At 30.4% G+C, this 115,343-nt stretch carries 119 protein-coding genes, 2 riboswitches and 1 other annotated feature (1 of these 122 cut by a window edge); of the genes, 111 read left to right on the forward strand and 8 right to left on the reverse strand.

All coding sequences use genetic code 11. The features are described 5' to 3' along the window. Nucleotides 1-1,939, reverse strand: partial view of an EAL domain-containing protein gene (locus tag JK634_RS13635; protein WP_202768228.1) — the 5' portion only. Its footprint begins 647 nt before the window's first position; 1,939 of the gene's 2,586 nt are visible here — the first part of the coding sequence; the start codon lies at nt 1,937-1,939; its stop codon lies beyond the left edge, outside the window. A 449-nt stretch (nt 1,940-2,388) separates the two neighbouring features. On the opposite strand from JK634_RS13635, the gene JK634_RS13640 reads away from it, so the two are divergent. Further along, complete coding sequence (locus JK634_RS13640; RefSeq protein ID WP_202768229.1) at nt 2,389-2,658, forward strand: hypothetical protein; 270 nt, start codon at nt 2,389-2,391, stop codon at nt 2,656-2,658. A gap of 63 nt (nt 2,659-2,721) precedes the next feature. Beyond that, nucleotides 2,722-3,765 (forward strand): calcium/proton exchanger, encoded by a 1,044-nt coding sequence (gene cax / locus JK634_RS13645; protein ID WP_202768230.1) that lies wholly within the window; start codon nt 2,722-2,724, stop codon nt 3,763-3,765. A gap of 52 nt (nt 3,766-3,817) precedes the next feature. Here cax and JK634_RS13650 read toward each other — a convergent pair whose 3' ends face one another. Then, nucleotides 3,818-4,132 (reverse strand): hypothetical protein, encoded by a 315-nt coding sequence (locus tag JK634_RS13650; RefSeq protein ID WP_202768231.1) that lies wholly within the window; start codon nt 4,130-4,132, stop codon nt 3,818-3,820. Between the two features lie 224 nt (nt 4,133-4,356). Between JK634_RS13650 and JK634_RS13655 the strand changes: the two genes are divergently transcribed. The 7 genes from JK634_RS13655 (at nt 4,357) to JK634_RS13685 (ending at nt 12,919) form a co-directional block, all read left to right on the forward strand. Beyond that, nucleotides 4,357-5,802, forward strand: a complete 1,446-nt coding sequence (locus JK634_RS13655; RefSeq protein WP_202768232.1) for a menaquinone biosynthesis decarboxylase — start codon at nt 4,357-4,359, stop codon at nt 5,800-5,802. Then, entirely contained in the window at nt 5,792-6,661 is an 870-nt protein-coding gene (locus JK634_RS13660) for a UbiA-like polyprenyltransferase (protein WP_202768233.1), read from the forward strand. Before JK634_RS13655 ends, JK634_RS13660 begins: the two co-directional genes overlap by 11 nt. Before the next feature lie 19 nt (nt 6,662-6,680). Beyond that, on the forward strand, nt 6,681-7,256 hold the full coding sequence (locus tag JK634_RS13665; protein WP_202768234.1) for a UbiX family flavin prenyltransferase: 576 nt from the start codon (nt 6,681-6,683) through the stop codon (nt 7,254-7,256). Between the two features lies 1 nt (nt 7,257). Beyond that, nucleotides 7,258-8,205 carry an ABC transporter substrate-binding protein gene (locus JK634_RS13670; RefSeq protein WP_202768235.1) on the forward strand — a complete coding sequence of 316 codons (948 nt, stop codon included), beginning with the start codon at nt 7,258-7,260 and terminating at the stop codon, nt 8,203-8,205. A 42-nt stretch (nt 8,206-8,247) separates the two neighbouring features. Continuing rightward, complete coding sequence (locus JK634_RS13675; protein WP_202768236.1) at nt 8,248-9,018, forward strand: ABC transporter ATP-binding protein; 771 nt, start codon at nt 8,248-8,250, stop codon at nt 9,016-9,018. Next, entirely contained in the window at nt 9,011-9,742 is a 732-nt protein-coding gene (locus JK634_RS13680; protein ID WP_202768237.1) for an ABC transporter permease, read from the forward strand. The genes JK634_RS13675 and JK634_RS13680 overlap by 8 nt, the downstream gene beginning before the upstream one ends. Nucleotides 9,743-9,961: 219 nt before the next feature. Continuing rightward, the gene (locus tag JK634_RS13685) at nt 9,962-12,919 is read left to right on the forward strand and encodes an ABC transporter substrate binding protein (RefSeq protein ID WP_202768238.1); all 2,958 of its coding nucleotides are present in this window, start codon (nt 9,962-9,964) and stop codon (nt 12,917-12,919) included. Between the two features lie 52 nt (nt 12,920-12,971). Here JK634_RS13685 and aspD read toward each other — a convergent pair whose 3' ends face one another. Beyond that, nucleotides 12,972-14,609 carry an aspartate 4-decarboxylase gene (gene aspD, locus JK634_RS13690; RefSeq protein ID WP_202768239.1) on the reverse strand — a complete coding sequence of 546 codons (1,638 nt, stop codon included), beginning with the start codon at nt 14,607-14,609 and terminating at the stop codon, nt 12,972-12,974. A gap of 223 nt (nt 14,610-14,832) precedes the next feature. Between aspD and JK634_RS13695 the strand changes: the two genes are divergently transcribed. The 6 genes from JK634_RS13695 to JK634_RS13720 all read left to right on the forward strand — a co-directional run bounded on the left by JK634_RS13695 (nt 14,833) and on the right by JK634_RS13720 (nt 19,991). Next, nucleotides 14,833-16,086: a metallophosphoesterase family protein gene (locus JK634_RS13695; RefSeq protein WP_202768240.1), complete on the forward strand. Its 1,254-nt coding sequence runs from the start codon at nt 14,833-14,835 to the stop codon at nt 16,084-16,086. 108 nt (nt 16,087-16,194) lie between these two features. Then, entirely contained in the window at nt 16,195-17,055 is an 861-nt protein-coding gene (locus tag JK634_RS13700) for a DUF975 family protein (protein ID WP_202768241.1), read from the forward strand. A 440-nt stretch (nt 17,056-17,495) separates the two neighbouring features. Further along, nucleotides 17,496-18,263, forward strand: coding sequence for a transporter substrate-binding domain-containing protein (locus tag JK634_RS13705; RefSeq protein WP_202768242.1), 768 nt, complete (start codon nt 17,496-17,498; stop codon nt 18,261-18,263). Between the two features lie 18 nt (nt 18,264-18,281). After that, nucleotides 18,282-18,950 carry an amino acid ABC transporter permease gene (locus tag JK634_RS13710; RefSeq protein WP_202768243.1) on the forward strand — a complete coding sequence of 223 codons (669 nt, stop codon included), beginning with the start codon at nt 18,282-18,284 and terminating at the stop codon, nt 18,948-18,950. Continuing rightward, nucleotides 18,928-19,650, forward strand: coding sequence for an amino acid ABC transporter ATP-binding protein (locus tag JK634_RS13715; protein WP_202768244.1), 723 nt, complete (start codon nt 18,928-18,930; stop codon nt 19,648-19,650). Before JK634_RS13710 ends, JK634_RS13715 begins: the two co-directional genes overlap by 23 nt. 137 nt (nt 19,651-19,787) lie before the next feature. After that, complete coding sequence (locus tag JK634_RS13720) at nt 19,788-19,991, forward strand: hypothetical protein (protein WP_202768245.1); 204 nt, start codon at nt 19,788-19,790, stop codon at nt 19,989-19,991. A gap of 43 nt (nt 19,992-20,034) precedes the next feature. On the opposite strand, the gene JK634_RS13725 is transcribed toward JK634_RS13720, so the two are convergent. Continuing rightward, nucleotides 20,035-21,486, reverse strand: coding sequence for a DEAD/DEAH box helicase (locus JK634_RS13725; protein WP_207753647.1), 1,452 nt, complete (start codon nt 21,484-21,486; stop codon nt 20,035-20,037). 166 nt (nt 21,487-21,652) lie between these two features. Here JK634_RS13725 and JK634_RS13730 point away from each other — a divergent pair, with 166 nt between their 5' ends. The 13 genes from JK634_RS13730 (at nt 21,653) to JK634_RS13790 (ending at nt 35,262) form a co-directional block, all read left to right on the forward strand. Then, entirely contained in the window at nt 21,653-22,447 is a 795-nt protein-coding gene (locus JK634_RS13730) for an amino acid ABC transporter substrate-binding protein (protein WP_202768246.1), read from the forward strand. Nucleotides 22,448-22,455: 8 nt separating this feature from the next. Next, nucleotides 22,456-23,130 (forward strand): amino acid ABC transporter permease, encoded by a 675-nt coding sequence (locus tag JK634_RS13735; RefSeq protein WP_202768247.1) that lies wholly within the window; start codon nt 22,456-22,458, stop codon nt 23,128-23,130. A 12-nt stretch (nt 23,131-23,142) separates the two neighbouring features. After that, nucleotides 23,143-23,883 carry an amino acid ABC transporter ATP-binding protein gene (locus JK634_RS13740; protein WP_202768248.1) on the forward strand — a complete coding sequence of 247 codons (741 nt, stop codon included), beginning with the start codon at nt 23,143-23,145 and terminating at the stop codon, nt 23,881-23,883. A gap of 84 nt (nt 23,884-23,967) precedes the next feature. Further along, nucleotides 23,968-24,876: a ribonuclease Z gene (locus JK634_RS13745; protein WP_202768249.1), complete on the forward strand. Its 909-nt coding sequence runs from the start codon at nt 23,968-23,970 to the stop codon at nt 24,874-24,876. 18 nt (nt 24,877-24,894) lie between these two features. Then, the gene (locus JK634_RS13750; RefSeq protein ID WP_243425618.1) at nt 24,895-25,278 is read left to right on the forward strand and encodes a YkvA family protein; all 384 of its coding nucleotides are present in this window, start codon (nt 24,895-24,897) and stop codon (nt 25,276-25,278) included. 62 nt (nt 25,279-25,340) lie between these two features. After that, nucleotides 25,341-25,590 (forward strand) — a binding site (T-box leader). 60 nt (nt 25,591-25,650) lie between these two features. Then, nucleotides 25,651-26,664, forward strand: a complete 1,014-nt coding sequence (gene trpD / locus JK634_RS13755; protein ID WP_202768250.1) for an anthranilate phosphoribosyltransferase — start codon at nt 25,651-25,653, stop codon at nt 26,662-26,664. Beyond that, complete coding sequence (gene trpC / locus JK634_RS13760) at nt 26,657-27,430, forward strand: indole-3-glycerol phosphate synthase TrpC (RefSeq protein WP_202768251.1); 774 nt, start codon at nt 26,657-26,659, stop codon at nt 27,428-27,430. The genes trpD and trpC overlap by 8 nt, the downstream gene beginning before the upstream one ends. Then, the gene (locus tag JK634_RS13765) at nt 27,430-28,050 is read left to right on the forward strand and encodes a phosphoribosylanthranilate isomerase (RefSeq protein WP_202768252.1); all 621 of its coding nucleotides are present in this window, start codon (nt 27,430-27,432) and stop codon (nt 28,048-28,050) included. Before trpC ends, JK634_RS13765 begins: the two co-directional genes overlap by 1 nt. Then, nucleotides 28,040-29,242 carry a tryptophan synthase subunit beta gene (trpB, locus tag JK634_RS13770; RefSeq protein ID WP_202768253.1) on the forward strand — a complete coding sequence of 401 codons (1,203 nt, stop codon included), beginning with the start codon at nt 28,040-28,042 and terminating at the stop codon, nt 29,240-29,242. Before JK634_RS13765 ends, trpB begins: the two co-directional genes overlap by 11 nt. After that, nucleotides 29,235-30,005, forward strand: a complete 771-nt coding sequence (gene trpA, locus JK634_RS13775; RefSeq protein ID WP_202768254.1) for a tryptophan synthase subunit alpha — start codon at nt 29,235-29,237, stop codon at nt 30,003-30,005. Before trpB ends, trpA begins: the two co-directional genes overlap by 8 nt. Beyond that, nucleotides 30,002-32,122 (forward strand): anthranilate synthase component I, encoded by a 2,121-nt coding sequence (locus tag JK634_RS13780; RefSeq protein WP_202768255.1) that lies wholly within the window; start codon nt 30,002-30,004, stop codon nt 32,120-32,122. The genes trpA and JK634_RS13780 overlap by 4 nt, the downstream gene beginning before the upstream one ends. Nucleotides 32,123-32,343: 221 nt before the next feature. Further along, the gene (locus tag JK634_RS13785; RefSeq protein ID WP_202768256.1) at nt 32,344-33,558 is read left to right on the forward strand and encodes an MFS transporter; all 1,215 of its coding nucleotides are present in this window, start codon (nt 32,344-32,346) and stop codon (nt 33,556-33,558) included. Nucleotides 33,559-33,736: 178 nt separating this feature from the next. After that, a riboswitch (purine riboswitch) is annotated at nt 33,737-33,839 on the forward strand. A gap of 25 nt (nt 33,840-33,864) precedes the next feature. After that, on the forward strand, nt 33,865-35,262 hold the full coding sequence (locus tag JK634_RS13790; protein ID WP_202768754.1) for an FAD-dependent protein: 1,398 nt from the start codon (nt 33,865-33,867) through the stop codon (nt 35,260-35,262). A 95-nt stretch (nt 35,263-35,357) separates the two neighbouring features. Here the strand turns inward: JK634_RS13790 and JK634_RS13795 are convergent, their stop codons facing one another. Beyond that, nucleotides 35,358-35,966 (reverse strand): DUF6483 family protein, encoded by a 609-nt coding sequence (locus tag JK634_RS13795; protein ID WP_202768257.1) that lies wholly within the window; start codon nt 35,964-35,966, stop codon nt 35,358-35,360. Nucleotides 35,967-36,087: 121 nt separating this feature from the next. On the opposite strand from JK634_RS13795, the gene JK634_RS13800 reads away from it, so the two are divergent. The 77 genes from JK634_RS13800 to JK634_RS14180 all read left to right on the forward strand — a co-directional run bounded on the left by JK634_RS13800 (nt 36,088) and on the right by JK634_RS14180 (nt 104,389). Further along, complete coding sequence (locus JK634_RS13800) at nt 36,088-36,852, forward strand: exodeoxyribonuclease III (protein ID WP_202768258.1); 765 nt, start codon at nt 36,088-36,090, stop codon at nt 36,850-36,852. Nucleotides 36,853-37,065: 213 nt separating this feature from the next. After that, nucleotides 37,066-37,167, forward strand: a riboswitch (purine riboswitch). Between the two features lie 130 nt (nt 37,168-37,297). Next, the gene (locus JK634_RS13805; RefSeq protein WP_202768259.1) at nt 37,298-38,398 is read left to right on the forward strand and encodes a BMP family ABC transporter substrate-binding protein; all 1,101 of its coding nucleotides are present in this window, start codon (nt 37,298-37,300) and stop codon (nt 38,396-38,398) included. A 70-nt stretch (nt 38,399-38,468) separates the two neighbouring features. Then, the gene (locus JK634_RS13810) at nt 38,469-39,977 is read left to right on the forward strand and encodes an ABC transporter ATP-binding protein (protein WP_202768260.1); all 1,509 of its coding nucleotides are present in this window, start codon (nt 38,469-38,471) and stop codon (nt 39,975-39,977) included. A 13-nt stretch (nt 39,978-39,990) separates the two neighbouring features. Next, nucleotides 39,991-41,046, forward strand: a complete 1,056-nt coding sequence (locus JK634_RS13815; protein ID WP_202768261.1) for an ABC transporter permease — start codon at nt 39,991-39,993, stop codon at nt 41,044-41,046. Beyond that, nucleotides 41,043-41,969 (forward strand): ABC transporter permease, encoded by a 927-nt coding sequence (locus JK634_RS13820; RefSeq protein WP_202768262.1) that lies wholly within the window; start codon nt 41,043-41,045, stop codon nt 41,967-41,969. The genes JK634_RS13815 and JK634_RS13820 overlap by 4 nt, the downstream gene beginning before the upstream one ends. 198 nt (nt 41,970-42,167) lie before the next feature. Continuing rightward, entirely contained in the window at nt 42,168-43,040 is an 873-nt protein-coding gene (locus tag JK634_RS13825) for a DMT family transporter (protein WP_202768263.1), read from the forward strand. Nucleotides 43,041-43,047: 7 nt separating this feature from the next. Continuing rightward, nucleotides 43,048-43,209, forward strand: coding sequence for a hypothetical protein (locus JK634_RS13830; RefSeq protein ID WP_202768264.1), 162 nt, complete (start codon nt 43,048-43,050; stop codon nt 43,207-43,209). 222 nt (nt 43,210-43,431) lie between these two features. Next, nucleotides 43,432-43,650: a hypothetical protein gene (locus JK634_RS13835; protein WP_202768265.1), complete on the forward strand. Its 219-nt coding sequence runs from the start codon at nt 43,432-43,434 to the stop codon at nt 43,648-43,650. Between the two features lie 365 nt (nt 43,651-44,015). Continuing rightward, complete coding sequence (locus JK634_RS13840; protein WP_202768266.1) at nt 44,016-44,513, forward strand: QueT transporter family protein; 498 nt, start codon at nt 44,016-44,018, stop codon at nt 44,511-44,513. A 163-nt stretch (nt 44,514-44,676) separates the two neighbouring features. Continuing rightward, nucleotides 44,677-45,540, forward strand: coding sequence for a tRNA 2-thiocytidine biosynthesis TtcA family protein (locus JK634_RS13845; RefSeq protein WP_202768267.1), 864 nt, complete (start codon nt 44,677-44,679; stop codon nt 45,538-45,540). Between the two features lie 105 nt (nt 45,541-45,645). Further along, the gene (locus JK634_RS13850; RefSeq protein ID WP_202768268.1) at nt 45,646-46,005 is read left to right on the forward strand and encodes a DUF1292 domain-containing protein; all 360 of its coding nucleotides are present in this window, start codon (nt 45,646-45,648) and stop codon (nt 46,003-46,005) included. A gap of 129 nt (nt 46,006-46,134) precedes the next feature. Further along, nucleotides 46,135-46,776, forward strand: coding sequence for an HAD-IB family hydrolase (locus JK634_RS13855; protein WP_202768269.1), 642 nt, complete (start codon nt 46,135-46,137; stop codon nt 46,774-46,776). 12 nt (nt 46,777-46,788) lie between these two features. Further along, nucleotides 46,789-47,595: an aminotransferase class IV gene (locus JK634_RS13860; protein ID WP_202768270.1), complete on the forward strand. Its 807-nt coding sequence runs from the start codon at nt 46,789-46,791 to the stop codon at nt 47,593-47,595. A gap of 57 nt (nt 47,596-47,652) precedes the next feature. Continuing rightward, the gene (locus JK634_RS13865; RefSeq protein ID WP_202768271.1) at nt 47,653-49,608 is read left to right on the forward strand and encodes a DUF342 domain-containing protein; all 1,956 of its coding nucleotides are present in this window, start codon (nt 47,653-47,655) and stop codon (nt 49,606-49,608) included. Nucleotides 49,609-49,619: 11 nt separating this feature from the next. Next, nucleotides 49,620-50,078: a chemotaxis protein CheW gene (locus JK634_RS13870; RefSeq protein WP_202768272.1), complete on the forward strand. Its 459-nt coding sequence runs from the start codon at nt 49,620-49,622 to the stop codon at nt 50,076-50,078. An 11-nt stretch (nt 50,079-50,089) separates the two neighbouring features. Beyond that, entirely contained in the window at nt 50,090-50,578 is a 489-nt protein-coding gene (locus JK634_RS13875) for a chemotaxis protein CheD (RefSeq protein WP_202768273.1), read from the forward strand. Nucleotides 50,579-50,592: 14 nt separating this feature from the next. Then, the gene (locus JK634_RS13880; protein WP_202768274.1) at nt 50,593-51,648 is read left to right on the forward strand and encodes a protein-glutamate methylesterase/protein-glutamine glutaminase; all 1,056 of its coding nucleotides are present in this window, start codon (nt 50,593-50,595) and stop codon (nt 51,646-51,648) included. A 3-nt stretch (nt 51,649-51,651) separates the two neighbouring features. Further along, nucleotides 51,652-52,416: a CheR family methyltransferase gene (locus tag JK634_RS13885; protein ID WP_202768275.1), complete on the forward strand. Its 765-nt coding sequence runs from the start codon at nt 51,652-51,654 to the stop codon at nt 52,414-52,416. A gap of 11 nt (nt 52,417-52,427) precedes the next feature. Beyond that, complete coding sequence (locus tag JK634_RS13890; protein WP_202768276.1) at nt 52,428-54,461, forward strand: chemotaxis protein CheA; 2,034 nt, start codon at nt 52,428-52,430, stop codon at nt 54,459-54,461. A 12-nt stretch (nt 54,462-54,473) separates the two neighbouring features. After that, on the forward strand, nt 54,474-55,079 hold the full coding sequence (locus JK634_RS13895; protein ID WP_202768277.1) for a chemotaxis protein CheC: 606 nt from the start codon (nt 54,474-54,476) through the stop codon (nt 55,077-55,079). A 17-nt stretch (nt 55,080-55,096) separates the two neighbouring features. After that, nucleotides 55,097-55,456: a response regulator gene (locus tag JK634_RS13900; RefSeq protein ID WP_202768278.1), complete on the forward strand. Its 360-nt coding sequence runs from the start codon at nt 55,097-55,099 to the stop codon at nt 55,454-55,456. Between the two features lie 21 nt (nt 55,457-55,477). Continuing rightward, complete coding sequence (locus JK634_RS13905; protein ID WP_202768279.1) at nt 55,478-55,879, forward strand: chemotaxis protein CheW; 402 nt, start codon at nt 55,478-55,480, stop codon at nt 55,877-55,879. Nucleotides 55,880-55,896: 17 nt separating this feature from the next. After that, on the forward strand, nt 55,897-56,895 hold the full coding sequence (gene fliM / locus JK634_RS13910) for a flagellar motor switch protein FliM (RefSeq protein WP_202768280.1): 999 nt from the start codon (nt 55,897-55,899) through the stop codon (nt 56,893-56,895). Continuing rightward, complete coding sequence (gene fliY / locus JK634_RS13915; RefSeq protein ID WP_202768281.1) at nt 56,888-58,045, forward strand: flagellar motor switch phosphatase FliY; 1,158 nt, start codon at nt 56,888-56,890, stop codon at nt 58,043-58,045. The genes fliM and fliY overlap by 8 nt, the downstream gene beginning before the upstream one ends. Nucleotides 58,046-58,315: 270 nt before the next feature. Next, a complete protein-coding gene (locus JK634_RS13920; protein ID WP_202768282.1) occupies nt 58,316-58,591 on the forward strand; it encodes a flagellar biosynthesis anti-sigma factor FlgM in 276 nt (91 codons plus the stop codon). Beyond that, nucleotides 58,591-59,001, forward strand: coding sequence for a flagellar protein FlgN (locus JK634_RS13925; RefSeq protein WP_202768283.1), 411 nt, complete (start codon nt 58,591-58,593; stop codon nt 58,999-59,001). Before JK634_RS13920 ends, JK634_RS13925 begins: the two co-directional genes overlap by 1 nt. Nucleotides 59,002-59,013: 12 nt before the next feature. Then, entirely contained in the window at nt 59,014-60,849 is a 1,836-nt protein-coding gene (gene flgK, locus JK634_RS13930; RefSeq protein WP_202768284.1) for a flagellar hook-associated protein FlgK, read from the forward strand. A 12-nt stretch (nt 60,850-60,861) separates the two neighbouring features. Beyond that, nucleotides 60,862-61,857, forward strand: a complete 996-nt coding sequence (flgL, locus tag JK634_RS13935; protein WP_202768285.1) for a flagellar hook-associated protein FlgL — start codon at nt 60,862-60,864, stop codon at nt 61,855-61,857. Nucleotides 61,858-61,871: 14 nt separating this feature from the next. Then, entirely contained in the window at nt 61,872-62,297 is a 426-nt protein-coding gene (gene fliW, locus JK634_RS13940) for a flagellar assembly protein FliW (RefSeq protein WP_202768286.1), read from the forward strand. 4 nt (nt 62,298-62,301) lie between these two features. Beyond that, nucleotides 62,302-62,517 (forward strand): carbon storage regulator CsrA, encoded by a 216-nt coding sequence (gene csrA, locus JK634_RS13945; RefSeq protein ID WP_202768287.1) that lies wholly within the window; start codon nt 62,302-62,304, stop codon nt 62,515-62,517. A 22-nt stretch (nt 62,518-62,539) separates the two neighbouring features. Beyond that, nucleotides 62,540-62,884, forward strand: coding sequence for a flagellar protein FlaG (locus JK634_RS13950; protein WP_202768288.1), 345 nt, complete (start codon nt 62,540-62,542; stop codon nt 62,882-62,884). 12 nt (nt 62,885-62,896) lie between these two features. Beyond that, the gene (locus JK634_RS13955) at nt 62,897-63,199 is read left to right on the forward strand and encodes a hypothetical protein (RefSeq protein ID WP_202768289.1); all 303 of its coding nucleotides are present in this window, start codon (nt 62,897-62,899) and stop codon (nt 63,197-63,199) included. A 10-nt stretch (nt 63,200-63,209) separates the two neighbouring features. Further along, nucleotides 63,210-63,596, forward strand: a complete 387-nt coding sequence (gene fliS / locus JK634_RS13960; protein ID WP_202768290.1) for a flagellar export chaperone FliS — start codon at nt 63,210-63,212, stop codon at nt 63,594-63,596. Nucleotides 63,597-63,610: 14 nt separating this feature from the next. Then, nucleotides 63,611-65,407: a flagellar filament capping protein FliD gene (fliD, locus tag JK634_RS13965; RefSeq protein WP_202768291.1), complete on the forward strand. Its 1,797-nt coding sequence runs from the start codon at nt 63,611-63,613 to the stop codon at nt 65,405-65,407. After that, complete coding sequence (locus tag JK634_RS13970) at nt 65,407-65,730, forward strand: hypothetical protein (protein ID WP_202768292.1); 324 nt, start codon at nt 65,407-65,409, stop codon at nt 65,728-65,730. Before fliD ends, JK634_RS13970 begins: the two co-directional genes overlap by 1 nt. A gap of 119 nt (nt 65,731-65,849) precedes the next feature. Then, a complete protein-coding gene (locus JK634_RS13975; RefSeq protein ID WP_202768293.1) occupies nt 65,850-66,674 on the forward strand; it encodes a flagellin N-terminal helical domain-containing protein in 825 nt (274 codons plus the stop codon). Between the two features lie 165 nt (nt 66,675-66,839). Continuing rightward, nucleotides 66,840-67,661, forward strand: a complete 822-nt coding sequence (locus tag JK634_RS13980; protein ID WP_202768294.1) for a flagellin N-terminal helical domain-containing protein — start codon at nt 66,840-66,842, stop codon at nt 67,659-67,661. A 167-nt stretch (nt 67,662-67,828) separates the two neighbouring features. After that, nucleotides 67,829-68,650: a flagellin N-terminal helical domain-containing protein gene (locus JK634_RS13985; protein ID WP_202768294.1), complete on the forward strand. Its 822-nt coding sequence runs from the start codon at nt 67,829-67,831 to the stop codon at nt 68,648-68,650. 55 nt (nt 68,651-68,705) lie between these two features. Further along, a complete protein-coding gene (locus JK634_RS13990; protein WP_202768295.1) occupies nt 68,706-70,427 on the forward strand; it encodes a motility associated factor glycosyltransferase family protein in 1,722 nt (573 codons plus the stop codon). Next, the gene (locus JK634_RS13995; RefSeq protein WP_202768296.1) at nt 70,420-70,779 is read left to right on the forward strand and encodes a DUF8042 domain-containing protein; all 360 of its coding nucleotides are present in this window, start codon (nt 70,420-70,422) and stop codon (nt 70,777-70,779) included. The genes JK634_RS13990 and JK634_RS13995 overlap by 8 nt, the downstream gene beginning before the upstream one ends. A 51-nt stretch (nt 70,780-70,830) precedes the next feature. Beyond that, on the forward strand, nt 70,831-71,901 hold the full coding sequence (locus JK634_RS14000) for a nucleotidyltransferase family protein (RefSeq protein ID WP_202768297.1): 1,071 nt from the start codon (nt 70,831-70,833) through the stop codon (nt 71,899-71,901). A gap of 1 nt (nt 71,902) precedes the next feature. Continuing rightward, the gene (locus tag JK634_RS14005) at nt 71,903-72,613 is read left to right on the forward strand and encodes an acylneuraminate cytidylyltransferase family protein (RefSeq protein ID WP_202768298.1); all 711 of its coding nucleotides are present in this window, start codon (nt 71,903-71,905) and stop codon (nt 72,611-72,613) included. Further along, nucleotides 72,603-73,619: an N-acetylneuraminate synthase gene (neuB, locus tag JK634_RS14010; protein WP_202768299.1), complete on the forward strand. Its 1,017-nt coding sequence runs from the start codon at nt 72,603-72,605 to the stop codon at nt 73,617-73,619. Before JK634_RS14005 ends, neuB begins: the two co-directional genes overlap by 11 nt. A gap of 8 nt (nt 73,620-73,627) precedes the next feature. Continuing rightward, entirely contained in the window at nt 73,628-74,779 is a 1,152-nt protein-coding gene (neuC, locus tag JK634_RS14015) for a UDP-N-acetylglucosamine 2-epimerase (protein ID WP_202768300.1), read from the forward strand. 18 nt (nt 74,780-74,797) lie between these two features. After that, on the forward strand, nt 74,798-75,436 hold the full coding sequence (locus JK634_RS14020) for an acetyltransferase (protein ID WP_202768301.1): 639 nt from the start codon (nt 74,798-74,800) through the stop codon (nt 75,434-75,436). Nucleotides 75,437-75,449: 13 nt separating this feature from the next. Then, a complete protein-coding gene (locus JK634_RS14025; protein ID WP_202768302.1) occupies nt 75,450-76,442 on the forward strand; it encodes an NAD-dependent 4,6-dehydratase LegB in 993 nt (330 codons plus the stop codon). Nucleotides 76,443-76,524: 82 nt separating this feature from the next. Beyond that, on the forward strand, nt 76,525-77,622 hold the full coding sequence (locus JK634_RS14030; RefSeq protein ID WP_202768303.1) for a LegC family aminotransferase: 1,098 nt from the start codon (nt 76,525-76,527) through the stop codon (nt 77,620-77,622). A 112-nt stretch (nt 77,623-77,734) separates the two neighbouring features. Continuing rightward, nucleotides 77,735-78,595 carry a flagellin gene (locus JK634_RS14035; RefSeq protein WP_202768304.1) on the forward strand — a complete coding sequence of 287 codons (861 nt, stop codon included), beginning with the start codon at nt 77,735-77,737 and terminating at the stop codon, nt 78,593-78,595. Nucleotides 78,596-79,353: 758 nt separating this feature from the next. After that, nucleotides 79,354-79,773: a flagellar basal body rod protein FlgB gene (flgB, locus tag JK634_RS14040; RefSeq protein ID WP_274601354.1), complete on the forward strand. Its 420-nt coding sequence runs from the start codon at nt 79,354-79,356 to the stop codon at nt 79,771-79,773. Between the two features lie 2 nt (nt 79,774-79,775). Next, nucleotides 79,776-80,180, forward strand: coding sequence for a flagellar basal body rod protein FlgC (flgC, locus tag JK634_RS14045; RefSeq protein WP_202768305.1), 405 nt, complete (start codon nt 79,776-79,778; stop codon nt 80,178-80,180). A gap of 13 nt (nt 80,181-80,193) precedes the next feature. Further along, nucleotides 80,194-80,493: a flagellar hook-basal body complex protein FliE gene (fliE, locus tag JK634_RS14050; RefSeq protein WP_202768306.1), complete on the forward strand. Its 300-nt coding sequence runs from the start codon at nt 80,194-80,196 to the stop codon at nt 80,491-80,493. 18 nt (nt 80,494-80,511) lie between these two features. After that, nucleotides 80,512-82,083 carry a flagellar basal-body MS-ring/collar protein FliF gene (fliF, locus tag JK634_RS14055; protein ID WP_202768307.1) on the forward strand — a complete coding sequence of 524 codons (1,572 nt, stop codon included), beginning with the start codon at nt 80,512-80,514 and terminating at the stop codon, nt 82,081-82,083. A 1-nt stretch (nt 82,084) separates the two neighbouring features. Beyond that, a complete protein-coding gene (gene fliG / locus JK634_RS14060; protein WP_202768308.1) occupies nt 82,085-83,098 on the forward strand; it encodes a flagellar motor switch protein FliG in 1,014 nt (337 codons plus the stop codon). Then, complete coding sequence (locus JK634_RS14065; protein WP_202768309.1) at nt 83,082-83,864, forward strand: FliH/SctL family protein; 783 nt, start codon at nt 83,082-83,084, stop codon at nt 83,862-83,864. The genes fliG and JK634_RS14065 overlap by 17 nt, the downstream gene beginning before the upstream one ends. A gap of 10 nt (nt 83,865-83,874) precedes the next feature. Then, nucleotides 83,875-85,179 (forward strand): flagellar protein export ATPase FliI, encoded by a 1,305-nt coding sequence (gene fliI, locus JK634_RS14070; RefSeq protein WP_202768310.1) that lies wholly within the window; start codon nt 83,875-83,877, stop codon nt 85,177-85,179. A 12-nt stretch (nt 85,180-85,191) separates the two neighbouring features. Further along, nucleotides 85,192-85,632, forward strand: a complete 441-nt coding sequence (gene fliJ / locus JK634_RS14075) for a flagellar export protein FliJ (RefSeq protein ID WP_202768311.1) — start codon at nt 85,192-85,194, stop codon at nt 85,630-85,632. A gap of 6 nt (nt 85,633-85,638) precedes the next feature. Continuing rightward, nucleotides 85,639-87,189, forward strand: coding sequence for a flagellar hook-length control protein FliK (locus JK634_RS20665; RefSeq protein WP_202768312.1), 1,551 nt, complete (start codon nt 85,639-85,641; stop codon nt 87,187-87,189). A 10-nt stretch (nt 87,190-87,199) separates the two neighbouring features. Continuing rightward, nucleotides 87,200-87,904, forward strand: coding sequence for a flagellar hook capping FlgD N-terminal domain-containing protein (locus JK634_RS14085; RefSeq protein WP_202768313.1), 705 nt, complete (start codon nt 87,200-87,202; stop codon nt 87,902-87,904). Between the two features lie 9 nt (nt 87,905-87,913). Next, a complete protein-coding gene (locus JK634_RS14090) occupies nt 87,914-88,315 on the forward strand; it encodes a TIGR02530 family flagellar biosynthesis protein (RefSeq protein WP_202768314.1) in 402 nt (133 codons plus the stop codon). A 74-nt stretch (nt 88,316-88,389) separates the two neighbouring features. Continuing rightward, nucleotides 88,390-91,023 carry a flagellar hook-basal body complex protein gene (locus JK634_RS14095; RefSeq protein ID WP_202768315.1) on the forward strand — a complete coding sequence of 878 codons (2,634 nt, stop codon included), beginning with the start codon at nt 88,390-88,392 and terminating at the stop codon, nt 91,021-91,023. Nucleotides 91,024-91,082: 59 nt separating this feature from the next. Continuing rightward, the gene (locus JK634_RS14100) at nt 91,083-91,274 is read left to right on the forward strand and encodes a flagellar FlbD family protein (protein WP_202768316.1); all 192 of its coding nucleotides are present in this window, start codon (nt 91,083-91,085) and stop codon (nt 91,272-91,274) included. Between the two features lie 13 nt (nt 91,275-91,287). Further along, nucleotides 91,288-92,100, forward strand: coding sequence for a motility protein A (locus JK634_RS14105; protein ID WP_202768317.1), 813 nt, complete (start codon nt 91,288-91,290; stop codon nt 92,098-92,100). After that, a complete protein-coding gene (locus JK634_RS14110) occupies nt 92,093-92,824 on the forward strand; it encodes an OmpA family protein (protein ID WP_202768318.1) in 732 nt (243 codons plus the stop codon). The genes JK634_RS14105 and JK634_RS14110 overlap by 8 nt, the downstream gene beginning before the upstream one ends. A 6-nt stretch (nt 92,825-92,830) precedes the next feature. Beyond that, a complete protein-coding gene (locus tag JK634_RS14115; RefSeq protein ID WP_202768319.1) occupies nt 92,831-93,289 on the forward strand; it encodes a flagellar basal body-associated FliL family protein in 459 nt (152 codons plus the stop codon). A gap of 12 nt (nt 93,290-93,301) precedes the next feature. Then, nucleotides 93,302-93,694 (forward strand): flagellar biosynthetic protein FliO, encoded by a 393-nt coding sequence (locus JK634_RS14120; RefSeq protein WP_202768320.1) that lies wholly within the window; start codon nt 93,302-93,304, stop codon nt 93,692-93,694. Beyond that, the gene (gene fliP, locus JK634_RS14125; RefSeq protein WP_202768321.1) at nt 93,687-94,442 is read left to right on the forward strand and encodes a flagellar type III secretion system pore protein FliP; all 756 of its coding nucleotides are present in this window, start codon (nt 93,687-93,689) and stop codon (nt 94,440-94,442) included. Before JK634_RS14120 ends, fliP begins: the two co-directional genes overlap by 8 nt. Nucleotides 94,443-94,451: 9 nt before the next feature. Then, entirely contained in the window at nt 94,452-94,721 is a 270-nt protein-coding gene (fliQ, locus tag JK634_RS14130) for a flagellar biosynthesis protein FliQ (RefSeq protein ID WP_202768322.1), read from the forward strand. A 10-nt stretch (nt 94,722-94,731) separates the two neighbouring features. Continuing rightward, entirely contained in the window at nt 94,732-96,558 is a 1,827-nt protein-coding gene (locus JK634_RS14135; protein WP_202768323.1) for a fused FliR family export protein/FlhB family type III secretion system protein, read from the forward strand. Between the two features lie 23 nt (nt 96,559-96,581). Then, on the forward strand, nt 96,582-98,645 hold the full coding sequence (gene flhA, locus JK634_RS14140; RefSeq protein WP_202768324.1) for a flagellar biosynthesis protein FlhA: 2,064 nt from the start codon (nt 96,582-96,584) through the stop codon (nt 98,643-98,645). Then, the gene (flhF, locus tag JK634_RS14145; RefSeq protein WP_202768325.1) at nt 98,646-99,809 is read left to right on the forward strand and encodes a flagellar biosynthesis GTPase FlhF; all 1,164 of its coding nucleotides are present in this window, start codon (nt 98,646-98,648) and stop codon (nt 99,807-99,809) included. Next, a complete protein-coding gene (locus tag JK634_RS14150; RefSeq protein ID WP_202768326.1) occupies nt 99,803-100,657 on the forward strand; it encodes a MinD/ParA family protein in 855 nt (284 codons plus the stop codon). Before flhF ends, JK634_RS14150 begins: the two co-directional genes overlap by 7 nt. Nucleotides 100,658-100,666: 9 nt before the next feature. Beyond that, nucleotides 100,667-101,302: a flagellar brake protein gene (locus tag JK634_RS14155; protein ID WP_202768327.1), complete on the forward strand. Its 636-nt coding sequence runs from the start codon at nt 100,667-100,669 to the stop codon at nt 101,300-101,302. A gap of 19 nt (nt 101,303-101,321) precedes the next feature. Next, the gene (locus JK634_RS14160; protein ID WP_202768328.1) at nt 101,322-102,047 is read left to right on the forward strand and encodes a FliA/WhiG family RNA polymerase sigma factor; all 726 of its coding nucleotides are present in this window, start codon (nt 101,322-101,324) and stop codon (nt 102,045-102,047) included. Nucleotides 102,048-102,082: 35 nt separating this feature from the next. After that, nucleotides 102,083-102,634, forward strand: coding sequence for a hypothetical protein (locus JK634_RS14165; protein WP_202768329.1), 552 nt, complete (start codon nt 102,083-102,085; stop codon nt 102,632-102,634). Nucleotides 102,635-102,663: 29 nt separating this feature from the next. Beyond that, entirely contained in the window at nt 102,664-102,828 is a 165-nt protein-coding gene (locus JK634_RS14170; RefSeq protein WP_202768330.1) for a hypothetical protein, read from the forward strand. After that, a complete protein-coding gene (locus JK634_RS14175; RefSeq protein ID WP_202768331.1) occupies nt 102,825-103,604 on the forward strand; it encodes a flagellar hook-basal body complex protein in 780 nt (259 codons plus the stop codon). The genes JK634_RS14170 and JK634_RS14175 overlap by 4 nt, the downstream gene beginning before the upstream one ends. Before the next feature lie 11 nt (nt 103,605-103,615). After that, nucleotides 103,616-104,389, forward strand: coding sequence for a flagellar basal-body rod protein FlgG (locus JK634_RS14180; RefSeq protein WP_202768332.1), 774 nt, complete (start codon nt 103,616-103,618; stop codon nt 104,387-104,389). Nucleotides 104,390-104,505: 116 nt separating this feature from the next. Here the strand turns inward: JK634_RS14180 and JK634_RS14185 are convergent, their stop codons facing one another. Further along, complete coding sequence (locus JK634_RS14185) at nt 104,506-106,149, reverse strand: putative manganese-dependent inorganic diphosphatase (RefSeq protein ID WP_202768333.1); 1,644 nt, start codon at nt 106,147-106,149, stop codon at nt 104,506-104,508. Between the two features lie 210 nt (nt 106,150-106,359). On the opposite strand from JK634_RS14185, the gene JK634_RS14190 reads away from it, so the two are divergent. The 3 genes from JK634_RS14190 (at nt 106,360) to JK634_RS14200 (ending at nt 110,357) form a co-directional block, all read left to right on the forward strand. Then, a complete protein-coding gene (locus JK634_RS14190) occupies nt 106,360-108,903 on the forward strand; it encodes a calcium-translocating P-type ATPase, PMCA-type (protein WP_202768334.1) in 2,544 nt (847 codons plus the stop codon). A 142-nt stretch (nt 108,904-109,045) separates the two neighbouring features. After that, complete coding sequence (locus tag JK634_RS14195) at nt 109,046-109,966, forward strand: transposase (RefSeq protein ID WP_202768335.1); 921 nt, start codon at nt 109,046-109,048, stop codon at nt 109,964-109,966. Nucleotides 109,967-110,144: 178 nt separating this feature from the next. Then, nucleotides 110,145-110,357 (forward strand): aspartate 1-decarboxylase, encoded by a 213-nt coding sequence (locus JK634_RS14200; RefSeq protein ID WP_338031241.1) that lies wholly within the window; start codon nt 110,145-110,147, stop codon nt 110,355-110,357. Nucleotides 110,358-110,429: 72 nt separating this feature from the next. Here the strand turns inward: JK634_RS14200 and JK634_RS14205 are convergent, their stop codons facing one another. Next, nucleotides 110,430-111,773, reverse strand: a complete 1,344-nt coding sequence (locus JK634_RS14205) for an aminotransferase-like domain-containing protein (RefSeq protein ID WP_202768336.1) — start codon at nt 111,771-111,773, stop codon at nt 110,430-110,432. Between the two features lie 128 nt (nt 111,774-111,901). On the opposite strand from JK634_RS14205, the gene JK634_RS14210 reads away from it, so the two are divergent. Then, entirely contained in the window at nt 111,902-113,215 is a 1,314-nt protein-coding gene (locus JK634_RS14210; protein WP_202768337.1) for a 6-phospho-beta-glucosidase, read from the forward strand. Nucleotides 113,216-113,285: 70 nt separating this feature from the next. On the opposite strand, the gene JK634_RS14215 is transcribed toward JK634_RS14210, so the two are convergent. Then, nucleotides 113,286-113,699 (reverse strand): hypothetical protein, encoded by a 414-nt coding sequence (locus tag JK634_RS14215; protein WP_202768338.1) that lies wholly within the window; start codon nt 113,697-113,699, stop codon nt 113,286-113,288. A 260-nt stretch (nt 113,700-113,959) separates the two neighbouring features. On the opposite strand from JK634_RS14215, the gene JK634_RS14220 reads away from it, so the two are divergent. Then, the gene (locus tag JK634_RS14220; protein WP_202768339.1) at nt 113,960-114,175 is read left to right on the forward strand and encodes a HypC/HybG/HupF family hydrogenase formation chaperone; all 216 of its coding nucleotides are present in this window, start codon (nt 113,960-113,962) and stop codon (nt 114,173-114,175) included. 11 nt (nt 114,176-114,186) lie between these two features. Next, on the forward strand, nt 114,187-115,257 hold the full coding sequence (hypD, locus tag JK634_RS14225) for a hydrogenase formation protein HypD (RefSeq protein WP_202768340.1): 1,071 nt from the start codon (nt 114,187-114,189) through the stop codon (nt 115,255-115,257). Nucleotides 115,258-115,343: the final 86 nt, after the last annotated feature.

Raw genomic sequence — 115,343 nt, forward strand, 5'->3', positions numbered from 1 at the left:
TCCATCGAATTAGAGCTTCAAAACTAGATATTTTATTAGTTTTTAAATTAACTTGTGGTTGATAATGCAGATAAAACTCATTTCTATTAATGGCATCTCTTAAATGTCTTTCTATTTTCATTCGTCCGACAACTTCTTTATTCATGCCATCATTGTAAAATGTATAGTTGTTCTTACCTAATTTCTTTGAGTTATACATTGCTATATCTGACTTTGTTAACAATTCATCTAAATCTAAACCATCCTTAGGGAAAAGTGATATACCTAAGCTTGTTGTAATTTGGACTAGATTATTATTTAAATTAAAAGGTTCACTAAAGATATTAAGGATAGATTCGGAGAAATCTTTTACGTGTTCATGACTAGATATATCTCTCATAAATATGATGAATTCATCTCCACCTAGGCGTATTAATGTATCTTCATCACCTAAAGTTCTCATTAATCTGTCACCAATAGCACTGATTAATATATCACCAAAACTATGCCCTAATGTATCATTTATATATTTGAAATTATCTATATCTAAAAATATAAGTGCACTTTCTATTTCAGAATTATTTGAACTTCCTAGCTCTAATGATTCATTTACAACTCGATATAAATACTGTCTATTAGGAAGATCTGTTAAAAAATCATGATAAGCCATATATTCTAGCTTATGTTGGTATTCTTTTAGTTCAGATATATCTTTATGTGATGCCACAACTCTATATGGATCCCCATTTTTATCGTAAATTGTTTTACCAGTAGAAATCATCCAAATGTAAGAGCCAGATTTAGTTTTAATTCTATATTCAATTGTATAGGAGTCAGTTTTTCTATCCCAATGATCTTTAATTATAGTATCTATGCTTGAGGTATCTTCTAGGTGTATTAGGTCTTTAAAGCCAATAGAATTAAATTCATCTCTAGAATATCCTAAAAGCTCGAACCATCTATCAGAAAAGTGCATGGTGTTATCCTTAACTCTCCAGTCAAATAAAGCATCAGATGAAGCTTCAGAAATTAGTTTATAGAGTTTTTCGCTTTCTTTTAAGTTTTCTTCACTAATAGCAAGCTCATCATATTTTTCTCTTAATTCTTCCTCAAGAGCAGTTATTTCTTCATAGGAAGCTTCAAGTTCTTCGTAGTTACTTGTTAAATCTAACTCGTATTCCCTTCTTGCAGCACCAGCTTTGTTTAAAGAGTCAGCTAGTAGTCCAATTTCATCCTTAGTTTTTATATCGATATTATGATCTAAGTTCCCCTCTGTAATTGATTTTGCAAAAGATACTAACTTCTTTAATTGTTCTGAGATAACTGAAGCTATATGAATTCCTAAGATAATAGCAATAATTAAACCTGATATACCAAAAAAAATTGTAGAAATAAGTGTATTCATATATAAACTCTCATTTTCGGCTTGTGATTCTTTTGCTAAATCTAAATTAAATTGTATATAATCATCTGTGTTTTTAATTATATTATTGCTAAATGCATTTAACTTGGAATATGTCTTAGAAGCCTCATCATAATTACCTTCATCCAAATAATTAAATAGATCCTTTCTGTAGTTTCTATAATCTTTTAAGATTAGGGTAAATTCATTAAAAAGTTCTTGATCCTTAACTTCGGAGATGGTTTGAGAATAATCATTTAGAAGGGAATCATCTTGATTTTTTAAATTTTCAATTTCATTTCTTAAGTTAACATATGTACCTTTGTCTTTTTCATTTATGATTTTATATATATCAAAATTTATTTGTATCAAATTTGATTTTATAGCAGAAATATTTTTCATAGCTTGAAAGTTTCTTTTATATAAATCATTAGAATTTTCATTTAATTTACCAATGTTTCTTATTCCTATAAAACCTACGATCCCGCTAAATAGGGCCACAATTATAAATGATAAAGTAAGCTTTTGTTTAATTTTTAAATTATAAAACCAGTTCATTATTTATCTCCTTAATTATATGGTTTTTTTTATGGGAAACTTAATTTATCCTTGTTTGATATCAGGCACGAATAAATTATTAGTTGAACTTAAAAAACTGTAGTTTAAAACTATATTTTAAATTAAATGTGGATTTCAGTAGTTATTAATTTTTAGTAAATAATAGTTACAAATAATAAAATTATATAATATACAGTATTCAATATCAATAAAATTCAATTTATTGGGTACTACTTATTATTATACAATAGTATATACTTTTATAAAATAAATTTATATTGATATATAAGATATTAAGATCATTGATTTATTTGTAAATTTATAATTTTAATATCTTCATAATATAAATAAAAAATGGTATGATATAGAAATGATAGAACGGATATGAAATATTCTTATGTTAGATTGTATATAATAAAAAAGAAATGGCTATTGGAGGTAAACTTAAGATGTTAAAAATATGGGGAAAAGTAATTAAGGAAAATAGGATTATTAAAGATGAGGTAGCTATTTCAGATATAGAGGGAACATATCAAGAGAATTTGAAAGTATGTATAAACGAACTTTGCTATAAGTTCGATATAGCTAAACCTTATTGGCTGCCTAGCAATCTTGATGAGTATAATAAGAGAAGCAAGACAAGTTTTAATGAAGATAATTTTATTGAAGAAATTGATTTTGATAGATTTATGATTGAAGAAATTGATTTTAAGGATTGAGTTACATAGATAATTCGACCCTTTTTAATTTTGAAACATAATTAATTATGTGGAGGTAACTATATGAAATTTATGAAGTTGTTATTAATATTTATACCAATAAGTATAGTTGGGGAGTTTTTACACTTTTCTCCTACAATAATGTTTATTTTGGCGGCGTTAGCTATAGTACCATTAGCAGGGTTAATGGGTGAAGCAACAGAAGAAATATCGTACTACACAGGGCCGAAACTAGGAGGATTTCTAAACGCGACATTTGGAAATGCAACAGAACTCATTATATCATTTTTTGCATTAAAAGAGGGACTATTTGATGTTGTTAAAGCTTCAATTGCTGGGTCCGTTATAGGAAATATACTATTAGTACTTGGAGCAAGTATGCTTGCAGGTGGATTAAAATTTAAAACTCAAACGTTTAATAAAAAAATTGTGGAAGTATCTTCAAGTATGTTGCTATTTGCAGTTATTGGGCTTAGTATTCCTGCAATCTTCACACATACATTAAAATCAGAGTTATTAAATACTCAATATGAAGGATTGAGTGTGGCAGTTGCTGTTATTATGATAATTATTTATCTATTTAGTTTATATTTTAACTTTTTTACACATAAAGATCTTTATGTATTAAATGATGAAGAGCAAAGAGAAGCAAATTGGTCATTAAAGAAATCTATTTTTGTATTAATTGTAGCAACTGTGTTAATAGCTATAGAAAGTGAATTTTTAGTTAGTGCAGTTGAACCTATGACTGAAGCGCTAGGCTTAAGCACATTCTTTGTAGGAATAATATTAATACCTATTATTGGAAATGCAGCAGAGCATAGTACAGCTGTAGTAATGGCTATCAAAAATAAGATGGATGTATCAATAGAGATTGCAATAGGATCTAGTTTGCAGATTATACTATTTGTTGCACCTGTATTAATATTCTTAAGTCTACTATTTACTCCAATGAGTATAATATTTAATGAATTTGAATTGATTTCTCTCGTGGTATCCGTGCTTATAGCGAATAGAGTAGCAAGTGACGGAGAGTCAAACTGGTTAGAAGGAGTTCAGCTTCTAGCTGTTTATTTTATAATAGGAGCGTCATTCTTTATAATTTAAATATAGAACGGTTCGCAACTGATTTTGTTAATCTAGTTGCGAACCGTTTAATTTATCCTAAGAATTCTGGAATTTCCTTATTCTCGGAAGTTAGAGCTTTTTTTACTATTGTAAGATTGATTTTGTTGTCTATTTTACGTAAATCAACAGTATATTTACAATTGCACTTATTACATATTAAATAATCTGTTTCATTTAAGTTTTCTCTATTATCAAATAGAAATGATGATTCCCTAGATTTTATATATGAATTCATTAAATCAGAAGAAGAGGTTATATCATAGGTATATTCATAGGTTGCTCTTCTTTTTAACTTAAATTCTGTTCCATTACATTCTTTGCATACTAAGGTTTCTAATGTATCCATCTTTATCCTCCAATTGATTCAAAATTGCATATTATGGATTATTATGCTTAAAAAGTAGTATTACCTTTTTGAAATTTATAATACCTAAAAGTACATATTATGACAAAGTAGTTTCTAGAATTATACAAAACCAATATAAATAATCGAGTTATGCTATAATTTTAAAAAAAATAGTGTTATAATCTTTTGTAGATTTAAATTTTGACATATGAAGGAGTGGAATTATGGCGTACAAAGATTTACATAATTTTGTGAATCACTTAGAAAATAATAATGAACTAAAAAGAATATCCACAGAAGTAGATTCTTATTTAGAAATAACAGAAATAGCTGATAGGGTATCTAAAGAATATGGACCAGCACTGTTATTTGAGAATGTTAAAAATTCGAAATATCCAGTATTAATTAATGCCATGGGAACTTATGAGAGAATGGCTATGTCACTTGGCGTTGAAAAATTAGATGACATAGGTAATGATATATCTGAATTTATTGATATGACAAATTACTTAGGACTTATGAATAAATTTAAGTCACTACCAAGACTTACAAGATTAGCTACAGTATTTCCTATAAAATTACCTACTAAAGGCGCATGCCAAGAGGTAATAGAAATGGACCCAGATTTGAGCACGTTGCCAATATTACATTGTTGGCCGCAAGATGCAGGAAGATTTGTAACATTGCCCTTAGTTTTTACCAAAGACCCTGAAACTGAAACACAAAATGTAGGAATGTATAGACTTCAAGTTTTTGATAAAAATACTACTGGGATGCATTGGCATTTGCACAAAGACGGAAGAGAAATATATGAAAAATATAAATTAAAAGGTGGCAAGATGCCTGTATCTGTAGCATTGGGATGTGATCCTGCAATAACATACTCAGCAACTGCTCCATTACCAAAGATGATAGATGAAATGATGTTTGCAGGATTTTTAAGAAAGTCTCCAGTAAAACTAGTTAAATCTATTACTAATGATATTTATGTACCAGCTGATGCTGAATTTGTAATAGAAGGATATGTTGATGTAAATGAAGATCTTAGATTAGAAGGTCCATTTGGAGACCATACAGGTTATTATTCTCTAGCAGATTATTATCCAGTTTTTCATGTAACATGCATAACACACAAGAAAAAAGCGATATATCCAGCTACAATTGTTGGAAAGCCTCCTATGGAAGATTGTTATATGGGGAAAGCAACAGAGAGAATATTCTTACCATTATTAAAAATGCAGTATCCTGATATTATTGATATTAATTTTCCACTTGAAGGAGTATTCCATAATTGTGTAATTGTTTCTATAAAGAAAAGATATCCAGGACATGCAAAGAAAATAATGAATTCTTTGTGGGGAATTGGGCAAATGATGTATACAAAAATGATAATTGTTGTGGATGAAAATGTAAGTCCACAAGATATCTCTACTGTAGCATGGAAGGTATTTAATAATATTGATGCAAAAAGAGATGTAGTAATATCAGAAGGTCCACTTGATGCTTTAGATCATGCATCAGATTTGCCACACTATGGATATAGAATGGGTATAGATGCAACTAAAAAGTGGAAAAGTGAGGGTCATGCAAGAGAATGGCCAGATGATATAGAAATGAATGATGAAGTTAAAGAACTTGTATCTAGAAGGTGGAAAGAATATGGTTTTTAATAAAGTAATTAAGAAAGCACATGATTATGGTGTTTTAGTCATGTTTTCACATACGATATTTTCTCTTTCCTTTGCATTGATTTCCATGTTACTTGCTGGGAATGGGATGCCTCCAATTAACAAACTAATATGGATACTTGTTGCATTTTTAGGGGCAAGAACAGGCGCAAATGCAATTAATAGAGTAATCGATGCTGAAATAGATAAAAAGAATCCAAGAACGTCAGTAAGACAAATTCCACAAGGAAAGATGAATAAAAGAGAAGTTATAGTATTTTCGATTGTTTGTTTTTTAGTTATGGTTTTTGCAGCAGCACAGTTAAATTTATTATGTCTAATATTATCTCCAATAGCCTTGTTTTTAATGACAATATATTCCTATACTAAGAGATTTACTTGGATGTGTCATTTGGTATTAGGGGTTACATGTGCAGCAGCTCCAGTTGGAGCATGGATAGCAGTTACAGGAAGTATTTCTTTACTGCCTTTATTTATGGGAGCTGCAAATACTTTATGGGTAGCAGGATTTGACATAATTTATGGAGCCCAAGACTATGAGTTTGATACTAATAATGGAATAAATTCAATACCTGCAAGATTTGGTGTGAAAAATTCTCTTCTAATATCATCATTTTTTCATGTTCTAGCAATGATATTTTTAGTTATTGTCGGGCTATTAAGCTCAAGCTTAGGAATTATTTATTTTATTGGATTAGCTATTATTGGAGTGCTTTTCTTTGTAGAGCATAAGATTATTTCACCAGATAATTTATCTCAAGTTACAATAGCATCTTACGGAATTAATCAAATTGTAAGTATAGTATTATTGATATTTGGCTTAATAGATTTCTTTATTTAAGGAATTTGGAGGAAGATAAATGAAGAAAGTACTTATAGGAATAACTGGTGCTAGTGGAAGCTTATATGCCAAAAGACTGATTGAGGAATTAGTTCAAAAGGATATTTTTGTTTACATAGTTGCATCAGATAATGGGAAAAAAGTAATGGAATATGAAACTTCCATTAATTTAGAAAGTTGGGTATATTCTTTAAAAGAAAAATATAAAAATATACAGTTAGAAGATATAAACAATATGTTTTCGAATGTAGCAAGTGGCTCTTATAAGTTAGATGGAGTTATAATAATACCTTGTTCAATGGGAACATTAGGTGAAATTAGTAATGGAATATCTAAGAATTTAATAGCTAGAGCAGCTGATGTTGCACTAAAAGAAAGAAGAAATTTAATAATTGTACCGAGAGAAACTCCATTTAATACTATCCATCTGGAAAATATGTTAAAGCTTTCGAAAATGGGAGCTACAATACTTCCAGCTATGCCAGGATTTTATCATAAACCTGAAACACTTGAGGATTTAGTGAATTTTGTTATAGGTAAAATATTAGATTATCTTTCAATTGAAAATGATTTATTTAAAAAATGGGGGAATTAAAATGCTAAAATTTAAAAAAATAATAGGAGTTGCACTTGTGACTACATTAATGGGTGCAACATTAATTTCATGTAATAAAAAAGAAAAAGAAGAAGATAAAACTACTTTAACAATTGGAGTAATGAGTTCAATAGATGCGGTACCAATGTTTATTGCAAAGGAAAAAGATTATTATAAAAAAGAAGGAGTAAATGTTGATATTCAAGTGTTTAAGAACTCTAAAGATAGAGATGCAGCGTTACAAGCTGGTACATTAGATGGAGTTATTTGTGATGAAGTTGCAGTTAATCTTTATCAAAATGCAAATTTTGATGTTAAAATAACTGGAGTAACTGATGGTAACTTTGTATTAATTGCTGGCGCAAAATCAAATATTAAATCTTATGGAGATTTAAAAGGTAAAAGCGTCGCAATCTCTGAAAAAACATGTATGGAATATACATTAGACAAGCTTCTTGAGAAAAATTCTATAGATATTAGTACAGTAAATAAAACTGCAGTACCTGCAATACCAACAAGATACGAAATGCTTAAAGAAGGAAAAATTGATGCAGCACTACTTCCTGAACCATTCTCTACATTAGCTTTAAATGATGGTGGAGTAAAACTTGGAAGTGCTATGGATGCCAATATATTCTCGTCAGTTTCAGCATTTACACAAAAAGCTATTGATAGCAAGTCAAAAGAAATTAAAAATTTCTATAAGGCATATAATGATGCTGTTAAGTATATAAATTCAACACCAATTAGTGAATATGAAAAAACAGTTATAGATACTGTTGGATATCCAAAAGAAATGTCAGGAAAAATTGTATTACCAAAGTATAGAGAAAATGTTCTTCCAGATGATAAGGATTTAGAAACAGTAATTAAATGGGTAGAAGATAAAGGATTGAGTAAAAAGAGTCTAAAAGCTAGTGATTTAGTAAGTGATGTTGGAATTAAATAAATATGATATGAAGCTCTTAGAGAGTTACTCTGGAGGTATAGTATGTTAGAGATTAAAGAAGTATCATTTAAATATAGTTCAAGAGATAAGGCTGGGAATGATTTCCCAGCCCTTGGACCTATTAGCCTAAATATAGAGTCAAAAGACATTTATGCAGTCATTGGACCCTCTGGCTGCGGAAAGTCAACCTTGCTTCACCTCTTAAGTGGTGTAATTAATGGACATGCAGGAGAGATTTTGCTAGATGGTAAACAATTGAGCCCTAAAAGACATTCCATAGGCTTTATACCTCAAAGTTATGGGCTTTTACCATGGAAAACAGTTGAAAAGAATTGCCTATTATCTCTTAAGATAAAAGGAGAGAAAGCAGAATTAAATAAAAAGATAACTTCTGTATTAACAAGACTCAATATATTAGATTTAAAAGATAGATATCCTAAAGAATTAAGTGGTGGGCAAAAACAAAGAGTAGCTATTGCTAGAGCATTAATTATGAACCCGGATCTTCTATTAATGGATGAACCTTTTTCAGCATTAGATGCATTAACCAGAGAAGAAGCTCAGAGCTTATTCATTGAAGTATGGGAAGAGTATAAACCTATTACGATATTTGTTACACATAATATTGATGAGGCTATAGCAATTGGTAATAAGATACTAATTATGTCTGAAGGACCTGGTAAAGTTATTGAAATAATAAATAACCCGCTTTTTAATCAAAAGGATATAAGGGAGAAAGAGGAATACTTTAAATTATCTACTTATATAAGAAGCATCATAAAAAATGGGTGGAGGGTAAATAGTCATGAATAAGCTAATAACATTCATTAAAGGTTTTATAATGTTTAATATTCTATGGTATGTTATGGCATTAATAATAAATATGCAAGTTTTGCCAAATCCATTAGAAGTATATAAAAATATAGGAAATTTATTTGACCAAGATTTCTTTAAGCATATATTAATGAGCATGTATAGAGTTTTACTTGGACTTGGAGTTTCATTGCTAATAGGAATACCTATAGGGATACTTATGTCATATTCGGAAAAGTGGAATAAGATATTAAATCCATTTGTGTATTTTTCGTATCCAATTCCTAAAACAGCGTTATTACCAGTTGTAATGCTTTTGCTTGGTTTAGGAGATTCATCTAAAATAGTACTCATAGTTTTAATTGTTGTTTTTCAAGTAATTGTAACAGTTAGAGATTCTATAACAAAGATTTCCCAGGAAATTTATGTGCCACTAAGAAGTTTAGGTGCATCTAAGTCTCAAATATTGATGCATGTTACACTACCAGCTATATTACCAGATTTATTTACAAATCTAAGGCTATCAGTAGGAACTGCACTTTCAGTGTTATTCTTTTCGGAAGCATATGGGACTCATTATGGAATAGGTTATTATATACTTGATGCATGGACAAGGATTGACTATATATCAATGTATGCAGGAATAATGATAATAAGTTTAATTGGATGCCTATTATTTATTTTAATAGATGCTCTTCAAACTAAACTATGTAGATGGAATTAGGGAAAATCTGGTGAATAACTACTAAATAATAATTATTTTTAATAAAAATAGACAAAGAAAATTACCTATAATATAATTAATTATATATAGGTTTTTTTTTAGAAACTTAACTTGTTCTTGTTTGAAAATGTAATATTATGGACATTTTCAAGCACGAATAAGTTGTTAGTTGAACTTAAAACCCTATATGATTTTATGAAAATTAGGGGTGATATTAATTTGAGAAACGTAGTAAGGGGAAATAAAAAAAGAAGTTTTTTAAAGGTTTACATATGTATTTTCTTTGCGGTTTTTTTACTACTTAATTCCACTTATTTTCATAACAAAACATATGCAGCTGAAAGAGAATATAATGTCTTATTAATTAATTCCTATGATAGTACATTTACATGGACTAAAGAAGAAACTTCAGGAATTTTTAAAACACTAAATAATTCAAACATGAATATTAAAACTAATGTTGAATATATGGATTGGAAAAACTATCCGTATGATGAGAATATAGAAAATATCAAAAATCAATTAAAATATAAATACTCAAATAAAAAAATAGATCTAATTATTACTACTGACGATGCAGCATTAGATTTTGCATTGAAGAACAGAGATGATATCACTGGAAATGTTCCTATAGTATTTTGTGGAGTATACGGATATTCAGCAAATTTGATACTAAGGAACTATAATAATATAACTGGTGCTTTGGAGAGGATAGATACTAAAGGAACATTAAGTGCTGCACTTAAGATTTATCCGGGAACAAAGAAGGTATATGTCATTCACGATGATACAGAAAGTGGTATTTCATCAGTAAGTGAAATAAATCAGTCAATTAAAGAGTTAAATAAAAATTTAGAGGTTATTTCTTTAGATAAAATAAGGATTGGTAGTCTAGAGGAAGATTTGCCTAAGAATACTGATGATAGCATATTTATTATGACTACATTTTCTAGAGACGTTACTGGAAAAACCGTTCAGATTGAAGATATGACTAAAAAAATAAGCAATATATTAGACAAGCCTCTTTTTCAAGTTTATGGTATGACAAAAGGTTATGGAACATTAGGTGGCAGTTTGCTTAATGGAGAAGACCATGGAAGTAGAGCTGCTTTAATGGTGCTGGATATTTTAAAAGGAAAGTCCATAAATGAAATACCCATTTATGATAAGGTAGACTCTAAAAATATTTTTGATTATAGTGTAATGCAAAAATATAAAATATCTGACGGACAACTACCAGAAAATAGCATAGTTATTAACAAACCTTTTTCATTTTATGAAAGTTATAGGGTTTTAGTGTGGACAGTATTAGCTATAATTTTATTACTTCTAATGTTAATTACTTTTCTAATAATCAATATATTAAGCAGAAGGAAGGCTGAAAAGGAACTTATTCAAAGCAATCAAGAATTATCTGACTTATATGAAGAATTAGCAACTTCTGATGAAGAACTTAGAGCTCAATATATTGAATTGGAAGAAAATAAAGAAATTATTGAGAAAACCGAGGAAATGTATAGACTTGTTTTTGAAACTAGTAATGATGGATTATGGGAAATTGATTTAAAGACAAATGAAAGGTTTTTTTCGGATAGATGGTATGAGATTTTTGGATTACCAAAAGAAAAGGTAAAAGATATGGAAGATTGGTACAAATTAATACACCCAGAGGATTATGATAAGGCCAAGAAGTGTATTGAGGATATTACCAACGGCTCCTGCGAAGTATTTGCTAATGATTTTAGGATCATGGATAATGAAGGAAATTATAAATGGATTCACGGTCGTGGAAAAGGTGTTAAGGATGCAAATGGTATTACATATAGAATTGCTGGATCACATTCTGATATTCATGACAAAAAAGTTCAAGAAGAACAGATTAGACGAATGGCTTATTATGATAGTTTGACAGGTTTAGTGAATAGAAGCAATTTTGAAATTCAAGTGGCTAATAAGATAAAAGATACAAAAAATAAAAGTGCATTAATATTTATGGATTTAGATAATTTTAAAAATGTTAATGATTCATTTGGACACACCTTAGGAGACGAACTTATTATTCAGGTGGCAAATATCTTAAAAAACATTATCTATGAAAAAGGTGTAGTAGGAAGACTTGGAGGAGACGAATTCTTAATTTTACTAACTAATATAAAAGAAAATAGTTATGTTGAGAATATATTGGAAGAGATAATAAATAGATTTAATAAAAAGATATTAATTAATGAAGTTGCTATTTCTACATCAGCCAGTTTTGGAATTGCATTATATCCAACAGATGGGGATAATTTTGAAGATTTGCTTAAGAATGCAGATACAGCAATGTATAAAGCTAAAGAGTACGGCAAAAGAAAATTTGTGTTTTTTGAACAGTGGATGAATGATGATATTACTGAGATGGTAGTTTTAGAGAATTTAATGAGACAGGCTTTGGTAAACAATGAGTTTACTTTGAATTTTCAACCCAAATTTTGTTTAAGTAGTGACAAAATTCAAGGGTTTGAAGCATTAATTAGGTGGAACAGTCCAAGTGAAGGTTTTATTTCACCTTTGAAGTTTATACCACTGGCTGAAAAAACAGGATTAATTGTTCCGATAGGTAAGTGGGTAATAGAGAAAGCTTGTGAGTTTTTGAAAACTATGCATTCTTTAGGTTATGATGAAATAGATGTTTCAATAAACGTATCTGTAATTCAGTTAGTACAAGAAGATTTTATACCTATGTTTAAAGCAATAATATTAGAGAAGAACATTGATCCTAGAACTATACATATTGAAATAACCGAGTCCGTACTTATGGAATCTATAGATACAAATATCTATAAAATTGAAGAACTGAAAAAAATGGGAGTAAAGATAGATTTAGACGACTTTGGTAAAGGTTATTCATCTTTAACTTACCTAAAGGATATGAATTTTGATGTACTAAAAATTGATAAAGTTTTTATTGACGAAATAAGTGAGAATAAGAATTATCAAGATGGTGATTCAAGTATTGTGGGAACAATTATTAAATTAGCACATCAAATGGGACTTAAGGTTGTAGCAGAAGGGGTAGAAGTAAAAGAACAATATGATTATTTAACTCAAAATAAATGCGATTATATTCAAGGCTATTATATTTCTAAACCAATTGAAATTTGTAAAATTCAAGAGTTAATGGATAGGTATAAATAAGAAATAAAGATGGTTAACAAGTATTAGTATAGTTGTTAACCATCTTTTTTATTTAATTATTATCTATATCTAAATTCCAGTTTGAAGCAAATTCGTCAAGAATATCGTGAAGTACCTTCCCAATTTTAGAATAAGACTCATCGCTTAGATTAGCTAAAGAAATACGTATTGACCATTCTGGCCCTTGGAAACCACTTCCGCTTAATAAAACTATTGAGGACTCTTCTGCAAGTCTAAAGAGTATATCAACTGGTTTGTGATTCTTTTCTAGATAATTAGCAAATTCTTTTCCATAATTATATGAAGCCCACTCAAGTAAATCAAATTCAGTATAATATGCCGCATCATATGGGTCTTCCCTAAGATCTAATCCAAGACTTTTAAACAGAAGTTTTTGCCTTTTTCTACAAATATTTTTAGTTAAGTTTTTATATCTGTTTTCTTTATCATTTAATGCAGAAATACAAAAAAAAGCCATTTGAACTTGTTGAGGAGTAGAAAGGCCAGCTGTATGATTAAGTGCTACCTGTCTGCTATCAGCAACAATTCTATCTATAAAGGGGATATCAGAAGGATTTGTAGAAAGTGCACTATATCTTATATTTAATTCCTTCTTAATTTCCTCGGGCAAGTTTTTTATTAATTGATCAAATACATTATCTTCATGAAGAGCAATTGTTCCTAAGCGCCAACCTGTAACTCCAAAGTATTTAGAAAATGAATAAACACCTATCGTATTGTAAGGAAGATCAGCCATTAAGGAACGAAAATTATCTACGAAAGTTCCATAAACATCATCAGAAATTATCATTAAGTTAGGATTATCTCGTGTTACTATTTCTTTAATATAATTAACTGATTCAGGATTAATAGCTACGGATGGTGGATTACTTGGATTGACTACAAATAAAGCTTTAATTGATTTATTCGAAAGTTTATTTAGTTCTGATTTAGGGTATTGCCATGTATGTGTACCATCTCTTGTGGTTGCAGTGGCGTTTATGTATTCTATTTTAAAATCATACCTAGGGAGGAGAGGAATTTCTAAATAAGGAGTAAATATAGGGACCATTAGTGCTATAGTATCACCTCTAGATAATAATTCATTTGCAATCAATGAGTCAAAGATATAACACATTGCTGCAGTTGCCCCTTCAACTCCAAAAATTTTAAATGTACCAGCAGGTGGTTTATTGTAACACATTTCCTGAACGAGATATTCATGTATGATTTTTTCAATATGAGTGAGCATTCTATCTGGACTAGGATAATTGTCTCCAATTATACCATCAGTAAGCTCGAAAACCCAATCATCCTCAGAAAAACCTTCACGTTTCACGCCATAATCTATTATATTTTCTAAAAGTTTAATTCCAGGTAAATTATTATTTTCGTTAATATATTTTCTTAAACGCTCACCTATACCTTTCTTTTGTGGCATTCCAGCTAAATCGTTATCTTGCCAAGTTCTTTTACATTCTTCAATAGCAAAATTACCAAAGGTAAAAAATGCTTCTCTAGGAGTAGAGGATATCCAATTTGGATTCCCTCTGCCAGCATCTAATAAAGTATGAGCAATTTTTTTCTTTGGTCCATTAGCAAGTGCAATTAATTTATCTTTAAATTCAAATGGACTGACTTTCCCATAGATTTTTTCAATTTCTTTTCTTTGAATATTAACTGTTTCCATAATATAATCCTCCAAGTGCGAAAAAATATATGTTTATTATCTGCTATTTTAAATTAAAAATTCTTAGGGACGGTTAACATTTTTTTGAATAAAAATGTTAACCGTCCCTAAATAATCTTTAACATTTGAACAATAGAAGATTAACATCTCTTGGATACTATTAAGATAGTTAAAGTATTTTTTATATTAAAAAGATTAAATAATAGTTAAGGAAGTGCAAGGTATGGATTTGGTTTTTGCAGTTATAAGTGATACGCATATAAAAAGTTTAAATTCTAGAGAACATGAAAAACTTAAGGATGCGCTAATATTTATTAACTCTAGGGAGACAAATATTGATGCCTTAGTTGTTGCAGGAGATATTACTAATATGGGAACTAAGAGAGCCTACAAGGATTTTAAAAGTATTTTAGATACTTATATAAATAAAACCGTAGAGAAAATCTTGGTAATGGGAAATCATGATTATTTAGGGCTGACAAATATAAAAGGAGCACAAAAAAGATTTTATGAGAATACAGGTGAAAAAATTCATAGTCATAAAATTATTAAAGGATATCATTTTATTTCTATAAGTACTGAAGGAAGAAGAATTAGTGGCGTTTTTGGCGACTCACTTAAGAAGTGGCTTTCAGAACAATTGAAGCTTGCACATGAAAGTGACCCTAAAAAACCAATTTTTTTAACCGTTCATCAGAGTATTAAGGGTACGGTGTATGGCAGTTCAAATTGGGGGAATAGAGATTTATATAAAATTATTGAGGGGTATCCCCAAGTAATTATTTTTTCTGGACATTCACATCATCCAGTTAACGATGAAAGAGCAATTCATCAGCAGGATTTTACTTCAGTTTCAGTAGGGTCAACAAGTTATGTTCAATTAGAAGGGGAGAAGCTCCTAGAAGGAATACCAAGTTTAGCTGAGGAATTTTCTCAAGGATTAATGGTTAATGTTGAAAATAACCAGGTTAGATTTTCAATTCTAGATTTCTCCACTAAGTGTATGTCTAAAGACAAGTGGATAATAGAAGAACCAAGTGAGAGGAGTAAGTTTAAATATACTGAAAAAAGAAAGGAAAATAGAAGAAAGCCGTACTTTAGTAGTACTAGTGAGATTGAAATTAGAAATATTGGATGTAATTGGATTGATATTAAATTCACTCAGGCCAGACACGAAGATTTTGTACATTCATATATTATTAAAGTAATAGATGTTGAGAAAGAAGTTCTAGTTAAGGAAACTAGAGTCTTTTCTGATTATTATCTTGCCACTCGAAATTTATATGTTGAATTTAGACAAAAGCAGTTGAGACCAAATAGAAAGTATATGATAATAGTAAAAGCAATTGAATCCTTTGGAAATGAAAGTGAAGATTTTCTCTCACTCTTATTTGTAACAAGAGATATACCAATAAAAAAGATATTACAGAGGAGTAAACCTATTTGGGTAAATAGCGCATCTGAATTGAATTATTAGAAAAAATGTAATATATTGAAAAGTATTCTTTTTATAAGGTATAATGAGTTGGTAATTATAATAATATTAATATTACATTAATGATAACTTATTAAGGAGGACAATTACTTGGAGAATAGTAAAAAGATAAGTATCAGATACTTAAAAAAGAATGCACTAAAATCATTAAAAGGCAAATGGGGCCTAGCTATAGGTGCAACTGTCTTAGGCGGAATCATAATGTCATTACCTTCATTTATTGTTTCAGCATTTACAACTAATTCATTATTGAAAATGGCAAATGAGTTTGAGCAAAGAGGATATAATTATAACTACAATTATAATTACGATTTTAATTATGATTTTAGTAGAATGTTTCAAGTTCAGGCATCAAATACAGGGTTAATAATGATATTATCACTTCTAGTTGCAGGTGCAATTAGATTTGGGTTAATTAGATTTAATATTAATTTAATTAGAGATACAAAGCCTAGAGTTGAAGATATATTCAGTGGGTTCAAAAAGTATTTAAAAACTTTTTTGATTAACCTACTCCTATATATATTTAGATTTTTATGGGGATTATTATTGGCACTTCCAATAATTGTATTTGTAATTATATTTGTAATTAGTGTTATTAAAAATGATGATGTTTCAGTTGCAGCTGTAGTATTACTTTATTTAGGAATATTGGCTTCGGTTATAGTATTACAGATATTTTTATCAAGATATGCAATGGCATTTTATATTTTTAATGATAATGATGAAATTGATGTAATGGATTCATTGAATATGAGCATTGAACTTATGGTAGGGAAGAAGATAAAGTTCTTTCTAATGCAGCTTAGCTTTATAGGTTGGGGGATACTTGCAGTACTGTCATGTGGTATAGGTTTCCTTTGGTTGATACCATATATGAAAGCCACTGAAGCTTGTTTCTATCAAGAAATAACTGGCTATCAAGAAAATGTAGAAGTAATAGAGCTTTAAAATTAATTAATAACAATAAAAGCTATGGAAAGTATCATATTGGTACATTTCTATGGCTTTTTTATTTATAAATAAATTTATAAAAATTTAGCGGATTCTAAAAAGTCATTTAGATGGCTTATTTTTTCATGGATATAAATAAAATAATGAATTTTTGATATCACATTTATGCAATAATTATTTTAAAACCTTCATATTTCGATAATTACAAATAATTACAAATGGCTAGTTTTATTAATTTCTTAAGCTACAAATATCTTCCTGAAGATAGTAATATAGTCAAATATAAAGATAAATGAAAATTATGAATTTGTTAATATTTATTGTTTGACTATTTGGGGTTTATTAAGTATAATTTTATATTATGCAATAAGTAATATCACTTCTTTCAAAATTTGATATTATGGATGACAATAAAAAGTATCTTAGGGGGTAAGAAAATGATTAAAAAAACTTTATCTATACTTGCAGCGATAACAATCGCAGCATCAATTTTTACAGGATGTGGAAAGAAAAGTGATGACACAGCATCTAAAAAATATATCATATCTACAGATGTGACTTTCGCACCATTTGAATTTGAACAAGATGGAAAATACACTGGTATTGACGTAGATCTTTTAGCTGCAATTGCAAAAGATCAAGGATTTGATTATGAATTAAAACCAATGGATTTCAACGGAATTATTCCAGCATTAACTTCAAATCAAATTGATGGGGCTATTGCAGGTATGAGTATAACTGATGAAAGAAAGAAGTCAGTTGATTTCTCAGATCCATATTTTGAATCAGGGGTTTCAATGGCTGTTGGAGTTGATAATAACTCAATAAAATCACTAGATGATTTAAAAGGAAAAACTGTAGCTGTAAAGAAAGGTACTGCAGGGGCAAAATTTGCAGAAGGACTTAAGGACAAGTATGGTTTAAATATTAAATATTTCGATAACTCACCAAATATGTATCAAGAAGTTGCTAATAAGAATTCTGATGTACTATTTGAAGATTATCCTGTTATAGCTTACAAAATTTCTTTAGATAAAGATAAGCCTACATTAAAAATTGTTGGTGATAAACAAGATCTTAATTCTTATGGATTTGCTGTAAATAAAGGCAAAAATAAAGAATTATTAGATAAATTTAATGCTGGATTAAAGAAGTTAAAAGAAAATGGAGAATATGACAAAATATTAGCAAAATATCTAAAATAGCAGAAAAGGAGGCTAACTATGGAATTTATGACGTTATTACAAGATAGCTTTCCTAGTTTATTAAGCGGATTACTTGTAACATTAAAAATCACGATTTTTTCTTTAGTATTTGCTTCAATAATCGGTTTGTTGGTTGGATTATTAAACATATCAAGTAATAAAATTCTTAAAAGAATAGCAGTAATATATATAGATATTATTAGAGGTACTCCTCTAATAGTTCAGGCATTTTTCATATATTTTGGTATACCAAGCGTTATGGGTATTAGAATTGACCCAGTATTAGCAGGTATTATTGCATTAAGTTTAAATGCTGGTGCATATATGGCTGAAATATTTAGAGCAGGGATACAATCTGTTCATAAAGGACAAATGGAAGCCGCAAGAAGCTTAGGATTGAGTTACGGAAAAGCAATGAGAAAAGTAATCTTACCTCAAGCTATAAGAACCATGATACCTTCAATTATAAATCAGTTCATTATTTCGTTAAAGGATACTTCTATACTTTCCGTTATAGGGTTAAGAGAGTTAACGCAAAGTGGACAAATTATAATAGCTTCTAACTTTAAATCTTTTCAAATATGGTTAATTGTTGGAGTTATGTATTTTATTATAATTACTACAATATCTATTATTTCTAAGAGAATTGAAAGGAGATTAAGCTATGATCACAGTCAAAGGGCTTAAGAAGCACTATGGAAAATTAGAAGTTCTTAAAGGCATTGATCTAGAAGTAAGTGAAGGAGAAGTGCTATGTTTGATAGGACCTTCAGGATCAGGTAAGAGTACTTTATTAAGATGCTTAAACTCCTTAGAGGAAGTAACTGAAGGACATGTTAAGATAAACGGCAAAGAGATTACTGGAAAAGGTATAGATATAAATAAGTTAAGAGAAGAAATAGGAATGGTTTTTCAATCATTTAATTTGTTTCCACATCTTAATGTATTAAAAAATATCACACTTGCGCCAACAGAACTAAACAAGCTTTCTAAAGAAGAAGCGGAAAAGAAGGCTATGGAATTACTAAGAAAAGTAGGGTTAGAGGAGAAAAGTCACGTTTTCCCTCAAAGTTTATCAGGTGGACAACAACAGAGGGTAGCTATTGCTAGAGCTTTAGCTATGAATCCTAAAATAATGTTGTTTGATGAGCCTACATCAGCTTTAGATCCAGAAATGGTTGGAGAAGTTTTAAATGTAATGAAGGAACTAGCAAATGAAGGAATGACAATGGTTGTTGTAACTCACGAAATGGGATTTGCTAGGGAAGTAGGGGATAGAGTAATATTCATGGATGGTGGATACATTGTTGAACAAGGTAAGCCAGAAGAAGTGTTTAACAATCCTAAAAATCAAAGAACAATAGATTTCTTAAATAAAGTTTTATAGAATGATAAAAAGAGATGGAGGAATCCGTCTCTTTTTTTATTCCTAATTATGATTACTTACAAATAAAATCTTTTTATTATAATATCATAGCTATTGCAATCATAGAATATTATTGTAGTAATTTTAAGGGGTTATTTATGATTAAAATAACAATAGGAATAGATGTTAAGAATCCTAAAGAAGTAGCTATGAATCATGGAATACCAGGTTTTATTCCAAATGAATTAATAAAAGGAAAGGTTGAGGATGAAATTAAAAATGAGATTGTCAAAAAGTTAAAAGTAGCAATCTTTGAAGAACTTAGACGAAATGGAGTTGAATCTAAAATAGATATACGTTAAATGGGAAAGGTTAAAGCCATCCATAATACATGGATGGCTAATTTTATGATTTAGCTATTTCAGCTTTAAGATCTTTTCCTTTTATCTTAGAAGTTTGAAGCACTTTTAAAACTTTAGAACCCTTTCCATTTAAAATATCTACATATGAAACATTCTCTTGGACATCAATTATTCCAATATCATCTATTGATACATCAGGAATTTTGCATAAGGCACCAACTATGTCACCAGGACGGATCTTTTTCTTTTTGCCTCCGTTTAAGTAGATCTTTGTAATACCAGCTTTAACTTCTTTTTTATTTCTAGTTGTTATATTTTTAAAGTTTTCATTTTTTAATTTAAAGGATTCCTTATTAGGAAGAAAATCCTCTTTTACTGGAGGAGTTAACTTTGGAATTTCATAATTTATATATTCTTCAAGTTCTTTTAGAAATCTATCTTCATATGGAGTAACAAAGGTTAAAGCTCTCCCTGTATTACCTGCCCTTCCGGTTCTACCTATTCTATGTACATATTTTTCTTTTTCCATTGGAATATCATAATTTATTACTAAAGAAATCTTCTCTACATCTATGCCTCTAGCTGCGATATCTGTAGCAACCAAAAATCTATAACTACCAGCTTTAAAATCCTCTAAGGTTTTAATTCTATCTTTTTGAAGCATACCACCATGAAGCTCTTTAACAGGATATGTTTTATTCTTTAATTTAGTATAGACCTCGTTGACTTTATCTTGTGTACCACAAAATAGAATAGCACTATCAGGATTTTCTTTAAGAAGTACTTTTTCAAGTAAAGAAAATTTATCAGTTTCTTTTACTAAATAGTAGCCTTGATTAATTCTATCAATCTTTGAACCTTCAGGCTTAATTTCAATAAGTTTAGGATTATTCATATACTTAGTATAGACTTCTTTAATCTTATCTGGCATTGTAGCTGAAAATAGCATATTAATTCTGTTTTTAGGAAGTGAGGATAGAATTTCTTCAACCTGTTCTAAGAATCCCATATTAAGCATTTCATCAGCTTCATCTAGAACTAAAAATGAGATGTCATCAGTTACTAAAGTACCCCTATTTATATGATCTATTATACGACCAGGAGTTCCGACAACTATATGAACTCTTTGTTTAAGTTCATTTATTTGCGTAGTGAAGGGCTGTTTTCCAAATATGGCAGATGCCCTTATCTTTTTATAACGACCAATGTTGCTTATATCCTCTTTTACTTGAATAGCAAGCTCTCTTGTAGGAGTTAGAACTAATGCTTTAGGATTTTTAATCTCTGCGTCAATTAAGTTGCATAGAGGAATAGCGAAAGCAGCAGTTTTACCACTACCTGTTTCAGCTTTAACAACGATGTCTTGTCTTTTCAAAGCTAGCGGAATAACCTCCTGCTGTACTTTCGATGGATGCTTATAAGAAAGCTCATTAAGAGCTTTTAAAATTTCATCTTTTATACTGTAGTTTTTAAAATCTAATATATCATTATTCAATGTAATCACCTTTTCTATAGTTTTAATTCGTTACTCTATATTATCATTAGTTTTTATGAAAATAAATACTTTTTAATAAAATCTAATTGACAGAGAAAAGCATAGATGGTATCATAAATTAAAACATAGTAAATCTATATGAATATTAGGAATAGGGGAGAAAAGTATGAAAAAAATAGCTTTATTAATTGGAACTATATTAATCGCGTCAGTAGGTTTAGTTGCTTGTTCATCAAAAAGCAATGAAGCGAAATCAAATAAATTATTAGATAGCATTAAAAAAGAAGGCGTAATAAAAATAGGAACAGAAGGTACTTACGCACCATACACTTTCCATGATAGTACAGGAAAGCTTGCTGGATTTGATGTTGAAATAGCTCAAGAAATTGCTAAAAGAATTGGTGTAAAGCCAGAATTCGTTGAAACAAAATGGGATGGAATGCTTGCAGGACTTGATGCAAAAAGATTTGATATTGTTGTAAATGAAGTTGGAATTAATGATGAAAGAAAAGTAAAATATGATTTTTCCGATCCATATGTAACTTCAAAGGCATTATTAATAGTAAAAGGAGATAATACATCAATAAAATCTTTTGATGATCTTAAAGGTAAGAAAGCAGCACAAACATTAACAAGTAACTTTGGTAAACTTGCTAAAGCAAGCGGAGCTGATATAGTAGAAGCAGATGGATTTAATCAATCAATCGATTTATTAACTTCAGGTAGAGTAGATGCTACTATAAATGATAGTTTATCTTATTATGACTTAAAGAAACAAAAACCAGATCTTCAAGTAAAAATAGCAGCAGAATCTAAAGATGCTGATCAAAGTGCAGTTTTAATAAACAAGGGAAACAAAGAATTAGTAGATGCAGTAAACAAAGCTTTAGCAGATATGAAGAGTGATGGTACTTACTTAGAAATATCTAAAAAGTACTTTAATGAAGATGTATCTAAATAGGCATTATTATGAACTTAGATGCTAGAATAATTCAGATTCTTACAGATTCATTTTGGCCAATATTAAAGGCAGGTTTGGTTTTTACCATACCTGTCACAATTGTTTCCTTTGCATTAGGCTTAATTGTTGCTCTTTTAACTGCACTAGCAAGAATTTCAAATATTAAAATACTTAGTGCCATAGCTAGATTTTATGTGTGGATTATTAGAGGAACTCCACTATTAGTTCAATTATTTATAATATTTTATGGATTACCAAATGCCGGAATAACTCTTGATCCGTTACCTTCAGCAATTATAGCATTTACCTTAAGTGTAGGAGCTTATAATTCGGAAGTAATTAGAGCGGCAATATTATCAATTCCTAAGGGACAATGGGAATCAGCATTCTCTATAGGAATGACTAAAACACAAGCTTTAAGAAGAATAATTTTACCGCAAGCGGCTAGAGTTTCAGTACCACCACTTTCAAATTCATTTATTAGTTTAGTAAAGGATACGTCACTAGCAGCAACAATCACTTTAACAGAAATGTTCCAAGTGGCTCAAAGAGTTACAGCAACAACTTATGAACCATTATGGCTTTATAGTGAAGCAGCAGTTATATACCTTATATTCTGTACTATACTTTCAGCTATTCAAAAAAGACTCGAAACAAAACTTGATAGGTTTGTTGCAAAATAATGGAGGTAGAAAATGATTAATGTTAAAAATTTAGATAAAGCATTTGGAGATAATCATATATTGAAATCCGTTAATTTGCAGGTAAATGAAGGTGAAACAACTGTAATAATAGGACCTTCAGGTTCAGGAAAGACTACTTTGCTACGTTGTATGAATTTACTTGAGATTCCTAATGGCGGAGAAATAACGCTTGGAGAAGTTACTTTAGGGTTTTCAAAGAATAAAAGGTTAACTGAAAAAGAAACTATTTCATTGCGTAAACAAACTGGAATGGTTTTTCAAGGTTTTAATTTATTCCCACATATGACTGTTATTAATAATATCATCGAGGGACAAGTTACTGTTTTAAAAAGAAGCAAGGATGAAGCAAAGAAGAAGGCTGAGCTTCTTTTAGAGAAGGTTGGATTAGCGGAAAAGGCAAATAGCTATCCTTATGAATTATCAGGAGGACAGCAACAAAGAGTTGCAATAGCTAGAGCTATGGCAATGGATCCAAAGATATTACTTTTTGATGAACCAACTTCAGCGCTAGACCCTGAGCTTGAAGCAGAAGTTTTAAAAGTAATTAAGGAATTAGCTAAAGAAGGCATGACAATGATTGTTGTTACTCATAACATGAATTTTGCTAGAGATGTAGCTAATAAAGTAGTATTCATGGAAGATGGTATAATAATTCAAGAAGGCACCCCGGAAAAAATATTTAATCACACTGAAAATGATAGAATGAAGAGATTTTTAAATATAGTTGGTTAAAAGGAAGGCTAGATATTAGTCTTCCTTTTTTTGATTTATATTTTTTGTTTGGTTAAAATAATAATTATTAGAGGAGGTGGTTTTATGGTGGATCTAGCTTTATTAGGAACAGGTGGTGGCATGCCGATGCCATCAAGATTCTTATCATCCCTATTAATCAATTATTCAGGTAGAAAGATATTAGTTGATGTTGGTGAGGGAACACAGGTATCAATGAGAATATTAGGATGGGGAGTTAAGAGTGTAGATGTTATATGTATAACACATGGACATGGAGATCATATTGTTGGATTACCTGGTTTATTAGCGACTATAGGTAATAGTGGAAGAGTAGAACCGCTTACTATAATTGGACCTAAGGGAATAGAACAAATAATTACTGGATTAAGAGTTATAGTGCCATATTTACCCTATGAAATAGAAATAATAGAGGATCCTAAAGAAACAATTGATCTATTTAAGAACAATCCTATCAGCATAGACACAATGGAACTAGACCATTCTGCACCATGCATAGGGTATAATTTTTATATAAAGAGAAATCCAAAATTTGATGTTGAGAAAGCTATAAAAAATAATGTTCCTAAGCATTTTTGGAACCTTCTACAAAAGGGAAATGTTGGTGAAGAAGAGGGAAATATATATTTGCCAGAAATGGTTATGGGGGAAGAAAGAAACGGGATTAAAATAAGCATGATTACAGATACAAGACCGATAGAGGAAATTAAAAAGTTTGTAGAGGATAGCACACTTTTTATTTGTGAAGGGACTTATGGAGATGAAGATGACTTACCTAAGGCTATAAAAAATAAGCATATGACCTTTAGTGAAGCGGCTATGTTAGCAAAAGCAGGAAATGCAAAAGAATTATTACTAACACATTTCTCACCAGCTATGATTGAGCCAGAAATTTATGTGGAGAATGCAAGAAAAGTATTTTATAATACTACTATTGGATACGATAGAATGATAAAAAGTTTAGCCTTTGAATGATTAATAGGAGAAGAATATTTGAGAAAAATAATAAACAAACTTAAACTAGAAGCTAATAAAATGAAAAAAGAAGTAACGGCACTTATTATTGCATACAAGAGAAATGATGTACCAATAATAGCGAAAATCTTGGCGATTATTATAGTTGCTTATGCAGTTAGCCCAATAGATTTAATTCCAGATTTTATTCCTGTACTTGGTTACTTAGATGATATTATACTGATTCCGTTAGGAATTACCTTGGTTTTGAAATTAATCCCTAAAGAGATAATGGAAGAGTGCAGAGAAGAAGCAAAGAAAGAAATAGATAAAAAGAGTAAAATTGGAATGCTTGGGGTTATATTAACTTTGGCTGTATGGGGATTAGTAACATTTACTATTATAAAAGCATATTTTAAATAAATTATTAAAAACATTGACAAAGTAAATAAGTGGGAATATTATATTATTAACAATTGAATAGAGATAAATCTATGAGTAAGAGTAGTAGCTTAAAAAGAAGTTTTCAGAGAGTAAGTGGTTGGTGTGAACTTACAGCAGATTTTTTTGTGAATGGACTTACGAGAGTGAGCTGAAATTTTAGTATGCAATACGTTTTCCTACGTTACAGGGATAGGATATGAAGGTATCTGATAATGAGATGGTATGATTATATCTATTTTTATATAGATTTTTATACTAACTGAGGTGGCAACGCGATAATTCGCCCTCTACAGAAATGATTTTTCTGTAGAGGGCTTTTTTATTTTTACAAACTTATAAGGGGGCTATTTTATGGATTTTAAAAATTATTTATTAAGAGTTGCATCAGGGGAAAGTCTTAATAAAACTGAAGCTAAAGAAGCAGTGAATTATATGTTTTCTGAGGCTTCTACGGAAGGAGAAATAGGTGGGTTTCTCTTAGCACTAAAAACAAAAGGTGAAAGTTACGAAGAGATAGCAGGAATGGCAGAGGGTATGAGAGAAAATGCATTGAAATTTAAAGAGATGAAAGGATTATTTGACAATTGTGGAACAGGTGGAGACTGTAGTGGTACCTTTAATATTTCAACCACTAATAGTTTTTTATTAGCTGCTGCAGGGGTTAAGGTAGCTAAGCATGGTAATAGATCCATATCATCAAAAAGTGGATCAGCAGATTTGTTAAAATCTCTTGGGGTTAACATTAATTTACCAAAAGAAGGTATTGAAAAGCTACTAGAGGATATAGGAATTGTATTTCTTTTTGCACCGAATATGCAACCTAAATTCAAGAAAATTATGCAAGTTAGAAGAGATTTGAAGATACCAACTATTTTTAATATATTAGGTCCTTTAGCAAATCCATTTATACTAGAATCTCAGTTATTAGGAGTATATAAAAAAGACCTAATAAAACCAATAGCTGAAGCATTAAAATCAATGGGGAGAACAGGAATCGTAGTAAATGGAGAGGACAGATTAGATGAAGGGACATTAACAGGAGAAACCTATCTAGGAATAATATCAAAGGATTCCATTGAATATAGAACAATAACACCTGAAAGCTTAGGATTTAAGAGAATAAGTCTAGAAGATATTAGAGGAGGAGAGCCGGAGTTTAATAGAATAATTTCATTAGATGTATTAAGTGGTAAAAAGGGTCCCTGCAGAGATACAGTGGTTTTTAATGGAGCGTTAGGTCTATTAGCAGCAAATAAAGTATCAAGCATAGAAGAAGGAATTTCACTTTCAGAGGAGCTAATTGATTCTAAGAAAGCATTAACTAAGCTTAATGAACTAATTGAGGGGAGTCAGAAATATGCATAACATCTTAATGGAGATTATATCTAAGAAAAAAGAAGATTTAAAACTGTTAAATAGGGACCAGATTCATGAAAAGGCAGTGAAATTAAAAGATAGGAAAGGAGCTTCATTAAGAGAGTGTTTATTAAAATCAAGCTCAATAGGAGTTATATCAGAAATAAAAAAGGCATCACCATCAAAAGGAAATTTAAATTTAGACTTAAATGTAGAGGAAACAGCTAAGCTTTATGAAGAGAGTGGAGCCTTAGGGGTATCTGTTTTAACTGAAGAAAGATATTTTAAGGGAAGTTATAATGATTTGGAAAAGGCAAGAAAAGTATTAACAGTTCCTATTCTTAATAAAGACTTTTTTGTTGATAAAATTCAAATTGATCTATGCAAAATATATGGGGGAGATGTGATTTTATTAATCCTCAAGGCTTTAACTCAAGAGGAAGCTAAGGAAATGCTTGAGTATGCACACTATATGAATTTAGAAGTTTTAATGGAAGTTCATGATGAAGAAGAATTGTTTAGAGCAAAGGAGCTTAAACCAGATATCATTGGGGTAAATAATAGAAACTTAGAAACTTTTAATGTAGCCTTGGATACTACTATAGGTTTATCAAAGTATATGGAAGAAGGCGAACTTATTATATCCGAAAGTGGAATAAAAACTAGAGAGGATGTGGAGAAACTTAAATCTCATGGAATAAAAGGGATATTAGTAGGGGAAACCTTTGTGACATCAAGGAACTTAAAAGAAACCTTTAAGGAGCTAAAACTATAATGACCAAGATAAAGATTTGTGGAATAAGAGATATAGAAACAGCAAAATTTACTGAAAACTTAGGAATCGATGCATTAGGTTTTATCCTCTGTCCCTCTAAAAGAAGAATTCAAGTTAATGAGTTAAAAGAAATTACTAGAAGTTTAAAATCGGATGTTGATAAAGTTGGGGTTTTTGTAAATCAATCAGAGGATTATATAAAGGAAGCTTATTATGAGGGCAATTTAACTATGGTTCAGCTTCATGGAGAAGAAGATGAAGACTTTATAAAAAGGTTACCTTTCACAGTTATTAAAGCATTTAATGTTGATAGTTTTGAAGAAATAAAAAGAGCATTAATATTTGATGTGCCATACATTCTTTTAGAGGGGAAAGGAAATGAAAGAGGGGGGAATGGAAATAGTTTTCCTTGGGAGCTACTTGGAACCCTTTCTAAAGAAGAAAGAAGTAGAATAATTCTTGCAGGAGGATTAAATGCAGAAAATGTACGAGAAGCTATAAGTTTAGCCAATCCTTATATGGTAGATGCATCTTCAAGTTTAGAAGTAGATGGAGTTAAAAACAAGGATAAAATAGAAGGGTTTATAAATAAAATTAGGGGGCTTAAATATGAAATATAATTTACCAGATGAAAAAGGACATTTTAATATATATGGGGGACGATTTGTAGGAGAAACATTAATAGAACCATTAAGAGAATTAGAAAGATATTATAATGAAGCTATAAGTGATGAAAACTTTAAAAAAGAACTTGATTATTATCTGAAAAATTATGTTGGAAGAGAAACACCTTTATATTTTGCTGAAAGGCTAACTGAATATTGTGGAGGAGCTAAAATTTATTTGAAAAGAGAGGATTTAAATCATACAGGTGCTCATAAAATTAACAATACTTTAGGGCAAGCTCTTTTAGCATTAAGAATGGGGAAAAAGAAAGTAGTTGCTGAAACTGGGGCAGGTCAGCATGGAGTTGCAACAGCAACAATTGCTGCAATGTTTAATCTAAAATGCATTGTTTTTATGGGGGCAGAGGATATAAAAAGACAAGCGTTAAATGTATTTAGAATGAAACTATTAGGTGCAGAAGTTGTAGCGGTTCATAGTGGAAATAAAACTCTAAAGGATGCATGTAATGAGGCTTTAAGATATTGGGCCGAAAATGTAGAAGATACAAATTATATTTTAGGTTCAGCGTTAGGACCTCACCCATATCCAAGAATGGTAAGAGATTTTCAAAGTGTAATAGGTAAAGAGACAAAAGAACAAATATTAAAAGCAGAAGGAAGACTTCCAGATTCAATAATAGCTTGCGTTGGAGGAGGAAGTAATTCAATAGGGATGTTTTATCCATTTATTGAAGATAAAGAGGTTGAACTTATAGGAGTTGAGGCTGGAGGATTGGGAATCGAAACGGGTGAGCATGCAGCGACAATTGCAAAAGGGGAAAAAGGTATACTTCATGGAGCACTTATGTATCTTCTACAAGATAAGGATGGGCAGGTAATAGAGCCATATTCTATTTCAGCAGGATTAGATTATCCAGGAGTTGGCCCTGAACATTGTTATTTAAATGATATAAAGAGAGCAAAATACTACCCAATTAATGATGATGAAGCACTTGAAAGTTTTGAATTGCTTTCAAAGCTTGAAGGAATAATTCCAGCATTAGAGTCTGCTCATGCAGTAGCATATGCCTTAAAGAAAGCAAAAGAAATGAATAAAGAGGAAATTCTAGTTGTTTGTCTATCTGGAAGAGGAGATAAAGATGTTGAGAGAGTAAGCGAGCTTTTTGGGGGTGAAGGTAATGAGTAATTTAGGAGAACTTTTAAAAGAAAAGATTAATAATGGTGAAAAAGCATTTATTCCTTATATAATGATTGGAGAAGAGAGTTTGGATAGAAGCTATGACGATATCTTGTTTTTTGAGAAAGCAGGAGCAACTCTAATTGAATTGGGGATTCCATTTTCAGATCCGACTTCAGATGGAAAGGTAATTCAGGAAAGTGGTATAAAAGCATTAAAGAATGGGGTTAATGTTGAAAAAGTATTTGAGTTAATTAAAAAAGTAAGAGAAGTATCAGATATTCCTTTAGTCATAATGAGTTATATTAACCCAATATTTAAATATGGGCTAGAAGAATTTTTTAAAACCTCAAAGGAAGTAAACCTTCAAGGAGTTATTTTGCCGGATGTACCTATAGAGGAAAAGGCATTTATAGAAGAATATATAGATAAATATGAGATAGCGTATATACCTTTATATTCTCCAACAACTCCCAAATCAAGGGTTAAAGATTTGTGCTTAAATGGAGAAGGATTTTTATATGTAGTAACCTCTCTTGGGGTAACAGGAGAAAAAGATATAGATAAAAAAGCATTAGAGGAAGAGTTTAACTTGATTAGAAAAGAAGCTACATTACCGTTGATGGCTGGTTTTGGAATAAGTAGTAAAGAAGATGTAAAAGAGATTATTAAATATGCTGATGGAGTTATAGTAGGAACAAAAGTTATAAAATTACTAAGGGAAAATGATTATAATACTTTAGAAGATCTTATAAAGGCGTCAAAATTATGATAGAAAGTGTTAAAAAGAGATATATAACTCCTAAAAATATTGAAATTACTACCTATAAAGAAGAATTAGAATTTAAAGATTTAGGCTTTTTAGAAGAAAAGATTAATACTAATAAAGGAGCATTATTTTCATCTAACTACGAATATCCTAATAGATATTCAAGATGGGAAGCTGCAGTAGTCGACCCATATTTAGAGATAAGAGCTTCTGGATTGAAGGGAGAAATTACAGCTCTTAATTCAGGTGGAAAAGAATTATTAAAGATTGTATATGATGTAATTTCTAATATAAATGGAATATCTTTAATTAAAGAAGATACAAAAATTTTATTTAATATTGAAAAAGATAATAAGGTATATAAAGAAGAAGAACGAAGCAAAAAAAGAAGTATATTTACTCTTATTAGAAGTTTAATGAATTCATTTAAAACTACTGATCCATGGATTGGTTTATATGGGGCCTTTGGATATGATTTAGTATTTCAATTTGAAGATGATATAGAATTAGTTAAATCAAGAGATGATTCGGAAGATTTAGTATTATATCTTCCTCAGAAAATTTATATAAAAGATAATAAATTAACTAAGACATATTTTATTAATTATGATTTTTCATATGAAGGAATTTCAACTAAAAATAAAGTGGGGACAGTTACTAACAAATTTAAGTTAAATAAATTATTAAATGAAGAATATATAAAAGAAGGAGATTATGAAAAGATAGTTACTCTAGCAAAGGAAAGCTTTAGAAGAGGGGATTTATTTGAGGTAGTGCCATCCTATTCAATGGTTAGAGAAACTAAGTTATCTCCCAAAAAGATATATCATAATCTGAAGAATATAAATCCAAGCCCCTATAATTTCTTTATTAATTTGGGCGGAGAATACTTAATAGGATCTTCTCCGGAGATGTTTGTTAGGGTTGAGGATAATAAGATTGAAACTTGTCCAATAAGTGGAACAATAAAAAGAGGGGCTAATCCAATAGAAGATAGTGAACAAATTAAAAAGTTAATTAATTCTTTAAAAGATGAGGAAGAATTAACTATGTGTACTGATGTTGATAGAAATGATAAAAGCAGAGTATGCAAAGAAGGAACAGTAAAAGTCTTAAGTAGAAGAACAATAGAGATGTACTCGCATCTAATTCATACAGTGGATCATGTAGAAGGAATTTTAAATGAAGGATATGATTCTTTAGATGCTTTTTTGACTCATATGTGGGCTGTAACCTTAACAGGAGCTCCAAAGAAAAGAGCAATTGAATGGATAGAGAGGGTCGAAAAAGATAGACGAAATTGGTATGGTGGCGCAGTAGGGTTTATTAAATTCAATGGAGATTTAAATACAGGAATTACTTTAAGAACCTTAAGATATATAGATAATAAGGTTGAAATTAGGGTTGGGGCTACCTTATTAAATAATTCCATAGAAAGGGATGAAGAGCTAGAAACCAAAGTTAAAGCTCTCGCAATGCTTAAAAGTTTAGAATTTCAAGAAGATAAAAATTCGCAAGAAATGTTAAACGTCCCCTTTAAAGATAAGAAAGCACTAATTATTGATCACGAGGATTCTTTTGTCCATACTCTAGGGAATTATATTAAAACCTTAGGCTTTAATGTAACTACATTTAGAGGAGAAGAAGCAAGAAGGAGTTTAAGAGACAATGATTATGATGTTGTTATTTTATCACCTGGACCGGGGACACCAAAGGAATTTAAGCTTAGTGAGAGTATAAAACTGGCGTTAGAAAAGGGAATACCAATACTAGGGGTATGCTTAGGTCTTCAAGGAATTGTTGAGTATTTTGGAGGAACTCTAGATTATGTTGAAAAACCGAGACATGGAAAGAAGATGAAGGTAATAAAGCATAAAGAGGCACCATGGCCGTCAATAAAGAAAGAATTCAAGGTTGGATTATATCATTCTATATATGGAAAGACAATTGGAAATGAGCTTATTAATATATGCGAAGATGAAGAAGGCATACTTATGGGAGTTGTGCATAAATCCCATAAGATATTAGCAGTTCAATTCCATCCTGAAAGTATACTTACAATTGAAGAGAGTAATGGAATTAATTTGCTAAGGGACAGTTTTACATTTCTTTTAGAATAATAGGTTAAAAAAGATAGCAAAATAAGCTATAGGGTTTTTTATAGGAAACTTAATTTATTCTTGTTTGATATTAGGCAGGAATAAGTTATTAGTTTAACTTAAAACCCTATATCTTTTTATTTTAAGATATATTTTCATATTTTAAAAATTATTAATTAAATAAAGTGATATAGTTTATATATAATTTTAAAGACATAAATTTTTACGGGGGATGGCCTATTATGGTTAAAGAGAAAAGAAAAACTAGGAAAAATAATCACATATCAAGTTTAGGAAAAGTACTTATGTTAATTCATGTACTATTTTCATTGTGTAATGCACTTTCTAATACATTTGTAAATGTTTACCTATTTAGACTAACTTCTGATTTAAAGTACCTTGGAATATATAATATAATCGTCTATTTTTTTGTTCCAGTAGCATTTATATTATCAGGATATATAGCAAGAAAGAAAGGAACGACCTATTGTTTCAGATTGGGAATAGTATTTTATATAATATTTTACTTAAGCGTGCTTATATTAAAGGAAAAGGTTAAGGAGTTTTTACCTTTAGTGGGGGTATTTAGCGGGCTAGCAATGGGCTTTTACTATTATGGTTATAATAAATTAGTATTTGATGTTACAGATGATAAAAATAGAGGTTATTATCTTGGAATATCAGGTTCAATAATATCAATTACAGCTGCACTAGCTCCTATGTTATCAGGTTTTGTAATTGTTAATTTTATAGGTATGCTAGGTTATTACATAATCTTCGGAATAAGTTTTGTACTATTTGTACTTGCGATTATATTGAGTAGTAAACTTAAAAATGAAAAATTATCAGGAACATTTAATTTTAAAGAGACACTTCTAAATAGTGGATATAAACCTTGGGATAAGATAATGAGAGCGAACTTTTTGATGGGACTAAAAGATGGGGCTATGGCGTATCTTTTAAATATATTAGTCTATCTAATATTCGGAAATGAACTTGCTATGGGAAAATATACAACAATAGTTTCGATTTTAGGAATAATAAGTTCATATATAGTAGGGAAATTGTATAAAAGAGACAAAGCTTCAAAGTGGTTGTTTTCTGCAGCAATATCAATTTTTATTTCCACTATTTTGCTAGTTATACTTAATAATAGGACAGGGATAGTTATAAATGGAATAGTATCCTCAATCTTCACAATATTTTGGAATGTGCCATTTAATGAAATTATGTATCATGTGGCCCATAAGGCAAGCGAGAAAAAAGATAATTTAGGTGATTTGTTAATAGTCAGAGAAATACCTATAGCAGCGGGAAGAATACTGGGCTTTATATTATATATTTCAGTAAGTTTATTATTTGTTGGAGATACTCCAATAAAAATAATACTACCACTATTAGCATCCATTGGTGTTATAAATTTTATATATTTAAGAACTGTAATAAAAGAAAAATAATTAATTATAAGGGAGACCTTCTACATTAGCTTGTAGAAGGTCTCTTTTGCGATGAAAATTAAATAGGAAAGTTGCAAAGACGAAAATTTTTGTAAAATTATATAAAAACATACGGAAAACTATTGATTTTTATAGCAGAGTAGTATAAACTTTCGTATTGGGAAGAACTTTCCCGAGAAAAATGTTAAAAATGTTCACTTATATAAATCTGGGAATAAGGTCCGGATGTATCTACCGAGCTACCGTAAATAGTTTGAGCTATAAGTGCTGATCTTTTATTACACGACTTTAATAATGGAGGGTGATATTATGTATGATGTAATAATTGTTGGGGCTGGTCCAGCAGGAATATTCACAGCATTAGAACTAGTTAAACAAGGAGCAGATAAGAAGATTCTGATTCTTGAAAAAGGTAAGAGCGTAGAGAAAAGACATTGTCCAAAGGATAAGACAAAAACTTGCGTATCATGTAAACCATATTGTCATATAACTACAGGTTTTTCAGGGGCAGGAGCATTCTCAGATGGAAAACTTTCGCTAAGTTATGAAGTTGGTGGAGATCTTCCGAACTTAATTGGAGGTGCAAAAGCACAAGAATTTATAGATTATACAGATGGTATATATTTAGAATTTGGTGCTGATAGCAAAATAGAAGGAATAGATAATCCGGAAGAAGTTAAGAAAATTCGTAGAAAAGCAATTGAAGCTGGATTAAAATTAGTTGATTGTCCAATTAGACATTTAGGAACAGAAAAAGCACAAGAAATATACTTTAAAATAGAAAGATACCTTATTGAAAATGGTGTTGAGATTAAATTTGACACTTTAGTAAAAGATTTAATTATAGAGGAAAACAAAATAAAAGGTGTGATTTTTACAGATGCTCTTAAAAAGACTTCAACTGATGAAGTATATGGAGAAAATATAATAGTTGCAGCTGGAAGAAAAGGAGCAGACTGGTTAAGTGATATGTGCGTAAAGCATAATATTTCACATAGAGCCGGTACAGTAGACATAGGAGTTAGAGTTGAAATAAGAAATGAAGTAATGGAAGATGTCAATAAGGTTCTCTATGAATCAAAACTTATTGGATATCCAGGACCATTTAATGATAAGGTGAGAACCTTCTGTCAAAACCCAGGTGGGTTTGTAAGTCAGGAAAATTATGATAACAATTTGGCTATAGTAAATGGACATTCTTATAAGGATAAAAAATCTCAAAATACAAATTTAGCTATATTAAGCTCACATAATTTTAGTGAACCGTTTGATGAACCAATAGAATATGGTAAAAAAGTAGCTGAACTTGTTAATATGCTTGGAAATGGAAAAATATTGGTTCAAAGATATGGGGATATAATAGAAGGAAAAAGAACTTGGCAACATGAATTAGATAGAACTAATGTAATGTACACATTACCAGATGCAGTTGCAGGAGATTTAACTGCTGCAATGCCTTATAGATCAATGACCAATATATTAAACTTCATACAAGCTATGAATACAGTAGTTCCAGGTTTTGCTTCAAGTGAAACTCTTTTATATGGACCTGAAATTAAATTCTATAGCAATAAAATAAATATAGATCAAAACTTTGAAAGTAACATAAAAGGTCTATACTGCTTAGGAGATTCAAGTGGATGGACAAGAGGTCTAATGATGGCTTCATTAATGGGAGTTATCATGGCTAGAAATATTTTATAGAAAAAACAAGCTTATAAAAATTCAATTGAGAATTTCCCAATAAAAATAACTCCAGAATACATAGTGTGTTCTGGAGTTATTTATTTAATTAATTATTAGTTATTTATTTCAGATAATTGTTCTTGTATTTCTTCTCTTGTAAAATCATTTGCTTCTAAGATCTCATCATCTAAAGCTAATAGGTAACTATAAAAATCTATTAATTCCGAAGTATAGTGAGAATTATTTTCTGCTAATTCATAAATGGCATCTTCAGCTTTTACATATTCATTTAAATCCTTATAATAGGTAAAAAGTTTATGCTGCAATTCATCAGGAAGTTCGTATTCTCTTAAAGCATCCATAATTTTAATAAATTCGCCCTTGAATTGACTATCTTTAACATCAAAATCTCTATCTAAAGACAATTCAAATATTTCGTAGCTTTTATTTATTTTCGCATAATTCTCTTCTTTAATACCTTCAATAAATAATAAAGTACTTACTATCAATACTCTAGAAAAATCTTTAATTCTTTCATTAGTAAGTAAATTAATTAATTCTTGAGATGGTAAAGACTTTAATAAGTCATAGTTAAACCCAGTATATTGCTTGTAAATTTCTATGATATTATTTCTAAAATCCTCTAAATCCATGTCCTCTATGTTTGGAACTTTCATCAAAAAATCAGCTACAATTTTATCACTTAAGTCATTTTTGATCATTAAATAAACCTCTCTTAACACTAAATTTAATATATATTATTATATCATGTTGTTAAAAAGATAAAAATAAATTATTATGTTAATATAATTAATAATTATTATCCGAAAGGGAGGGATAAATATGAAGATAATTTCTTGGAATGTTAATGGATTGAGAGCAATATTAAAAAAAGAGTTTTTGCCTTGGTTTAAAGAGGCTTCACCAGATATTTTATGTATTCAAGAAACAAAATTGCAGGAAGCAACATTAGAAGAGGAAGCTAAAAATATTGAGGGATATTATTCGTACTTTTCTTTTGCAGAAAAAAAAGGGTATAGCGGAGTTGCAACCTATACAAAAAGGAAACCTAATAACGTATATCATGGCATAGGAATAGAGAAGTTTGATAGTGAAGGAAGAATACTAATAACAGAATTTGATGAATTTACCCTGCTAAATATATATTTCCCTAATGGGCAGATGAATGAAGAGAGGCTAAATTATAAAATGGAATTTTACGATGCCATTTTGGATTATTGCAATGACTTGGTTAAAGGTGGGAAGAAATTAGTTATATGCGGTGATTATAATACAGCGCATACTGAAATGGACATAAAAAATGCCAAAGCAAATGAAAAAACTTCAGGTTTCTTACCGATGGAGAGAGAATGGTTGGATAAATTCATTTCAAATGGTTATACAGATACATTTAGATATATTAATCCTGAAGAGGTTAAGTATTCATGGTGGAGTTATAGATTTAAAGCACGTGAAAGGAATACGGGTTGGAGAATAGACTATCATTTTATTACAGATAGCTTAAAACCAAATTTAAAAAATGCAGAGATATTAAACGAAGTATTTGGTTCTGACCATTGTCCTATTACAATTGAACTTAGCTTTTAATTCGTGTTTATATATTTAGGATAAAGATGGTATGAGTGTGAAATGCCTAATTTTTAATAATGAAATGTTTTATGATTATGTTTTCATTTGATAAATTATTAAAAAACACCTAACATATAAGTAAAAACTTTATTTTTATAAAAGCTATTGATTTTTAAACTCTAACAGTGTAACATACAGATATAAGATGGTTAATACGAACATTCGTATTAATATGATGGTTATTATTCATTTCGTATATGTTTGATAATATGGATCAAACGTTTCTACCAGGAGGCCGTAAACTACCTGACTACGAATGTATAGTTTTTTGCGTACAAAAAAACTATACGTTCCTGGGCAGGCCTTGCTCAGGATTTTTTTGTTTTAATGAGAAATTTTAACAAAAGAAAACAAAACAAAACAATAGTAAAAACAAAAAAATTAAATTTCGGGGGGAAATGTAATGAAAAAATTCCTAAAGGTAATTTTAAGTGCAGCTGTTGCAGCATCTGTAGTATTAACTGGATGTAGCAGCACTGGAAGTGAAAAGAAGGAAGCGAAGAAACTAACTGTTGGATTTTTATATGTAGGACCAATAGGTGACGGTGGATTCACTTACGCTCAAGATCAAGGTAGACTTTATCTTGAAAAGGAAACAGGAGTAAAAACACTTTACAAAGAATCTGTTAAAGAAGATAAGGCAGAAGTAGAAAAAGCTATTGATGATATGGTAGATCAAGGTGCTAATGTAATTATTGGAACAAGCTTTGGTTTCCAAGATGGTATGGTTTCATCAGCTAAGAAATATTCAGATGTAACTTTCTTACACTGTTCAGGATATGAAACTGCTGCAAACTTAGGTCAATATTTTGGTAAGATTCATGAAATGATGTACTTAAATGGCGTTGTAGCAGGTTTAAAAACTAAATCAAACACTTTAGGATTTGTTGGAGCATTCCCAATACCAGAGGTTATAAGAAACATAGATGCATTTACACTAGGTGCTCAATCAGTTAATAAGAACGTTAAAGTAAAAGTTTCATGGACTAATACATGGTACGATCCAGCTAAAGAAAAACAAGCAGCTGAAGGATTAATAGATCAAGGCGCTGATGTTATAGCTCAGCACCAAGATACAGCTGGTCCACAACAAGCAGCTGAAGCTAAAGGCGTTTACTCAGTTGGATACAATACAGATATGAGTAAGACAGCTCCAAAAGCTAACATGACATCAGCAGTTTGGAACTGGGGCCCATACTTTGTTAAAACTATAAAAGCTATTCAAGATGGTACTTGGAAATCAGAAAAGTACTGGGGTGGATACGAAGATGGAATAGTATCACTTGCACCACTTACTTCAGTAGCACCAGAAGGAGCTAAAGATGCAGTAGCAAAAGCTGAAGATAAGATTAAGAGTGGAAAGAATGTAATATTCCAAGGTCCAATTAAAGACCAAAGTGGAAATGTTAAGGTTGCAGAAGGAAAAACATTAACAGATGATGAAATCTGGAATATAGATTGGTTTGTTCAAGGGGTAGAAGGAACAATTCCAAGCTCTAAGTAATATAGGGTTAAATTCAAAAATAAAGAACTGAAGAAGTTATTTCTTCAGTTCTAGTTTTATGGAGGCGTGAATGAATAATAATACACCATTAATATCGTTAATTAACATTGAAAAAAGATTTGGTACCGTATTAGCAAATCATAATATAAACTTAGATCTTTATAGGGGAGAAATTCATGCATTACTTGGAGAAAATGGTGCAGGTAAAAGCACACTTATAAACATAATATCAGGAGTTTATTCTCCAGATGCGGGTGAAATAAAACTTAACGGAGAAAAAAAGAGTTTTGGATCCCCTAAAGAAGCTATGGATGCAGGCGTAGGAACAATTTATCAACACTTTAAGTTAGTAGAAGCAATGACTGCAAGAGACAATCTTAACCTTGGGAATAGTAAGGGGTTGTTTTCAAAGGGTAAAAAGATAGATGAAGCAATCATGGAAATTTGTAAGACATATGATTTGGAAGTAGTTTTAGATAAGTATGTATCCGACATGTCAGTTGGGGAAAAACAAAATTTAGAGATATTAAAGGTTCTATATAGAGGAGCTAAAATATTAATATTAGATGAACCAACTACTGTATTTACACCACAAGAAACTGAAAAGCTCTTTAAGATAATGAGAAAAATGAAAGAAGCTGGATGTGCAGTTATTTTTATATCTCATAAGATGGATGAGGTTATGGAAATAAGTGATAAAGTAACAGTTTTAAGAAAAGGGGAAACAATTAAAACTCTTATGAAGAGTGAAACATCACCTAAGGAATTAACTGAACTTATGGTAGGAAGAGCTGTAGAACTGTCAATAGAAGCAGTAGAAGCAAAACAAGGAAAAGAACTTCTTAATGTAGATGGACTTACTGTACTTAGTGAAGAAGGAACTGAAGCTATAAGAAATATATCTTTCTCTATAAAGGCGGGAGAAGTTCTAGGAGTTGCTGGAATAGCTGGTGCAGGCCAAAAAGAATTATGTGAAGCTATTGCTGGAATTTCTAAAGTCAAAGCTGGAAAAATAGTATTTGATGGTGAAAACTTAGAAGGAAAAAATCCTAGAGAATTTGTTAAAAGAGGAATAAGTATGAGTTTCATTCCTGAAGACAGATTAGGTATGGGGTTAGTTGGATCTATGGATATGGTTGATAACTTACTTCTAAAATCCTACTATTCTCAAAAAGGACTTTTAATCGATAGAAAGCCTGTTATAAAAAGAGCTTTAGACCTTAAAGACAGATTAGAAATTAAAACACCTTCAATACATTTTCCAATAAGAAATTTATCAGGTGGAAATATTCAAAAAATATTGCTTGGAAGAGAACTTAGTGTAGATCCTAAACTGCTTGTAATGGCATATCCAGTTAGAGGATTAGACATTAACACATGTTTTACTATTTATAATCTTATCAATGATGCAAAAAAGAATGGTACAGCTGTATTGTTTATTGGGGAAGATTTAGATGTTTTAATGCAGTTGTGCGATAGAATAATGGTTATATGTAATGGAAATGTAAGTGGAACCATCGATAGTAAAGATGCAACAAGAGAAAAACTAGGACTAATGATGGTAGGGGCAGAAGCCTAAGGAGGATAGCATTTTGATTAGATTAGTTAAAAGAGAAGAAGTTAAAAAATCGACAAATATTAAGATAAGAATTCTTTCTATATTAATAGCTATTTTAATTGCAGGAATTTTCTTGCTGATATTAGGGAACAATCCAGTAGATGTATTTGGAGGAATGGTTAAAGGTGCATTAGGCTCTCCGAATAGAATAAGACAAACAATCATTGTTGCAATACCTTTAGTAATTGCATCAATTGGAGTTGGTGTTGCATTTAAAATGCTTTTTTGGAATATAGGTGGAGAAGGCCAAATATTTATGGGAGCTTTTGGAGCTGCAATAGTTGCATTAAACTTTACAGCATTACCTAAACCTATATTACTTTTACTTATGTGTATATCAGCTATTATATGCGGTGGATTATGGGCATTGATAGCAGGATTTTTAAAAGTATATTTTAATACAAATGAAACTATTATTACGTTAATGCTTAATTATGTGGCACTTAAATTTATAACTTTATTGCAGTTTGATTTACTTAAAGATAAAAATGCTATGGGCTTTCCTAAAATAGCAAACTTTGCTGATAAAGCATTGCTACCTAAGTTATTTGGAGTACACATAGGATGGATTATTGCACTAATAATTGTGGTAGTTTTCTTTATCTTTATGAATCATAGTAAATTAGGATATGAAATAGCTGTTTTAGGAGAAAGTAAAAATACTGCAAAGTATGCAGGAATAAATATAAATAAGACAATATTTAAAGCAGTATTTATAAGTGGAGCTTTATGTGGCCTAGTAGGTTTTATTCAGGCATCTGCAGTTAGCCAAACTTTATCAATAGAAGTGACAAATGGAGTAGGAAATACAGCTATTATAATTGCATGGCTTGCAAATTTAAATGCTATCTTTACTCTTGTTGTATCTTTCTTATTTGGTGTTTTGATACAAGGTGGAGCATATATACAAACAGCTTTTGGAATACCAAATGCAGCAGCATCAGTCATTCAAGCTTTAGTATTATTTTGTGTACTAGCAGGTGAAATGTTTATTAGATATAAAATAGATTTTAAGGGGGTAAAAAGATGAATATAGAGTCATTTTTACATGCAGCTATAATTGCAGGAACTCCTTTATTATTAGCTACTTTAGGAGAAATATTAACTGAAAAGGTTGGTAACCTTAATCTAGGAGTAGAAGGAATGATGCTTCTAGGAGCAGTTTTGGGATTCTTAGTGGGATATGGAACAGGAAATCCCATGCTGGCTTTACTAGCAGCAATAGCAGCAGGAGCATTTGGAGCTTTTATTTATGCCGTGCTAACAATAACATTTAGGACTAATCAAGTAGTTACTGGATTGACACTAACTATTTTTGGAACCGGAGTTTCTTCATTACTTGGTCAAAAAGTAGTTGGTCAAGTAGTTCCAGATTCAGTAAAGAGTTTTTTTGCACAAATGAAAATACCGGTGCTCGGTGATATTCCATTTGTAGGATATATATTATTTAACCAAGATACCTTTGTGTATATATCTTATGTACTTACTATAATTGTAGGTATTTATATGTATAAAACAAGGATTGGATTAAATCTAAGAGCAGTAGGAGAGAATCCTGGAGCAGCAGATTCAGTAAGTATAAATGTATCATTATATAAATATGTAAATATCATTATAGGAGGAGCTTTAGCTGGACTAGGAGGAGCATATCTTTCACTAGTATATGTACCAGTATGGCAAGATAACATCACATCCGGAAGAGGATGGATAGCAGTAGCTTTAGTAATCTTCGCAGCTTGGAATCCATATAAAGCTATTTTAGGTTCTTATCTTTTTGGAGGTTTAGATATTATTGGATTTAGACTCGAAAAAACAATAATTTCTCCGTATATACTAAGTATGCTTCCATACTTAGTAACGATTTTTGTGTTAGTTGTAATATCAGTAAGAAAATCAAAGAAGAATGCACCTCCAAGTTCATTGGGACTACCTTATTTTAGAGAAGAAAGATAATAAATGTAACCTTAGTATTTTCCATGATAAGCTATAAAGCTTTACTGCATAAGAGGTTCGACCACGGAAAGCTTTATGGTGAAGAATGGATTTAAAATACTTAGGTTACATGCCATATAATCTCATAAATAGTGTATAATTAATAAAGGAATTCAGTTTTTCTGAATTCCTTTAAGTTATTTTTAAAGGAGACTACTAATGAAGAATAACAGCACAATAAAATTAATGATTTCAATGCTTATATGGGGAAGTTTAGGAGTATTCGTTAAAAATATTAATTTGCCATCTCAAGAAATAGCTTTTTCAAGAGCAGTTATTGGAACTATATTCATTTTTTTTGTTAATAAATTTTATTTTAAAAATTCATTAAGTGAATTGTTTGATAGAAAAAATAGAAGAACTTTATTTGTTTTAATAGCACTGGGAATATTCTTAGGACTAAATTGGATTCTGCTCTTCCAATCATACAAGTATACAACAATTGCAAATGGAACATTAACATATTATTTAGCACCAGCACTAGCTATATTATTGGCACCATTTATTATAAAAGAAAGAATTAAATTAAAGAGTATAATATCAGTTATAATTGCTATATTTGGACTATTTCTTATACTCACTTCTAATAACACAAATCAAACAGGAGAATACAATCACTTTTTAGGTATATCTTTTGCACTATTAGCAGCTTTAGTGTATGCACTTATTATTTTAATCAACAAAAAAGTACAAGGTGTAAATGGATTAAATAGTACATTTATTCAAATGTTTGTTAGTGCAGTAAGCTTGCTGCCGATAATACTTTATAGAGGAGAATATACAATAACTTCTACAAAGACACTTGTATATCTATTAGTAGTAGGAATTATTCACACAGGTTTAGCTTATATACTATATTTTACAAGTCTTAAAAGTTTGGCAACTGAAAAGATTGCAATCCTAAGCTATATAGATCCTGTCTCTTCCGTAATATATGGATTTCTATTATTGGGAGAAGGTGTAAGCATAAAAACCATTATTGGTGGGATACTTATATTGAGTACAGGGATAATAAATATGGACAAGGAGTGAGATATATATGAAAAAACAACAAAATAATACAGGGATAAAAGGCGATGTAATGAATGATGGTTTAAATTCAGACGTAGGGTATAAAGCAGGTAATTTTACTAAAGATGCAGTTAAGGCATTTGAGCAAAATGTAGCAAAAAATACACCTAAGGGTGATAGATTTAGATAATAAATAGGGTTTTTTATAGGAAACTTGATTTATTCTTGTTTGAAAATGTCTGGTTTTGGACATTTTCAGGCATAAATAAATTATTAGTTGAACTTAAAACCCTATAGATATAGGTTTTTTAGAGACTGTTGTAAACTTCAACAGTCTCTTTTATTGCTTTGTTAATTAATGAATATCTGGTATAATTTACAAAAATGGGTATTTAAGAAAGGTAAAATATATATGGAGATGCTGGAAGTTTTATTATTAGTAATATCAATAGCTTTTATAATTGCAATAATTAATGGACTATCAAGGATAAAAAAAATAACTGAACAGAATGAAATAATTGAACAAAAGCAAAGAAAATTAGAAAATAAACTATATGAGTTAAATGAAAAAATAGATAGAATTATACATTCTCAAGAAGATATATTGGACAAAATAAATCAAGATATATAAATTAAAGTTACTTGATTTTATAAAGATCATGACATATAATAATGAAGAAATTTATATTTATACAAACTAAAAATTCTAAAATATTATTTCACTTAAAACATCATAGAGTGGGATATTAAGCAGCGATGTTTTAAGCTTATAATATAAGAATTTAAGAGTTTGTATTTAGGACAGTTCGAAAGCCTCCTGTCTTTAAACAAAACTACGGCTCAATAAAAGTAATAATAATTATTTTATTATTTATTTGTTGTGTTTTAAGGATTTTTAAGTGTAATAGTAAAAGTCCTTTGTTTTGCCGTAGAAATTATTTCTACGGTTTTTTTACTTTTAAAAGAGGTTTAATAATTGTATCTTGGAGGAGAAAAATGAAAATAAAAAGATTGGTTTATTCCGCACTTATAGCAGCTATTTATGCTGCACTTACTTATTTAATAGCGCCAATAGCTTATGGACCTATACAATTTAGAATTTCAGAAATTATGGTTCTTTTGGTATTGGTAGATCCATTTTATATAGTTGGTTTAACATTAGGTTGTTTTTTAGCTAATTTATTAGGACCTTATGGATTTATGGACATAACAGTTGGAACATTAGCTACTTTTGTTGCAGTAGTATTAATGAGTGGAACTATTAAAATAATGAAAGATAGCAAGTTCGGAATAATTGTAGCATCTCTATGGCCAACAGTCATTAATGGAGTTTTTATAGGATATATGCTCTATTATGTTGTGCAGGCTCCGTTGTTATTAACAATGTTCCAAGTTGGAGTAGGGGAGTTTGTTGTTGTAACTGTAGTTGGAGTGCCTATCTATTTATATTTAAAGGAAAAAAATATTTTTAAAAGACTGGGATATAGAGTATAGTTTTTAGAAAAATTTAAGGTTTATAAAGAGTCTAGTAATGTTAGTAAAGACTTGCATTAAAGGCTATTTATAAACCTTTATTACATTAAAATATATTTATACAAATTTACATATTGATGCTATAATAAAATATATTTTAAAAGCTAATTAATGAGGTGGAAAAATGAGTAATATTGCTGGACAAGGTTGTGAGGTTTTAGTACCTTTTAATGAAAGAAAACCTTTGGCTGAAATAGAAAGAAGTTTAATAAAAAAATATAGAAAACAAATATGGCGTAAATTTATAAAGGCAGTTCAAGATTATAAGCTTGTGGAAGAGGGAGACAAGATAGCGGTAGCCATTTCTGGAGGGAAAGACTCTATGATAATGGCAAAACTTTTTCAGGAACTAAAAAGACATGGGCAAATGCAATTTGACTTAGAATTTATTGTTGCAGATCCAGGGTATCATGAAAATATAAAGGAATTACTCATTGATAATTGCAATTACCTTGAGATTCCTATACAAATATTTGATTCGGGAATTTTTGATGTAGTAGATAGAATTGCTCAAGACTATCCTTGCTATATGTGTGCAAGAATGAGAAGAGGATCTTTATATTCAAAAGCGAAAGAATTAGGATGCAATAAATTAGCATTAGGTCATCATTTTAATGATGTTATTGAGACTACTATGTTAAATGTGTTGTATGCTGGTAACTTTAAGACTATGCTTCCAAAACTTAAATCAACAAATTTTGAAGGTATAGAACTAATAAGACCACTTTATTATATAGAGGAACAATATATTCAAAAATTCACACAGAGTGCAGGAATATGGCCGCTTAATTGCGCTTGTATGGTTGCAGCAAAGAAAACAGGCAATAAGAGATATGAAATTAAAGAATTAATTGAAAATTTAAAAAAGAATTTTAATAATGTTGATAAATCAATATTTAAAGCTGCGGAGAATGTTTCTATGGATGCTATATTAGGATGGGAAAAACAAGGGGTTAAGCATAGCTTTCTTGAAGAATTCGAAGAATAAAAAAATTTTTCTTTTAATATTTAAGAAATAAGGTTAAAATTAAATGAATATCTAAATTGAAGGAGGTGAATTCTCAAAGACTAAGATTAGTCTTTGGGATACTATATGTCAGATAAAGAATTAAATAAAGAATGCGGTTGTGGCTGCGAAGGACATGATCATGAACATAACCATGGAGAAGACTGTGGATGTGGACACGACCACGACCACGACCATGAAGAAGAAACTCTATTTGTTGATTTTGAAGATGAAGAAGGAAATATAGTTTCATTTGAAGTAGTTGATAGCTTCGAATATGCTGGAGAAGAAGAAGCTTTCAAAGGAAGTGTATATGCTCTAGTACAAGATCCTAATGATAATTCAGTTTTCTTAATGAAGGCAGATACAGATGAATCATTAGTACCAGTTGAAGATGAAGCTGAATTTAATACTGTAGCTAAATTTTATCAAGACTTAGCAGAATAATTTAAAAAAATAGGTGTAAAGTGCAATAAAATTGCATTTTACACCATTTTTTTTAGTATAATATAACTAATAATTTATATTTATATAGATTAAAAAATAATTATATTTTTGTGAAATAGGAGAAATAAAATGATAAAACTAGCTATTTTCGATATAGATTTTACATTGACAAGGCGAGAGACATTGATGGAGTTGTTTAGGTATGTGATGAAAAAAAATTTAAAGAATATAAGATACATACCAAGAGCTATATATTGTGGAGTTATGTATGGATTAAAGTTTTATGATGAAAAAAGAGTTAAGGAAGGATTTTTAAAGTTCCTTGATGGGGTTGATGAGGCTGACTTAGCTATAATCGTAAAAGATTTTTATGAAAATAGATTAACTAATATATTATATGCTGATGCAATTAATACAATAAGAAAATTAAAAAGGGAAGGATATCTTATTTATTTAATATCTGCCTCTCCAGAATTTTATTTGAATGAATTTTATAATATTAAGGAAGTTGATAAGATAATAGGCACAAAGTTTTCTTTTAAGGAAGGAAAATTTATAAGAAGAATGGATGGAGCTAATTGTAAAGGAGAAGAAAAGGTTAGAAGATTAAAAGAAGAGCTATCAAAAGAAGGATTAGAAGTGGATTTTAAAAATAGTATTATGTATTCTGATTCAATGTCAGATAAACCATTGTTTGATTTAGTAGGTAAGCCATACTTAATTAATTATAAAAAAGGACATCCAGATATAGAAGTATTAACATGGAAATAGGAGGGTACAATTATGGCAATTGCACAAAATTATTATATTGAAAATGAAAAAGTAAAAGAAGCAAAAGAATATCATGAAGAAAATGAAGGGGTAGTTATATATGAGGTTCTTAGAATAATTAAAGGTATTCCGTTATTTTTAGAAGAACATTTAAAAAGAATGGATAATTCCTTTAAACTAATTAATAAAGTAAATCCATATGATTCCGAAATAATAAAGAAATCAATAGAAAAGTTAGTAGAAGTAAATTCAGTATATGAAGGCAATGTAAAGATAACCGTTGAAGTAATGGATAGGGAAGATGTTTTAAGGGTGTATTATATACCTCATAGTTATCCAACGGAGGAACAATATGAAAACGGCGTAAAAACTATACTATACTTTGGAGAAAGAGAGAATCCTAACGCTAAAATTGTAAATAACAATTTTAGGAATGAGGTTAATGAGAAAATTAAAGATGCTGAAGCGTATGAAGCTATATTAGTTGATAGAAATGGATATATTACAGAAGGCAGTAGGTCAAATATCTTTATGATAAGAGGTGATGAAGTGCTTACTTCCCCACTAAAAGATGTACTGCCAGGTGTGACTAGAGGTGAAATAATAGAATTGTGTAAAGATAATAACTTAATATTGAAAGAGGAGAAAGTGAGTTATAGGGATATTGAAAACTTAGATGGCTTGTTTATTACAGGTACTTCCCCTAAAATATTACCTATTTCTCAAGTTGAAGGTTTTATATTTAACTCAAATTTAAATGATATCATTAAGAAATTGATGAAGAGTTACGAAAATAAAATATACGACTATATTAATTAAGTAATTTAAATATTTATGGACATATGGTATACTGAAGATGGTTGAAAGGGTGGAATTATGGGTAAAATTGTATTTAAAGGCGAAAATTTGGAAAAAGTTTTAAACAAAGCAAGTTTAGAATTAAATATACCTAGTAATGAGTTGAATTATAAGGTTATTAATGAAAAACATGGTATATTTAAAAAAAGTATCGAAATAGAAGTCGAAGTTGCAGAGGAAGCTCAAGTTGATCAAGTTGAAACAGCAAAAGAAGAAAAAGAAGTTATATCAGAATTTGATGGAGCTGTTAGGATTGAAGATGGAGTAATTCATGTTAGAGATCCTAAGGAAAACGGAAAGCCAGCTGAAATATTTATTTCGAGCTATCTAGAATGTTTTATTGATGGGAAAGAAGTTTCAGGAAGAACTAGGGTGTTTGAAAATAATAAAATTGAATTTGTTATTGGAGAACAAAAATCAAAAAGAAATATTGATATAAAAATTGATCAAGATGCAATGGAAGCTAAGATATCCATAAGTTATATACCAGAAATTAAGTATGCCATAAAAGACGCAGATGAAACGATGCTGCTTGATATTCAACTGGAAGAAAAAGAAATACAATTTCCACCTAAGTTTTCAGTTGATGATATTAAGACAATTTTACGTGAAAAAAATGTCGTTTTTGGATTGATAGAAGAAAATATTAAAGAAGCTTCAACATTAGAGAAGGTTGAAGATATGGAAGTTGCTAAAGGTATTCCGGTTAAAAATGATATTCCAGATGAACTTAAAATTTACTTTAGTGAAAGTAATCAATCTAGAGGAGAAGATGATTTATCTAGGGTTGATTATAAGAATTTTTATTCTATTGCAAATATAAAGACAGAAGAAATTTTAGCCGAGATAATTAATGGCGAAGATGGAACTAATGGAACTAATATATTTGGAAAAGAATTAAAAAGAAAAGCAGCAGGTAAATTAAATATAAAGACTGGTGAAGGTTGTAAGCTTGAAGACAATAAAATAATAGCTACAACAGAAGGAAGACCTTGCTTGAAATCAGGAGTTTTTCAGGTGAATAAAGTCTTGATGCAAGATATAGATGTTGATATGAAAAGTGGAAACATAAGCTTTATTGGAGATATTCATATAAAGGGAGAAGTAAAGGATGGAATGAGGGTTGATGCAGGGAATACCCTTATTGTTGAGAAAAATGTAAGCACTTCTACTTTAGTTGCAAGAGGGGATATTCTTATTAAGGGGAATTGCATAGGAGGCACAATAATTGCAGGGGGAGATAATACTGTTGTAGTTAATGAAATGACTTTACTAGGTGGAATAAAAGAAGATTTATGTGCACTTATTGAAGCCGTAGTCCAAGTTAAAGAAAGAAACTTATTTGGAAAAGGTTTGAAGGATGGAGAAATAATTAGACTTCTTTTAGATAAAAAATTCAAGAGATTATTAACAAAAAGTATTATTTACCTTAGGGATACCAGCAAGGAAGAGCTTCAAAATGATAAATTAAAATTTTTCTTAAAGAATAATATTTTTGGTCTTGGAGCTACTAACATAAAAAGCCATACTGAATTATATAACATAATTGATTTAATAGATGCGAAAAATGAAATTCTAAAATCTCAAGTTAAGCTTCCTGTGAATTTAACATTGGCTTATGCTCAAGACTGTAGGATACAAGCATCAGGAGACATAATATTTACGGGAACAGGATCCTATCTTTCACATGTTGAAGCGTTGGGAGAGATTCATTTTAAAGGCAATAATTCAGTAGTGAGAGGAGGAGTTATTAAATCTGAAAAAGAGATACGATGTAAAATTGTCGGATCTGAAGGAGGAGGAAAAACTCAGCTTATTACAGGTAAAAAAGGACATATATATGCTGATGTAGCATATATAGGCACATGTCTTCTCTTTGGCTTAAGAGAATATGTTTTCGAAGAAGATTCAAAAAATGTACATGCTTATTTAGATGAAGATAATGAACTAATAGTTGAAAAGTTTGTGTTGTAGGAGGGAAAAATATGTCTTCTAACGAAATGAAAGTACTAATTTTTAGTTTGAACCAAGAAAGTTACGCAGTAAATATAATGGAAGTTGAAAGAATATTAGGTTATGAGGTTCCAACCTTAATTCCAGATGTTCCTGATTTTATTAAAGGAGTAATAAATTATGAAACTGGAATACTTCCAATTATTGATCTTAAAAAGAAATTTTCTTTGATAGATGTAACCTCACATGATAAAGAGAAAGATTCAAAAATTATAGTTACAAATGATACTGAAAATAAGTTTGGAATCTTAGTTGATAATGTATACGAGGTTAAGGACATAAAAACAACATCTATTGAAAAGAATCAAGCAGTTAGTTCCGGGGTTTCCGGAAGTTACATAGAAGGTTTAATAAAACTAGATAATAAGATAGTAATATTATTAGATCTTTCAAGAGTTCTTACTGAGGAAGAATCCGAGAGTATTTTTTAGGGGGATACGATATGCAAGACAATGATATAAAAGTTGGCATAGCAGATTTAAATACGGTATACTCTCCTGGGAAAATAATGACTATTGGATTAGGTTCATGTGTTGGGATAGGACTTTATGATAGAACAAAGGGTATAGCAGGTTTAGCACATATAATGTTACCAGATAGTACAAGCTTTAAAAACGTAACTAATGAATATAAGTTTGCAGATCTGGCAATACCAATACTAATAGAAAAAATGATTGTTCTTGGGTGCTCCAAGAGAAATTTAACAGCTAAAATTGCCGGTGGAGCATCTATGTTTAATTTTTCAGATAAAAGTATGGTAAATGACATAGGAAAAAGAAATGTTGAAGCAGTTAAGAAAACCTTAGATGAACAAAAGATTCCTATTTTAGCCTCTGATGTAGGAGGCAATAAAGGAAGAACTATGATTTTGTTCGCAGAAAATGGGTTAGTAAATGTCAAGACGATTGGGCAAGAAACTAAAGATTTATAATGGAGTTGATTTAATTGGATAAGATTAAGGTTTTAGTAGTAGATGATTCAGCTCTTATGAGAAAATTTATTTCAGATTTAATTAATCAAGAAGATGATATGGAGGCGATTGCAACAGCTAGAAATGGTAAGGAATTATTAAGTAAATTAATTAATTTTAAACCGGATGTAATAACACTAGATGTTGAAATGCCTGAAATGGATGGCATAGCCACTCTAAAAGAATTAAAGGCAAGCAGAATAAACATACCTGTTATAATGTTAAGTAGCCTAACAGCGTCAGGATCCAGGCTTACAATGGATTGTTTGAAATTAGGTGCATTTGATTTTGTACAAAAACCATCAGGATCTATTTCATTAGATATAAAAAAAGTTGCAAAAGATTTAACTGAGAAAATAAGAAATACTAGGTTTTATAATAAAAATAGAAGGGTAACTTCACCAATGAAATTGCCAGAAATTGCAGTAGATGTCGTAGGTAAAGGAAAAAAGATAGAAGGAAAAATTAAGGCTGTTGTGATAGGTGCATCTACAGGTGGGCCTAAAGCATTAAATAATGTACTTCCGTTTTTACCTAAAAATTTAGATGTTCCAGTATTTGTTGTACAACATATGCCTAAAGGATTTACTAAGGCATTCGCTGAAAGATTGAATGAAACCTCAGACATGCATGTTGTTGAGGCAGAACACGGAATGATAATTGAGAACAATACGATTTATATTGCAAAAGCAGGATATCATATGGAAGTTGGATCTGACAAAAGGATTTACTTAAATGAAGAACCGTCGATTTGGGGTGTGAGACCAGCAGTAGATAAATTATTTCTATCTTCATCAAAAGTTTATGGTAAGAACTTATTATCAGTAATACTTACTGGTATGGGGAAAGATGGAGCTCAAGGAACAGTGGCGGTTAAAGATGCAGGAGGAATCACTATTTCTGAGGATGAAAGAACATGCACGATTTATGGAATGCCTAAGGCTGCATATGAAACTGGAAAAGTAGATTTAGTATTACCGTTAAATGAAATAAAAAATACAATAGTTAAAATTATAAAGGAGAACTTATAGCCTATGGATTTTTTAGAATTTGAAAAATGGGTTTATAAAGAAATGGGAATTAACTTATCGGCGTATAAACCTAATCAGCTTCATAGAAGAATTGAAAGCTTAATGAGCAGGGTTGGTGTTAAAAATTTACAAGATTATAAAGTTCTTTTAACAAAAGATAAAGAACAAAAACAAAGGTTTTTAGATTTTATAACAATTAATGTTACCGAATTTTTTAGAAATCCAGAAATGTTTAGTCAATTAGAAGATTTACTTAAAAAAGAATTCGTGAAAAATCCATCTTTAAAAGTATGGAGTGCTGCATGCTCTATAGGTTGTGAACCTTATTCATTGGGAATCATAATGGATAACATTGGTTATAAAGGCAAGTTAACTATACTTGCAACGGATATAGATCAGACTATTTTAAGTAAAGCACAATTAGGTCAATATTCAGAAAATGAAATAAAGAATGTAAATTCTACAAATTTAGATAAATATTTTTCAAAAGTTAACGATAAATATTTTATAAAGGATGAAATCAAGAAAAAAATCACATTCCAAAAGCAAGATTTAATTTTGGACAACTATGATAGTAATTTTGACATTATAGTTTGTAGAAATGTTGTTATTTATTTTAATAATGACACAAAAGACAAAATATATGAAAAGTTTTCAAAGTCTTTAAAAAAAGGCGGATTACTTTTCGTAGGAGCCACTGAGACCATATATGATTATAAAAAGTATGGTTTCGAAAAAGCATCAACATTCATATATAGGAAATTGTAAGGAGGATAATCATGGATACATCACAATATTTATCAATGTTTTTAGAGGAATCCTTTGATAACCTTCAGATATTAAATGAATCATTACTAGAGCTTGAGCAAAACCCTCAAGATATGGACAAGCTAAACGAAATATTTAGAGTTGCTCATACAATAAAGGGAATGGCTGCTACAATGGGATTTACAAATGTTGCTGAATTAACTCACAAAATGGAGGATGTACTTTCAAAATTTAGAGAAGGTGTCCTTGAAGTTACAAAAAATGAAGTGACTGTATTATTCGATTGTTTAGATACTCTAGAAAAAATGGTTAATAATATCCAAGATGGTATTGAAGAACAAGTAGATATTACTTCAATTATTAATGATTTAGAATCTATAGGTAAAGAGCAATCACAAGCCGAATCAGATGAAGTAAGTGTAGATGTTAAAGAAGAAGATAAGGATTTAGAAGAGTTCCTTGAGATAAATCAATATGATTTATCTGTAATTAAGCAAGCGCAGGAAAAAGGCTACAATCCACTTAATATTGTAATAAAACTAAGTGAAGCTACTTTGCTTAAATCTGCAAGAGCATTTTTAATTGTTAAGGACTTAGAAGAACGTGGAGAAATAATAAAATCATATCCTGCAACTGATGATATTGAATCAGAAAACTTTGATTTTACTCTTAAGTTTATTCTTTTAACACAAGACTCTAAAGCTGATATTCATAATTTAATAATTGGAATATCTGAAATTGAAGAGGTAAAATGTGAAGAGGTAAAGGTAGAAGCTAAACAAGAGAAAACAGAAGAGTTAAAACCAGTGGAGAAGACTCCAGAAAAAGTTCAAGAAAAAGCCCCATTAGGAAATATACAGCCTAAAAAGGAAATAGCTAAAAATACAACTCAGAAAGAAAATAAGAAAACTCATCAATCAGTTAGAGTTGACTTAGAAAGATTAGACAAACTTATGAATATGGTATCTGAGTTGGTTATCAATAGAACAAGATTAGAGCAAATAAGTTTAAAATATAAATCTTTAGAATTAAATGAAACACTTGAACAAGTAGCTAGAACAACAACAGATTTACAAGACTTGGTTATGAAAATAAGAATGTTACCATTAGATGTAGTATTCAATAGATTCCCAAGAATGATTAGAGATATTTCTGTAGAATTAAACAAGGAAATAAATTTTGTTGTTGAGGGTGCAGAGACAGAGCTAGATAGAACTGTAATTGATGAAATTGGAGAACCATTAATTCACTTATTAAGAAATGCTGCAGACCATGGAGTTGAAAGCAAGGAAGATAGAATTGCAAAAGGTAAAAATCCGGTTGGTACTGTAAGATTAGTTGCATATCAAGAAGGAACTAAAGCAGTAATCAAAGTAGAAGATGATGGTGCTGGAATAGATCCTGCTAAGATTAAAGCTAAAGCTGAACGTGTTGGTATTAATACCGAAGGCATGAACGAGGATGATATTAAAAACCTAATATTTGCTCAAGGATTCTCAACAAATGAAGTGGTTACAGACATTTCTGGTAGAGGTGTAGGAATGGATGTTGTAAAAACAAAAATTTCTGCATTAGGTGGAACTGTTGAAGTAGTTTCAGAAATAGGCAAAGGTTCTGCATTTATAATTAAATTACCGTTAACACTTCAAATTATACAAGCTTTACTTGTAAAAGTAGGCAGTGAAACTTTTGCAATATCATTAGGATTTATTGACAGAGTAATAGATTATAAAAAAGATAATGTTAAGCAAACTAATGGTAAAGAAGTTATTATATACAGAGATGAAGTTATACCTCTAGTAAGGGTTAATGAAAAACTTCATATTGATAGCCAAGAAGAAGGTAAGAAGTTTGTTATAATAGTAAAAGTTGGAGGAAAAACTGTTGGACTACAAGTTGATTCATTAGCAGGTCAACAAGAAGTTGTTATAAAACCTTTAGGTAAGAGTTTAGAATCCTTAAAAGAGTATATTGGAGCTACTATACTTGGTGATGGTTTAGTGACTTTAATACTTGATGTAGCTGCATTATTGCAGCTGGGTTAGGAGAGAATATAAATGAAAGAAAACTTATTTAGTCCAATGCAATTAGATGCGATAAGAGAAGTATCTAACATAGGTGCTGGGAATGCTGCTACAGCATTATCCCAGCTGCTAAATAAAAAAATAGATATGTCAGTACCATCAGTTAATATTATCGATTTTGAAGAAGTTTTTTCAAACTTCACTGATGAGAAAGAAGTATTAGGAATCTTAATTAGAGTTTTAGGGGATACTCCTGGTAATATCTTATTTATATTTGAAAAAGATGCAGCTAGTGAGATTGTTGAAGCTTTAATTGGCTCCGCAGATATGTTATTAACTGAAATGGGAAAATCAGCGCTTTGCGAGGTAGGTAATATTATATCTGGTGCTTTTATGAATGCTATTAGTAAATTTACTAATCTTTCAATTATGGCTTCAGTACCAGCCATGTCGCACGATATGCTAGGAGCAGTTCTATCTTCAACAATGATAGAAACTGCACAGTTTAGTGAAAATATATTGGAAATAGAAACAAACTTTTTAACAGGTAATAATTGTACTGAGGCAGGAGGATACTTCTACTTCTTGCCTATGCCTGGATCTTTAGAAAAAATATTAAATGCAATAGGAGTAATGTAATTACGGAGGGAATGCGAATGTCAAGAGTATTAATAGTGGATGATGCTGCTTTCATGAGAATGATGATTAAGGATATCTTAGAAAAGAATGGGTTTGAAGTTGTTGGTGAAGCTAACAATGGAATAAAAGCTGTAGAATTATATAAAAAAGAAAAACCAGATGTTGTAACAATGGATATCACAATGCCTGATATGGATGGTATTGAAGCAGTTAAACAAATTAAAGAATTTGACCCATCAGCAAGAGTTATTATGTGTTCAGCTATGGGACAACAAAGTATGGTAATGGATGCAATAAGAGCAGGAGCAAAAGACTTTATTGTTAAGCCTTTCCAAGCAGATAGAGTACTTGAAGCTATAAAGAAAACCATAGGATAACCAAATTAGGAGGGAAGACCTATGCAAATAATTGCCTTTAAAATAGGAAATGAATTTTTTGGTGTAGAAACACGAAATGTACAAAATATTAATGATATTATGGAGATTACAAAGGTACCTAATTCTCCTGCATACATAAAAGGATTAATTAATCTAAGAGGAAACATTATTTCACTAGTTGATTTACATCTTCTTTTAGAAGCTCAAGTATCTGAAGAAAGTCAAAATAATATTATTATATTGGGAATTGAAGAAGAACAAATAGGGATTATGGTAGATTCTGTGCAAGAAGTAATAGAGGTTGACGAGAAGGATATTCAAAAAATTGAAGCTTCTAAGCACCAAGCATACTTAAAAGGTATAGTTAACCTAGGTGATAAAATTATCACATTGATTGATATAAACAGAATATTAAATCCATAAAAAAGTGAGGGGAAAACATGGCAGAGGTTTTATCACAAAGTGAAATAGATGCCTTGTTATCTGCCCTTTCTACAGGAGAACTGCAACCAGAGGAGCTTCAAAAGGATGAAGAGAAACAAAAAGTTAAGCTTTATGACTTTAGAAGCCCTCAGAAGTTTTCTAAGGAACATATAAGAACACTTGAGCTTATTCATGATAATTATGCAAGAATAATAAGTAATTATTTAAGTGGTCAACTTAGAAAAAATGTCAAAGTTAAGATAGAAACTGTAGAACAGATAACCTATGAGGAATTTATACACTCGGTATCAAATCCAACAATATTGACTATATTCACTTTGGCTCCGCTTAGTGGAAGTATTTTATTTGAGACAAATCCGCAGTTTGTTTATCAAGTATTAGATATTCTATTAGGTGGTGATGGAGAGCGAAAACTATATACAGCAAAAGAATTTACAGATATAGATAAAAATATAATACAACAAGTCAATGCTGGATTGATTTCAAATCTAAAGTTGGCTTGGGAGGATTTAATTTCAGTTGAACCTGCTGTAGATTCAATAGAAACAAATCCAGCTCTAAATCAAACATTAGCGCCAACTGAGCCAGTTGCACTTATCGTTTTTTCTGTTGAACTTGGAAAAAGTAATTGTTTCATCAACCTATGTATTCCATATCTAAGCTTAGAAAAAGTTCTTGATAAGTTAGTTGTTCAATACTGGTTTAGAGATGAAGGAGAAGGCGATAAAGAAGAATCTAAGAAGAAAGTATTAGATAGATTAAATAATGTAGATGTTAGCATGCATGTAGAATTAGGAAAGACACATCTTATGGTTGATGACTTCTTAAAGCTTGTTAATGGAGATATAGTTAAATTGGATAATAAATTTACAGAGCCTGTTAAAGTATTTGTGGAAAATGAAGTAAGCTATATTGGTAAACCAGGAGTTATTGGTAAGAAGGCAGGCGTAGCTATTCTAGATATTTTGGAAAAGGATGTGGGAAACGATGAGTAACGGATTTCTTTCACAAGAAGAAATAGATTCACTTTTAAATGGAAATCCTAGCAGTACAGCAAGTCAGCCTGAAGCGGATGATGATCAAAATTTAAAGGATATAGAAAAAGATTTGTTGGGTGAAATTGGAAACATATCCATGGGCTCAGCATCAACTGCCTTATCACAGATTATTAATCAACAGGTTAATATCACAACTCCAGTGGTAACACTGACAACATTGCATGAGGTTAAAAAAGGATTTGAGACACCAAATATAGTATTAGAAGTAGAATATACTTCAGGAATTGTAGGTAAGAATATCCTTATTATGAAAAATACTGATGCATCAGTTATAGCAAATCTGATGATGGGTGGAGATGGTTCAGTAGCAGTTACGGAATTATCAGAAATAGAAATATCTGCTGTTCAAGAAGCAATGAATCAAATGATAGGCTCAGCAGCAACTTCAATGGCAACAATGTTCTCAAGAGAAGTAAATATTTCCCCGCCTAAATCAAAAGTTTGGCAAAATGATGGTGATGAAATTGCTGAGGATATCAGCGACGATGAAAAGGTAGTTAAAGTTTCTTTCAGAATGACAATAGGTTCGCTTGTAGATTCAAGCATAATGCAAATATTACCTGTAAGTACAGCAAAGAAAATAGTTGCAATTATGATGGGAGAAGAGGATTTAATTGGTAGTGAAACTGGTAACGAAGAAGTAGTTTCAAAGGAAATTCATCAAGAAGCACCAGCGCAGAGGGCACAAAGCCATACTGAAGCAAGAGTACAAGAAAATAATACATACGCAAGTAGTGCACCAGCACCAGTTCAAGCACCAGCTCCAGTAGTTGAAGTGCATAGAGCACAATTCGAACCATTATCTGCAAGCAGCACAGGAGCAGCACATAGTAATATTGATTTAATATTAGATGTACCGCTTGAAATATCAGTAGTTCTTGGAAGAACTAAAAAGAGTATAAGAGATATTCTAAATTTCTCAAGTGGATCTTTAATAGAGTTAGAAAAACTTGCTGAAGAACCAGTTGAAGTTTTAGTAAATGGTAAGAAGATAGCTTATGGTGAAGTTGTAGTTGTTGATGAAAACTTTGGCGTAAGAATTACAAGCATAGTTTCAGGTGCTGAAAGAATAAAATCATTAAGATAAAAAAAGCTTTGTAAAAAGTCTCATATAGCAAAAATGTCTATATGGACCTTTTACAAGACTTTCAAAATAGGTTAAGAATTTAACTCCTAGTATTATTTTTTAATAAGTAATACTAGGAGTTTCTATTTATGGGTAATATAATAATGCATTTTATCCGCGTATTGGGTATTTCATGCTTAATTATATACAATCTAAATTAAATTACTAAATAAATATAAATATGTAACGATAATAATATTAGAACAATAAAGTATTAAAGGTGGGGTTAGTATGAATATTAAAGGGATATCTCCCTCAAGTATTAATAATTACTATAATTCAAATGTAAAAAAGGTAGAAAAGAAGGATGTAGCCAAAGTTCACGATAAAATTGAAATATCAAAGACTGGTAAAGCCCTTCAAAAATATGGTGTGGAAGAAGTATTTACAAATTCACCAGAAAAAATAGAAAAGTTAAAAAATGATATTAAAAATGGAACTTATAATCCAAGTTCAGCTGCTATCTCTAGAGCAATGTTTGACTCAATGAAAGGGAGAAAAATTTAATGAGTGAATCCATAAAAGAAATATTTGTAGAAGAGAAAAAAAGCTTAATGAAGCTTATGAATATTTTAGAGAAGCAACATGGATATATAATAAATAAGGAAATTTTCAACTTGGAGGGTATAGTTGAAGAAATTCAAGAAGTAAATAAAGAAGTAGCTCAGTGGGAAGTAAAAAGAAGAAGGGCGACATCGGGGTTAGATTTGGTTGATTACATTAATAATAATAAAGATGAAGAGCTAGAAAATTTATATAGAGAAATAAGAATGCTCTTAGAAGAATTAAGATTACAGAAGGATACTAATGAGTTATTAATAAAACAGCAGCTATCCTTTACAAATAGACTATTAACATTAATTAATCCTAGAAGAGATATAGATACTTACAATTCTTATGGGAAAATAAAAAGGTAATGGGAGGATAACATGTCAGGATTATTTGGAACATTAAATATTGGTGGAAGAGGAATGTCAGTTGCTCAAAAAACAATTGATGTAACTTCACATAATATTTCTAATGCTAACACGCCTGGATTTTCAAGACAAAGGGCTCAGATAGAAACATCAAGACCTTATGGAGGACCTGTATTAGGCGCTGTTGCTACAGCAGGTCAAGTAGGAACAGGAGCTCAAGTATCTGCAATAGAAAGAATAAGAGATACATTTTTGGATTTTCAGGTAAGAAATGAAACAAGTACAGCTGGTAAGTTTGATATAAGAAATAATTTCTTAAGTGAAGTACAAGATATATTTAACGAACCATCAGATACAGGCATTTCAACATTAATGGGTAAGTTCTTTGATTCATGGCAAGAACTATCCAAACAACCTCAAAACTCAAATGCTAGGACTGTAACTGCTCAACAAACAGTTTCGTTAACAGATGCATTAAATCATACATACACTAAGCTTCAAGATTTAAAATCAAATGCTCAAAATTTACTTAAGAATGACGTGACTGATATGAATAGTATATTAGATCAGATTGGTGCGTTAAATAAGGAAATTAAAACAGTTAAAGTTTCAGGAAATGAACCTAATGATTTAATGGATAAAAGAGATTTGCTTATTGACCAATTAAGTAATAAATTTAATTTAAATGTAGAGAGAAAAGAGTTTGAAGGTATAGATTTAAAACCTACAGATACAGGTAGTATGAAAAATAGTAAGTTAGTAGCTGCTGATGATAATGAATCTGTTATGAGATTTTCATATATTAGTTCGATGGAAAAGGATAGTAATGATCCATCTGGCCAAACTTATACTATAACATATTATAAGCTAGGCAATATGCAATCTGAGGATAATAAAGGTACAATGAAAGTAACTGGATTAACACCTGATAAAGTTGATGAATTAATGAATTCTAGAATATTATGGGCTAATTCAGAGGGAACTCCAGTAAAAGGTGATGGATATCCTGTAAAAGCAAATTATACTATAAATGCTGCTGAAATTATGGATTTTCAGCCTCAATCAGGAGAAATAGCTGGTACAATATCAGTAGAACAAGATATAAATGGATATATAGATCAGTTAAATAAGATTGCTAAATCATTAGCATATTCAGTAAATGCAATACATTCGGGACTTGCAAAGAGTACTGGAAATCCTGGAGTACCAGATAAAGATTATTCCGTTTTCTTTGTAAATAAAGATGTAGCTAAATATAGTAATACACATGAATTAAATAACTTAGATGATACTTTAGCAGCAGAGCAAGATATTAATGCTGGAAACATTACTTTAAATGAAGAATTATTAAATGATGTAATGAAGATAAAAACAAAGTCTCATGATAATGCTTATGCCTTTACAGCACAGAATCCAGTTGATGGAGAAAGTGATGGCGCTAGAGCATTAGCAATTGCAAAACTAAGAGATACCTTACTTAGAGTTCAAGATTTTGGAGGACTGGTTAGTACTAGAGCAGATATGTTCAATGCTTCAAGAGGAGGAGCTACACTAAGTAATAACGGAATGACAATTGCTAGTGATACAAGTGGAATGACACTTAGTGGATATTTTAAAGATACAATTGATAAATTAGGTGTTCAAGCACAAGAATCAGGTAGAATGGTAACCAATCAAGAGAGTCTACTTAATTCTCTTCAACAAAGCAGAGACTCAGTATCGGGAGTATCATTAGATGAAGAAATGACAAATTTAGTACAATTTCAACATGCTTATAATGCAAATGCTAAGATTATTGCTACAGTAGATGAACTTCTTAATGTTGTAGTAAATGGGTTGATAAAATAGGGGGTTTGTTAAATGAGAGTAACCAATAGAATGCTTTCTAACAATTATTTAAATGATATGAGAACAAACTTGACAAATATGCAAAAGATGCAAAGTCAATTAAGTTCAGGTAAGGAAATAAGAAGACCGTCAGATAATCCTTTTAAAGTAGCTAGATCGATGCAACTTACATCTGACATGGCAACTAATACTCAATATAATGAGAATATTAAAGATACTATTAACTGGCTTGATGCAACAGATACATCCTTAGGGCAAGTAAATGAATCTTTACAGAGAGTCAGAGAACTTATGGTTTCAGCAGGAAATGCGGCCTTTGGTTCAGATGAAAGAAAAGCAATTAAGGATGAAGTAAATCAAAAAGTTTCTGAAATAGCTCAAATATTAAATACAAATTTTGATGGTAGATATATATTTGGAGGTACTAAGACTACATCAAAGCCTATAAATGTAAACACAGAAGTATTAAGTGGAAACAACACTTTATCATTTGCAGGTAAAAATGGAGAGAACCTACCAACAAATTCAACAGATATAGATGTTCAAGCTCAACTAGATATGATTGGAACAAAAATGAACGTTGAAGTTACCCAAGGAGTAACTATGAGTTACAATGTAACTGCAAGCGAAGTTACTAATTTTACAAATGAAAAAGGTAAAAAAATTGATGTAATGGATTTGTTAAAGGATATCGTTACTAATCTAGATTCCGCGAACCCAGCTGATCAAGAAAAACTTATAAATGATAATTTAAGTGATTTAACTTCAACTGTTACGAATGTTTTGAAAATAAGGGCTGAAGTTGGAGCTAAACAAAATAGAATGGATTCTGCCAAAGATAAGAATGAAGAAGAGAATTTTAATATGACGGATATACTTTCAAAAACAGAGGATATTGATATTACTCAAAAGATGATGGAATATTCTATGGCTCAAACAGTTTATACAGCAGCACTACAAACTTCGTCTAGAATAATACAACCATCACTAATGGATTTCCTAAGATAATAGGAGGATAAAGTATGGAATTAATTACAAAATTTCATGGAACTTTTAACTATGAAGAAAAAGACATTATAAATTTTCCAAATGGAATTATGGGCTTCGAAGAATTGAATAAATTTATAATAGTTGAATCTAAGGAAAATGAAGCATTTAAAATACTACAATCTTTAGAAGATGGTGATATAGGGTTGCTTAGTATTTCTCCATTTGATGTTAAAGAGGATTACGAAGTAGAGTTAAATGAAGAAATGGTAAATTCTTTAGGAATTGAAAGTCCTGAGGATGTAATTTTATATAATATTGTTACTTTAAATAGTGATATTTATAAAATTACAGTAAATTTAAAGGCACCAATTATTATAAATGTTAATAAAAAAGTAGGAAAACAGGTAATAATAGATAAAGAAGAATATAAGATAAAACATCCTTTAATAAAGAGGTGATTGAATGTTAGTTATTACCAGGAAAAAGGGTGAGTCATTGTTAATTGGTGACGACATAGAAATAGAAGTTTTAAAACTTGAAAATGGAAGCGTAAAACTTGCTATTAATGCACCAAAGAGTATAAGAATACTTAGAAAAGAATTGTATGTAGAAGTTACAAATGAAAATAAGGAAGCTATATCTTTTGACTTAGAGATTCTTAAGAAAATAAAAAAATGATATTGTAATCGGGGTGAATAATATGGATGTTAACGCGGTTAGTCAAGGAGGACAACTGAACCTAGATTATCAATTAAGTGCGACGGTAGAAAAGGTTGAAATTAAACCTCCAGTTGATAATAAAGTGAAGGAAGAAAAAGACGATAAAGATATTAAAAAAGCTGTGCAAAAATTAAATAAATTTTTAGAAGATGAAGGTACTCATGCAGTTTATTCTACTCATGATAAGTTCAAGAAAGACGTCATGATCAAAATAGTTGATAATGAGACTAATGAAGTTATCTTAGAAATTCCACCAAAGAAAATTTTAGATATGATAGCTAAAATGTGTGAAACAGTTGGAGTAGTCTTCGATAAGAAAGCTTAAGGTGGTGGTTTAATGGAATTTAAACTAAATAAAATTGACACTGACTTGAGAAGAAAGCTAATGGAACAAACTAAAGATGGTAAAGTTCATGGCCCTAGTAAAAAAGAAATAACCATTAGAGCATATAGTGAAGACGAAGAAACTGCAAAAGATAGAAGTTCATTTAGAGAGACTTTGAAACGTAGCAAGCAGCAGGGTGGAAAAAATCATAAGATTGAAGTTGAAGGCGTCATGGTAGATAATTTGCAGGTAGAGGGAGAAAAAGAAATATCAAATAATAACTCCCTTGGGGTATTTGTTGATACAAAAAAATAGGAGGGAAAATATGTACCCAAATGCGTTAAATGTATATAAAAATAATTCCGTAAATTATGCTTCAAAAGAACAATTATTACTTATGCTTGTAGATGGTGCTGTAAAATATTCAAAACAGTCAAAGGATGCGATTGAGAAAAAAGATATCAAAAAAGCGCATGAATATCTAACAAGAACTCAAGATGTCTTTACTGAACTAATGATAAGCTTAGATAGAGGGGCTGGAGATTGGGCAGAAAATATGTTTAAGATATATGACTTTATAAAGAGTGAGTTAGCTATGATTAACATAAAGAAAGATATAGAAAGACTAGATAAGATTATACCAATAATAGAGGATGTACAAGATACTTGGCATAAAGCTTATCAGTTATCTAAGAATTCAAATATTGGATAATAAGGAGTGATTTTATGAGTAGTGTTAGTTCAAGTACATCAACACAAAATATGTCCGGAAACAGAGTAACAGGATTAAGTGGTATGGATGTAGAGAGTATGGTCAAGGCAGCTATGCTTGGTCAACAAAATAAAATAAATAAAGCAATGCAACAAAAGCAATTAGTACAATTCCAACAAGAAGCATATAGAGATGTAATTAAGGACTTGAGGGATTTCTATTCAAAGTATACTGATATTACAAAGACTGATACTTCATTATTATTATCTAAGAACTATCAAACATCAGTATTTAATAGTCCAAGTCCAGCTGTATCAGCAGTTGGTTTATCTGGTGCACAAGTTGGAACTTATAAAGTACAAGTAAATAAGTTAGCCACACCAGCACAAGTTGAATATAGTGATTTTAGTGGTTTATTAAACAAGAGTAATGATATCTATATTGATGGTAAAAAAGTAACAGTAGACTTAACTGGGATAACATCAGCAACTGATTCAGCTACCATAAATACTATAGTGACGAAGTTTAATGATGCTATAACTAATGCAGGTGTCTCGGCAAAAATGTCAAGAAGTGACCTATCAGGAAAGTACATACTTCAAACTACTGGGACTGGATCAAATCAAACAATTGGAATGGCTCCAATACAAACAACTGTAGCGTTAGGAAATCTTGCTGGAAAAATTTTGACATTTAATATTGATGGTTATGGATATGATGTAGATTTATCTGCATATACAAATCTTCCAACTGATAATGATACGATATTAGCAGCAATAAGAAATGGTACAAGCGGCAAATTAGGGTATACTTCTGATGGTACAAATGTTACATTTACAACAACTTCATTAGGAAGTTCAAGCAGCTTTGGTATAGTAAATAAAACTACGGGAACTAATATTGTACCGTTAATAAATGGTTCAAATCAAGCTCTTAATTCTAGAGGTACAGATTCTGAGGTTCAAGTATCAGATACCTATGGTAACAACAATATTACTAAGACTTTCCAAGGTAATGATTTTGTAATAGATAATGTTAAGTTTACAATTTCAGATGTTACCCCTTCTCCAGTAGTAATAAGCGGAAAAACAGATGTTGAAGATTTAAAGAAGAGAATAGTTAATTTTGTTAATGACTATAACAATCTATTGGACAAAATAACAACAAAATTACAAGAAAAGAAGAATCCTGATTACCCACCACTAACAGATGATCAAAAAAGCAGCATGACACAAGATCAAATAAATCAGTGGGAAGCCAAGACGAAAGAAGGGTTATTAAGAAATGACAATTATTTATCTTCAATTGTTTCGCAATTAAGAAGTGCGTTTAATACACCTGTTACAGGTTCAAACATGAAGTATTATGATATGGGGATAGATTTTACTAATGATTACACAAAACCAGGACAATTGGTAATAGATGAGGATAAATTGACAACAGCATTGCAAAATGATCCTGATAAAGTATATAAATTATTTACAAGTGCAGCGAATCCACTTGATACTAAAGAAAAACAGTTTAATGATTCTGGTATAGTTCAAAGATTTAAAACAATATTAAATGATAATGTAATTAATTCAGGATCACAATTGTTAAAAAAAGTTGGATTTGAGGGAACATTAACATTCTATAATAATGATATGAAGAAAACTATTGATGATCAAACTAAATCGATTCTTGATATGCAAGAAAAATTTACAGATCAGCAAAATAGACTATATCAAAGATATGCAGCGTTAGAAACTGCTATGAATAATTATAATAGTCAAGCAACTTATTTAAGTTCGGCATTTGGTGGTGGACAATAATGAGTTTTTGGAAGGAAGCAATTAAGTTAGAAAATTTGTTTCTGGAATATTTAGAGAAAGATATGTTTGAAGAATTTAATAAACATATTAAAGAACGTGAAGAATTTTATAATAGACATGCTTCTGAAGATTCTAGTGAGGTAGCTAAGTTCTTAAATTCAAACGAATATAAAGAAATAAATAAAAAAGTTAATGATTTATATGAGCTTAAAAAAGATGCCATAAAAAAAGAAATAAAGGAATTAGCACTTTCTCATAAAGCAGCACAAGAATATAGAAACAACTCCTTTAATGGAATAAGTTACTTTTCAAAGAAAGTTTAAATTATTTAATAAGGCTATAAAGGTTTTAAATAATATTTACGATATTATAATTGTAGACATTATTTCTATACAAACAACGACAAGGATGTCGAAAAACAAAATTCAAGGAGGAATAAAAAATGATAATTAATCACAATCTTAACGCTATGAATGCTCATAGAAATATGGGAATAAACATTGGAAATGCAGGAAAATCAATGGAAAAATTAAGCTCAGGTTTAAGGATAAACAGAGCTGGAGATGACGCTGCAGGACTTGCAATTTCTGAAAAAATGAGAGGACAAATCAGAGGTTTAGATCAAGCTTCGAGAAACTCTCAAGATGGTATATCTTTAATCCAAACTGCTGAAGGAGCTTTAAATGAAACTCACTCAATTCTACAAAGAATGAGAGAATTAGCAGTACAATCTACAAATGATACTAACGTAGGAGCTGACAGAAGCCAAATACAATTAGAAGTATCACAATTAAAGAATGAAATAAATAGAATAGCTAGCCAAACAGAATTCAATACTAAGAAGTTATTAACTGGAAAAGCTAGTAACGTAGTATTCCAAGTTGGAGCAAATAGTGGACAAACAATAAAGCTAGCAATAAAAACAATGAATGCACAAGCTTTAGCTGTAAACAATGTTGACATAAGAGGACTTACAAGTGGAGCTAAGAGTATTACAGGACAAATCGATACAATTGACAAAGCAATAAATACAGTATCAAGCGAAAGAGCAAAACTTGGAGCATACCAAAACAGATTAGAACACACAACAGCTAACTTAAATACATCTTCAGAAAACTTACAAGCAGCTGAAAGCAGAGTAAGAGATGTAGATATGGCTAAAGAAATGATGAATTACTCTAAGAACAACATATTACAACAAGCTGCTCAAGCAATGCTTGCTCAAGCTAACCAAACACCTCAAGGAGTACTTCAACTATTAAGATAGTACTTAATAGAAAATTAATAAGGGTATCGTAGATACTCTTATTTTTTTGTATTTTTTATTAATAGTACACTAAAGGTACAGGATTTACCTACGATATAATAAGTGTAAGGAAAACTTGCAAGTGGACAAGGATGTCTATAAACAAAATTCAAGGAGGAATAAAAAATGATAATTAATCACAATCTTAACGCTATGAATGCTCATAGAAATATGGGAATCAACATTGGAAATGCAGGAAAATCAATGGAAAAATTAAGCTCAGGTTTAAGAATAAACAGAGCTGGAGATGATGCTGCAGGACTAGCAATTTCTGAAAAAATGAGAGGACAAATTAGAGGTTTAGATCAAGCTTCAAGAAACTCTCAAGATGGTATATCTTTAATCCAAACTGCTGAAGGAGCTTTAAACGAAACTCACTCAATTCTACAAAGAATGAGAGAATTAGCAGTACAAGCTACAAATGATACTAACGTAACAGCTGACAGAAAGCAAATACAATTAGAAGTATCACAATTAAAGAACGAAATAAACAGAATTTCTAGCCAAACAGAATTCAATACTAAAAAATTATTAACTGGGAAAGCTAGTAACGTAGTATTCCAAGTTGGAGCAAATAGTGGTCAAACAATAAAGCTAGCTATAAAAACAATGGATACAAAAGCTTTAGGAGTTACTGCTAACATAAATGTTAATACTGCAGTAGCATCAAAAATCACAGGACAAATTGATACAATTGACAAAGCAATAAACACAGTATCAAGCGAAAGAGCAAAACTTGGAGCATACCAAAACAGATTAGAACACACAATAGCTAACTTAAATACATCTTCAGAAAACTTACAAGCAGCTGAAAGCAGAGTAAGAGATGTAGATATGGCTAAAGAAATGATGAATTACTCTAAGAACAACATATTACAACAAGCTGCTCAAGCAATGCTTGCTCAAGCTAACCAAACACCTCAAGGAGTACTTCAACTATTAAGATAGTACTTAATAGAACATTAATAAGGGTATCATAGATACCCTTATTTTTTTTTGCATTTTTTATTAATAGTACACTAAAGGTACAAGATTTACCTACGATATAATAAGTGTAAGGAAAACTTGCAAGTGGACAAGGATGTCTATAAACAAAATTCAAGGAGGAATAAAAAATGATAATTAATCACAATCTTAACGCTATGAATGCTCATAGAAATATGGGAATCAACATTGGAAATGCAGGAAAATCAATGGAAAAATTAAGCTCAGGTTTAAGAATAAACAGAGCTGGAGATGATGCTGCAGGACTAGCAATTTCTGAAAAAATGAGAGGACAAATTAGAGGTTTAGATCAAGCTTCAAGAAACTCTCAAGATGGTATATCTTTAATCCAAACTGCTGAAGGAGCTTTAAACGAAACTCACTCAATTCTACAAAGAATGAGAGAATTAGCAGTACAAGCTACAAATGATACTAACGTAACAGCTGACAGAAAGCAAATACAATTAGAAGTATCACAATTAAAGAATGAAATAAACAGAATTTCTAGCCAAACAGAATTCAATACTAAAAAATTATTAACTGGGAAAGCTAGTAACGTGGTATTCCAAGTTGGAGCAAATAGTGGTCAAACAATAAAGCTAGCAATAAAAACAATGGATACAAAAGCTTTAGGAGTTACTGCTAACATCAATGTTAATACAGCAGTAGCATCAAAAATTACAGGACAAATTGATACAATTGACAAAGCAATAAACACAGTATCAAGCGAAAGAGCAAAACTTGGAGCATACCAAAACAGATTAGAACACACAATAGCTAACTTAAATACATCTTCAGAAAACTTACAAGCAGCTGAAAGCAGAGTAAGAGATGTAGATATGGCTAAAGAAATGATGAACTACTCTAAGAACAACATATTACAACAAGCTGCTCAAGCAATGCTTGCTCAAGCTAACCAAACACCTCAAGGAGTACTTCAACTACTAAGATAATATTAAACTGAAAAGAACCAAGTTATTCTTGGTTCTTTTTCATAAAGGAGATAAAATGAAAATAGAGAACTGCTTTGATAAGATTAATAACATTGAGCTATTAAAATTGATTGAAGATAATAGATCTGTATATTTGGGAAGTAAGTATAATATGAAAAGAGAAATTTCAAGTTTTAAAAATAAATTTGAAAAGATAAATAAAAAATATCAGGTTGTCATATTTGGTGCTTCGGGAGGTAAATGGATTGAGGAATTTGCTGATGAATTCACTGACCGTGATATAGTTTTTGTTGAGCCTTTAAAAGAATTAAAAGATGAGGTTAAAAAATCTATAAAAAATCTAAAGGTAGATGTTAAAGTATTGTCTTTAGAAGATGAAGATTTTAGAAGAGATTTAAAGGCTTCTATAAAAAGAAGATATATAGAATTTATTGTTTTTTCAAATTATGATTTAACGTTCCCGAAAGAAGTTTATTATTTAAAGGAATTAATAAAAGAATGTGTTATTGACAAGACAATTGATGAAAATACAGTTATAGCATTCTCAAAAACTTGGTTTGTAAATTATTTGGGAAATTTACCATCAATAGTTAGAGATGAAACTTTAAGTCAATATAAAAATTTATTTGAAAAGAAACCAGCTATAATTGTATCAGCAGGACCTTCATTAGAAAAAAATCTACATTTATTAAAAGGAAATGAAGATAAATTTGTTATTATAACTGGAATAAGAACATTAAGCACATTAAAAAATGAAGGTATAGAAGCAGATTTTGCATGTGTAATTGACGGAAGTGAAGCTATGTACAATGTATCAAAAGATGCTATTGAGTATGATACACCTTTATTATATAGTGAAGGGGCGAATAAAAAAATTATAAAAGAACATAAAGGCAAAACTATTCATTTTACTTCACCTAATTATTATGAATTAAACCAAATATTGGGTAATTTTGGAGAAGATGTTTTGTTTCAAGGAGGTTCTGTATCTCATTCTTGTGTCTCAATAGCAGATTATTTAGGATGCGACCCTATCATATTTATAGGTCAAGATTTAGCACATACTAATAATCAAGTTCATGCAAAAAAAGCAACCATGAGTGGAGAAAAGTTACACGCAGATAACTATGATTTATATGTAAAAGACATTTATGGAAATGATGTTCCTACAACATATTCATTAGACAGTTTCAGAAAAAGTTTTGAAGACTTTATAAAAATAACTTACGAAAAGCATTTTATTAATGCAACTGAAGGTGGTGCAGATATAAAAGGCACAGAAATTAAAACACTAAAAGAAGTTATAGAAGGATATACGGAAAAAATAGATAAAACATCTATTAATGAACCTAAATCATGTAATATTGATATTAGTTTAGTTAAAAATAATCTAAAAGATATTTTACTTGAACTAATAAGATTAAAGAAAAGTGGAAAAGAAGCTGTGCTTGAAAATAAAAATCTACTTAAGAATTTTATGAAGGGAAATAAGCAGTTTCATAAATGCTTAAATAGATTAGATAAAATTGATGAGCTGTTTGCAAAAAAACAGCAAGAATTCTTACTATTGAATTCATTATTTGCCCCAATATTGAAAGAAATAGACGTAGCTTTTTATTCTGATGAAATAGATAATTTTAAGGATGAAGTAACTCATATTAAGTTTGTTGCTGAGAAGGGAAAAACTTTATATGAGAGTATAAACGATAGAATAGAATTTGCCATACCATATATAGAAGATGCAATTGAAAATTTGGAGGAAATAATTAATGGTTAATGATGAGACTATAGAAATAATTAAAGAAGCCTATGGATATTGTGAAAAATTGTATAATGGTATGAATTCTCTTGCAAAAAGTATCGATGAAAGAAATTTATTAGATCTAGAAACATATTTTAAGAATATTTTAGAGGGTTTTAACTGGATTTTAGAAGTAGGCAACTTTGCAACTACAATTGTTGAAGAGGAAAAACTTGATTTAGAGACCATAAGCCAAAGGGTTAATGAATATATAAATGCTTACAATAACTTAGATTTGTTATTAGTAAGAGATATAATAGAATATGAATTAATGCCACAAGTGGAGACAATATATAATATACTAAAAAGAGTAATTGATAAATATTAAAAGTATAAAAGTAATACATATTTTATAATAAAATAAGAGGGTTGATGTTTTATGAAAAGCGTTATAGATAAAATACTTGTTTATAAAAACTATTCAATAAGAAGAACTTTAGAAGTTTTAGATTCTGGAGCCAAGGGAATAGTATTGTTGGTAGATGATGATAAAAAATTATTAGGGACCATAACTGATGGTGACATTAGACGTGCTATTTTAAAAGGAATATCTTTAGAAGATTCCATTGAAAAAGTTACTCATTTTAACCCTGTTAGCGTAAATCACTCTATGACGAAGGACGAAATAAAGGACATTTTTATTAAAAAAGCAGTAAAAGATATTCCTATTGTAGATGAAAATAATATAGTTATTGATTTAATAACTATAAATGATATATTACTACCTAATGGTAAAGAAAACTTAGTTATTATAATGGCAGGAGGATTAGGTACAAGACTTAAAGATTTAACAAGGGAAATACCTAAGCCAATGTTAAAGGTCGGAAGTGATCCATTACTTGAACATATAATTAATAATTTTAAAAAATATGGATTTAATAAATTTTTGTTCTCAGTTAATTATAAAGCTGAGATAATTGAAAATTACTTTCAAAATGGTATAGCCTATGGTGTAAAAATCAATTACATAAAAGAAAAGAAAAGACTAGGTACAGCTGGTGGTATTAAATTAGGAACAGATTATATTGATAAAGATTTTTTTGTTATCAATGGAGATATTTTTACAAATGTTAATGTTGAGGCAATGATGAATTATCATAAAGAAAATAATTTTGGAATAACAGTTGGTGTAAGAAAGTACTTTTATGAAATTCCTTATGGGGTTATTGAAGTTGAAAATAAAAATATAAAAGAACTTAAAGAAAAACCGACAATAGATTATCTAATAAATGGAGGTGTATACTGTTTAAGTCCTTCTATGACAGAATTTATTCCAGAAGATACATATTATGAAATAACAGATTTGATAAATTTATGTATAGAAAAAGGAATACCAGTTGGATATTATGAGATAACTGATTATTGGATGGATATAGGTAAACTAGAAGATTATCAGAAAGTTAATGAAGATATATATAAATTAGTTGCTTTAGATAGAGAAGGGGATTAGAATGATAGCAAATAAGTCTATTCTTGCGATTATACCCGCAAGAGGGGGGTCAAAAGGAATACCAAGAAAAAATATTAAGATGTTAGATAATAAACCACTTATAGCTTATACTATTGAAGAAGCAAAGAAAAGTAAATACATAGATAGAGTTATAGTGTCAACAGAAGACAATGAAATAGCTGAAATAGCTAAAAAATATGGTGCAGAGGTACCGTTTTTAAGGCCTGAAGAATTATCTAAAGATGATACTCCAGGTATAGAGCCTATAATTCATTGCTTAGATTGGTTTGAAGAAAGTCAGAATTTTACCCCAGAATATATTATATGCCTTCAATGTACATCACCATTTAGAAAATCAGAGCATATTGATGAAGCTATTGAGAAGTTAATAAATAACGATGGGGATTCAATTGTTAGTATTTGTGAAAGTGAAATAAGTCCATTTTGGATGAAGAAGATAGAAAATAATAAGATGGTTGATTTTTTAGAAAAATCTGAGTTTTATGCTAGAAGGCAAGATGTTCCTAAAGTATATCAATTAAATGGAGCAATTTATATAACTAATACCAAGGTACTTAGAGAAATTAGAAATTGGTATACAGATAATACATTGCCATATATTATGAATAAAGAATCTTCACTTGATATCGATGATATTTTAGATTTTAAATTTGCAGAAGTTTTAATAAAGGAGAAAAACAATGTTAGGTGACAAAAGAGTTTTTATAATTGCAGAGGCTGGAGTAAATCATAATGGGGATTTAGAAGTTGCTAAGAAACTCGTTGATGTAGCAGCTGAATCAGGAGCTGACGCAGTTAAATTTCAAACCTTTAAGGCTGACGAACTTGTAACTAAGGATGCTCCAAAAGCAAAATATCAAGAGAAAACTACAGGAGCCGGAAGTCAATATGAAATGCTTAAAAAACTAGAATTATCATATGAAGATCATATTTATTTAAAAAACTATTGTCAGGAACGTGACATAGTTTTTCTTTCTACTCCATTTGATTTTCAAAGTGTAGATTTACTTGAAAGTATAGATATATCTTTATATAAAATTGGCTCTGGAGATCTAACGAATATACCATTAATTAAGTACATAGCAAAATTAAATAAAACAATGATTATATCTACAGGAATGGCAAACTTAGGGGAAGTAGAAGAGGCTATTAAGGCCATACAAGATTCAGGTAATGATAAAATAACTTTGTTACATTGTACATCTAATTATCCAACTAGTTATGAAGATGTTAATTTAAAAGCAATGATAACTTTGAAGAATGCATTTAACTTACCAGTTGGTTATTCAGATCACACTATTGGAATGGAAATACCTGTAGCTGCAGTTGCTATGGGAGCTAAAGTTATAGAAAAGCATTTCACCTTAGATAAGAGTATGAATGGTCCAGATCATAAGGTTTCATTAGAACCAATGGAATTAGAGAAAATGGTTAAAAGTATTAGAAATATTGAAGTTGCATTTGGTGATGGAGTTAAAAAGTGTACTAGAAATGAAAAAGATACTAGAAAAGTTGCGAGAAAAAGTATAGTTGCTAAAGCTAACTTAAAAAAAGGAGATATATTAAGCTTGGATAATATTACGTTTAAGAGACCAGAAAATGGTATTAGTCCAAGATATTTTGAGTTTATTAATAATAAGAAGTTAATAAAAGACGTAAATAAAGATGATTTAATTACATTTGATTTAATTGAGTAGGTGTTTATATGAAAAAAATACTTGTAGTTACAGGAACTAGATCAGAATATGGTTTATTGTATTGGGTAATGAAAGGCATTCAGGAAGATAAGGAATTAGATTTGCAACTTATTGTAACAGGTAACCATCTATTACATGAGTATGGATATACAGTGAAAAATATAATAGATGATGGATTTGTAATAGATGAAGAAATAGACATGATGGTTAGTTCAAGTAAAAAAAGTGGAATTGTTAAATCAATGGGCTTGGAGTTAATCCAAATGTCTCAAACTTTTGATAGATTAAAACCGGATTTGTTGCTTATTTTAGGTGATAGATATGAAACATTTATTGCTGTTACCTGTGCAATGATAATGAATATCCCTATTGCTCATATGAATGGTGGAGAATCTACAGAAGGAGCAGTAGATGAGCAAATCAGACATGCTATTACTAAAATGTCTCATATTCATTTTACTGGTGCAGAATATTATAAGGAACGTGTAATAAAGATGGGTGAAGAGCCTTGGAGGGTTCATAACGTTGGGCAGGCAGGCGTGGAAAATATTAAACGTCTTGAACTTATGAACAAAGGTGAGCTTGAACAAGAGTTAAGCATCACATTTGATAAGCCAATTTTCTTAATAACATATCATCCTGTGACATTAGAATCAGAAACTATTGAGGAACAGATTGACAGTTTGTTAAATGCAATTAGAAGATTTGATGCAAAATATGTTTTTACATATCCTAATGCGGATTTTGGAAATGAAATTATAATAAATAAGATTAATAAATTTAAAGACGAAAATAAAAATGTATATATATATCATAGTTTAGGGCAAAAAAGATATTTGAGCTTACTTAAACATGCACGTGTGATGATAGGCAATTCATCAAGTGGTATAATCGAGAGTCCAATATTTAAAATACCAGTAGTCAATATAGGAAATAGGCAAAAGGGAAGGCTAAGAAATAATAATATAATTGATACTGGATATAATGAAGAAGATATATATAATTCAATAAATAGAGCTCTAAATGAAGAATCATTTCGTAATAGCTTAAAAGATATCAAGAATATATACGGAGACGGAACTACGAGCAAAGAAATACTGGATGTTATAAAAAACACCCCTTTAGATAAGAAGTTATTATTAAAGAAAATGAATTATTAAAATAGTTAAGGTGAAAAAATGAGAAAAATAATATTAATTGGTGCAGGTGGACATTGCAAAGTTATCATAGATATTATTAAAAGTACGGGTTTATACGAAATAGTAGGAATTACTGATAAATCAGAAGTTGATAAAAAGATTTTGGATATTGATGTAATTGGAGATGATAGCGTTTTAGAAGAAATATTTGAAACTGGAGTTGAATATGCTTTCATATGTATTGGAGGAATATCGGATTTAAATATAAGAAATATTATATATAACAAGTTGAAGAAAATTGGATTTAAAATTCCTATACTAATACATAAGAATGCAGTAATTTCGCCATATGCAAGAATTGGTGAAGGTACATGTGTAATGGCTAATGCAGTAATTAATGCAGATGCAAATATTGGATGTAACTGTATAATAAATACATCTTCTGTAATAGAACATGATTGTAACATAGATGATAATTCACATATTTCACCTGGTACATCACTTGCTGGTGGGGTTAGAATTGGCTATAATAGCCATATTGGAATAGGTGCGACTATTATTCAGTCTATAAACATAGGTAATAATGTAACTGTAGGTGCTGGATCTGTTGTAATAGAAGATATAGTAGATAATACAGTTGCTGTAGGGGTACCGGCTAAAATTATAAAATATAAGTAGGGAGGTTAATTAAATGGATTTAAAAGGTAAAAAAGTTTTTGTAACAGGGGCTGAAGGGTTTATTGGAAGTCACCTTACAGAAAAGCTAGTAGAAATGGGTGCAAATGTTACTGCACTTGTTCAATATAATTCTTTTAATAATTGGGGATGGATAGATACATTTGATAAAAAGATATTAGATAATATAAATGTAATTACAGGGGATATAAGAGAATATGATAACATGAAAAGAGCCATAAAAGGACAGGACGTTGTATTTCATCTTGCGGCATTAATAGCAATTCCATATTCATATTTATCTCCTATGGCTTATGTTAGAACAAATGTAGAAGGAACAACTAACGTATTAGAAGCTTGTAGAGACTATGATGTAGAGAAGATAGTACATACATCTACTTCTGAAACATATGGTACAGCACTATACGTACCAATAGATGAGAAACACCCTCTTCAAGGGCAATCGCCTTATTCAGCCTCCAAAATTGGTGCAGATAAAATAGCAGAAAGTTATTATAGAAGTTTTAACTTACCTGTTGCCACTATTAGACCATTTAATACATACGGTCCTAGACAATCAGCAAGGGCAGTAATTCCAACAATCATTTCACAAATCCTTTCAGGGAAAACACAAATAAAACTTGGAAGTTTAACACCTACCAGAGATTTTAATTATGTAAAAGATACAGCAGAAGCATTTATAAAAATAGCTGAGAGTGAAAATACTGTGGGTGAAGTAATTAATGCAGGATCAAACTATGAGATATCTATAGGAGAAACTGTAAAGAAAATAATAACTATATTAGGAAAAGAAATAGATATAGTTAGTGATGATGAAAGAGTAAGACCAGAGAAAAGTGAAGTGAATAGATTGTGGGCGGATAATTCAAAGATTAAAAAATTAACATCATGGGAACCACAGTATACCTTAGATGAAGGATTGAGAGAAACAGTAGAATGGATCAGAAACAATATGCATTATTTTAAAACAGACATATATAATGTTTAACTTTGAGGGGGGGGTCTTTTAAAATAGAGCTTGCCCTATTTAATTAATTTGAGTATAGAGTAACGAGGAGTTGAAGTTAAAAATGATACCTTTATGTATACCAGAAATTAGCGGAAATGAATGGAAGTATGTTAAAGAATGTTTAGATACTAACTGGGTTTCATCTGCTGGATCTTATGTAAATAAATTTGAAGAAGATTTTGCAAAGTATATAGGTTCAAAAAAAGCAGTAGTTACAATGAATGGAACTGCAGCACTTGAGTTAGCCTTAAGAGTATTAGGGATAGGAAACGGAGATGAAGTTATAGTTTCATCTATGACATTTATATCACCAGTGAATACAATAAGATATGTTGGAGCAGAACCGGTATTTGTTGATGCTTGCAGAGATACTTATATTATGGATGCAGAAAAAGTTGAGGAATTAATAACTCCTAGAACTAAAGCGATTATGCCTGTACATATATACGGACATCCTGTGGATATGGATAAAATAATGGAAATCGCATCAAAATACAATTTATACGTTATAGAGGATGCAACTGAAGGGCTTGGTTCAGTGTATAAAGGAAGAGAATTAGGGTCAATAGGAGATATAGGTTGTTTCAGCTTCAACGGAAATAAACTTATAACCACAGGGGCAGGAGGAATGCTAACTACTAATAATGAAATGTTGGGAGAAAAAGCTAAGTATTTATCCACTCAAACAAAAAAAGTATTAGAAAATGGAGCATTTTATCATGAAGAAATAGGGTACAACTACAGAATGCCAAACCTATTAGCCGCTATGGGATGCGCGCAACTTGAAAATATAGAAAGATATATAGAAATAAAAAGAAAAAATGCCAATTTATATAATACCCTATTATCAGATGTTAAAGGGATAACCATTCCAGTTGAAAAGGATAATGTAAAAAATGTATATTGGTTATATTCTATATTAGTTGAAGATGAATATCCTTTAAGCAGAGATGAACTAATATACAAATTAAGAGAAAATGGAATTGAATCAAGAACATTTTTTATGCCAGTACATAAAATGCCACCATATGTTGGGAGTAGGCATGGTGATATGCTGATAACAAATGAGATTTCTGAAAAAGGAATTAACTTACCAAGTTCTGTTGGTTTAACTGATAATGATATAATTAAAGTAATTAACATAATAAAGTCTATATAAAGCACGGCTTAAAAAGTAATAGCTTATAGGAGTGTAAAATTTACTACAATTCTAAAGTTTGTTCAAAAAATATCGATAACAAAGATAATTAATTTTATTGGAGTGATAATTTATGAGATTAAATAAGAATCTTATGTCCATGGACATTTATAGAAATTATACAAAAAGTTTAGGAGCACAATCTAAAGTTTTAAATCATATATCTACTGGTAATCAAGTAAATAAGGCTAAAGATAATCCAATTAATTTAGGAAAATCTGAAAATTTAAGAATGCAAATTAGAGGACTTTCTATGGCTCAAAGAAATTTACAAGATGGTACTTCAATGATGCAGACATTTGATGGGGCATTAGATAGTGTGTCTAGTTCATTAGTTAGAATGAAAGAGCTTATGGTTCAAGGAACTAATGATACTTTAAATAATGATGATAGAAAAAATATTCAAATGGAAATAGATCAATTGAAAGAACATATAAATTCTGTTGCAAGAGATTCTGAGTTTAATGGAAATAAGTTAATAGGTGATGAAAGTGTAGACCATAATGGTTATCCTAATTATATTAGAACAGTTGTTGGAGCGAATGTAGGGGAAACAGCTAAGATTCCAACATTTAATGTAAATACAAAAGTAATTGGGATTGAAGGAACAGCATATGTGGATGATATAGATATTACAAGTACCGATCCAGCGAAGAAAGATATTTCTATAGTTGACTCTGCGATTGTAAGAGTAAATTCCATAAGAAGCCAATATGGAGCTATTCAAAATAAATTTGAGTCTTTAGCTCAATCTTTAGGTTCAATTACAGACTCAGCAGAAAAAGCTGATTCTAATCTTAGGGATGCTGATATGGCAAATGAAATGATGGAGTATTCAAAAGAAGGGTTACTAATTAATTCTGCATTAGCACTTATGACGCAAACCAACAATATGCCACAAAATGTTTTGAGAATATTAGATAAGATAAAATAATTGAAATGGATTATTCTTTGAAGAGTAATAGCTTAGAGTTATAAGTTATTACTCTTCTTTTTATTTAGCAGGAAAAAAAGATTAAGGTTGTGATTAAGTTGTTAAATATGCATATATAATGGTGAAGTTGGAATATGGTTGAAATATTTTGTGTGTAAATTGTGCAAAAGTACGAAAATGCGTATTAATAATTGGATTTCACAGGAACAATACCTCTAAATTCCAGTATTTTTTTTGTTCAAGGTAGTTTATTATTATCATGAAGATACGACATGGACCTCCGACAAAGTAGTTTTTCAAATCGAAACTATTTTATTAACTGGGGGTTATTTTTATCTAATATTATATAAATAGATTAGATAAAAGATAAATCATTGTGAAAGGTCAAGTTTGTAGAGTAAAAGGAGAAAAATGCAATAATTTGTATTTTTAAAATGAACTGATTGGAAATATATCATATTAAAATAAAAAGACAGAATATTCACAAATTACACTTCGTACCTCAAATTTGTCATTTGGGCTAATTGTGTCAGAAAATTCAGAAAAAAAGCAATAAAATGTTGCATCGGAAGTATTAAAAGTTGCTAAACTAATATGAAATAAAAAAAATAACAAAAAAATTACAAAAAAAGCGGTGTATTTACAAATATTTACATGGAATTTTGTTAAAGTTTTATTTATAATTAAGTAGTAAATGTATTATAGAATATTAAATAGAAATAAATAAATTTTGAAAAAATAAAAAAATTATTGGGGGTATGGAAGGAATTATGGAAAATAACTTAAATATTTCTAGCGATTATTCGTACAATTTGTTAAAAGATGGATTAAAGGCAGCTTCACTAAGAGGAAAAGTAATTTCTAATAATATAGCTAATATTAATACAAGAGGGTTTAAAAGAAGTTATGTTAATTTTGAGGACAAGTTCCAACAATCGCTAAGTGATATTGGACTTAAAACCACAAATTCTAAACATATTCCTGGAGAAAATTCAGGGGAAGGCCCAGATGTAGTAAAAGATGAAGCTACTAGTATGAGACTTGATGGGAATAATGTTGACCTTGATATTGAAAAGTCAAATCAAGCAGCCAATACTATGATGTATAATGCACTAGTAACATCTGCAAATAATAAACTGAATAATACAAAGTATGTAATTACTAGTGGAGGTAGATAGAAATGAGTATGTTTAATTCATTAAGAATAAGTGCATCAGGACTTTCGGCTGAAAGATTAAGAATGGATACTATATCTTCAAATATTGCCAATGTTAATACATCTAGAGGTGAAAATGGAAAGCCTTATGTAAGAAAGATAGCTGTTTTTCAAGAGGCATTAGATGATAAACAACAACTTAATGGAGTTAAGGCTGTTGGGATTGTAGATGATAAATCACCATTAAGAAAAGAATATGACCCAACTAATCCTGATGCGGATGAAAATGGTTATGTTACAATGCCTAACGTGAACATATTAAATGAAATGGCAGATATGATTTCAGCTTCAAGATCATATGAAGCAAACGTAGATACATTAAACGCAAACAAGAATATGTTTATGAAAGCTTTAGAGATTGGTAAATAGGGGGATATAATAAATGAAGATAAATAGTTTTATACCAAATACAGATATATTTAAAAGTATGGAACCAAATAATACTAAAACTAGTACAAGTGGTGATGACTTTTTAAAGGTACTAAAGGATAAACTTCAAGAGGTTAATGATAAGCAAATTAATGCTAACAATATGACAGATGCAATGGTCAAAGGTGAGGATGTTAATATCGAGGATGTTATGTTATCTCAAGAAGAAGCTAAAATGTCATTAGATTTAGCGGTACAAGTTAGAAACAAGATAGTGGATGCAATACAAGAGTTGAATAGAATGCAGATATAATGGTAAGGAGTGCAGTAAATGGGTAGAATTAAAGACGTAATTAAAAAGCTGCGAGATAAGATGAACTCCTTTCCAAAAGGGGTTAAGATTTCTCTGATTATTGCAGTTGTGGCAATTTTGATTGGAGTAATAACATTTAGTTATTATTCAAGCAAAAATAAGTATGGTGTATTATTTTCCAATCTAGAATCTGAGGATGCAGCTACTGTTACAACTAAGTTAAAGGATGGGAAAGTAGATTATAAGGTTTCAGGTCAATCCATCTTAGTTCCAAAGGCACAAGTAGATGAACTAAGATTACAGTTAGCTTCTCAAATATCAACTGGCAGCAAAGGTTATGAAATAATGGACAATGCTAGCTCTTTTGGTATGACAGATGAGGAGTTCAAAATAGAAAAGGTTAGAATGCTGCAAGGAGAATTAGAAAAAACTATTAAAGGTTTTCCACAAATAGCAGCAGCTAGAGTACATATTAGTCCAGCAGAAGATTCAGTTTTCGTTAAGGACAAGACACCGGGAAAAGCAGCGGTATACATAAAATTAAACCCAGGTACAAAACTAGATACTGATCAAGTAAGGAGTATAGTGGCATTAGTATCTGGAAGTACTGAAAATATTCCAAAAGAAAATATTGAAGTTGTAGATGATAAAATGAACCTTTTATCAAAAGACTTATATATAGATGGACAAGACACAGCAAGTTCTGCATCTGTACAGAAACAAAGTGATCTTGAAAAAGATTACGAAGCAAAATTAGAAAAAGCTATAGTTGATTTATATGAACCAGTAATCGGAAAAGGAAAAGTAAATGCCAAGGTAAGCGTTGATTTAGATTTTGATTCTAAAACAAAGACACAAACAGTAGTTGATCCTAATAAGGTAATTGTAAGTCAACAAACATCTAAAGAAACTAATACAAACAATGGTGGTACAAATTCATCAAGTCCAGTTGATAACAACATGAGTAACACTATTTCAAATACAAATGGAAGCACTACATCTACTAAAGACAGTCAGACTACAAATTACGAAGTTGGTAAAACAGAAAATAAGGTAATTAGCGCACCAGGTGAAGTTAAGAGATTAACCGCGTCTGTTATGATAGACGGAAAGTTAGATGCTCAAACTCAACAACAAATAAGCGACTCTGTAGCAAATGCAATAGGTCTAGATAAAACAAGAGGAGATCAAATATCTGTTCTTGGAATGAATTTTGATCCTGCAGCTAAGGATCAAGCTCAAGCTGAATTAGATGCAATGCAAAAAGAAATTGACAGCCAAAATAGAATGAAATTAATTAAAGTAATTGCCGCTATAGTTGGCGCAGCAATAGTTCTTATAGGTGGATTAATATTCTTCTTAAGAATGAGGAGAAAGAACAAAGTAGAAAAACAAGAACATTTACTAGATATAGTAGTAGGGGAAGAAGCTATTCCTCATAAAGAACCAATATCTTTTGCACCGTTAGATTTTGAACCTAATGATGAAAATACTCATATTCAAAATGAAGTTAGAAAGTATGCAAAAGATAAACCAGATCAAGTTGTAGATGTTGTTAAGTCATGGTTAACAGAAAGTGAGAGAGGATAAAATGGCAAAAGAATCAAAGTTAAATGGAATTCAAAAAGCAGCAATACTTTTTATTACTCTTGGACCAGAGGCTTCGTCACCTATTATTAAGAAGTTACCTGAAAGTGAAATACAAAAAATAACATATGAAATTGCTAATATTACTTCAGTAACGTCAGATCAAAGACAAGAAATTCTTAATGAATTTATGGAAATGAATAAAGCTAGAGACTATATACTTGAAGGTGGTATGGACTATGCAAGACAACTTCTTTCTAAAGCATTAGGAACAACAAGAGCGGAAGAAATTCTTGAAAAAGTTTCAGATGCTACTGCACAATATAGACCGTTTTCTATTGCTAGAAAAGCAGATGCTCATCAACTATTAAATGTAATATCTAATGAGCATCCGCAAACTATAGCACTAATTCTCTGTTATTTACAGCCAGATAAAGGCGCTCAAGTTATGGCGGAATTACCAGAAGAAGTTCAATCAGAAGTTGCATTTAGAATTGCAACCATGAGTAATACATCCCCTATGGTAATAAAAGAAATAGAAAAAGTTTTAGAAGGTAAGTTATCTTCAATGATAAGAACAGAAATGACAAGCTTAGGTGGAGTTCAAACACTTGTTGATATATTAAATCAAGTTGATAGAACTACAGAAAAGAATATTACAGAAAGTCTCGAAAGAGAAGATGCTGAATTGGCAGATAAAATTAAGAGTTCAATGTTTGTATTCGAAGATATTATTACTCTTGATGATGTATCGATTCAGAGAATACTTAGAGAAGTCGAAGGTAAAGATCTTGCTCTTGCGCTTAAGGGATGTTCTGAGGATGTTGCAAATGCTATATTTAGAAATCAATCTAAGAGGGCAGCTGCTTCTTTGAAAGAAGATATGGAATTCTTAGGACCTGTAAGACTTATGGATGTTGAAAAAGCTCAACAGAAGATTGTATCTGTAATTAGAAGGTTAGATGAAGCTGGAGAAATAATCATTTCAAGAGGTGGAGAAGATGCAATCATCTTATAGTGTAATAAAAAGAGAAAATTTACAAGTTGGTGAAGAAAAGTTTGTAAAAACTGAGTATTCACCAGTAGTTCATAGAGGCGAATTCTCTGAAAATGATAATGAAAATAATAGGATTGTACAAGAAAAGATAGATAGTATCTTAGAGAGCCATAAAAAGATTGCTCAGGAAATAATTAATAATGCAAAAGCTGAAAGAGACAAGCTGATTGAAAGTGCATTACAAGAGATAAAAATCTTAGAAAAAGAAGCTTATGAGAAGGCTTATGAGCAAGGCATGCAAAATGGATATGAAGATGGTAGTAAAAAAGGATATGAGGAAGCGTATGAGAAAAATATAGAAATTGCAAAGGCAGAAGCTACTGACATTTTAAATCAAGCCTCCGATATTCTAATAAGTTCTAAAAAAATCTATACTGACTATCTCCAAGAAAAAAAAGAAGACATAATTAAGTTATCAATAAATATAGCAAAAAGTGTTTTAAAGAGAGAATTAGAGAAGGAATCAGGATTAGATTCCTTAGTTGAGGAATATATTCAATATTCAAAGGAAAGTAGAATATTTGTAATTAAGTGTAATCCAGAGCATGGGGAAAGCATAAAAGCACATATTCAAGGTTGGAAAAGTATCTATTCTATAGAAGAAATTCATGTAATTTTAGATGAGAATATGGCACCAGGAAATGCAGAAATTCAAAAAGACAATGGTAAATGTATAGTAGGATTAGATATAGGTTTAAAGAAAGTAGAAGAAGCTTTAATAGGGTAGGTGAAGATAGATGCTTTCATTAGATTTTCCGCTTCTTAATAAGAAGATAAGAGAATTATCTCCAAGTTACATAGAAGGAAGAGTAAAAAAAGTAATTGGACTTACTGTTGAAACAGAAGGAATTAAAGCATTTGTAGGTGAATTGTGTACAATTTATAACGAAAAAAATGATCCTATTAAATGTGAAGTAGTTGGATTTAGAGATGATTCTGTTATTTTAATGCCACTTGGTGAGTTATCTGGCATATCACCTGGATGTAGAGTTGTACCAGAAAGAAAACCACTAAGTGTAAAGTGTAGCGATGAACTTCTAGGTAAGGTTTTAGATGGACTTGGATATCCATTGGAGGGTGAAGAAATTAAATTTGGAGAAGAATATCCTCTTGAGAATGACCCACCTGATCCTATGAAGAGAAAAAGAATAACAGATGCTTTGCCTACTGGAGTAAGAGCTATTGATGGTTTCCTAACATGTGGTGAAGGACAAAGAATAGGAATTTTTGCAGGTAGTGGAGTTGGAAAAAGTACAACACTAGGTATGATTGCAAGAGAAGCTAAGGCAGATATTAATGTTATCGCTCTTATAGGTGAAAGAGGTAGAGAGGTTTTGGATTTTATTCAAACTGACTTAGGAGAAGAAGGGATGAAAAAATCTGTTGTTATATGTGCTACCTCAGATAAACCAGCTTTAATCAGGCTTAAAGGTGCATTAACAGCTTCAGCTATAGCAGAATACTTTAGAGATAAAGGTAAAAAAGTTATATTGATGATGGACTCAGTTACGAGATTTGCAATGGCTCAAAGAGAAGTTGGACTAGCAATTGGAGAACCACCGGCAACTAAAGGATATACCCCCTCAGTTTTTGCAAAACTTCCAAAATTGCTTGAAAGATCGGGAACATCAGACAAAGGATCAATAACAGCATTTTATACAGTTCTTGTTGATGGTGATGATTTTAATGAACCAATAGCAGATACAGTGAGAGGTATTTTAGATGGACATATTGTTTTATCGAGAGCATTAGCCCATAAAAATCATTATCCAGCAATAGATATATTAAATTCCGTTTCAAGACTTATGCCTTCAATAGCAGAAGATGTGCATAAAAATGCAGCTTCCCAGGCTAGAGATTTACTTGCAACATATAAAGAGTCAGAAGATCTTATTAATATTGGTGCATATGTAAAAGGCAGCAACAAAAAAATTGATTTAGCAATTCAGTATAATCCTTATATTGAAAACTTCTTAAAACAAGGAATTAAAGAAGAATCAAGTTTTGATGAAAGTATTAGAACATTAACTTCATTGTTCTAATAGGAGGGAAAAATGGGTGAGAGGTTTACATTTAAATTAGATAAGCTTTTAGATATGAGAGTGAAAAATGAAGAAGAGTCAGTAAGACTTTTCAAAGATACGCAAAGAGAAAAAATTATCATAGAAGAAAAACTTGATGATATGAGGAATGACTATGATAGATACAGAGGTATTAAACCTGGTGAAAGCATTGTATATCAGAAAATAAAAAGAAATTATATGACAGCTCTTAATCAGGGAATTGCAGAAAAGGAAAAAGAGCTTGAAATTAAAGACCGAGAACTTGAAATAAGGCGTGATAACTTAAAACAACGAACAATCGAGAGAAAGACAGTTGAAAGGTTAAAGGAAAAGAAATATGAAGCATTTACTAAAGAGCAAGACAGAATTGAGAGAGTTAATAATGATGAATTTGCATTATATGCATACATAAGAAACACTGAAAGGGGGTGAGAATAAGTGAATATAGGTAAAATCAATTTTAGTACAGACATTAACTTATCTGAAAGTAAAGTTAGTTATAAAAATGATAGACAGCAAAACTTTAAAGACTATTTTGATAACTCAGTGAAGTTAAAGGAAGATGATAAAAAGGCTGACTTAAGACAAGTTGATTCTGTTGATAACAATAGAAATGTTAAAGCAGGTGATTCTAAGGAAGAAGTAAAGAATGTTAAGTCCACTGAAGACAATGAAAAAGTTGATGGAAAAGATGGGGACAGAGACACAAATACTTCTAAAGAAAAATTAGAAGAAGTAGTTAAAAAGCTTGAAGATCTTAAAGATGAATTAGCTAAAATTCAAAAAGATAACAAAGGTGATAGCAAGAGCATAGAGGATTTGCTTTCTGTTATAAATTCATTAATATTAGCTCTTCAAAACCTTAAGGATCAGAAAAATGGTATTTCTGAAACTCAAGGAGTAAATGGTCAATTAACAAATACAATGAATTTATTGGGGGGACAGAGCCTTCAAAACTCACAAGATTTATCCTTAGCGGATATTCAAAACAAGGCTTTATTTACTAAAGTTAATGATATTATCCAGGAGTTGAAATTAAATCCTGTTCAAAATGGTGAAACGGGAAATATTAGTGCAGAAATAGTTAAGTTACTTACTGATATGGATGGTGGAGAACAGTTTAAAGACATCTTATCTAAGTTACAAGACGTAGTAAAAGAAATACCAAAGGTTATAGTTGATGCGACAAAAGATATGAATACTTCTAATGTAAGTAATCAGGTTTACATAACTGATTCAAAAGTAGAAGAGGGTAATGCTAAAGCTACGGATGAAACTACGATAAAGAATAATAACTCTTCACAAAAAGGTAATGAAAATGGCTTAGCAAGTGTTGGTAAAACAAATGCAGATGCTACAAGTATTGCAAAAACTGTAGATGTTTCTTCTAATGCTGATGGAAGCAAAGAAGAGAGTAATTCTGAAAGTTCAAAAGAAGATGATTTTTTACAAAGCATTCTAAAGGGAAAAGGGAACGACAACTTTGATAAAGTAGCACAATTAAATCTTAATAGAGTACAAGTTCCTGTAGATAATGTAGTTAATGAAGCACAAAGTATTTCCAAGGCTAATATTACTCAAGATGTAATAAAGACTATTAAGTTTATGGAAACTTCAAGTTTAAAAGAGCTTACAGTTAAGATGAACCCTAAAGATTTAGGTGAAATTACTATTAAACTAGTGGCTCAAGGAGAACAGATGAAAGCTACTATAAATGCATCAAATAAAGAAGCATATGATTTATTAAATTCAAAAGTTCAGGAGATAAAGAACACTTTAAATACTCAGAACATTAAAATTGATGACGTAAATGTTTCTTTAAATGATAACTATACAGCTTTTAGTTCAGGACAAGAAAGTTTTGGAGCAGAAAAAGGAAATGATGGAAGAAGTAATTCATCAGGTAAAACAGAGACTCCTGAGATTACAGAAATAACTGATGAGACTGAAGAGACTCTACTATATAATAATTTAAATAAATTAGCATAAGGAGGTATATATGGGAAATCCACTTAATTCAGCAACAGTGCCTACTAGTTACACAGGAGCTAGAGCGACTGATAGAGGTACTTCAATAGTTAAACCAGGAAGCGATATGGATAAGAATTCATTTCTTAAGATATTATCAGCTGAGCTTTCAAACCAAGATCCAACTCAAAACCAAGATTCAACACAATATATTTCGCAAATGGCTCAGTTTACTTCAATGGAACAAATGGCTAACTTAAACACTACAATGTCAAACTTTGCATCAAACTCCTTAACTGGAAAAGGTGTAACTCTTAAGGAATTAGATGATAAAGGAAATCCGATAACAGGAGTAGTACAGGCTGTAACAAATCAAAATGGAAAAACAACATTATCTGTTCAAATTAATGAAAATGGACAAAATGTATATAAAGATTTTGATATGTCAGACGTTGTGACAGTATTAGAAGTTCCAGATTATTCACTACCTGCATTATCAAGTTTAAACGGGAATATGAGCTTATTAATGGCTACAAGTTTTATCGATAAGAAGGTTCAATTAAGTGATAAAGATAGTTCAGGTAATTATATAACAGGGGTAGTTGTGGGTGTTACAAAAGACAATGGTGTTGTAAATATAAGAATGAAAAATGATTCAACTGGCGAGATAATTACAGTTGGCGTTGACAAAATAACAAAGGTAGATAAACAATCTGAATCTGGAACTACAGCATAGTAAAATAAGATGAGTTACAGAATAATTAATGGACATGCTTATCCTATAGGAAATTTTCCGGAACCTAAGGAAATTACAAGAAGCAGTGAGACAAGTAATACAAATAGTAGTTTTAAAGAAATACTTAAAAATGAAATTAAAAATAGTACTTTAGGAAACAAGGAAGGTTTTACTCTCTCAAATCATGCAGCTGAGAGATTAAGTGAAATTAATTTCACACAAGCAGACTATAAAGAACTTGAGAAGGGGTTAGGAAAAGCTAGAGAAAAAGGTTCAAAAAATACCTTAATGTTATATAAAGACGTAGCTATAATCGCTTCAGTTCAAAACAATACCATAATAACAGCAGTTGATAAAACAAGGGCACAGGAAAATGTGTTTACAAATATCGATAGTGTAGTAATATTATAGGCTGGACCTTATTAGGAAGCCTAAGCCTGTGGAATGACGGAAGCAGGAAAAAATGAATTTATGGAGGTCAAAAAATGTTAAGATCAATGTATTCAGGTATAGCTGGTATGAAAGCTAACCAAACTAAATTAGATGTTATAGGTAATAATATATCAAACGTTGGAACAACAGCTTTTAAAGCTTCAAGAGCAACATTCCAAGACACTTTATATCAAACAGTTAAATCTTCAATGTCACCAAACAATAACCAAGGTGGAGTTAATGCTCAACAAGTAGGTTTAGGTGTTCAACTTGCAAGTATTGATACTATCATGACTAACGGTATGATGCAACCTACAGGAAGAGCATTAGATGTTGCTATAGATGGAGATGGATTCTTCATGGTTAGTAGCGGACCTACAGTATTTGGCGATAAAACATTACAAGTAAGCCAAAGAGCTGGAGCACATAACATAACAGAACAATCACTTGCAACATCAGGTTCTCAACTTATGTACTCTAGAGATGGAGCATTTGTACTTGATGAAGAAGGTAATCTTCTTACTGCAGATGGATATAGAGTAATGGGTTACTCTCTAACAAACGATGATAATGGAATAGATGCATCAGGATTATCACCAGCAGAGGAATCAATTGGAGACCTTAATTTCTCCTTCGGACCAGGATCACAACTTAATGGCTACAGCATAGCATTAGGTGAAGTTGGACCAGGTACTGTAACTTCAGCTACAGTAGACAAAGTAAGTAAAAAGATAATTTTAAGTGGAGATTTTTCTACAAATTCAACTTTAAATTCAGATCAAGTGGAATCAGCTCTTAATAAAGGTATATCAGCAGCAGGTATATCACAAAGAATTAATGTAAAAGGAAATATACCAAGATATGCTAACTTAGGTAGTGATCAAATTCTTGGAGGATCTGATGATACAGCTCCAAGTTCACTTAATTTCTTAGGTGTTAATTTTAAGTTTGAACCAGGTTCTAAATTAAATGGATATTCCTTTAAATTAGGAAAGGTATCAGATCCATCTACAACTGCAGATATTACTGGAAAAGTAATTACAATTAATGGAGACTTTTCAAATGGAACAGTAACTGCATTAGATATTATAAACGCAGTAAATACTAAACTTGATTCAGTTGGTGGGTTCAATAAACTTTCTACTGATTATACAGGTTCAGTAACAAGTGGATTATCACAACTTAAAGATACCTTTGATAGTACAGGTAATAATGGAAGTGCACCAACAGCAGTAACTGCAGCAGGATATGGGATTACTTTCACAGGAAAAAGTTCAGCTTTAAATGGATTTAAAATAACAGTTGCTGATGATAAAACAAAAACTCCAAGTGTAACAGTAGATAGAAGTCAAAATACTATTACTATAGTTGGAGATTTAGCTGGAGCTGGTGTAAATTCAGGAACTCCATATAGTGCAGCACAGCTTCAAACTGACTTAAATAATAAATTAAAACAAAGTGGAATAGATCCAACAGTATTAACTACAACTGTAGGAGGAAGCTTTACAGGAGCAGCAAGTTCAACTACTACTGTAACTGTTGACAATGCAGGTAAAGAATTTACAGCACCTACAACAGTAGATTTCCTTGGCTTAAAAGTAACTTTGCCAAAAGGCTCAACTTTTAATGGATATACTATTAAAGCAGGTGACTTAAATGCAACAGTAACAAATGTTACTGTGGATACAGCAACAAACACAATAACAGTTGATGGACCATTCTTACAAGGAACTGTAACAGCAACTGATCTTGCAAATCAATTAAATTCAAAGCTTACACCAGCACCAGTAGCACCAAATTTAGCTACAGTAACAGGAAACTTAACATCACTTTCATATCAATCAGATATAATTGATGGTGGTTCTGATTTAAAAGCACCAGGAACTGTAACAGTAGATGGTATGACATTCGCACCAGTTCCAGGAGGTTCTTTAAATGGATACACAGTAAGAATGGGAACTGTAACTGCAGGAACTAAAACAAGTGCTGATGTAGATGAAAAATCTAAGACAATCACAATTAATGGTGATTTCCAAACATTTGGAGCTACTGATGTAGCAACAATACAAAATGCTGTTAAAAAGGCACTAGCTGGAAAGAGTATTTCTCAAGGAATTACTGTTTCAGGAGTACCAGGATTAGTACAAGGAGAAACTCAAAGAACAAGTGGGGGTACTCCAGTACAAAGTATTGATACTGATGGAGCAATAGAATATGTTGATGGAACAAAGGATCTTAAAGCATATGATGAAAAGCTTAAAACTTTAAGAATCCCAGAAAGTGTTAAGGTTCCAGGAACTAATGAAACTAAAAAAGTTAAGTCTTACACAATAGATAAAACTGGAGTAATTAAAGCAGTTCTTGAAGATGGATCCGTTGCAGCACTTGGTCAAATAGCAATTGCCGGATTTAAAAACCCAGAAGGTTTAAGTAAATTAGGTAAGAATCTATATGCACAATCAGCAAACTCTGGAGAAGCAACAATAAAGAGTGGATTAGAAACAAAGGGTGAGGATAACTCACAAGGTTTTGGAGATACTGTACAAGGGATGCTTGAAATGTCAAATGTTGACTTAGCAGAACAATTTACTAACATGATTGTTACAAATAGAGCATTCCAAGCTAGTGGAAAGATGATTACTACTGGTGATGAAGTTCTACAAGATATAATTAACCTAAAAAGATAAAAATTAGACTATTAGGGAGCTTCTCTTTGAGAAGCTCACTAATATAAATTGGAGGAATTATGATAAAGTTAACTGGTATGAATGGAAAAGATTTTCTTCTTAATGCTGATCATATTGAAAAAGTAGAAGAAGTTCCTGAAACTTTAATAACATTAACCAATGGAAGAAAGTACATAGTGTTGCAATCTACAGAAGAATTAGTTGATGAAGTAATAAAATATAAAAATAAGATATTCAACATAAAGATCTAGGAGGCGCAAATTGATGAAAAAATCAGATAACCTAACTTTCATTGGGCTTATCCTAGGTGCAATTGTACTGATCTTAGGGATGGCCATAGGAGGAAATAGTTTACTGATATTTTTGAATATACCAGCTTTATTTATAACTGTAGGTGGGTCAATTGCAGCATTATTCGTAAATTATTCAGTAGCAGAAATAAAAGATATAGGGAAATTATTTGGCCAATCGCTAAAAGAGAACAAATTTACAGGAGTAGACCTTATTATACAATTTTCTCATTTCTCTAAAAAAGCTAGAAAAGAAGGATTGTTATCGTTAGAAAACGATATAGCTATACTAGAGGATGACTTTATGAAGAAAGGTCTTCAAATGGTAGTGGATGGGTTTGAAGCTGATACCATCAAAGAAATTTTAGAACTTGAAATTGATGAATTGGAGAACAGACAAGAAAAGGGAGCTACTATTTTTAAAGCCTGGGGAAGTTATGCACCAGCTTTCGGAATGATAGGTACTCTTATTGGGTTAATCCAGATGTTAGCTGGACTAAATGATTTAAACACAATTGCATCTGGAATGGCAAAAGCATTAGTTTCAACATTTTATGGTGCAATAATTGCATACTTATTCTGTAATCCAATTTCACAAAATCTTTTAGTTAAAAGTTCTAAAGAAGCGTCCTTTAGAGGGATGATTCTTGAAGGGATTCTTTCAATCCAAGAAGGAGTAAATCCTAGAATAATTGAAGAAAAATTAAGCACTTATTTATCACAAAAAGACAGATTAGAATATTTAAGATGGAGTTCTTCGATAGAAGGAGAGAGTCTAAATGGTTAGAAAAAGAAAAAATAGAGGTGGACAGTTGAGTGGTGATGAATGGTTAGGAACATTTTCACACACAATAACGATAGTACTAATATTTTTTATACTTCTATTTTCATTTTCGTCAGTAAATGAAAATAAATTAAAAGGAGTTTCAGAAGCACTCAATAATATTGTTAATGGCGGAGGAACTAATATTTTATCAAATAATCAAAGTACTCCAGAAAGTGACAAAGTAGACACATCTAAAGTTATGACAGAAGATACCTCATCTGTAAATACAAATAAACAAATGCTTAGCAAGGTAAATGATTTTATTAAAGAGAACAACCTTGGGAGTGTAACAGAGATAAAAAGTGACAAGAGAGGAATTACCATAGACCTTAAGGATACAATATTATTTGAATCTGAAAAGGCTGATTTAATTCCAGAGAGTAAGAATATTTTAGATAAATTGAGTACACTTTTATCATCAATTAATAATGAGATTATTATTGAAGGTCATACAGATAATGTACCAATTAACAATTATAAGTTTTCATCAAATTGGGAATTGTCTTCTATAAGAGCTGTTAATATTGTTAGATATTTTACTGAAGTAAAAAAACTTGAACCATCAAGGTTTCAAGCATCTGGATATGGTGAATTTAGACCTTTAGTAGATAATTCAACACCAGAAAATAGAGCGAAAAATAGAAGGGTAGATATTTTGATAGTTGCAACTAGTAAAGGAGAGTAAGGGATTATGGCAGAGAAAGAGAAAAAAGACAAGAAAGAGAAAAATGGTGGAAAAGGCAAATTTTTAATATTAGTGATTTTAATTGTTGCAGTGGCAGGAGCTGGAACATTTGGGGGAGTTTATTTTTACATGAAATCCCATGGAGCGGCTGCTGAAAAGACCGTTGAAACAACTTCATTTGAACTAAGTAAAGAAGGCCAATTAATTAATCTTAAAGACAAAAGATATGTTAAAGTTAAGGTAACTCTTGTATATGATATTAAGAATACAAAATTGGCAGAAGAACTTACAACTAAGACACCGATAATTAAAGACAGAATAATTAACATTTTTAACTCTAAGACTGCAGATGAAGCATTATCTAATAAAGTAGCAATTCAAAAAGAATTATTGAAACCAATTAATGCAGAGTTAACTAAGGGACAAATTATTGAAGTTGTCTTTGATGATTTTGTAGTTCAATAAAAGGGAGATAAAATGACTGATACAATTGAATTAGTATTTAGATTAGCTATTGTATTACCATTAATATTATTTTTACTAATAATAACATTAAGATTTATAAATAAAAAATCAAACACTTTAACTAATGGAAGATATCTTAATGTAGTTGAAAGAATTCAAATTAGTAAGGAATGTTATATAACTATTGTAAAGATGGGAGAAGTAGGGTTTGTTATGGCTGTTTCCCCGGGAAATACTGCAGTAGTAAAAGAATTATCAAAAGAAGAATTAGAAAGTATCATGAGAGATAAAAAACAATCTCAGCAAGAACTTATAGATACATATCAGAAGTACGTATTAGCTTGTTCAGATACATTAAAGGATAAATTTAAGAAATTTAGAGATAGAGGACGAGGCAATGAATAAGAAAAGAGTTTTTAAATATTTACTAGTTTTTTTTGCAATATTTTTAACATTTAATAATAAGGTTTTAGCAGCTGAACCTCAGTTTAATGTATCTGTTAATCCTGGTACTACTCCAACTGATTTTGTAACAGATATAAAGTTACTTATTTTCTTAACAATTTTGACATTATTACCTTCATTTATAGTTATGGTAACATCATTTACAAGAATTGCAGTGGTATTATCATTTCTGAAAAATGCATTAGGTGTTCAGCAGGCTATACCATCACAAGTTATGGTTGGACTCACCTTATTTTTAACATTATTCATAATGCAGCCCGTATATACGGATATAAATGCAAATGCACTTCAACCTTATATGCAGAGTAAAATTACACAACAGCAAGCTATTGACGCAGGGTCAAAACCTTTAAGGGAATTTATGTTAAAACAAACTAGGCAAAAGGATTTGAAGCTATTTATTGAAACTTCAAAACTTGATCAAACTAAAATTGATAAGGATAATGTTCCACTTTATGTAGTGATACCTGCATTTGTTATTAGTGAGCTAAAAACTGCATTCCAAATAGGATTCTTGATTTTCTTACCATTCTTAATAATTGATATGGTAGTAGCATCAGTTCTTATGTCCATGGGTATGTTTATGTTACCACCAGTAATGGTGTCCTTACCATTTAAATTATTACTATTTGCAATGGTTGATGGATGGTATTTAGTTGTTAAATCTCTAATTATGAGTTTCTCGTGAGGTGTATAAATGAGTGAAACAATGGTTTTAGGAATAGTAAAAGATACATTAGTTACTGCCCTTAAGGTATCTGCTCCATTTTTGGTAGTAGCACTTGTAGTTGGATTAATAATAAGTATTATTCAGGCTACAACGCAGATACAAGAACAAACATTGACTTTTGTTCCTAAATTAGTTGCTATTGCAGCTGTAGGATTAATTTTAGGTAGTTGGGTTTTACATCAACTTCTTAGTTTTACGGAGAGAATATTTGAAATAATTGCAACAGTTGCAAAATAGGAGGAGAATCTTGATTAACACAGTATATTTTTTAGCAATTTTCTTGATTTTTCTAAGAATAGGTTCTTTTCTTATTATAAGTAGAATATTTTTTCCATCAGGAACACCAAATGTAGTTAAAGTATTTTTTGCATTTATTTTATCATATATGATAATAACAGGAATAAATTATGATCAGCTTAAGTCAATTAATGATAATTTTGCGCTGATTTTTAATTGCGTAAATGAAGTAATGACTGGAATAATGCTCGGAATTATTGTGAATTTATGTTTTGAATTCATAAAGTTTGCTGGTGCTTGGATGGATATACACATAGGGCTTAGTATGATAAACTTGTTTGATGTAACATCTCAAAGTACCTCAACTTTGCTTAGCAATATATTTCATTGGATTGCACTAATGGTTTTCTTTTTAATAGATGGACATCATATGTTAATAAGGGAATTAATTGAAAGCTTTAATGTTGTGCCGCTAGGGCAAACAATTGTTTACCAAGATACTTTAAATCAAGTATTTTTAGCTTTTAGTAAATATTTTGTAATAGGTTTGAAAATAGCAATACCAATTGTATTGATAATTATAATTGCAGACCTTTGTATGGGTTTAATTTCTAGAACAGTTCCACAGTTAAATGTTATGATACTGGGAATGCCTTTAAAGATATTAGTAGGATTTTTAGCAATAATGGTTGCATTACCAACATTAGTTAAATTTATTATTGGTGCATTTAATGTGTTGCCTGATATTTTTAAAGGAATTTATGGTGCTGTCCCCATGGTTTTAATCTTTGCAGATGAAAAAACTGAGGAAGCAACCCCTAAGAAGAAAAGTGAATCTAGAAGAAAAGGTCAAATTGCTCGTAGTAAAGATGTTAATTTATCATTAACGCTACTTGCATGTACATTACTCATATCACTATTAAGTGGGTATATGGCTAATAATTTTAGAAGTGATATGATTTATTTTCTCAGCGAAAATTTTAATAAGCAGCTTACAGAACTTACTGCAAGAAATTATATCATAACAGCGCTTTATAGAATTGCAATAAATGCATTACCAATTATTTTACCAATTACAGTAGCAGGGGTAGTGGCATCATTAATGCAAACAGGCTTTTTAATTACTGGTGAATCAATAAAACCATCACTAGGGAAGCTAAATCCTTTAAAGGGATTTAAAAATATGTTTTCTAAAAGAAGTTTTTTAGAATTAGGTAAAAATATTATCTTAATAATTTTAATAGGATATTTAAGCTATAGCTTTGTTATAAATAATTTTAATAGTATATTGAGTATGGGAAGTGTTTATTTACCCTCAATAGGAATAGAGATAAAATCGTTAGTAATGGGTATATTTACCAAAGTAACCTTATTGATGATTGCATTGTCTTTAATGGATTATATTCTACAGGTGAGAATATTTAATAAAGAGATGAGGATGTCAAAACAAGAAGTAAAAGAAGAATATAAGCAAATGGAAGGCGATCCTCAAATTAAGGGTAAAATAAAGCAAAAGCAAAGAGAAATTGCTTCAAGAAGAATGATGCAAGCTGTTCCAGATGCAACTGTAGTAATTACAAACCCTACACATATAGCAGTTGCATTAAAGTATGAAGAAGGCGGAATGGAAGCTCCTAAAGTAGTGGCAATGGGTGCAGATCATGTTGCTATAAAAATAAAAGAAATAGCTAAAGAAAATAAAATTCCAATTATAGAGAATAAGCCACTTGCGAGAGCAATGTTTGATACATTAGATGTTGACTCAGAAGTTCCAGCAGATATGTATCAAGCTATTGCAGAAATTTTAGCTTTGGTATACAAAATGAAAAAGTCGTAGTATAAAAGGATGGATGAATATTTATGGAAGCCTTTGGTAAAAATAAGTTTAAAGATAATATAGGAGTAATATTTGCCTTTTTAGTTATTGGAATAGTACTTATGATTATTATTCCATTGCCTACATGGTTATTAGATATTTTAATTGCAATAAATATTACTGTTTCACTTGTAATTATATTAACTACAATGTTTACAACAAATGTATTGCAATTATCTGTATTTCCTACGTTATTATTAATTACTACATTATATAGGTTAGCACTTAACATAACATCTACAAGACTTGTATTATCACAAGGTGATGCTGGAACAATAATATCAGCATTCGGTGGCTTCGTTGTTGGAGGAAACTACACTGTAGGTATAATAATATTCATTATTATTATGGTCGTTCAATTTATAGTAATTACTAATGGTGCTGGTAGAGTATCTGAAGTATCTGCGAGATTTACTTTAGATGCAATGCCAGGAAAGCAAATGAGTATTGACGCTGATTTAAATGCAGGGCTTATTGATGAAGCTGGTGCTAAGAGAAGAAGAGAAGATTTGCAATTAGAAGCAGATTTTTATGGAGCGATGGATGGTGCTTCGAAGTTCATTAAAGGTGATGCCATAGCAGGTATAATTATTACATTAGTAAATATACTTGGTGGAATAATAATTGGTGTACTTCAAAGAAATTTGCCATTAGCGCAAGCAGCACAAGATTATGTTAGATTAACAGTTGGAGATGGACTTGTATCTCAGATTCCTGCATTATTAATATCTACAGCTTCTGGTATATTAGTTACACGTTCAGGGTCAGCAGATAATCTAGGAGAAACTTTAGGCAAACAATTAACAGCCTTTCCTATAGTTTTGGCTATGGCAGGAATAATTACATCAATAATAGGATTACTTCCAGGATTCAATCCGATCCCCTTCTTTATAGCAGGAGGGGCATTAGGAACTGCATCTTATTTCCTATTCAAAGAAGAAAAGCAAAAAGAAGAGATGGAATTTCTTCAAGCGGAAGATGACCAAATGGAAATTGAGAGCAAAGAGCCGGAAAATGTTATGAATCTAATTTCTGTCGAGCCTATGGAAGTTGAAATAGGATATGGATTAATTCCTTTAGCAGATGAAAGTATTGGTGGTGATTTACTCCAAAGAATAGCATCTGTTAGAAGACAATGTGCTATTGAAATGGGGATAATAGTCCAGCCAATAAGAATAAGAGATAATCTTCAACTAAAAACTAATGAATATGTAATTAAAATTAGGGGTACGGTGGTAAATTCGGCAGAATTAATGTCTAGTATGCTTTTATGTATGGATCCAACAGGAGAAAGTACAGATATTCCAGGTATTAGAACTATAGAACCTACTTTTGGATTGCCAGCCGTATGGATAAATAAAGATCAAAAAGAAGAGGCTGAAATAAGAGGATTTACAGTTGTAGACCCTACTACAGTAATGGTTACACATTTAACTGAAACAATTAAAGCACATGCGTTTGAGCTTTTAGGAAGACAAGAAGTTAAGATGATTGTAGATAATACTAAAGAAAAATACTCTGCTGTTGTAGAAGAACTTATACCAGATTTACTTACTATTGGAGAACTTCAAAAAGTATTACAAAATCTTCTTAAAGAGAAAGTTCCAATAAAAGATATGGTTACAATTTTAGAGTCTTTAGCAGATAATTCAAGAAATACTAAAGATCTAGAACTTTTAACTGAATATGTTAGATTTGCGTTATCAAGAACAATATGTAATGGGTTAATAGATGAGGATAGAGCAATAACAGTTGTTACTTTGCAACCAGGAATTGAAGATCTAGTTGCAAATAATACTCAAAAATCAATACAAGGTTCATTCCCAGCAATAGATCCAGATACAACTACTAGAATATTCAACGGAATAAGAGATGTGGTTGAAAGAATTAATTTCTATAATAATCAACCTATAATTTTGGTATCGCCTAAAATAAGACCTGCGTTTAGAAGGCTTATTGAGATGGTATTTCCTCATATAATGGTTATTTCATTAAATGAGATACCAAATGATGTAGAAATTAGAACCGAAGGAGTTGTAACTATATAGATGATAATAAAGAAGTACATAGTAAAAAATATGAATGAAGCTATGACAAGAATAAGATATGAACTAGGGAAGGATGCCGTAATTCTTAGCAATAGAAAGATAAGAAAAGATGGAATTAAAGGTTTTTTTTCACCTAAATTATTAGAAGTTACAGCTGCAGTTGAGAAGCTTCCGGAAGCAAAAACTGAAAAGAAAAATAAAAGTGAAGTTGAAAATTCCATTGATTCTTTAAGAAAGATAATGGAAAGAGAAATATCTAATAGAAGTACTGAAAATAGAGACTCATTATTTGAGGAAAATAAAGCAGCTGAAAGTATTAAAAAAGATACTTCAGATAGTCAGCTTAAAAACGAAATGCAAGAAATTAAATCAATGCTTGCTAAGGTCATTGATAAAGATGAAAATGCAATAAAAGATGAGTTTGATGAGTTCTTAGATGAAAGAGATATTGAAGAAAAATATATACAAGATTTTAAAAATGATTTAAATAATAATCTATCTTTTGAGGATAAAAAAGAACAACTTAGGGAATATCTAAGAAATATAGTACAAATTGATTCTAAACCATTATCCGGAAGAGTAGTATTTGTAGGACCAACTGGGGTAGGCAAGACTACAACAATTGCAAAAATTGCAGGAAAGTTATCATTGATAGAAAGAAAAAAAGTAGGCCTTATTACTATTGATACTTATAGAATTGGTGCAGTTGAACAATTAAAAACATATGCAGAAATAATGGGTATAACTTTAGAAGTAGTAATTACACTTAAAGAGATGGAACTAGCAATAGAAAAACTAAGTGATTGTGATGTTATATTAATAGATACTACTGGAAGAAGTTCTAAAAATAAGATGCAATTATCTGAATTAAGAGCTTTTGTTGAGAAAGCAAAACCAGATGAAACATATTTAGTAATTTCATCAATAATTAAAAATAAAGATATAGAAATTATACTAGATGGATATAAATTATTAAGCTATGATGGTATAATAGTAACAAAGCTAGATGAAACTTCTGTGTATGGTGGATTAGTTCAAATAATTAAAGAATCTAATACTCCAATATCATATATTACTACAGGTCAGTCAGTTCCAGAAGATATTAGAGCTGCTGATAAAGAAGAAATAGTGAAACTTATTCTTGGGGAGGATACTGTATGCTAGATCAAGCTGTAAAACTCAGAGAATTAGCTGGTCAAGATTTAGGAAAAACCAGAAGTAAGATTTTAACTATTACCTCTGGAAAAGGTGGAGTAGGTAAAAGCAACATAGTAATTAATCTAGCTATTGAACTTCAAAAGCAAGGAAAAAAAGTTCTAATTTTTGATGCAGATATTGGAATGGGAAATGATGATGTCTTAATGGGGATATTCCCTAAACATACTTTGTTTGATATCTTAAATGATGAAATGTCCATTGATAAGGTTTTAGTTGAAGGGCATATGGGGGTTAAACTTTTATCTGGGGGTTCGGGTATAAATCGAGTTGAAGATTTATCTGAAAGAGAGAGAGAAAAGTTTTTAGATAAGATTCAAAAACTAGATGAATATGATTATATTCTTATTGATACAGGAGCAGGAATTAATAGAAGTGTATTAGCATTTATTTCTTGTTGTCAAGAACTGATTGTTGTTACAACACCTGAACCTACATCATTAACAGATGCATATAGTTTATTAAAAGCAACAAAGCATTTTAAAATTAAAGACAAAGCTAGTGTAATAGTGAATAAATCTCTTTCGTTCAAAGAAGGTCAAGATACCTTCAACAAGTTCAAAAGCGCAATTGATAGATTCTTATTTTTAGAAGTAGACTATTTGGGTGCAGTTCTTGAAGATAGAAAACTTGTTCAAGCAGTAAGAGAGCAATCACCATTTACCATATCATATCCTAACAGTGATGCAGCAAGATGCATTAAAGATATTGCTAAAAAATTAGAAGGGGAAGTAAATAATCAAGCCAATATTGGAGCAAATGGATTATTTAAAAGAATTTTTAGTATATTTTCTTAGGGGGAAATGATGAAATCACTTAGAATTGGGTTAAATAGGGTAGTATCAATATTTTGGAAAGATGAAAAAGTATATAAGGCAAGTGTTCAAGATGAGGAAGAAGGTTTCTTCTACATAAATTTGCCAGTTTGTGACGGAGAGTATTTATTCTTTGTAGAAGGGCAGAAACTATCGATGCTCTTCAATGATGAAAATAATATATATAAATTTGAAACTACGGTTATAAAAAGAACTTTAGTTAATCAAATGCCATTGTATAAACTAGAAATTCCAGAAAATTATGAAAAAGTTCAAAGAAGAGATTATGTAAGAATTGAGTTTGTACAAAAATTACAATATGTAAGATTAAGTGATAAAAATGAAGAATTAGATAATGAGTATAAAGCAGCATTACTACTAGATATTAGTGGTGGTGGATTAAGAATGAAATCAAAAGAAAAGAATTCTATAAATGATAAAGTTCTGATAAATATTTCTTTTGAAAATGAAATAGTTGGCATAATAGGAAGAATAGTTAGAATAAGTAAATCTGAAGATAAAGAATTTATATATGGAATAAAGTTTGATGAAAATCAACGATCTTCTAGGGAAAAAATAGTTAGAATAGTATTTAAATTAATGAGAAAACAAAGAGGGTTAGTTTAGAATTTAAGGGGGAAAGACCATGGAATTAACTGTACCTGATCAATCAAAAGAACAGTTAGTAGAAAAATATATACCTTTAGTAAAATATATAGCTTCAAGGGTAATAATAGGTAAAACTAAATATATTGAGTATGACGATCTATTGGGATATGGTATGGTAGGATTAATGGATGCGATTAATAAGTTTGATTATAGCAGGGGAATGAAATTTTCAACGTATGCATCTATAAGAATTAGAGGTTCTATGATTGATGAAATACGAAAGAATTCCCCCATCACAAAAGGTGCTATAGATAAGCTCAATAGATATAATGAAGCGGTGGAAAACCTTCAAAGAAGATTGCTTAGAGAACCTACAAATGACGAAATTGCAAAAGAACTAGGTATTTCAATTAAAGATATTGGAGAAATAGAAGGTTACATAAATTACATTTCTGTTCTATCATTAGAAGACATAATATTTTCAGATGATGAAGATGTTACTGTAAAAGGAATGATTCAGGATAAGAATAGTCCTTCACCAGAAAAAGAAATGGAGGATAAGGAAGAAATAGAAATGTTACAAAAATCCTTAGAAATGCTCAATGAGAAAGATAGAATGATACTTAGCCTTTATTATTATGAGTCTTTGACTCTTAAGGAAATTGGTAAGGTACTTGAAGTATCAGAATCAAGAGTTTGTCAATTACATAGTAGAGCAATAAGAAATCTAAGAAGTAACATGAAAACTTTAAATTATACATAAAAAAGAATTAAGACTATACATAAAGTGGGTGTGCTATGGCAGTTTTCATTATAATAATATCAATTGCTCTAATTTACATAAACTATAGAGCATTGAAAAAAGATAAAAATTCAAGTTTTAGTGACATATTGGCTCATAAGGAAGAAAATATTAGTGATATACAATATGAAGTTGGTAAATTGAGACGAGAGTTTAGTGAAACTATTCTAGAACTCCAAAAAGAGATTATAGAGTTAAAAGCTAGGGACAGAGGCAATGAAAGTAATAAAGATGATTTAGATATAAAGAAAAATGGTACATATTTCGATAATGAAAATGTGGAAGAATTTGAAGAAGTTGATGAGAATGAGACTATACAAGTAAATGATTCCAATGGCGATAAAGATATTGAGCTATCTTCAAAAAAAGAGTATTCTAATGATATAGAAGAAAATGAAGTTGATGAAAATCAATCTAAAGACAAAGTAGAGTTAGTTAAGGAACTAATAAACAAAGGGTATGATGATGACAAAATATGCGAAAGCCTTTCAATTGGAAAGGGGGAAGTACTATTAATACGAGGATTGTTAAAAAATTCAAAGAATTAATTAATTTTTTAAGTGATAAAAAATTACTAATGGGAATTGGAATTGGTATGATTTTAGCAACAATACTAATGTTAGGATTTAATAGGAACAAGGAACTTTCAAAAAGTCAGATTGAAGAGAAGGCAAGATCATTTGGAATGTTATATGAGGATGAATGTAAAGTGATTTTTAATAAGGATGTGACAACAAAATGATAAGAGGATTATATACGGCAGTTTCTGGATTAGTTTCACTAGAAGCTAAACAAGATTCAATAACCAACAACTTAGCAAATGCAAATACAAATGGATTTAAAAGTGATGATGTTAAATTAAAGAGTTTTAAAGAAGTTTTAATTGAGAATAGAGATAAGGTTTCCGGCGGAATGAATGTACGAAACCAACTAGGTTATTTAAGCTTAGGATCAGCTATAGATGGTACATATACAAAATGGACTCAAGGTTCAATTAATGATACTAATAAGGATACAGATTTTGCAATTGAAGGTGCTGGATTCTTTGTAGTAAGAACTAATACACCTGAAGGGGTGAAAGAGCATTATACCAGAGATGGAAGCTTCAGGATCGATGCTCAAGGGTATTTAACTACTAGTTCAGGTGATGCTGTTATTGGGACCAATGCATCTGGTGCACAAGGGCCAATATATGTTGGAAATGGTAAACTTGCTGTTGATGGTAGTGGAAATATTAATGTTGATGGAAAACCATCAGGTAAATTATTAACAGCTAATTTCCAAGACTACGGTACTCTTAAAAAAGTTGGGGACAACCTATACGAAGGACAAAATCCAAATTACCAAGCGAATACTTCTATTAAGCAAGGTTCATTAGAGAAGAGTAATGTAAATATAATGAGTGAAATGGTTGATATGATTTCGGTAATGAGAAGCTTTGAAAGTAATCAAAAAGTTATACAAACTATTGATGAAACTTTGGGTAAAGCTGCAAATGAAGTTGGAGCAGTTAGGTAGGAGGATGATGTATGTTTAGAATATTATGGAATTCAAAGAGTGCAATGAATGCTAATCAAGAGAAGTTAGATTCTATTTCAAATAATTTAGCTAATGTAAACACAACTGGATATAAAAAAGTTGATGCTCAATTCAAAGATTTACTTTCAGAATCGTTTGATAGACTAGGTTATCCTGTAAATGATAAAGACGCATACACAGGAACAGGCGTTAGAACTACAGAGTGGTCAAGAGATAAAACTCAAGGACCTATGCAGGAAACAGATATACCAACTGATATGGCAATAGATGGTAAAGGTTACTTTAGAATACAAGCACCAACAGGTGAAGTAGCTTATACTAGAGCTGGCGCATTCAACATAGATTCAATGGGGAAACTTGTAGATTCAAATGGAAACAAGCTATATGTTGAATATGCTAATGGATATTCAGAAGGAAATCCTAAATTAGATAGCAAGAATTTAGTGATAAATCAAGACGGAAGCATTTTGCAAAAAAATGGAGGTAAGTCTGAAAAGATAGGAACTATTCCTTTGTATAATGCAGTCGGTGATGATTCTATGGTTTCAGTTGGAGAAAACTTATATTCACCAAAGCCAGGAGTAAATATGTTTAGAGAAACTGATGCTGATATAAATCAAGGTTATTTAGAAGGATCAAATGTTGATATGGCTCAAGAATTTACTGATATGATTATTACTCAAAGAGCATTTCAATTAGCATCAAAAGGTGTTACCACAGCTGATGAAATGTGGGGCATGGTAAACAATATGAGAGGTAAATAGCGTGTATAATATACGCTAATCTTAAATAACTATATACTTGTTTGTATATAGTTATTTTTTATTCTATAGCAATAATAAATAAAAAATGTTTGGCAATAAGGCCAAACATTTTTTTATTATAATGAAGTTATTGTGTTAGTTAATGGTGGTATTACCTGCTTCTTTCTTGATAATACGCCAGGTAAGAATGCAGTATTATCTACAAGATTAATATTAAATGTATGCTCAACAATTTCAGGTCTAGAACCAGCAACTAAAATTTGAGAACCTTCATTTAATATATCAGTTAGTAGTAGTAAAACAAGCTGTAAGTCATTAGCAGCAGCTTTATTATTCATGTATTCAAGCATCTCAGCTTTTAGTGGCATAAAGCCTTCTATATCCATTGTATTAACTTGAGCTACACCAATTTTGGTATCTTCTATGGTAAAAGGTTTGAAATCTTGGTTGAATATTTGTTCAACAGTCTTTCCTTTTAATGAAGTACCAGCTTTAAACATTTCCTTTGCGAACTCTTCTATGTTTATTTCAGCGATATTGGCAAGTCTCTTACATATAGTTTTATCAACCTCTGTGCAAGTAGGACTTCTGAATAGTAAGGTATCTGAAATTATAGCTCCGCATAATAGTCCAGCTGCTTCTCTAGATGGTCTAATGCCATTTTCAAAGAATCTCTTAGCAACTATAGTTGAAGTTGAACCAACAGGCTCATTTCTAAAGTAAATAGGGTTACTAGTTTGTATATCAGCAACTCTATGATGATCTATAATTTCTAGTATTTCAGCATCTTCAAGTCCATTGATAGATTGACTTCTCTCATTATGGTCAACTTGAATAATCTTCTTTTTGAAGTTTGGTATTAAGTGATATCTAGAAACTGTTCCAATAACCTTGTTATTAGTATCAATAACTGGATAGTTTCTAAATCTAGTTTCTGCCATTACACTTCTAATATCATCTACTAAGTCATCAGATGATATAGTTACAAGCGATTCTTTTGCCATTACAAAATCAACAGGTATAGATTGAACAACCAATCTTGAGGCTGTAAAAGAATCGTGTGGTGTTGATATAACTGTAATATTATTTTTCTTCGCTTCCTCAAGTAACTCATCACTTAGGACAAAAGATCCAGTTAATATAAGAAGTGATACCTTACAGTCAATGATAGCTTCTAAAGCTTCGGCTCTGTCCCCACCAACTATAACAACATCGCCCTCTTGAATATATTCTTTAAATCCTTGCGGTTGCATAGCAGCAACTAATATCTTTCCAGGGAATACTTTTGTATCTTCATTTATTGTAAGAGTTTTAGCTGATAGAGTGTCAACTATATTATCTATAGTAGTCTTACTCTTAGCTAAAATTTTATTATCCCATATATCCATATAACTAGAAACAATGTTAGAAATAGATAATATACCAATTAAATGTGTATTAGAGTCAACCACAGGAACTGATTTCATATTCTTTTCTTTCATTATGTTCCAAGCTGTTTTTATTGAAATATCTGCCCCAAATGGAGTGAATCTGTCGAAATTCAAATCTTTAACCTTTAACTTAATTGTTTCTAAGAACATTGGTTTTTCGACATTAAAAAAGTCTAATATGTATTGAGTTTCTTGATTTACATTACCTAACCTTACAGGTATAGCAGGAAGATCTCCTGTTTTATTTTTAAATTCTGCATATGCATAAGCAGCACAAATAGAATCGGAGTCTGGATTCTTATGGCCAGTTACATAAATTACATCTTTCATTAAATTGCCTCCTTAGTAGTCACTTTATAGTATTATTCTAAATTTAAATGTTGTAATTGTAAAGGGGACAGAGGAATCAATATTATAAAAAGACAAGAATTTTTAAAATTAGCAATTTTATTTATAAGATTTTATATTTAAAAATTTTTCATAATTAATATATGTATACACATATATTAAGTTAAAGGCAATATTAAAGGAGGAGCATAAGTGATTGAAGAAAAAGAGCTCTTATTAGGATTAACTAATAAAGAAGCAGAGTTTAGAATGAAAAAGTTTGGACCCAATGAATTAACTAAGGGAAAAAAGAAATCGCCATTTATGGTTTTTATATCTCAATTTAATGATTTAATGATTTGGGTATTATTAGCATCAACAGTAATATCTTGTTTCATGGGTGATACTGCAGATGCCATAACAATTATTATAATTGTGCTTATAAATGGAATTTTGGGATTTATTCAGGAATATAGAACAGAAAAATCACTAGATGCATTAAAAAGTTTAGCAGCACCAACTTGTAAGGTAATAAGGGATGGAAATATGAGAGTCATAAATGCAATAAATTTGACAGTTGGTGATTGGGTTGATTTAGAAGCTGGGGACAGAGTGCCAGCAGATGGTATATTAGTTGATGGAAATGGACTAACAGTGGATGAGTCTTTATTAACCGGAGAGTCAGTCGGGGTAAATAAAGATACAAGAGACAAGCATGGAAATGTATATATGGGTACAACTGTACTAAAAGGTAAAGGTTTAATGAAAGTTTCAACTATAGGTATGGGGACAGAGATGGGAAAAATAGCAGGACTCCTTCAAAATATAGAGGAGGAAAAATCTCCATTAAAGGACAGACTTGAGTCATTAGGAAAAGTATTAGTATTCTTATGTTTAGGCATATGCGCAATTGTAACAGTAGTAGGTGTAGCTAGAGGGAATAACCTAGGAGATATGTTCTTATTGGGGGTAAGCCTAGCTGTAGCAGCTATTCCAGAGGGACTTCCTGCCATTGTTACCGTTTCTTTAGCACTTGGTGTATCACGTATGTTAAAACGAAATGCGTTAGTTAGAAAACTACCAGCTGTTGAAACATTGGGTTGCACTTCAGTAATTTGCTCAGATAAAACAGGAACATTAACTCAAAATTCAATGACTGTCAAAGAAATATATATTGATAATAAAATATACAATTTAGATAAAGGAGAAAAGGTAAGAAATGAGGTATTTATTAAAACATTAATATATTGTAATGATTGTAATTATAATTTAAGTGAGAAAAATATTGATAAAGCTTTGCATGGAGATCCAACCGAAACAGCATTAGTTAAAGCTTTTTTTAAAGACGTACAATTATTAAAGACATTTATTAGCAATAAGAGAAGAGTATTTGAAGTACCTTTTGATTCAAACAGAAAGATGATGTCAGTAATTATTAGGGAAAATGGAAAGGAAACTTGTTACACTAAAGGGGCTCCAGAAAAAGTTTTAGATAAATGTAGCTATATAGTTGAGGATGGAAGAATAAAGCCACTAACTTCAACAAAGAAAAAAGCAATATTAAATTGTGTTGATAGTATGTCCAATAGGGCTTTGAGATGTCTAGCAGCTGCATATAAAGATGGATTTTTAGAAAAAAATGATGGCTTGGAAAAAGGGTTAATATTTATTGGAATAGTTGGAAGTATAGACCCTCCAAGAGAAGAAGCTAGAGATGCGGTATTACAATGTAAGCTTGCAGGAATAAAACCTGTTATGATTACTGGTGATCATAAAAATACAGCTTTTGCAATAGCTAAGGCATTAAGCATTTGTAATTCAAGTGATAGTGTATTAACTGGTGATGATATAGAGGCTTTGAGTGATAGGGAATTGGAGAGAGAAGTAGAAAAGGCAAGGGTATTCGCGAGAGTAAACCCTAACCATAAATTAAGAATAGTAAAAGCCTTCAAAAAAAGAGGTAATATAGTAGCAATGACTGGTGATGGGGTAAATGATGCTCCTGCAATAAAAGAAGCAGATATAGGAATTTCAATGGGAATTTCGGGGACAGACGTAACAAAAGAAGCATCTTCAATGATATTAATGGATGACAACTTTACTACAATTGTAGCTGCAGTAGAAGAGGGGAGAGTTATTTATGATAATATAAGAAAGTTTATAAGGTATCTATTGTCATGTAACTTAGGAGAGGTATTAACAATGTTCCTTGCTTCAATTTTTTATATGCCAAACCCACTAACACCAATACAAATCTTATTTGTAAATCTCGCAACAGATGGTTTGCCAGCAATTGCATTAGGAGTAGATCCTCCAGATAAAGATATAATGTCTCAGAAACCTAGGGATAAAAAAGAAAGTATATTTGCAAGAGGACTTACTGAGAAAATTATGGTGAGAGGAACACTTATAGGTATATGTACATTGATGTCTTTTATAATTGGACAATACTTAGGCTTTGATTTGAAAACCTGTAGAACAATAGCATTGTGTACTTTGGTAATGTCACAATTAATTCATGTATTTGAATGCAGATCAGAAAGACATTCAATATTCGAAATCAAACTATTTACTAATCCTTATTTGTTGGGTGCGGTTCTAATTTCGATATCTATGATAATGTGTATATTGTATATTCCATTTTTTAGAGATGTTTTTCAAACACAAGCTTTAAGCCTAATGAATTGGGGAATAGTTATATTCTTCTCAGGAATAATTGCAACTATAAATTCAATTTATTTATATATTAAAAGGTAGAACAAATTAGAATGAAATCTTAGGGGGACAGAGGGAGAAAAAGTAATAAAACAAAAATTTAATATAGATCGATGTATATCACCATTCATTAATGACAATAATCACAAATATTAGAAGTTAATTTAATGGATGGTGATTTTTTGTGGCTAGAACATCTAGAATTAAGAGAAAACATGGAATATATCATATTATGGTTAAAAGTATACCAGAGTTGAAATTATACAATGATAACGAGGATAAAGATAAATATCTTAAAATTATAAAAGAAAAGCAGGTGTTATTTGGGTTCAAAATTTATGCATTCTGTATTATGAGTAATCATGGACATTTTATAATAGACTCAAATGGGGCAGATATTTCTGAAATAATGCAGTCTATAAATTCGAAATATGCATTTTATTTCAATAGAAAATATAAAAGAAATGGGCATCTTTTTCTAGATAGATTTAAAAGTAAATTAATTAATAATGATAGATATTTGTACTTATTGTCACTATATATACACAGTAATCCTAAGGATATTAATATATATAGAAATTCATTAGAAAATTATTATTATTCTAGTTTATCAAACTATTTTTATGGAAAGAAAGATAAATATAATATTGTTGACACAAGTAGAATATTGTTTTTATTTTCAAATAATATTAAAACTCCAAGGAAAAGTTATAAATTAGCCATTGAAAACTACACTAAGATGAAATATCAGGATATTGATTTTAAAAATGATATAAATAAGGAAATAGTTGAGTTAAAGAATAATAAAAGCAATGGTAGAGATTTAAAACACTCCATAGATAAAATAACTAATTATCTAAGTGAAAAATTTATGATAGATAAATCACTTATGAATTTAAAATATAATAATGAAGTAAATATTGTAAAATCTTTTTTGTTTCTTTTTATGAGGTGTTTTTGCAAAATGAAGGTAAGAGAAATATATGATATTTACAATAATCATTCAATAAATACAATATACAAGCTAAGTAATTCAGGAGTTGCTCTTATGCTTAAGAATCCCAATTACACATATATAATGGATGAATATTTATCAGTTATATAAAATGATTAATCATTTTTTATAGCTAAAACCATTTTAAATAATCAAGTAGCTGTGATAACTTTTATATTAGGTGGCGCCAAATTGGGCTGTAATTGATGGAATTAGCTGATTTATTAGGTTATGAAAAAGCACAAATTGTAGATGTGAATAATTGAGATACATTTGAAACATAAATAATATAAATAAAGCCTGGGACAGAGAAAGTAAAAATTTCTTCCTAAATGGAGCAGCAACTCGTATAATTAAAGAGAACTACAAGATTATTTTAATGGCATACTGTGAAATGGATAAAGAAGAAGTGAAAACTCATAAACCAAAGGTAGTAGTTCTGGAAGCGGGAAATAATATTAGTTTAGTAACAAGTTATGAAAAGAATGAGGAATCTCCATAACTTTCCATATGATGTCGTGAAATGAATGGGATTATAAAATAATAATGTAAAGGTTTAATGGATATCAATATTTTATTGATATCCATTTTTTAATAGAGTTATAATTTCATCCATTCCTGTAATAATTTCATTGGTATTAGGCTTTGCTACACTTAATCTTATACCTTTTTTATAGGTCGAATTTGATAAAAAGTAAGGTCGACCTTTGGCAATTTTTATGCCTCTGTCCCCCAATTTCTTAGCAAATAAATCCTCATTTATATACTCAGGAAGAAATATGTAAGAATAAAATCCCCAGGTTGGCTTAGTGAAAGATATATTTAAGTTTGATAGTTCACCCATCTTTTCTTTTAGAAGGTTAAGTCTAATTTTATGCTCTGTCTTTATCGACTTTATATGTTTTGATAAAAGATTACTTTTAAGATAAATCTCTAGTGTAGCTTGAGACACTAATGAAGGAGCAAAATAAGAGTAATAATATGAATAATTTGCATGCAACTTGAAATCATCGATTAAATGATCAGGTACTACAGTTAGACCAAGTTTTATCCATGGAATTATCTTGGTGAAACTTTTTAAATATATAAAGTTATGATGATCTCCGTATGAATATATTGGATCATACTTAGAATCAAACTCAATATCACCAAAATAGTCATCTTCAACTATATAAACATTATATTTTTTAGCTAAATCTGCAATTGCTAATCTTTGAGATTTTGAATACCTTGTGCCTAGGGGATTATGATTCCTCGGTATAGTATAGAAAAATTTAATATCACCATATTTGAAGATATGTTCAAGTTCATTTAAATCAATACCATACTCGTTACGCTCAATTCCTATTGGCTTTATACCAGAGTTTTCTAAGAATGAGATAAAGTATCTGTAAGTAGGATTTTCTACTAAAATATTTTTTTTATCATTTGGAAAAGGCATATTCGTTAATATACTTAAAATTTGCTGTATTCCAAGATTAATAAATATATTATCAACTGATGTAAAAACTTGAAATTTTGCAAGATAGCTTGGTAATAAGTGTCTTAAAGAATCAATACCATAAACATCAGGATCAATAGGTTGATTTGCATAGATATCTACAGCTCTGTTAAGACAATGTTTTAAATCTGGAGTTAGAATTTTACCTATATTGGGATTACCAGTAGAGAAATCTATAAATGTATTTGGCATTGATATAGGTGTGATATGCTCCTCAACAACATAATATCCGCTTTGGGGGACGGAGTAAATTAAATGACTATTCTTTAACGATTCATAAGCTTTAATAACTGTTGATTTACTACAGTTATAAGCTAGAGATAAGTCTCTAACAGAAGGCAATTTCTTTGAGGTTTTATATTTTTTACCGTTAATATCATTTTTTATATCATAAATGATTTGTTCATACTTTGTCATAGATAACCCTCCAAACTGTACTGGTACAGTTTAATTATATCTCAATTGAATAATCGATTTCAATGATATAACATTAATCTATAGACGAAATAAATATAATTTTCTGTAACTAAAAGGAGGAATAATTTATGGATGGATTAAAGATAGTTACTATCGGTGGAGGCTCAAGTTATACACCGGAATTAGTTGAAGGCTTTATCAAAAGACATAAGGAATTACCAGTTAGAGAACTATGGTTAGTTGATATTGAAGCTGGAAAACATAAGCTTGAAGTAGTTGGGGATTTAGCTAAAAGAATGGTTAAAAAAGCTGGAGTACCTATGGAGATACACACAACTCTAGATCGAAGAGAAGCTTTAAAAGGAGCAGATTTTGTTACTACTCAATTAAGAGTTGGACTTTTAGATGCAAGAATTAAAGATGAAAGAATACCATTAAGTCATGGAGTAATTGGACAAGAAACAAATGGCGCAGGGGGAATGTTTAAAGCATTTAGAACAATTCCTGTAATATTAGATATAGATAAAGATATGGCTGAACTTTGCCCAGATGCTTGGTTAATTAATTTTACAAATCCTGCTGGAATTGTAACAGAAGCATTACTTAGACATGGAAGAAATAAAAAAGTAATCGGATTATGCAATGTTCCAATTGGAATGGAAATGGCAGTAGCTAAAATGTGTAATGTAGAGCATGAAAGAGTTAGAATGGATTTCGCAGGTTTAAATCATATGGTTTATGGTTTAAATATATATGTAGATGGAAAAAGAGTAAATGAAGAAATAATTCAAACAATTAGTGAAGGAAAGGTAGACGGGATAGTAAAAAATATAAAAGACTTCGAGTGGACACCTGAATTTATCAAAGCATTAGGCGTTATGCCTTGTCCATATCATAAGTATTATTATCAAAGCAAAAATATGCTTGAGGATGAATTAAAGGAATTTGCAAAAGGAGAAACAAGAGCAGAAGTAGTAAAGAGATTAGAAGAGGATTTATTTAAGCTTTATGATGATCCAAATCTTGATATTAAACCACCTCAATTAGAAAAAAGAGGAGGAGCATATTATAGTGATGCTGCATGTAGATTAATTAATTCTATATATAATGATAAAAAGGATATCCAAGCTGTAAATACAATAAATAATGGAGCAATTGCAGACTTACCAGCTGAATCAGCTGTAGAAATAAGTTGTATCATCACAAAGGATGGTCCTAAACCAATAAATATAGGAAAATTACCTGTACAAATTAATGGATTAATTCAGCAAATTAAGAGTTTTGAAAGGACAGTAGTTGAAGCAGCAATATCTGGGGATTATAACTTAGCATTGTTAGCATTAACAATTAATCCATTGGTAGCGGATGAGAAAATGGCTAAGATTCTTTTAGATGAGTTATTAGAAGCACATAAAGAATATCTACCTCAATTCAATAAATAATTTTCAGTCAGTAAAAAAACATCTCATGAAGTTAAAACATGAGATGTTTTTTGTTTAAGCTTAAGAAGCGTTATCCCCTCATTCTTGGAGTTGGTTGCTTCATTTTTTTTAGTTGAGAATGGTCAATAGGAACTAAATCCACTTTTGTTGTTAAATTGATTAGGTTCATTATAGTAATTAATTCTGAACCATCTTTTCCTTTTTCACCTTTTAGGCCCATAACAATAACCTTATGACCTTGATTAACTTGAATAAAGTCAGGTCTCTTGAACCAACGACCTTTTGTATAACTACATTTGATAACCATTTTACTAGTGTCTGGTTTTACTATTATTGTGGCAGTTATTTTGTGGAAAATCCATAGAATGGTTTTTTCCTCTATTTTAGTGGATAGAATATTTCCTTGGAATTGAGTCATTCTATCACCATACTTCTTTATGTAGTTATCAGTATAGTACTTTTGCATTTTTTCTTTAAAACCCATAAATATAGCTCCTTTGCAATAAACATTATTATGAAATCTATTATATAAACATAAAATAACAATGTAATTATAACATAACACAATTGTTAATAAAATAGTAAAAATATATTTATATCTAGTATTTTCATTTTCACAAAATGATACTTAAATTAATGATTTATTAACAAAATAATTCATTTGATTTAAAAACATTGATAAAAAGTGGATTTTATATATGCGAATATGATAAAATATTATTATTAGGTTTAGGAGGGGGTTAAATGGGAATTACAATACCACTTAAAGTGATTGAGATTAAGGGTAATGAAGCAGTGGGTGAAATTAACGGAATGAGAAAAAATGTTAGAATAGATTTTATTGATTCATTAGAAGAAGGAGATTATATATTAATTAATTCAGGAGTAGCATTAAACAAAGTATCAAAGAAAGATGCTTTGGAAATAAAAGAGTACATGGACAGTATGTCAAAGCTTTAAAGGAGAATTGAATGAGAGGAATTAATCTTGTTATTAAGGATACGGTCAATAGAATTAATGATTATAAAGATGATATTAATATAATGGTGTTTAGTGAAACACATATTTCAGCAATAGAGAAGTATGTATTAAAGGATATTTTAAATAGTAACTTTAAATTTTCTATAGGAAGTAGCTGTCCAGTAACGCTTATTCCCCCATATTATATTGATTATTTATATAATTTAGCGCTGACAGAAGATGTTATTCTTGCAACTTACGGTGAATTGCTTAGAATTCCAGGAAGCTCAAGTGAGATTACCTTAGAAAAAGCAAAAGTTAAAGGTGCAAGTATACAAGTGATTTTTTCAAGTTTAGACGCTATTAACATAGCAATTCATAATCAAAGCAAGAAAGTCATATTTCTTGCAACAGGCTTTGAAACAAATATTGGAGCAACAATAATTTCGTTAACTGAGGCTATAAATAAAGAATTAAATAATTTTTATATACTTTCACTTCATAGATGTATAAAAGGAATAATAAGTTATTTTATTAATGAACCAAAAGAAAAAGTAGATGGATTCATTCTCCCAGGAAATATTTCGCTTATTATTGGTGAAGAAGGATATAGTTTTATTAACAAACATAAGATACCATCGGTTATAACTGGATTTTCTTTTCTAGATATAGTAAGCTCAGTGGAGATGATTGTTAATCAGAAGATAAAAAAAGAAGGTAAAGTTGAGGATAACTATAAATTATTTATACCTTATGATGGAAATGGACTTGCTAAATCACAAATAGAAGAATTCTTCTATTCAAAAGCTGGAGATAATAGAGCCATAGGGAAGTTAGAGGAATCTATATATTCACTAAAGAGTAAGTATGATAGTTATGATATTGAAAAAATATATCCATTAAGTAAATATATAGGTCAGACATGTAGTGGTGAAAACAAGATATGTGAAAAAGTAATTAAAGGAGAGTTAAACCCTACTAAGTGTATTTATTTTAAAAATGAATGTAAAGTTAGCACACCAATAGGTCCTACTATGGCATCAAGTGAAGGTGCTTGTTATGTATTAAATAAATATTTGTAATATATAATAAAAACACAATGAGAATAAATAGAAATGCAGATAATTATAATGCATTAAGTATTCTTTACATGTGTTTTTATCTTTTT

Source organism: Clostridium paridis (assembly GCF_016765615.1).
In the GTDB taxonomy this organism is placed as follows: Bacteria; Bacillota; Clostridia; order Clostridiales; family Clostridiaceae; genus Clostridium_T; species Clostridium_T paridis.

What these genes read in the sequence shown, in the direction of transcription:
- hypD (WP_202768340.1), top strand. Translation starts at nt 114,187, where the DNA reads ATGAGAGGAATTAATCTTGTTATTAAGGATACGGTCAATAGAATTAAT.
- JK634_RS13885 (WP_202768275.1), top strand. Translation starts at nt 51,652, where the DNA reads ATGGATTTTTTAGAATTTGAAAAATGGGTTTATAAAGAAATGGGAATT.
- JK634_RS13835 (WP_202768265.1), top strand. Translation starts at nt 43,432, where the DNA reads ATGGAGATGCTGGAAGTTTTATTATTAGTAATATCAATAGCTTTTATA.
- JK634_RS14095 (WP_202768315.1), top strand. Translation starts at nt 88,390, where the DNA reads ATGTTAAGATCAATGTATTCAGGTATAGCTGGTATGAAAGCTAACCAA.
- JK634_RS13850 (WP_202768268.1), top strand. Translation starts at nt 45,646, where the DNA reads ATGTCAGATAAAGAATTAAATAAAGAATGCGGTTGTGGCTGCGAAGGA.
- JK634_RS14160 (WP_202768328.1), top strand. Translation starts at nt 101,322, where the DNA reads ATGGAATTAACTGTACCTGATCAATCAAAAGAACAGTTAGTAGAAAAA.
- JK634_RS13980 (WP_202768294.1), top strand. Translation starts at nt 66,840, where the DNA reads ATGATAATTAATCACAATCTTAACGCTATGAATGCTCATAGAAATATG.
- JK634_RS14210 (WP_202768337.1), top strand. Translation starts at nt 111,902, where the DNA reads ATGGATGGATTAAAGATAGTTACTATCGGTGGAGGCTCAAGTTATACA.
- JK634_RS14000 (WP_202768297.1), top strand. Translation starts at nt 70,831, where the DNA reads ATGAAAAGCGTTATAGATAAAATACTTGTTTATAAAAACTATTCAATA.
- JK634_RS14175 (WP_202768331.1), top strand. Translation starts at nt 102,825, where the DNA reads ATGATAAGAGGATTATATACGGCAGTTTCTGGATTAGTTTCACTAGAA.
- JK634_RS13820 (WP_202768262.1), top strand. Translation starts at nt 41,043, where the DNA reads ATGAATATAGAGTCATTTTTACATGCAGCTATAATTGCAGGAACTCCT.
- JK634_RS14020 (WP_202768301.1), top strand. Translation starts at nt 74,798, where the DNA reads ATGAGAAAAATAATATTAATTGGTGCAGGTGGACATTGCAAAGTTATC.
- JK634_RS14205 (WP_202768336.1), bottom strand. Translation starts at nt 111,773, where the DNA reads ATGACAAAGTATGAACAAATCATTTATGATATAAAAAATGATATTAAC.
- JK634_RS13985 (WP_202768294.1), top strand. Translation starts at nt 67,829, where the DNA reads ATGATAATTAATCACAATCTTAACGCTATGAATGCTCATAGAAATATG.
- JK634_RS13660 (WP_202768233.1), top strand. Translation starts at nt 5,792, where the DNA reads ATGGTTTTTAATAAAGTAATTAAGAAAGCACATGATTATGGTGTTTTA.
- flhF (WP_202768325.1), top strand. Translation starts at nt 98,646, where the DNA reads ATGATAATAAAGAAGTACATAGTAAAAAATATGAATGAAGCTATGACA.
- fliY (WP_202768281.1), top strand. Translation starts at nt 56,888, where the DNA reads ATGAGTAACGGATTTCTTTCACAAGAAGAAATAGATTCACTTTTAAAT.
- JK634_RS13925 (WP_202768283.1), top strand. Translation starts at nt 58,591, where the DNA reads ATGAGTGAATCCATAAAAGAAATATTTGTAGAAGAGAAAAAAAGCTTA.
- JK634_RS13870 (WP_202768272.1), top strand. Translation starts at nt 49,620, where the DNA reads ATGTCTTCTAACGAAATGAAAGTACTAATTTTTAGTTTGAACCAAGAA.
- JK634_RS14115 (WP_202768319.1), top strand. Translation starts at nt 92,831, where the DNA reads ATGGCAGAGAAAGAGAAAAAAGACAAGAAAGAGAAAAATGGTGGAAAA.
- flgK (WP_202768284.1), top strand. Translation starts at nt 59,014, where the DNA reads ATGTCAGGATTATTTGGAACATTAAATATTGGTGGAAGAGGAATGTCA.
- JK634_RS13745 (WP_202768249.1), top strand. Translation starts at nt 23,968, where the DNA reads ATGGTGGATCTAGCTTTATTAGGAACAGGTGGTGGCATGCCGATGCCA.
- JK634_RS13735 (WP_202768247.1), top strand. Translation starts at nt 22,456, where the DNA reads ATGAACTTAGATGCTAGAATAATTCAGATTCTTACAGATTCATTTTGG.
- JK634_RS14030 (WP_202768303.1), top strand. Translation starts at nt 76,525, where the DNA reads ATGATACCTTTATGTATACCAGAAATTAGCGGAAATGAATGGAAGTAT.
- JK634_RS13640 (WP_202768229.1), top strand. Translation starts at nt 2,389, where the DNA reads ATGTTAAAAATATGGGGAAAAGTAATTAAGGAAAATAGGATTATTAAA.
- fliG (WP_202768308.1), top strand. Translation starts at nt 82,085, where the DNA reads ATGGCAAAAGAATCAAAGTTAAATGGAATTCAAAAAGCAGCAATACTT.
- fliJ (WP_202768311.1), top strand. Translation starts at nt 85,192, where the DNA reads ATGGGTGAGAGGTTTACATTTAAATTAGATAAGCTTTTAGATATGAGA.
- JK634_RS14065 (WP_202768309.1), top strand. Translation starts at nt 83,082, where the DNA reads ATGCAATCATCTTATAGTGTAATAAAAAGAGAAAATTTACAAGTTGGT.
- fliI (WP_202768310.1), top strand. Translation starts at nt 83,875, where the DNA reads ATGCTTTCATTAGATTTTCCGCTTCTTAATAAGAAGATAAGAGAATTA.
- JK634_RS13670 (WP_202768235.1), top strand. Translation starts at nt 7,258, where the DNA reads ATGCTAAAATTTAAAAAAATAATAGGAGTTGCACTTGTGACTACATTA.
- JK634_RS14165 (WP_202768329.1), top strand. Translation starts at nt 102,083, where the DNA reads ATGGCAGTTTTCATTATAATAATATCAATTGCTCTAATTTACATAAAC.
- JK634_RS13950 (WP_202768288.1), top strand. Translation starts at nt 62,540, where the DNA reads ATGGATGTTAACGCGGTTAGTCAAGGAGGACAACTGAACCTAGATTAT.
- JK634_RS13680 (WP_202768237.1), top strand. Translation starts at nt 9,011, where the DNA reads ATGAATAAGCTAATAACATTCATTAAAGGTTTTATAATGTTTAATATT.
- JK634_RS14155 (WP_202768327.1), top strand. Translation starts at nt 100,667, where the DNA reads ATGAAATCACTTAGAATTGGGTTAAATAGGGTAGTATCAATATTTTGG.
- JK634_RS13785 (WP_202768256.1), top strand. Translation starts at nt 32,344, where the DNA reads ATGGTTAAAGAGAAAAGAAAAACTAGGAAAAATAATCACATATCAAGT.
- JK634_RS14100 (WP_202768316.1), top strand. Translation starts at nt 91,083, where the DNA reads ATGATAAAGTTAACTGGTATGAATGGAAAAGATTTTCTTCTTAATGCT.
- JK634_RS13675 (WP_202768236.1), top strand. Translation starts at nt 8,248, where the DNA reads ATGTTAGAGATTAAAGAAGTATCATTTAAATATAGTTCAAGAGATAAG.
- JK634_RS13905 (WP_202768279.1), top strand. Translation starts at nt 55,478, where the DNA reads ATGCAAATAATTGCCTTTAAAATAGGAAATGAATTTTTTGGTGTAGAA.
- neuB (WP_202768299.1), top strand. Translation starts at nt 72,603, where the DNA reads ATGTTAGGTGACAAAAGAGTTTTTATAATTGCAGAGGCTGGAGTAAAT.
- JK634_RS14170 (WP_202768330.1), top strand. Translation starts at nt 102,664, where the DNA reads ATGGGAATTGGAATTGGTATGATTTTAGCAACAATACTAATGTTAGGA.
- flgC (WP_202768305.1), top strand. Translation starts at nt 79,776, where the DNA reads ATGAGTATGTTTAATTCATTAAGAATAAGTGCATCAGGACTTTCGGCT.
- JK634_RS13805 (WP_202768259.1), top strand. Translation starts at nt 37,298, where the DNA reads ATGAAAAAATTCCTAAAGGTAATTTTAAGTGCAGCTGTTGCAGCATCT.
- JK634_RS14105 (WP_202768317.1), top strand. Translation starts at nt 91,288, where the DNA reads ATGAAAAAATCAGATAACCTAACTTTCATTGGGCTTATCCTAGGTGCA.
- JK634_RS13865 (WP_202768271.1), top strand. Translation starts at nt 47,653, where the DNA reads ATGGGTAAAATTGTATTTAAAGGCGAAAATTTGGAAAAAGTTTTAAAC.
- fliM (WP_202768280.1), top strand. Translation starts at nt 55,897, where the DNA reads ATGGCAGAGGTTTTATCACAAAGTGAAATAGATGCCTTGTTATCTGCC.
- JK634_RS13665 (WP_202768234.1), top strand. Translation starts at nt 6,681, where the DNA reads ATGAAGAAAGTACTTATAGGAATAACTGGTGCTAGTGGAAGCTTATAT.
- JK634_RS13890 (WP_202768276.1), top strand. Translation starts at nt 52,428, where the DNA reads ATGGATACATCACAATATTTATCAATGTTTTTAGAGGAATCCTTTGAT.
- JK634_RS13860 (WP_202768270.1), top strand. Translation starts at nt 46,789, where the DNA reads ATGGCAATTGCACAAAATTATTATATTGAAAATGAAAAAGTAAAAGAA.
- JK634_RS14110 (WP_202768318.1), top strand. Translation starts at nt 92,093, where the DNA reads ATGGTTAGAAAAAGAAAAAATAGAGGTGGACAGTTGAGTGGTGATGAA.
- JK634_RS14180 (WP_202768332.1), top strand. Translation starts at nt 103,616, where the DNA reads ATGTTTAGAATATTATGGAATTCAAAGAGTGCAATGAATGCTAATCAA.
- flgL (WP_202768285.1), top strand. Translation starts at nt 60,862, where the DNA reads ATGAGAGTAACCAATAGAATGCTTTCTAACAATTATTTAAATGATATG.
- JK634_RS13825 (WP_202768263.1), top strand. Translation starts at nt 42,168, where the DNA reads ATGAAGAATAACAGCACAATAAAATTAATGATTTCAATGCTTATATGG.
- JK634_RS13875 (WP_202768273.1), top strand. Translation starts at nt 50,090, where the DNA reads ATGCAAGACAATGATATAAAAGTTGGCATAGCAGATTTAAATACGGTA.
- JK634_RS13740 (WP_202768248.1), top strand. Translation starts at nt 23,143, where the DNA reads ATGATTAATGTTAAAAATTTAGATAAAGCATTTGGAGATAATCATATA.
- JK634_RS13895 (WP_202768277.1), top strand. Translation starts at nt 54,474, where the DNA reads ATGAAAGAAAACTTATTTAGTCCAATGCAATTAGATGCGATAAGAGAA.
- JK634_RS14025 (WP_202768302.1), top strand. Translation starts at nt 75,450, where the DNA reads ATGGATTTAAAAGGTAAAAAAGTTTTTGTAACAGGGGCTGAAGGGTTT.
- JK634_RS13975 (WP_202768293.1), top strand. Translation starts at nt 65,850, where the DNA reads ATGATAATTAATCACAATCTTAACGCTATGAATGCTCATAGAAATATG.
- JK634_RS13845 (WP_202768267.1), top strand. Translation starts at nt 44,677, where the DNA reads ATGAGTAATATTGCTGGACAAGGTTGTGAGGTTTTAGTACCTTTTAAT.
- JK634_RS14090 (WP_202768314.1), top strand. Translation starts at nt 87,914, where the DNA reads ATGAGTTACAGAATAATTAATGGACATGCTTATCCTATAGGAAATTTT.
- JK634_RS13955 (WP_202768289.1), top strand. Translation starts at nt 62,897, where the DNA reads ATGGAATTTAAACTAAATAAAATTGACACTGACTTGAGAAGAAAGCTA.
- JK634_RS13840 (WP_202768266.1), top strand. Translation starts at nt 44,016, where the DNA reads ATGAAAATAAAAAGATTGGTTTATTCCGCACTTATAGCAGCTATTTAT.
- trpA (WP_202768254.1), top strand. Translation starts at nt 29,235, where the DNA reads ATGAGTAATTTAGGAGAACTTTTAAAAGAAAAGATTAATAATGGTGAA.
- JK634_RS13810 (WP_202768260.1), top strand. Translation starts at nt 38,469, where the DNA reads ATGAATAATAATACACCATTAATATCGTTAATTAACATTGAAAAAAGA.
- fliP (WP_202768321.1), top strand. Translation starts at nt 93,687, where the DNA reads ATGAATAAGAAAAGAGTTTTTAAATATTTACTAGTTTTTTTTGCAATA.
- JK634_RS13990 (WP_202768295.1), top strand. Translation starts at nt 68,706, where the DNA reads ATGAAAATAGAGAACTGCTTTGATAAGATTAATAACATTGAGCTATTA.
- fliW (WP_202768286.1), top strand. Translation starts at nt 61,872, where the DNA reads ATGGAATTAATTACAAAATTTCATGGAACTTTTAACTATGAAGAAAAA.
- JK634_RS14220 (WP_202768339.1), top strand. Translation starts at nt 113,960, where the DNA reads ATGGGAATTACAATACCACTTAAAGTGATTGAGATTAAGGGTAATGAA.
- fliF (WP_202768307.1), top strand. Translation starts at nt 80,512, where the DNA reads ATGGGTAGAATTAAAGACGTAATTAAAAAGCTGCGAGATAAGATGAAC.
- JK634_RS13780 (WP_202768255.1), top strand. Translation starts at nt 30,002, where the DNA reads ATGATAGAAAGTGTTAAAAAGAGATATATAACTCCTAAAAATATTGAA.
- JK634_RS13695 (WP_202768240.1), top strand. Translation starts at nt 14,833, where the DNA reads ATGGATTTGGTTTTTGCAGTTATAAGTGATACGCATATAAAAAGTTTA.
- JK634_RS13730 (WP_202768246.1), top strand. Translation starts at nt 21,653, where the DNA reads ATGAAAAAAATAGCTTTATTAATTGGAACTATATTAATCGCGTCAGTA.
- fliQ (WP_202768322.1), top strand. Translation starts at nt 94,452, where the DNA reads ATGAGTGAAACAATGGTTTTAGGAATAGTAAAAGATACATTAGTTACT.
- JK634_RS13830 (WP_202768264.1), top strand. Translation starts at nt 43,048, where the DNA reads ATGAAAAAACAACAAAATAATACAGGGATAAAAGGCGATGTAATGAAT.
- aspD (WP_202768239.1), bottom strand. Translation starts at nt 14,609, where the DNA reads ATGGAAACAGTTAATATTCAAAGAAAAGAAATTGAAAAAATCTATGGG.
- JK634_RS13995 (WP_202768296.1), top strand. Translation starts at nt 70,420, where the DNA reads ATGGTTAATGATGAGACTATAGAAATAATTAAAGAAGCCTATGGATAT.
- JK634_RS13795 (WP_202768257.1), bottom strand. Translation starts at nt 35,966, where the DNA reads ATGATCAAAAATGACTTAAGTGATAAAATTGTAGCTGATTTTTTGATG.
- JK634_RS13650 (WP_202768231.1), bottom strand. Translation starts at nt 4,132, where the DNA reads ATGGATACATTAGAAACCTTAGTATGCAAAGAATGTAATGGAACAGAA.
- JK634_RS14185 (WP_202768333.1), bottom strand. Translation starts at nt 106,149, where the DNA reads ATGAAAGATGTAATTTATGTAACTGGCCATAAGAATCCAGACTCCGAT.
- JK634_RS14150 (WP_202768326.1), top strand. Translation starts at nt 99,803, where the DNA reads ATGCTAGATCAAGCTGTAAAACTCAGAGAATTAGCTGGTCAAGATTTA.
- JK634_RS13800 (WP_202768258.1), top strand. Translation starts at nt 36,088, where the DNA reads ATGAAGATAATTTCTTGGAATGTTAATGGATTGAGAGCAATATTAAAA.
- JK634_RS13655 (WP_202768232.1), top strand. Translation starts at nt 4,357, where the DNA reads ATGGCGTACAAAGATTTACATAATTTTGTGAATCACTTAGAAAATAAT.
- flhA (WP_202768324.1), top strand. Translation starts at nt 96,582, where the DNA reads ATGGAAGCCTTTGGTAAAAATAAGTTTAAAGATAATATAGGAGTAATA.
- JK634_RS14085 (WP_202768313.1), top strand. Translation starts at nt 87,200, where the DNA reads ATGGGAAATCCACTTAATTCAGCAACAGTGCCTACTAGTTACACAGGA.
- trpB (WP_202768253.1), top strand. Translation starts at nt 28,040, where the DNA reads ATGAAATATAATTTACCAGATGAAAAAGGACATTTTAATATATATGGG.
- JK634_RS13900 (WP_202768278.1), top strand. Translation starts at nt 55,097, where the DNA reads ATGTCAAGAGTATTAATAGTGGATGATGCTGCTTTCATGAGAATGATG.
- flgB (WP_274601354.1), top strand. Translation starts at nt 79,354, where the DNA reads ATGGAAGGAATTATGGAAAATAACTTAAATATTTCTAGCGATTATTCG.
- JK634_RS13920 (WP_202768282.1), top strand. Translation starts at nt 58,316, where the DNA reads ATGAATATTAAAGGGATATCTCCCTCAAGTATTAATAATTACTATAAT.
- JK634_RS14005 (WP_202768298.1), top strand. Translation starts at nt 71,903, where the DNA reads ATGATAGCAAATAAGTCTATTCTTGCGATTATACCCGCAAGAGGGGGG.
- trpD (WP_202768250.1), top strand. Translation starts at nt 25,651, where the DNA reads ATGGATTTTAAAAATTATTTATTAAGAGTTGCATCAGGGGAAAGTCTT.
- fliD (WP_202768291.1), top strand. Translation starts at nt 63,611, where the DNA reads ATGAGTAGTGTTAGTTCAAGTACATCAACACAAAATATGTCCGGAAAC.
- JK634_RS13720 (WP_202768245.1), top strand. Translation starts at nt 19,788, where the DNA reads ATGATTAAAATAACAATAGGAATAGATGTTAAGAATCCTAAAGAAGTA.
- JK634_RS13710 (WP_202768243.1), top strand. Translation starts at nt 18,282, where the DNA reads ATGGAATTTATGACGTTATTACAAGATAGCTTTCCTAGTTTATTAAGC.
- JK634_RS13715 (WP_202768244.1), top strand. Translation starts at nt 18,928, where the DNA reads ATGATCACAGTCAAAGGGCTTAAGAAGCACTATGGAAAATTAGAAGTT.
- fliE (WP_202768306.1), top strand. Translation starts at nt 80,194, where the DNA reads ATGAAGATAAATAGTTTTATACCAAATACAGATATATTTAAAAGTATG.
- JK634_RS13970 (WP_202768292.1), top strand. Translation starts at nt 65,407, where the DNA reads ATGAGTTTTTGGAAGGAAGCAATTAAGTTAGAAAATTTGTTTCTGGAA.
- fliS (WP_202768290.1), top strand. Translation starts at nt 63,210, where the DNA reads ATGTACCCAAATGCGTTAAATGTATATAAAAATAATTCCGTAAATTAT.
- cax (WP_202768230.1), top strand. Translation starts at nt 2,722, where the DNA reads ATGAAATTTATGAAGTTGTTATTAATATTTATACCAATAAGTATAGTT.
- csrA (WP_202768287.1), top strand. Translation starts at nt 62,302, where the DNA reads ATGTTAGTTATTACCAGGAAAAAGGGTGAGTCATTGTTAATTGGTGAC.
- trpC (WP_202768251.1), top strand. Translation starts at nt 26,657, where the DNA reads ATGCATAACATCTTAATGGAGATTATATCTAAGAAAAAAGAAGATTTA.
- JK634_RS13765 (WP_202768252.1), top strand. Translation starts at nt 27,430, where the DNA reads ATGACCAAGATAAAGATTTGTGGAATAAGAGATATAGAAACAGCAAAA.
- JK634_RS13855 (WP_202768269.1), top strand. Translation starts at nt 46,135, where the DNA reads ATGATAAAACTAGCTATTTTCGATATAGATTTTACATTGACAAGGCGA.
- JK634_RS13705 (WP_202768242.1), top strand. Translation starts at nt 17,496, where the DNA reads ATGATTAAAAAAACTTTATCTATACTTGCAGCGATAACAATCGCAGCA.
- JK634_RS14120 (WP_202768320.1), top strand. Translation starts at nt 93,302, where the DNA reads ATGACTGATACAATTGAATTAGTATTTAGATTAGCTATTGTATTACCA.
- JK634_RS14035 (WP_202768304.1), top strand. Translation starts at nt 77,735, where the DNA reads ATGAGATTAAATAAGAATCTTATGTCCATGGACATTTATAGAAATTAT.
- JK634_RS14215 (WP_202768338.1), bottom strand. Translation starts at nt 113,699, where the DNA reads ATGGGTTTTAAAGAAAAAATGCAAAAGTACTATACTGATAACTACATA.
- neuC (WP_202768300.1), top strand. Translation starts at nt 73,628, where the DNA reads ATGAAAAAAATACTTGTAGTTACAGGAACTAGATCAGAATATGGTTTA.